The sequence below is a fragment of the Martinezella sp. CNPSo 3964 genome, from assembly GCF_057784375.1.
Genome location: NZ_JBXSOW010000010.1, coordinates 111,348 through 223,069, shown reverse-complemented (window position 1 = coordinate 223,069; position 111,722 = coordinate 111,348). Strand labels below are relative to the sequence as shown.

108 protein-coding genes and 2 riboswitches (2 of these 110 cut by a window edge) are annotated in these 111,722 nt (G+C 59.6%); of the genes, 55 read left to right on the top strand and 53 right to left on the bottom strand.

All coding sequences use genetic code 11. The features are described 5' to 3' along the window. The 7 genes in view from AC13Q5_RS27245 to AC13Q5_RS27215 are tightly spaced (at most 21 nt apart) and all read right to left on the bottom strand, a layout consistent with a single transcriptional unit that may run on beyond the window. Positions 1–587: the 5' portion of a cysteine hydrolase family protein gene (locus AC13Q5_RS27245; protein ID WP_488503816.1), read on the bottom strand. It extends 79 nt beyond the left edge of the window; 587 of the gene's 666 nt are visible here — the first part of the coding sequence; it begins with the start codon at positions 585–587; its stop codon lies beyond the left edge, outside the window. Continuing rightward, positions 587–2,137, bottom strand: coding sequence for an ABC transporter ATP-binding protein (locus AC13Q5_RS27240; protein ID WP_488503815.1), 1,551 nt, complete (start codon positions 2,135–2,137; stop codon positions 587–589). Before AC13Q5_RS27240 ends, AC13Q5_RS27245 begins: the two co-directional genes overlap by 1 nt. Position 2,138: 1 nt before the next feature. Then, on the bottom strand, positions 2,139–3,194 hold the full coding sequence (gene atzD / locus AC13Q5_RS27235) for a cyanuric acid amidohydrolase (RefSeq protein ID WP_488503814.1): 1,056 nt from the start codon (positions 3,192–3,194) through the stop codon (positions 2,139–2,141). Further along, entirely contained in the window at positions 3,194–3,910 is a 717-nt protein-coding gene (gene biuH / locus AC13Q5_RS27230) for a biuret amidohydrolase (protein ID WP_075854492.1), read from the bottom strand. The genes atzD and biuH overlap by 1 nt, the downstream gene beginning before the upstream one ends. A 10-nt stretch (positions 3,911–3,920) precedes the next feature. After that, on the bottom strand, positions 3,921–4,847 hold the full coding sequence (locus AC13Q5_RS27225) for an ABC transporter permease (protein WP_488503813.1): 927 nt from the start codon (positions 4,845–4,847) through the stop codon (positions 3,921–3,923). After that, on the bottom strand, positions 4,847–5,995 hold the full coding sequence (locus tag AC13Q5_RS27220) for an ABC transporter permease (RefSeq protein WP_075854490.1): 1,149 nt from the start codon (positions 5,993–5,995) through the stop codon (positions 4,847–4,849). The genes AC13Q5_RS27225 and AC13Q5_RS27220 overlap by 1 nt, the downstream gene beginning before the upstream one ends. Before the next feature lie 21 nt (positions 5,996–6,016). Further along, positions 6,017–7,144 (bottom strand): BMP family ABC transporter substrate-binding protein, encoded by a 1,128-nt coding sequence (locus AC13Q5_RS27215; protein WP_457879211.1) that lies wholly within the window; start codon positions 7,142–7,144, stop codon positions 6,017–6,019. Positions 7,145–7,533: 389 nt separating this feature from the next. On the opposite strand from AC13Q5_RS27215, the gene AC13Q5_RS27210 reads away from it, so the two are divergent. Next, positions 7,534–8,163: a GntR family transcriptional regulator gene (locus tag AC13Q5_RS27210; RefSeq protein ID WP_488503834.1), complete on the top strand. Its 630-nt coding sequence runs from the start codon at positions 7,534–7,536 to the stop codon at positions 8,161–8,163. Here the strand turns inward: AC13Q5_RS27210 and AC13Q5_RS27205 are convergent. Beyond that, entirely contained in the window at positions 8,147–8,599 is a 453-nt protein-coding gene (locus tag AC13Q5_RS27205) for a GNAT family N-acetyltransferase (protein WP_488503812.1), read from the bottom strand. The two genes, AC13Q5_RS27210 and AC13Q5_RS27205, sit on opposite strands and share 17 nt — an antisense overlap. A gap of 504 nt (positions 8,600–9,103) precedes the next feature. Here AC13Q5_RS27205 and AC13Q5_RS27200 point away from each other — a divergent pair. The 3 genes from AC13Q5_RS27200 (at position 9,104) to AC13Q5_RS27190 (ending at position 12,160) form a co-directional block, all read left to right on the top strand. After that, positions 9,104–9,730: a GNAT family N-acetyltransferase gene (locus tag AC13Q5_RS27200; protein ID WP_075853048.1), complete on the top strand. Its 627-nt coding sequence runs from the start codon at positions 9,104–9,106 to the stop codon at positions 9,728–9,730. 90 nt (positions 9,731–9,820) lie between these two features. Then, positions 9,821–10,825, top strand: coding sequence for an LLM class flavin-dependent oxidoreductase (locus AC13Q5_RS27195; RefSeq protein WP_488503811.1), 1,005 nt, complete (start codon positions 9,821–9,823; stop codon positions 10,823–10,825). A gap of 18 nt (positions 10,826–10,843) precedes the next feature. Continuing rightward, entirely contained in the window at positions 10,844–12,160 is a 1,317-nt protein-coding gene (locus AC13Q5_RS27190) for an LLM class flavin-dependent oxidoreductase (protein WP_488503810.1), read from the top strand. A 127-nt stretch (positions 12,161–12,287) separates the two neighbouring features. Here the strand turns inward: AC13Q5_RS27190 and AC13Q5_RS27185 are convergent, their stop codons facing one another. Then, entirely contained in the window at positions 12,288–12,836 is a 549-nt protein-coding gene (locus AC13Q5_RS27185) for a cupin domain-containing protein (RefSeq protein WP_075853051.1), read from the bottom strand. A 143-nt stretch (positions 12,837–12,979) separates the two neighbouring features. Between AC13Q5_RS27185 and aptA the strand changes: the two genes are divergently transcribed. The 4 genes from aptA (at position 12,980) to AC13Q5_RS27165 (ending at position 17,179) form a co-directional block, all read left to right on the top strand. Next, positions 12,980–14,314 (top strand): omega-aminotransferase AptA, encoded by a 1,335-nt coding sequence (gene aptA, locus AC13Q5_RS27180; protein WP_488503809.1) that lies wholly within the window; start codon positions 12,980–12,982, stop codon positions 14,312–14,314. A gap of 187 nt (positions 14,315–14,501) precedes the next feature. Continuing rightward, positions 14,502–14,701: riboswitch (cobalamin riboswitch) on the top strand. A gap of 224 nt (positions 14,702–14,925) precedes the next feature. Further along, a complete protein-coding gene (gene fdhA, locus AC13Q5_RS27175; protein WP_488503808.1) occupies positions 14,926–16,116 on the top strand; it encodes a formaldehyde dehydrogenase, glutathione-independent in 1,191 nt (396 codons plus the stop codon). A gap of 100 nt (positions 16,117–16,216) precedes the next feature. Beyond that, positions 16,217–16,432: a hypothetical protein gene (locus AC13Q5_RS27170; RefSeq protein WP_488503807.1), complete on the top strand. Its 216-nt coding sequence runs from the start codon at positions 16,217–16,219 to the stop codon at positions 16,430–16,432. A 150-nt stretch (positions 16,433–16,582) separates the two neighbouring features. Then, the gene (locus tag AC13Q5_RS27165) at positions 16,583–17,179 is read left to right on the top strand and encodes a hypothetical protein (RefSeq protein WP_075853053.1); all 597 of its coding nucleotides are present in this window, start codon (positions 16,583–16,585) and stop codon (positions 17,177–17,179) included. A 452-nt stretch (positions 17,180–17,631) separates the two neighbouring features. On the opposite strand, the gene AC13Q5_RS27160 is transcribed toward AC13Q5_RS27165, so the two are convergent. Continuing rightward, complete coding sequence (locus AC13Q5_RS27160; RefSeq protein ID WP_488503806.1) at positions 17,632–18,234, bottom strand: inorganic diphosphatase; 603 nt, start codon at positions 18,232–18,234, stop codon at positions 17,632–17,634. Between the two features lie 104 nt (positions 18,235–18,338). After that, positions 18,339–19,277: a GlxA family transcriptional regulator gene (locus tag AC13Q5_RS27155; protein WP_075853055.1), complete on the bottom strand. Its 939-nt coding sequence runs from the start codon at positions 19,275–19,277 to the stop codon at positions 18,339–18,341. On the opposite strand from AC13Q5_RS27155, the gene AC13Q5_RS27150 reads away from it, so the two are divergent. The 3 genes from AC13Q5_RS27150 (at position 19,276) to AC13Q5_RS27140 (ending at position 21,575) form a co-directional block, all read left to right on the top strand. Continuing rightward, on the top strand, positions 19,276–19,476 hold the full coding sequence (locus AC13Q5_RS27150) for a hypothetical protein (protein ID WP_488503805.1): 201 nt from the start codon (positions 19,276–19,278) through the stop codon (positions 19,474–19,476). The genes AC13Q5_RS27155 and AC13Q5_RS27150 overlap by 2 nt on opposite strands. Continuing rightward, positions 19,473–20,267: an SDR family NAD(P)-dependent oxidoreductase gene (locus AC13Q5_RS27145; protein WP_488503804.1), complete on the top strand. Its 795-nt coding sequence runs from the start codon at positions 19,473–19,475 to the stop codon at positions 20,265–20,267. The genes AC13Q5_RS27150 and AC13Q5_RS27145 overlap by 4 nt, the downstream gene beginning before the upstream one ends. A 243-nt stretch (positions 20,268–20,510) precedes the next feature. After that, the gene (locus AC13Q5_RS27140; RefSeq protein WP_488503803.1) at positions 20,511–21,575 is read left to right on the top strand and encodes a glycosyltransferase family 2 protein; all 1,065 of its coding nucleotides are present in this window, start codon (positions 20,511–20,513) and stop codon (positions 21,573–21,575) included. A gap of 51 nt (positions 21,576–21,626) precedes the next feature. Here AC13Q5_RS27140 and AC13Q5_RS27135 read toward each other — a convergent pair whose 3' ends face one another. From AC13Q5_RS27135 to AC13Q5_RS27125, 3 genes are all read right to left on the bottom strand, one after another. Next, positions 21,627–22,892, bottom strand: coding sequence for a glycoside hydrolase family 5 protein (locus AC13Q5_RS27135; protein WP_488503802.1), 1,266 nt, complete (start codon positions 22,890–22,892; stop codon positions 21,627–21,629). Between the two features lie 76 nt (positions 22,893–22,968). After that, positions 22,969–23,451: a YybH family protein gene (locus AC13Q5_RS27130; RefSeq protein WP_075853059.1), complete on the bottom strand. Its 483-nt coding sequence runs from the start codon at positions 23,449–23,451 to the stop codon at positions 22,969–22,971. A 17-nt stretch (positions 23,452–23,468) separates the two neighbouring features. Beyond that, positions 23,469–24,707, bottom strand: coding sequence for a YbfB/YjiJ family MFS transporter (locus AC13Q5_RS27125; protein ID WP_488503801.1), 1,239 nt, complete (start codon positions 24,705–24,707; stop codon positions 23,469–23,471). A 104-nt stretch (positions 24,708–24,811) separates the two neighbouring features. Between AC13Q5_RS27125 and AC13Q5_RS27120 the strand changes: the two genes are divergently transcribed. Continuing rightward, on the top strand, positions 24,812–25,690 hold the full coding sequence (locus AC13Q5_RS27120; RefSeq protein WP_488503800.1) for a LysR substrate-binding domain-containing protein: 879 nt from the start codon (positions 24,812–24,814) through the stop codon (positions 25,688–25,690). A 35-nt stretch (positions 25,691–25,725) separates the two neighbouring features. On the opposite strand, the gene AC13Q5_RS27115 is transcribed toward AC13Q5_RS27120, so the two are convergent. From AC13Q5_RS27115 to AC13Q5_RS27090, 6 genes are all read right to left on the bottom strand, one after another. Beyond that, on the bottom strand, positions 25,726–27,456 hold the full coding sequence (locus AC13Q5_RS27115; protein ID WP_488503799.1) for a M14 family metallopeptidase: 1,731 nt from the start codon (positions 27,454–27,456) through the stop codon (positions 25,726–25,728). Between the two features lie 6 nt (positions 27,457–27,462). Continuing rightward, a complete protein-coding gene (locus AC13Q5_RS27110; RefSeq protein WP_075853062.1) occupies positions 27,463–28,311 on the bottom strand; it encodes an ABC transporter permease in 849 nt (282 codons plus the stop codon). Positions 28,312–28,315: 4 nt separating this feature from the next. After that, positions 28,316–29,239, bottom strand: a complete 924-nt coding sequence (locus AC13Q5_RS27105) for an ABC transporter permease (protein ID WP_075853063.1) — start codon at positions 29,237–29,239, stop codon at positions 28,316–28,318. Between the two features lie 63 nt (positions 29,240–29,302). Then, positions 29,303–30,838: an ABC transporter substrate-binding protein gene (locus AC13Q5_RS27100; RefSeq protein WP_488503798.1), complete on the bottom strand. Its 1,536-nt coding sequence runs from the start codon at positions 30,836–30,838 to the stop codon at positions 29,303–29,305. Positions 30,839–30,882: 44 nt separating this feature from the next. After that, positions 30,883–32,709 (bottom strand): ABC transporter ATP-binding protein, encoded by a 1,827-nt coding sequence (locus tag AC13Q5_RS27095; protein ID WP_457881201.1) that lies wholly within the window; start codon positions 32,707–32,709, stop codon positions 30,883–30,885. Continuing rightward, positions 32,706–32,834, bottom strand: coding sequence for a hypothetical protein (locus AC13Q5_RS27090; protein WP_280173822.1), 129 nt, complete (start codon positions 32,832–32,834; stop codon positions 32,706–32,708). Before AC13Q5_RS27090 ends, AC13Q5_RS27095 begins: the two co-directional genes overlap by 4 nt. Positions 32,835–33,152: 318 nt before the next feature. On the opposite strand from AC13Q5_RS27090, the gene AC13Q5_RS27085 reads away from it, so the two are divergent. The 4 genes from AC13Q5_RS27085 to AC13Q5_RS27070 all read left to right on the top strand — a co-directional run bounded on the left by AC13Q5_RS27085 (position 33,153) and on the right by AC13Q5_RS27070 (position 37,494). Continuing rightward, positions 33,153–33,845: a GntR family transcriptional regulator gene (locus tag AC13Q5_RS27085; RefSeq protein WP_075853066.1), complete on the top strand. Its 693-nt coding sequence runs from the start codon at positions 33,153–33,155 to the stop codon at positions 33,843–33,845. Between the two features lie 254 nt (positions 33,846–34,099). Further along, the gene (locus AC13Q5_RS27080; protein ID WP_488503797.1) at positions 34,100–35,308 is read left to right on the top strand and encodes an MFS transporter; all 1,209 of its coding nucleotides are present in this window, start codon (positions 34,100–34,102) and stop codon (positions 35,306–35,308) included. A gap of 240 nt (positions 35,309–35,548) precedes the next feature. Next, entirely contained in the window at positions 35,549–36,226 is a 678-nt protein-coding gene (locus AC13Q5_RS27075; protein ID WP_488503796.1) for a FadR/GntR family transcriptional regulator, read from the top strand. Then, positions 36,223–37,494 (top strand): CynX/NimT family MFS transporter, encoded by a 1,272-nt coding sequence (locus AC13Q5_RS27070; RefSeq protein ID WP_488503795.1) that lies wholly within the window; start codon positions 36,223–36,225, stop codon positions 37,492–37,494. The genes AC13Q5_RS27075 and AC13Q5_RS27070 overlap by 4 nt, the downstream gene beginning before the upstream one ends. Positions 37,495–37,632: 138 nt before the next feature. Here the strand turns inward: AC13Q5_RS27070 and AC13Q5_RS27065 are convergent, their stop codons facing one another. From AC13Q5_RS27065 to AC13Q5_RS27055, 3 genes are all read right to left on the bottom strand, one after another. Continuing rightward, entirely contained in the window at positions 37,633–38,106 is a 474-nt protein-coding gene (locus tag AC13Q5_RS27065) for a Ros/MucR family transcriptional regulator (protein WP_457881197.1), read from the bottom strand. Between the two features lie 268 nt (positions 38,107–38,374). Beyond that, the gene (locus AC13Q5_RS27060) at positions 38,375–38,791 is read right to left on the bottom strand and encodes an NUDIX hydrolase (RefSeq protein WP_488503794.1); all 417 of its coding nucleotides are present in this window, start codon (positions 38,789–38,791) and stop codon (positions 38,375–38,377) included. A 78-nt stretch (positions 38,792–38,869) separates the two neighbouring features. Further along, entirely contained in the window at positions 38,870–39,835 is a 966-nt protein-coding gene (locus AC13Q5_RS27055; protein WP_075853071.1) for an alpha/beta hydrolase family protein, read from the bottom strand. 176 nt (positions 39,836–40,011) lie between these two features. On the opposite strand from AC13Q5_RS27055, the gene AC13Q5_RS27050 reads away from it, so the two are divergent. The 14 genes from AC13Q5_RS27050 (at position 40,012) to AC13Q5_RS26985 (ending at position 53,630) form a co-directional block, all read left to right on the top strand. Next, a complete protein-coding gene (locus AC13Q5_RS27050) occupies positions 40,012–40,338 on the top strand; it encodes a PadR family transcriptional regulator (protein WP_075853072.1) in 327 nt (108 codons plus the stop codon). Continuing rightward, on the top strand, positions 40,335–40,907 hold the full coding sequence (locus AC13Q5_RS27045; RefSeq protein ID WP_075853073.1) for a DUF1700 domain-containing protein: 573 nt from the start codon (positions 40,335–40,337) through the stop codon (positions 40,905–40,907). The genes AC13Q5_RS27050 and AC13Q5_RS27045 overlap by 4 nt, the downstream gene beginning before the upstream one ends. Before the next feature lie 34 nt (positions 40,908–40,941). After that, on the top strand, positions 40,942–41,649 hold the full coding sequence (locus tag AC13Q5_RS27040; RefSeq protein WP_075853074.1) for a GIN domain-containing protein: 708 nt from the start codon (positions 40,942–40,944) through the stop codon (positions 41,647–41,649). 155 nt (positions 41,650–41,804) lie between these two features. After that, positions 41,805–42,959: a serine hydrolase domain-containing protein gene (locus tag AC13Q5_RS27035; protein WP_488503793.1), complete on the top strand. Its 1,155-nt coding sequence runs from the start codon at positions 41,805–41,807 to the stop codon at positions 42,957–42,959. A 174-nt stretch (positions 42,960–43,133) separates the two neighbouring features. After that, positions 43,134–43,655 carry a homoprotocatechuate degradation operon regulator HpaR gene (gene hpaR / locus AC13Q5_RS27030; RefSeq protein WP_457891827.1) on the top strand — a complete coding sequence of 174 codons (522 nt, stop codon included), beginning with the start codon at positions 43,134–43,136 and terminating at the stop codon, positions 43,653–43,655. Positions 43,656–43,752: 97 nt separating this feature from the next. Continuing rightward, positions 43,753–44,739 carry a helix-turn-helix domain-containing protein gene (locus tag AC13Q5_RS27025; RefSeq protein WP_075853076.1) on the top strand — a complete coding sequence of 329 codons (987 nt, stop codon included), beginning with the start codon at positions 43,753–43,755 and terminating at the stop codon, positions 44,737–44,739. Between the two features lie 102 nt (positions 44,740–44,841). After that, positions 44,842–46,248, top strand: a complete 1,407-nt coding sequence (locus tag AC13Q5_RS27020; protein ID WP_075853077.1) for an aldehyde dehydrogenase family protein — start codon at positions 44,842–44,844, stop codon at positions 46,246–46,248. A gap of 3 nt (positions 46,249–46,251) precedes the next feature. Further along, positions 46,252–47,847, top strand: a complete 1,596-nt coding sequence (locus AC13Q5_RS27015) for a GMC family oxidoreductase (protein WP_488503792.1) — start codon at positions 46,252–46,254, stop codon at positions 47,845–47,847. Positions 47,848–47,906: 59 nt separating this feature from the next. Beyond that, positions 47,907–49,160: an ABC transporter substrate-binding protein gene (locus AC13Q5_RS27010; protein ID WP_075853079.1), complete on the top strand. Its 1,254-nt coding sequence runs from the start codon at positions 47,907–47,909 to the stop codon at positions 49,158–49,160. A 167-nt stretch (positions 49,161–49,327) separates the two neighbouring features. Next, entirely contained in the window at positions 49,328–50,194 is an 867-nt protein-coding gene (locus tag AC13Q5_RS27005; RefSeq protein WP_488503791.1) for a branched-chain amino acid ABC transporter permease, read from the top strand. Beyond that, entirely contained in the window at positions 50,191–51,228 is a 1,038-nt protein-coding gene (locus tag AC13Q5_RS27000; protein ID WP_488503790.1) for a branched-chain amino acid ABC transporter permease, read from the top strand. The genes AC13Q5_RS27005 and AC13Q5_RS27000 overlap by 4 nt, the downstream gene beginning before the upstream one ends. Next, the gene (locus AC13Q5_RS26995) at positions 51,225–51,929 is read left to right on the top strand and encodes an ABC transporter ATP-binding protein (RefSeq protein ID WP_488503789.1); all 705 of its coding nucleotides are present in this window, start codon (positions 51,225–51,227) and stop codon (positions 51,927–51,929) included. The genes AC13Q5_RS27000 and AC13Q5_RS26995 overlap by 4 nt, the downstream gene beginning before the upstream one ends. Position 51,930: 1 nt before the next feature. After that, positions 51,931–52,647, top strand: a complete 717-nt coding sequence (locus tag AC13Q5_RS26990; protein WP_075853083.1) for an ABC transporter ATP-binding protein — start codon at positions 51,931–51,933, stop codon at positions 52,645–52,647. A 38-nt stretch (positions 52,648–52,685) separates the two neighbouring features. Next, positions 52,686–53,630: an AraC-like ligand-binding domain-containing protein gene (locus AC13Q5_RS26985; protein WP_488503788.1), complete on the top strand. Its 945-nt coding sequence runs from the start codon at positions 52,686–52,688 to the stop codon at positions 53,628–53,630. Positions 53,631–53,671: 41 nt separating this feature from the next. Here the strand turns inward: AC13Q5_RS26985 and AC13Q5_RS26980 are convergent, their stop codons facing one another. From AC13Q5_RS26980 to AC13Q5_RS26905, 16 genes are all read right to left on the bottom strand, one after another. Continuing rightward, positions 53,672–54,061: a nuclear transport factor 2 family protein gene (locus AC13Q5_RS26980; RefSeq protein ID WP_488503787.1), complete on the bottom strand. Its 390-nt coding sequence runs from the start codon at positions 54,059–54,061 to the stop codon at positions 53,672–53,674. Between the two features lie 7 nt (positions 54,062–54,068). After that, entirely contained in the window at positions 54,069–54,848 is a 780-nt protein-coding gene (locus tag AC13Q5_RS26975) for a MoaF C-terminal domain-containing protein (RefSeq protein WP_488503786.1), read from the bottom strand. A 16-nt stretch (positions 54,849–54,864) separates the two neighbouring features. Continuing rightward, positions 54,865–55,653, bottom strand: a complete 789-nt coding sequence (locus AC13Q5_RS26970; RefSeq protein ID WP_488503785.1) for an SDR family NAD(P)-dependent oxidoreductase — start codon at positions 55,651–55,653, stop codon at positions 54,865–54,867. A 164-nt stretch (positions 55,654–55,817) separates the two neighbouring features. Further along, complete coding sequence (gene hpaI, locus AC13Q5_RS26965; protein ID WP_488503784.1) at positions 55,818–56,624, bottom strand: 4-hydroxy-2-oxoheptanedioate aldolase; 807 nt, start codon at positions 56,622–56,624, stop codon at positions 55,818–55,820. A gap of 11 nt (positions 56,625–56,635) precedes the next feature. Next, the gene (hpaH, locus tag AC13Q5_RS26960) at positions 56,636–57,439 is read right to left on the bottom strand and encodes a 2-oxo-hept-4-ene-1,7-dioate hydratase (protein ID WP_488503783.1); all 804 of its coding nucleotides are present in this window, start codon (positions 57,437–57,439) and stop codon (positions 56,636–56,638) included. Further along, positions 57,439–58,311 (bottom strand): fumarylacetoacetate hydrolase family protein, encoded by an 873-nt coding sequence (locus AC13Q5_RS26955; protein ID WP_488503782.1) that lies wholly within the window; start codon positions 58,309–58,311, stop codon positions 57,439–57,441. The genes hpaH and AC13Q5_RS26955 overlap by 1 nt, the downstream gene beginning before the upstream one ends. A gap of 23 nt (positions 58,312–58,334) precedes the next feature. Further along, entirely contained in the window at positions 58,335–59,789 is a 1,455-nt protein-coding gene (gene gabD / locus AC13Q5_RS26950) for an NADP-dependent succinate-semialdehyde dehydrogenase (protein WP_488503781.1), read from the bottom strand. A 69-nt stretch (positions 59,790–59,858) separates the two neighbouring features. Then, entirely contained in the window at positions 59,859–60,839 is a 981-nt protein-coding gene (gene hpaD / locus AC13Q5_RS26945) for a 3,4-dihydroxyphenylacetate 2,3-dioxygenase (RefSeq protein ID WP_092707806.1), read from the bottom strand. Between the two features lie 41 nt (positions 60,840–60,880). After that, a complete protein-coding gene (gene hpaE / locus AC13Q5_RS26940; protein WP_488503780.1) occupies positions 60,881–62,398 on the bottom strand; it encodes a 5-carboxymethyl-2-hydroxymuconate semialdehyde dehydrogenase in 1,518 nt (505 codons plus the stop codon). A gap of 43 nt (positions 62,399–62,441) precedes the next feature. Beyond that, positions 62,442–62,828, bottom strand: coding sequence for a 5-carboxymethyl-2-hydroxymuconate isomerase (locus AC13Q5_RS26935; protein WP_488503779.1), 387 nt, complete (start codon positions 62,826–62,828; stop codon positions 62,442–62,444). 54 nt (positions 62,829–62,882) lie between these two features. Next, a complete protein-coding gene (locus AC13Q5_RS26930) occupies positions 62,883–63,902 on the bottom strand; it encodes a homoserine kinase (protein ID WP_488503778.1) in 1,020 nt (339 codons plus the stop codon). 6 nt (positions 63,903–63,908) lie between these two features. Then, positions 63,909–65,192: an aspartate aminotransferase family protein gene (locus AC13Q5_RS26925; RefSeq protein ID WP_488503777.1), complete on the bottom strand. Its 1,284-nt coding sequence runs from the start codon at positions 65,190–65,192 to the stop codon at positions 63,909–63,911. 2 nt (positions 65,193–65,194) lie between these two features. Beyond that, entirely contained in the window at positions 65,195–66,550 is a 1,356-nt protein-coding gene (locus AC13Q5_RS26920; protein WP_488503776.1) for an aminotransferase class III-fold pyridoxal phosphate-dependent enzyme, read from the bottom strand. Positions 66,551–66,567: 17 nt separating this feature from the next. Next, positions 66,568–67,218 carry an HAD-IA family hydrolase gene (locus tag AC13Q5_RS26915; protein WP_488503775.1) on the bottom strand — a complete coding sequence of 217 codons (651 nt, stop codon included), beginning with the start codon at positions 67,216–67,218 and terminating at the stop codon, positions 66,568–66,570. Beyond that, positions 67,215–68,468 carry a Tm-1-like ATP-binding domain-containing protein gene (locus AC13Q5_RS26910; RefSeq protein WP_488503774.1) on the bottom strand — a complete coding sequence of 418 codons (1,254 nt, stop codon included), beginning with the start codon at positions 68,466–68,468 and terminating at the stop codon, positions 67,215–67,217. Before AC13Q5_RS26910 ends, AC13Q5_RS26915 begins: the two co-directional genes overlap by 4 nt. Next, a complete protein-coding gene (locus AC13Q5_RS26905; RefSeq protein WP_488503773.1) occupies positions 68,468–69,253 on the bottom strand; it encodes an IclR family transcriptional regulator in 786 nt (261 codons plus the stop codon). The genes AC13Q5_RS26910 and AC13Q5_RS26905 overlap by 1 nt, the downstream gene beginning before the upstream one ends. A gap of 318 nt (positions 69,254–69,571) precedes the next feature. Here AC13Q5_RS26905 and AC13Q5_RS26900 point away from each other — a divergent pair, with 318 nt between their 5' ends. Together AC13Q5_RS26900 and AC13Q5_RS26895 are read left to right on the top strand one after the other, a co-directional pair. Then, entirely contained in the window at positions 69,572–71,026 is a 1,455-nt protein-coding gene (locus AC13Q5_RS26900; protein ID WP_457880207.1) for an APC family permease, read from the top strand. A 56-nt stretch (positions 71,027–71,082) separates the two neighbouring features. Beyond that, complete coding sequence (locus AC13Q5_RS26895) at positions 71,083–72,561, top strand: aldehyde dehydrogenase (protein WP_488503772.1); 1,479 nt, start codon at positions 71,083–71,085, stop codon at positions 72,559–72,561. Between the two features lie 86 nt (positions 72,562–72,647). On the opposite strand, the gene AC13Q5_RS26890 is transcribed toward AC13Q5_RS26895, so the two are convergent. Further along, complete coding sequence (locus AC13Q5_RS26890) at positions 72,648–73,160, bottom strand: flavin reductase (protein ID WP_488503771.1); 513 nt, start codon at positions 73,158–73,160, stop codon at positions 72,648–72,650. Positions 73,161–73,170: 10 nt separating this feature from the next. Beyond that, on the bottom strand, positions 73,171–74,733 hold the full coding sequence (locus AC13Q5_RS26885) for a 4-hydroxyphenylacetate 3-hydroxylase N-terminal domain-containing protein (protein WP_488503770.1): 1,563 nt from the start codon (positions 74,731–74,733) through the stop codon (positions 73,171–73,173). A 95-nt stretch (positions 74,734–74,828) separates the two neighbouring features. On the opposite strand from AC13Q5_RS26885, the gene AC13Q5_RS26880 reads away from it, so the two are divergent. Continuing rightward, positions 74,829–75,722: a helix-turn-helix domain-containing protein gene (locus AC13Q5_RS26880; RefSeq protein WP_075853104.1), complete on the top strand. Its 894-nt coding sequence runs from the start codon at positions 74,829–74,831 to the stop codon at positions 75,720–75,722. A 40-nt stretch (positions 75,723–75,762) separates the two neighbouring features. Here the strand turns inward: AC13Q5_RS26880 and AC13Q5_RS26875 are convergent, their stop codons facing one another. Then, entirely contained in the window at positions 75,763–76,587 is an 825-nt protein-coding gene (locus tag AC13Q5_RS26875) for a helix-turn-helix domain-containing protein (RefSeq protein ID WP_488503769.1), read from the bottom strand. A gap of 97 nt (positions 76,588–76,684) precedes the next feature. On the opposite strand from AC13Q5_RS26875, the gene AC13Q5_RS26870 reads away from it, so the two are divergent. After that, positions 76,685–77,614 carry a phytanoyl-CoA dioxygenase family protein gene (locus tag AC13Q5_RS26870; RefSeq protein WP_488503768.1) on the top strand — a complete coding sequence of 310 codons (930 nt, stop codon included), beginning with the start codon at positions 76,685–76,687 and terminating at the stop codon, positions 77,612–77,614. A 1-nt stretch (position 77,615) separates the two neighbouring features. On the opposite strand, the gene AC13Q5_RS26865 is transcribed toward AC13Q5_RS26870, so the two are convergent. Next, complete coding sequence (locus AC13Q5_RS26865; protein ID WP_075853107.1) at positions 77,616–78,449, bottom strand: putative nucleotide-diphospho-sugar transferase; 834 nt, start codon at positions 78,447–78,449, stop codon at positions 77,616–77,618. A gap of 621 nt (positions 78,450–79,070) precedes the next feature. Here AC13Q5_RS26865 and sfnG point away from each other — a divergent pair. The 6 genes from sfnG to AC13Q5_RS26835 all read left to right on the top strand — a co-directional run bounded on the left by sfnG (position 79,071) and on the right by AC13Q5_RS26835 (position 84,802). Further along, positions 79,071–80,174, top strand: coding sequence for a dimethylsulfone monooxygenase SfnG (gene sfnG / locus AC13Q5_RS26860; RefSeq protein ID WP_488503767.1), 1,104 nt, complete (start codon positions 79,071–79,073; stop codon positions 80,172–80,174). A gap of 269 nt (positions 80,175–80,443) precedes the next feature. Then, a complete protein-coding gene (locus AC13Q5_RS26855) occupies positions 80,444–80,668 on the top strand; it encodes a hypothetical protein (RefSeq protein ID WP_092708705.1) in 225 nt (74 codons plus the stop codon). A 177-nt stretch (positions 80,669–80,845) separates the two neighbouring features. Further along, positions 80,846–82,477 (top strand): Na+/H+ antiporter, encoded by a 1,632-nt coding sequence (locus tag AC13Q5_RS26850; protein WP_488503766.1) that lies wholly within the window; start codon positions 80,846–80,848, stop codon positions 82,475–82,477. Positions 82,478–82,605: 128 nt separating this feature from the next. Further along, positions 82,606–82,896 (top strand): hypothetical protein, encoded by a 291-nt coding sequence (locus AC13Q5_RS26845; protein WP_075853112.1) that lies wholly within the window; start codon positions 82,606–82,608, stop codon positions 82,894–82,896. A 51-nt stretch (positions 82,897–82,947) separates the two neighbouring features. Further along, on the top strand, positions 82,948–83,481 hold the full coding sequence (locus tag AC13Q5_RS26840; RefSeq protein ID WP_488503765.1) for a DUF1269 domain-containing protein: 534 nt from the start codon (positions 82,948–82,950) through the stop codon (positions 83,479–83,481). A 223-nt stretch (positions 83,482–83,704) separates the two neighbouring features. Beyond that, positions 83,705–84,802: an FUSC family protein gene (locus AC13Q5_RS26835; protein ID WP_083961329.1), complete on the top strand. Its 1,098-nt coding sequence runs from the start codon at positions 83,705–83,707 to the stop codon at positions 84,800–84,802. Positions 84,803–84,844: 42 nt separating this feature from the next. On the opposite strand, the gene manD is transcribed toward AC13Q5_RS26835, so the two are convergent. Next, on the bottom strand, positions 84,845–86,047 hold the full coding sequence (gene manD, locus AC13Q5_RS26830; protein ID WP_488503764.1) for a D-mannonate dehydratase ManD: 1,203 nt from the start codon (positions 86,045–86,047) through the stop codon (positions 84,845–84,847). 30 nt (positions 86,048–86,077) lie between these two features. Further along, positions 86,078–87,391, bottom strand: a complete 1,314-nt coding sequence (locus AC13Q5_RS26825) for an MFS transporter (protein ID WP_488503763.1) — start codon at positions 87,389–87,391, stop codon at positions 86,078–86,080. A gap of 152 nt (positions 87,392–87,543) precedes the next feature. On the opposite strand from AC13Q5_RS26825, the gene AC13Q5_RS26820 reads away from it, so the two are divergent. Beyond that, positions 87,544–88,281, top strand: coding sequence for a GntR family transcriptional regulator (locus AC13Q5_RS26820; protein WP_488503762.1), 738 nt, complete (start codon positions 87,544–87,546; stop codon positions 88,279–88,281). Positions 88,282–88,352: 71 nt separating this feature from the next. Here AC13Q5_RS26820 and AC13Q5_RS26815 read toward each other — a convergent pair whose 3' ends face one another. Genes AC13Q5_RS26815 through AC13Q5_RS26790 form a run of 6 tightly spaced genes read right to left on the bottom strand, consistent with a single transcriptional unit; the run spans position 88,353 to position 95,678 of the window. Continuing rightward, positions 88,353–89,456: an ABC transporter ATP-binding protein gene (locus AC13Q5_RS26815; protein WP_488503761.1), complete on the bottom strand. Its 1,104-nt coding sequence runs from the start codon at positions 89,454–89,456 to the stop codon at positions 88,353–88,355. Then, positions 89,456–91,564, bottom strand: coding sequence for an ADP-ribosylglycohydrolase family protein (locus AC13Q5_RS26810; protein WP_488503760.1), 2,109 nt, complete (start codon positions 91,562–91,564; stop codon positions 89,456–89,458). Before AC13Q5_RS26810 ends, AC13Q5_RS26815 begins: the two co-directional genes overlap by 1 nt. Positions 91,565–91,593: 29 nt before the next feature. Then, positions 91,594–92,427, bottom strand: coding sequence for a carbohydrate ABC transporter permease (locus AC13Q5_RS26805; protein WP_488503759.1), 834 nt, complete (start codon positions 92,425–92,427; stop codon positions 91,594–91,596). After that, the gene (locus AC13Q5_RS26800; RefSeq protein WP_083961331.1) at positions 92,424–93,269 is read right to left on the bottom strand and encodes a carbohydrate ABC transporter permease; all 846 of its coding nucleotides are present in this window, start codon (positions 93,267–93,269) and stop codon (positions 92,424–92,426) included. The genes AC13Q5_RS26805 and AC13Q5_RS26800 overlap by 4 nt, the downstream gene beginning before the upstream one ends. Before the next feature lie 51 nt (positions 93,270–93,320). Further along, positions 93,321–94,640 carry an ABC transporter substrate-binding protein gene (locus tag AC13Q5_RS26795; RefSeq protein ID WP_488503758.1) on the bottom strand — a complete coding sequence of 440 codons (1,320 nt, stop codon included), beginning with the start codon at positions 94,638–94,640 and terminating at the stop codon, positions 93,321–93,323. 24 nt (positions 94,641–94,664) lie between these two features. Next, positions 94,665–95,678, bottom strand: a complete 1,014-nt coding sequence (locus AC13Q5_RS26790; RefSeq protein WP_488503757.1) for a LacI family DNA-binding transcriptional regulator — start codon at positions 95,676–95,678, stop codon at positions 94,665–94,667. Between the two features lie 245 nt (positions 95,679–95,923). Here AC13Q5_RS26790 and AC13Q5_RS26785 point away from each other — a divergent pair, with 245 nt between their 5' ends. Continuing rightward, positions 95,924–97,069 carry an acyltransferase family protein gene (locus AC13Q5_RS26785; protein ID WP_457880222.1) on the top strand — a complete coding sequence of 382 codons (1,146 nt, stop codon included), beginning with the start codon at positions 95,924–95,926 and terminating at the stop codon, positions 97,067–97,069. Between the two features lie 210 nt (positions 97,070–97,279). On the opposite strand, the gene AC13Q5_RS26780 is transcribed toward AC13Q5_RS26785, so the two are convergent. After that, on the bottom strand, positions 97,280–98,518 hold the full coding sequence (locus tag AC13Q5_RS26780) for a hypothetical protein (protein WP_488503756.1): 1,239 nt from the start codon (positions 98,516–98,518) through the stop codon (positions 97,280–97,282). A 161-nt stretch (positions 98,519–98,679) separates the two neighbouring features. Next, positions 98,680–98,897: riboswitch (cobalamin riboswitch) on the top strand. Between the two features lie 247 nt (positions 98,898–99,144). Here AC13Q5_RS26780 and nrdH point away from each other — a divergent pair. The 5 genes from nrdH (at position 99,145) to AC13Q5_RS26755 (ending at position 103,985) form a co-directional block, all read left to right on the top strand. Continuing rightward, positions 99,145–99,366, top strand: coding sequence for a glutaredoxin-like protein NrdH (gene nrdH / locus AC13Q5_RS26775; protein WP_488503755.1), 222 nt, complete (start codon positions 99,145–99,147; stop codon positions 99,364–99,366). A gap of 10 nt (positions 99,367–99,376) precedes the next feature. Next, entirely contained in the window at positions 99,377–99,772 is a 396-nt protein-coding gene (gene nrdI / locus AC13Q5_RS26770) for a class Ib ribonucleoside-diphosphate reductase assembly flavoprotein NrdI (RefSeq protein ID WP_488503754.1), read from the top strand. Further along, on the top strand, positions 99,760–101,970 hold the full coding sequence (gene nrdE, locus AC13Q5_RS26765) for a class 1b ribonucleoside-diphosphate reductase subunit alpha (protein WP_488503753.1): 2,211 nt from the start codon (positions 99,760–99,762) through the stop codon (positions 101,968–101,970). Before nrdI ends, nrdE begins: the two co-directional genes overlap by 13 nt. A 19-nt stretch (positions 101,971–101,989) precedes the next feature. Beyond that, complete coding sequence (gene nrdF / locus AC13Q5_RS26760; protein WP_488503752.1) at positions 101,990–102,964, top strand: class 1b ribonucleoside-diphosphate reductase subunit beta; 975 nt, start codon at positions 101,990–101,992, stop codon at positions 102,962–102,964. Between the two features lie 196 nt (positions 102,965–103,160). After that, positions 103,161–103,985 (top strand): glycerophosphodiester phosphodiesterase family protein, encoded by an 825-nt coding sequence (locus AC13Q5_RS26755; protein WP_488503751.1) that lies wholly within the window; start codon positions 103,161–103,163, stop codon positions 103,983–103,985. A 124-nt stretch (positions 103,986–104,109) separates the two neighbouring features. Here the strand turns inward: AC13Q5_RS26755 and AC13Q5_RS26750 are convergent, their stop codons facing one another. Further along, positions 104,110–104,388 (bottom strand): HU family DNA-binding protein, encoded by a 279-nt coding sequence (locus AC13Q5_RS26750; protein ID WP_075853128.1) that lies wholly within the window; start codon positions 104,386–104,388, stop codon positions 104,110–104,112. Positions 104,389–104,743: 355 nt separating this feature from the next. Here AC13Q5_RS26750 and AC13Q5_RS26745 point away from each other — a divergent pair, with 355 nt between their 5' ends. The 8 genes from AC13Q5_RS26745 to AC13Q5_RS26710 form a co-directional block, all read left to right on the top strand. Then, entirely contained in the window at positions 104,744–104,965 is a 222-nt protein-coding gene (locus AC13Q5_RS26745; RefSeq protein WP_075853129.1) for a hypothetical protein, read from the top strand. Between the two features lie 166 nt (positions 104,966–105,131). Continuing rightward, positions 105,132–106,130, top strand: a complete 999-nt coding sequence (locus AC13Q5_RS26740; protein WP_457880228.1) for a Tim44 domain-containing protein — start codon at positions 105,132–105,134, stop codon at positions 106,128–106,130. Positions 106,131–106,343: 213 nt separating this feature from the next. Continuing rightward, on the top strand, positions 106,344–107,219 hold the full coding sequence (locus AC13Q5_RS26735) for an arginase family protein (protein WP_075853131.1): 876 nt from the start codon (positions 106,344–106,346) through the stop codon (positions 107,217–107,219). A gap of 200 nt (positions 107,220–107,419) precedes the next feature. After that, positions 107,420–108,244: a class I fructose-bisphosphate aldolase gene (locus tag AC13Q5_RS26730; RefSeq protein WP_488503750.1), complete on the top strand. Its 825-nt coding sequence runs from the start codon at positions 107,420–107,422 to the stop codon at positions 108,242–108,244. 21 nt (positions 108,245–108,265) lie between these two features. Continuing rightward, entirely contained in the window at positions 108,266–109,423 is a 1,158-nt protein-coding gene (locus AC13Q5_RS26725) for a Gfo/Idh/MocA family protein (protein ID WP_488503749.1), read from the top strand. Then, complete coding sequence (locus tag AC13Q5_RS26720) at positions 109,420–110,091, top strand: D-lyxose/D-mannose family sugar isomerase (RefSeq protein ID WP_457880232.1); 672 nt, start codon at positions 109,420–109,422, stop codon at positions 110,089–110,091. The genes AC13Q5_RS26725 and AC13Q5_RS26720 overlap by 4 nt, the downstream gene beginning before the upstream one ends. Beyond that, entirely contained in the window at positions 110,091–111,146 is a 1,056-nt protein-coding gene (locus AC13Q5_RS26715; protein WP_488503748.1) for a carbohydrate kinase family protein, read from the top strand. Before AC13Q5_RS26720 ends, AC13Q5_RS26715 begins: the two co-directional genes overlap by 1 nt. A gap of 101 nt (positions 111,147–111,247) precedes the next feature. Next, positions 111,248–111,722: the start of a zinc-dependent alcohol dehydrogenase family protein gene (locus AC13Q5_RS26710; RefSeq protein WP_488503747.1), read on the top strand. 536 nt of this gene lie beyond the right edge of the window; 475 of the gene's 1,011 nt are visible here — the first part of the coding sequence; the start codon lies at positions 111,248–111,250; its stop codon lies beyond the right edge, outside the window.

Sequence of the window (111,722 nt, the reverse complement as noted above, 5' to 3'; positions counted from 1 at the left end):
ATGGCAGCCGTCTTGAATTCGGGGAAGTAGCTCTCGGTCGCCTCCTCGGCGAGCAGGCATTCGTAGCCGCGATCATTGGCCTCGCGCATGGTCGTCTGGACGCAGACTTCGGTCGTAACGCCTGCAAAGACAAGCTGCGTAATGCAGCGCTGCTTGAGAATGTCGCCGAGGTCGGTGGCGTAGAAGGCTCCTTTGCCCGGCTTCTCGATGACGATCTCGCCATTGATGGGTGCCAGGTCCGGCAGGATCGCCGTGCCAGGTTCGCCAGCAATCAGGATACGACCCATCGGGCCTTCATCGCCGATGCGGAGCGAGGGATTGCCGCGATCCCGCTTGGCGGGTGGCAGGTCGGAAAGGTCGGGCCGGTGGCATTCCATCGTGTGGATGACCGGCAGGCCCGCCTTGCGGAAGCCTTCGATCAGCCGCTTTACGTCGGGCACGATTTTCGTGATACGGCTGACATCGTTGCCGAGGCTTTCGCCGAAGCCGCCGGGTTCGGCGAAGTCGCGCTGCATGTCGATGACGATCAAGGCGATCTGATTTGGCTTCGCCGGAAAGGCAAAAGGCTGTGCCTTGATATCGACCATCAGTGATGCCCCGCCATGTGGGCGCCGATGACGCCGATATCGGCCGACAGTGCCGGCGTCTCGTAGACTAGCCTGCCCTCGGAAATGACCATGATACGGTCGGACATTTCCAGCAGCTCGTCCAGATCCTCCGAGAGCAGCAGTACGGCGGCCCCGGCATTGCGGGCGCGCATGATGCGGGCGCGGATCTCGGCGACGGCGGAAAAGTCGAGGCCGAAGCAGGGATTGGAAACGATCAGTAGATTGACGTCGCCCGTCAGCTCCCGGGCGAGCACGGCGCGCTGGACGTTGCCTCCCGAGAGCGCCGCTATGGGCGAGGAGGACGAGGCGGTCTTCACCTTGAAGTCGGCGATCAGTTCGGCGGCGCGCTTCTTCATCTTGGCCGAGTTCAGCCAGACTGCGTTCTTGCCATCAGGTTTGAGGTCAAAGGTACGGAAGGCGAGGTTTTCACTGACCGTCATCTTCGGCGCGCAGGCATTCAGCAGCGGCTCTTCCGGGATGAAGCGGACGTTGTTGCGGCGCGTCTCCGATCGCGTCGCGCCGTAGACCTGACCATTGACCACAACGTGTCCGGCCTGTGTCGCACGCTGGCCGGCGAGAATTTCCGTCAGTTCCTTCTGCCCGTTGCCCGATATGCCGGCGATGCCAACGATCTCGCCGGAGCGAACGATAAGATCGTCGATCTCGATCGTCTTGAGGCCTGAGCGATCGGGGGCCTTGACGTCTTTCACCGCCAAGACCGGCTTGGCGAGATCGGCGACGGGAACGCGCGTGTCGAGTTCGGCGAGCTTGACGTCGCCGATCATCATCGCGGCCATGTCTGAAGTTGAGAGTTCGGCCACTTTGCCCGTTCCGATCAGCTTGCCGCGCCGCAGGATCGAGACGGCGTCGGCGAATTTCGTCACCTCGTGGAACTTGTGGCTGATCATCAGCACCGTCAGTTCGCCTCGCTCGGTCATGCCGCGCACCAGGCCGAGCATCTCGTCGGCCTCGGCAGGCGTCAGCACGGAAGTCGGCTCGTCGAGCACGAGGAAGGAGCGGCCGAGATAGAGCTGCTTGACGATCTCGAGCTTCTGCTTTTCGCCGGCGGCAAGCTCGCTGACCGGCCGCTCAAGCGGGATCCTGAATGGCATGTGCTCCATGAACGCGGCGAGGTCCCGGCGCTCTTTGGCCCAGTTGATCACAGCGGGCACTTGCGTGCGGCTGATGACGAGATTTTCGGCGCCCGTCAGCGAAGGCACCAGCGTGAAATGCTGGTAGACCATCCCGAGGCCGTAGGTCGCAGCATCTCTCGGCGAGGCGATCGTCACCTCTCGGCCATCGACCGAGAGCGAACCGGAGGTCGCGTGGTAGAAGCCCATGATGCATTTGACAAGCGTCGATTTGCCGGCGCCATTCTCGCCAAGTAGGGCGTGGAAGCTGCCGGCCGGAATGCTGATCGAGACATTGTCGAGCGCGGTGAAGCTGCCGAAGCGCATCGTCATGTCGAGCGTGTCGATGCCGACGGCCTTGCCAGTTTGCGGAAGGGGCGTGTCGCGGATTATGCTCACTTCAATGCTCCTTTTCGACAATAATGGCGACGGGGCCGCCGCCAGGCGGTCCCTGATGTTCGGCGCCGCCGGAGACGAAGAGATCAGTGACGCCGAAGATGCCGGCAAGCACTCCGCCGACGAAGGCGCGGGCATGGCGCGTGCCAGAAATATCGGAATCGTCCAGCATGGTGTGGCGTTTGCCACGCACCTTGCCGGAGGGGTCAGGTTCGGCTTTGGCGAGGACCGCGGCGAGGTGTCCGTTTGCCGGCAGACGCCCGCGCGCCTCGCGGATTGCGGTCGTATCAATAGCGTCACGCATCACCGCGTGGTCGATCGCCAGCGGTCCGGACCATTTGTCGCTCATGCCGAGTACGATGATTTCATGGTCGGTCAGTTCGACGCCGGCAGAAGTGGAAGCGCAGCGCGAGAAAAGTTCATAACGGCTGCATATATCGGTGTCATTGATCGTTTCTGCGCTGATCTCGCCAAGCGCGACGGCTGCACCGAGTGCCGAAGCGCCGCGTGACAGGCCCATCGATCTTAGCGTGTCGCGGGTAGCAAGGATCTTGCCTTCCGCTTCCAATCCGGCAATGCGATTGAGCGTTAGAAGCGGGCATTTGATCTGGACGAAATGCACGTCACCGGGGTCGTCAATACCTGCGTCGCGCATTGCCTCGCGGACGCTTTCAGCGACGAGTAGCACCTGTTCGCGTCGCCCAAGATGTTCTGCCGGCAGCGAAGGCGTACGTGCAACGCCGATCGCCAGCGCACGCTCGGCAGGCGCTTGCACTACCGCTCGTGCGAACACCGTCCAGTGCGGCGACAGCGCGCCCTCCGTCCCGCCCGACATAACAAGCGAGACGCCCTCGACGCCGTGCTTTTGAAAGAGTGTCTCGAAGCTGCGGGTTGCATAGCCGCGAGAGAAATCGTTGACGCAGCCGTTGCCCTCCGTCTTACCAAGCACGGCCACCACATCTTTTGGCGATAGGCCGCTGGCAAAAAGCGCCTCAACGCCGGAGATGTCATCCGGTCCGTTGGCGGCTACGCGAAAGATTTGCGCGCGCAGCGAGGGCATCAGGGTAGGGCCTCGATCAGCGCCTTGGAATTGGAGACGGAGCCGAAAACACCGCCCTGCATTTTCACCATCTTGATGGCGGCGAGGTGGTTGCCGTAATCGGTCGCGCCGCAGCAGTCTTCGAGCAACAGGCATTCGAAGCCGCGGTCGTTCGCCTCGCGCATGGTGGTGGAGACGCAGACGTCGGTCGTAATCCCGGTCAGGATGATGTTTTCGATGCGTTTCTGGTTGAGGATCAGCTCAAGGTCGGTCGCGCAGAAGGAGCCTTTGCCCGGCTTGTCGATGATTGCTTCGCCTTTGATCGGATAGAGTTCGGGAATGATGTCCCACCCGGGTTCTCCACGCACGAGAATACGGCCGCAGGGACCGCTGTCGCCGATGCCAGCGCCGATACGCTGCGAGCGCCATCGCTTGTTGGCTGGCAGGTCGGCGAGATCCGGCCGATGGCCCTCTCGCGTGTGGATGATGTGATAGCCCTTTGCGCGCATGGCAGACAGGACGGACTTGATCGGCTCGATCGGCGCCTGGACCAGCGACAGGTCGTAGCCCATGTGGTCCACGTAGCCGCCTTTGCCGCAGAAATCCGTCTGCATGTCGATGATGATGAGCGCGGTGTTGTCCGGCCGAAGATCGCCGTTATAGGGCCAGGGATAGGGATCGGCATCGATGTGGCTCAGCGTCTGGCCGGCCAGTTCCGCTTTGGGAAGGCTGTTCATGGCGGATCTCCTATTTGGTCAACGAAAGCGCGCCGGGAGCGCCCACAAGCGAGCGGGTCGGTGATGAGGTGGCGATAAGGATGACGAGCGTCAGCACGTAGGGCGCGGCATAAAAGAGGTAGTAACCTTCGGTGACGCCGACCGATTGCAGAGCGGGACCAAGGGCGCCCGCGCCGCCGAAGAGCAGGGCTGCCAGGAAGCAGCCGATCGGGTTCCAGCGCGCGAAGATAACGAGAGCAACCGCCATCAGGCCCTGACCGGATGAGATGCGCTCGTTCCAGGAGCCGGGATAGTAGAGCGACAGATAGGCGCCGCCGACAGCCGCGAGCGAGCCACCGGCGGCGGTTGCGATCAGGCGGACGCGATCGGGGTGAATGCCCATGGCGCGGGCCGCGTCGGTGCTGTCGCCGACGACGCGGAGGATGAGGCCGATCCTAGTGTTCCGGAAGGCCCACCAGAGCAGGATCGCGAGCACGATGCCAATCAGAAAAAGAGCATTGACATCGAGCGCCGCCCGGATCGGTGCAAGCCTCGACCAGAAGCCGAAGGGGATGGAGGGGAGGTGCGGTGCAGCCGGCTGGATGAAGGGCTTGCCGAGGAAGAAGGCAAGGCCGAGCCCGAATTGCATCATGGCGATGCCGATCGCGATATCATTCACCTTCGGCCATTTACAGATCCAGCCGTGCACGGCGCCGAAGATGGCACCCGTTGCCATGGCCGCGAGAACACCGAGCCAGGGCGAACTGGTCATGACATCGATGGCGTAAGCGGTCATGGCGCCGAACACCAGCGTGCCTTCGAGGCCGAGGTTGATGCGGCCGGAGCGCTCGGTGATGGTCTCGCCGAGGCTGACGAAAATGAAAGGCGTCGAAACCCGTATGGCGCCGGCCAGGATCGCAAGCGGGACACCCCAGATGCCGATGGTTGCGTCTTCCATCACGCTCCTCCCATTTTGAAGCCCCTGGTGTTCCAGAGATCGGGATTGAAAATCCTGAACCGGCCGTAGAAGGTCTCGCAAAACAGGATGACGATGAAGAGGGTGCCCTGCAGAACGAGGACCGTTGCATCGGGCAGGCCCATGCGCCGCTGGATCAGCCCGCCGGCGGCATCGACGCCGCCTAGAAAGAAGGCGACGGGAATGATCGCGAGCGGATTGTGGCGCGCCAGGAATGCGACGAGGATGCCGGTATAGCCGTAGCCGGCGGCAAGCGAGGCATTGGCACTACCCTGGACGGCGGCGACCTCGACCATGCCGGCGAGGCCCGCGAACCCGCCGGCGATCGCCGTCAGTCCGCCGATCAGCTTGCCGACGGGCAGGCCCTGGATCTGGGCGGCGCGTACATTGCCGCCGGCGATGCGGGCCGCAAAGCCGAAGCTCGTCATCTCGATCAACATCCATGAGAGGATGCAGGCGACAATTCCGATCACCAATCCCCAATGTACGTCCATGCCGGGAATGTTGCCGAGCATATAGTCTGCGGGAAGCGGCTTGGTCGAAGGCTTGTTCAGGCTGGCGGGATCGCGCAGCGGTCCTTCGACGAACTGGTTCATCAGGGCGATGGCGATATAGGCGAGCAAAAGCGAGGAAATGGTCTCGTTGACGCCGCGATAGTGACGCAGCAGACCCGCGAGACTGATCCAGAGACCGCCGACGACAAAGCCGGCAACGGCCATCAGGATCAAAACGACGAGAACCGGTGCCGTGCCGACGATCGGCAGGGCGATCGCCGCCGCCGCGACGCCGCCGAGAACGACGGCGCCTTCGCCGCCGATGATGACCAGACCGAGCCGGGCCGGCAACGCGACGCAGAGTGCGGTCAGAAGCAGCGGCGAGGCTCGGCTCAGGCTGTTCTGGATGGAAAACCAGCTGCCGAAGCCACCAGTGTACATCAGCTGGTAGAGTATCGCCGGCGACTTGCCGAGCGCGAGAAGGAAGAGGGAGAAAAGCGCCAGGCCAGCGAGAATGCCGCCAAGGGTAATGGCGACAGGTTCGGCCCGCCGCGCCAGCCATTCAAGGATAGGGCGCAACGATGTCCGCCTCGCGGTGGAAAGAGAGATTGCCGGATCATCGGCCTTGACCGTCATGATGCTTGCCTCCCTTTGGGATCAGGCCGTGGACCCGACCACGCCTTCGACCAGGTAATCCATGCTTTCCAGTTCGATCGCGTCTTCGGCATAGGTCTTGCCGCCATCGATGACCTGCTTGCCCTTGTTGTCCTTCAGCGGACCCTTGAAGACGGAGAAGCCGCCGGCCATCATTTCGGCCTTGGTCGCCTCGAATTTCTTGCGAGCCTCGTCGGAAACGCCGGAACCAAGTGCGCTCATCTTGACGAAGCCGTCCTTCAGGCCGCCGCGAACGAAGTTCGGCAAGGCTTGGCTGGCCTGTGCCTGTTTGACGAAATTGCTGTAGACGTTGCCCCAGGCCCATTCGGCACCGGTGAGGTATTTTTCCGGGGCAAGTGGGCTCTGGTTGGCATGGTAGCCGCAGACGAAAGCGCCGCGGCCGGCCGCCGTTTGCACGACGACTTTGGGGCTGTCGACGTGGCAGGTGATGACGTCTGCGCCCTGATCGACGAGCGCGTTGGTTGCCTCCGCCTCCTTGACGGCAAGCGACCACTCGCCGGTGAAGATCACTTGGCAGGTGATGGCCGGATCCACCGAGCGGGCGCCGAGCAGGAAGGCATTGATGTTCTGAAGAACTTGCGGGATCGGCTTTGCCGCGACGAAACCTATCTTCTTGCTTTTCGTCGCGTAGCCCGCCGCAATGCCATTTAGATACTGGCCCTGGAAGATGTAGCCGAAGTAGGAACCCGTATTCATCGGGTGCTTGTCTTTCTGCCAGAGCCCGCCACAGTGGCGAAACTGGATGTCGGGATATTTTGCAGCCATGGCCAGCATGTGCGGATCGAAATAGCCGAAGGACGTCGGGAAAATGAGCTTGGCGCCATCGAGATTGATCATCGATTCCATGGTCTTTTGTACGTCGACCGTCTCTGGAACGTTTTCTTCCTCGACAACGGTGACGCCGGGCATCGCCTTGATGGCGGCGGCGCCTTCCGCATGCGCCTGGTTATAGCCGTAATCATCCTTGGGGCCGACATAGATGAAGCCGACGGTCAATGCCGCTTGTGCGGAGGCACGAGTTGCCAAAAGCCCGGGCGCAAGGCCGGCAAACATGCCGGCGGCGGATGTCTGAAGGAAATTGCGACGGTTCATGGAAAGGAGTTTGGTCATCACGATGCTCCTTGCGGCGAGGGGGCCGATTAATGTGGGTGCATCAAAGTGTATGCAATAGCTATGCCAGATAATAATATATTGATTTTATTATATTAAATAAATTTAAACAGAGAATATTCTGGAAAGTGCATGCAATTTAAATTCCAGTGTGATTAAAATATAATCTGAACCTATAAATGGAGCATAATACGCAACAGAACATACGACCTTCTAGAAAATTCCTGAGGTGGGAAGAATTTTATTGGCGTAAAATCAATTGTTTAACTCGAAGTTTGACTTTAATTCCTGGGAAAGGCATCTGTATACAGAAGGCGGAAAAGGCAGAATCAGTGGTGGGACAAGTCAGGCGCAAACAGGTCGTCCGGGCAGGAAAGACGGTCGAACAGATGGTTCGGGCGATTGCCGATATGATAGTGACCGGGCAAATGCTGCCAGGCGAAAAGCTTGACGAAATCTCGCTTGCGACACGGTTCGACGTATCACGCACACCCGTGCGCGAGGCGCTACGCGAGCTCGGAGCGATGGGTCTTGTCGATCGAGAACCGAACCGTAGCGCGGTCGTTACCAACGTCACCGAAAGCTATCTGCACTCGATGTTTGAGGCGATGGCGGAGCTCGAGGGGATATGCGCGCGGCTTTCGGCGGAGCGCATGACGGTGGATGAGCGGCGTCTACTGGAAGTCGAGCATCGGGCCTCAGCCCGGCTCGTTCACAAAGGAGCGGACGAGGATTATGCCGCCTACAACGTCGAATTCCACACTCGGCTTTATCGAGGTGCGCACAATGAGCATATTTGTGAACTCGTGACGCAGAGCCGCGCGCGGCTTGCGCCTTTTCGTCGAGCGCAGTTCCGGCTGCCGGGCCGGTTGACGAAATCTTATGCCGAACATGAAGAGATCGTGACGGCCATCATGCGGGCCGACGGAGTTGCCGCTGCCCAGGCGGCCTATTCGCATGTCGAAATTGTGAGCGGCGTCAGCGTCGTCTTTGCGGTGCGCCTCAGAGAACTTTCTTGAAACTGATGTGGCTGGCGACAAATCCCAGCGCTTCATAGAAGCGGAGTGCTGCCGGGCGTGACTTGTCACTCGTCAATTGCACCCGAATGCAGCCCCTCGAACGGCAATAATCAAACGCCCATTCGAATGCCTGCTTGCCAATCCCCTTTCCCTGATGGGATTTGTCGATCCTGACGCCCTCGATCAGCCCCCGCAGCGCGCCCAATCTCGATATGTTGGGAATGATCGTGATCTGAAAGGTGCCAATGACACTGCCATTGTCCGTTACGACGGCCAGAAATTGATTGGCATCGGCATCGATCGCTGCGAAGGCCGTTCGATAGGCATCTGGGATAGGAAGGCTCGTATCTTCTCTGCCTGCGCCAAGATCATCTTCTGCCAGCAGCGCGACGACCGCTTGAAGGTCGGCATCGTTCGCTCTTCTAAATTCGACCATTTGGCTTTGAGCTCCTTCTATATCGATCTCATGGAAATCCGTATTGCCATGCTGCTCGGCTGGCCTATGGATGCTGAAAGATTTAAGGGAGAACAACAGGAATGCCGATTTCGATTTCCTGGCATCGTCTGTCAGCCCATCCATCGAACAGCAACATAGTCGACCTGAAGGCCGCGAGAGACGCGGCGGACGTCTCCAAGCCGTATGCAGATTCGAGCTTGCGATTTGGCTTTGCTGCGGGAGCCATCAAACAGATGGGCTTGAGCCCCTCAGACGACGCAAATTTGACGATATAATCTATAATTTTAATAGGCAAATGAATCAGGCAACGATGTTTCAATCATCGACCGCACTATGAAAGATCGTGCCGTGCGAAGCGCACTATCGATCATGCATGCTCTGCGTGCGAAGCGCTGAGCGGAGTTTACAGAATGGTCGGCAAGATCGGCGATCCTGACGACCGTCCACCGGGCAGCCTTCAGAACATTGTTTGGAGGCATATGCATGAACGATATCATTGTCCGGTCGTCATTGCTGGATCCAGCGGCGGAACCGCTGATCGATGGTCTTGCCAGCGAGTATGATGGCAGATATGGCGCCGCCAGCCGCCCAGGCGGCGCGCGAGCGGAAATCGTGCGCTATCCGAGTGCCCTGTTTGCTCCGCCGCTTGGCGATTTTCTCCTGCTGCAGCGCGACGGTCAAACCATCGCCGGTGGCGCCTTCATGAGTCATGACGACGAAACTGCCGAGTTCAAACGGATATGGGCGCATCCGGATCTCCGGCGTCAGGGGCTGGCGCGCCGCATCATGGTCGCGCTCGAGGAGAGTGCCGGGCAACTCGGCTATAACAGGGCCTATCTTAGTACCGGCTTTCGCCAGCCGGAGGCAGTAGCCTTCTACCTATCGCTTGGCTATCGCCCTCTTTTCGACCCGACCGTCGATCCGAGCTTCTATCGCTCTCTGCCTTTCGAAAAGCACATCGGCAAAAGGACGGGCGAACCCGGCCTGACTCCAATCTACCCGCCCGCCGCCTCCTTTGAGGAGGCCACGGCGCGCGTGACTGCGTTGAAGGCTGCGCAAGAGCAACTGATCATTGCCCGCCTTGCAGCTCACGAAACCTCCGCTGCCTGACGGATATGGCGTCTCCGATTGTTATCAGCAAATCCGGCAGGCGGCGCAGTCTGCGCTTGGATTCATAATCATCATGAAACAGGACTTCACATGACGCATCGAAATGGTCTCAGGCTCGGCATCGGCTTAGATGTCGCCGCGCAATCCCGTAATCCGCGCGATGCGCAGAAAAATGTCTGGCGGGCGCTTATAGCGCGTTTCGACACAGTGGTCGATTTCGTGACGCTGGAAGATGGCTTTGCCCGTCCCGACGGAGATGGGCTGGATGCCGTGCTGCTCGCAAACTGGCTTGCAGCACGCAGCAGCAATATCGGAATTATCCCCGGCGCTGCGGTTAATTTCCTGGAGCCGTTTCATATCTCGACCGCCATTGCGACGCTGGATTTCGTAAGCGAGGGCAGGGCGGGTTTCCTGGTTCAGCAACATGATGAGTTGAGTGCCGTGCATGCCCGCCAAGCGATCGGCGCCCTCAATGGCTTTCCTGCAACGGAAAGCTCCGCCTTGCGTCAGGATGCGCTTGATGTCGTCGACGTCATTCGCGGATTATGGGACAGTTGGGAAGATGGGGCAATCATCCGAGACAGGGAAAGCCAGCGATTTCTGGATGGCTCGAAGCTGCATTACATCAATTTCAAGGGCAGCAGCTTTCAAGTTCTCGGCCCCTCGATCACGCCGCGCCCGCCTCAGGGGCAGCCGGTGGTCGCCGCAGCCTATCGTCATGGGAAGGACCTATCCCTCGCCTCGGCGGCCGATATCGTCTTCGTCCATCCGGATAGCCCGGACATTGCCACTGTCGTCGAAACTATCCGCTCTGCGGACGAGAATAGGGTGCGAGCATTCATCGTCGACGTCGTCATCGACGCCGCGTCGAAATCGGTTGACGACTATGTGGTGCAACTTGGTGAGTTCGCCAGGTCGGGTATCACCGGTATTCGCCTCGCCCTCAGCGATCCCGCGGCGCAGGCGGCATATGTGCTCGACGAGCTTATTCCGGCGCTGAGGACCCGATCACTTCTTGGCCCGGTCGCCACGGGACCGCTGAGAAGCCGATTTGGCCTGCCGGCAGTCGGCAATCGCTATACCAACGCAGCCTGAATTTCCAAGGAGAGCCCCATGACGAAGAAGCAGGTAATTCTTGGAGCCCAATTTCCGGGCGTCAATAATTTCACGGTCTGGAGCGATCCGGCCGCGGGAAGCCAGATCGAGTTTGCGTCCTTCCGCCATTTTGCCGAAACGGTCGAGCGAGGAAAGTTCGACTTCATATTCCTGGCGGAAGGCTTGCGCATCCGTGAGCAGAAGGGTCGTTTTCACGAGCTGGATGTTGCAGGCCGGCCGAATACGCTTGCCATTCTGACGGCACTTGCCTCGATTACCGAACATGTCGGCCTGATCGGTACGCTGACGACCACCTTCAATGAGCCGTATGTGTTGGCCCGGCAATTGGCGACACTGGATATCCTGTCCGGCGGACGTGCCGGCTGGAATGTCGTCACTTCGCCCGACGCCTTTACCGGCGCGAATTTCCGTCGCGCGGATCACCTTCCCCATGAGCAGCGCTACGAACGTGCGCGTGGGTTTATCGAAGCTGCACAGAGCATCTGGGGCGGCGGCGATTTTTCGATCCGGTCGAGATATTTCGATATTGCTGGACGGTCGGGGCTTGAGCGCTCGCTGCAGGGCGCTCCCGTCATCGCTCAGGCAGGAGATTCCGATGAGGGAAGAGAATTTGCGGCTCGCCATGCAGACCTGATCTACTCCCGCCATGGCTCGCTTGAGGCGGGACAAGCCTTCTATGCGGATGTAAAGAAGCGTTTGGCGAAATATGATCGCAGCCCCGACGCTTTGAAAATCCTGCCTGGAGCCAATTTCGTCATAGGCGATACGCAGGAGGATGCTGACAAGAAGCAGAAAGCGATACGCCTGCAACAGGTCAGTCCAAAGAGCGCGATCGTGTTTCTCGAACAGGTCTGGAACCGGGATCTTTCAAGCTATGATCCGGATGGACCGCTGCCGGATGTCGATCCGGATGTTTCCGGAGAGAACCTGGTTCAGGGCCGCGCCAGCAATCAGGATATCAAACGGCGGCTGGAAACGGCGCAGTCGTGGCGCGAGATTGCCGAGCGGGATCGCCTTAGCATCCGCGAACTTGCCATCCGCGTCACCGCTCGAAAGCAGTTCGTCGGAACGCCGGAAAGTATCGCCGACGAGATCAATCGCTATGTGCAGGCCGACGCGGCGGACGGCTTCGTCTTCGCACCGCATCTGACGCCCGGCGGCTTCGACGAATTCGTCGAGAAGGTCGTGCCGATTTTGCAGGAGCGCGGTGTCTATCGCAGGGAATATGCCGATGCGACCCTGCGCTCCAATCTTGGCCTGCCGGATAAGATAGAAGAAAGCCGGCCGCTGCGGCATTTTTCCCAGACGGCGTGACGGTAGTTACACGGGCAAGCCATACGGTAGTGGATGACCCCGAGATCAAATACCTCGATCTCAGGGTCATCTGCGTCTCTTCCTACGGTCTATGGCGAATGATCGACGGGCCAAGCTCTTTTGTTCGTTAAAAGCTCGGCGGCGTGCATGCACTGATGACCTCGCAGGGATACGGCCCGACGCAGCGGAAGCGATGCGGACGGCGGCTTTCGAAATAGTAAGCATCGCCCGGGCCGAGAATGCGACGTTCGTCATCCACTGTCACCTCCAGGCGGCCGGTGAGCACGATACCGCCTTCCTCTCCTTCATGCACCAGAGGTACCTTGCCGGTATCGGCTCCTGGCTGATAGCACTCCTTCAGGATTTGCAGGCTGCGGCCGAAGAGGTTTTCGCCGATCTGGCGATAGGAAATCGGGCCTTTGCCGATCTCGACCAATTCTTCGGCCGCATAGAAGGCCTTTTTCGGCGCTTCCGGTTCAAAGGCAAAGAATTCGGCAAGTCCGATCGGGATGCCGTCGAGAATGCGCTTCAGCGCGCCCACGGACGGATTGGCCGAATTGGATTCGATCAGCGAGATTGTCGAATTGGTAACGCCCGCCCGCTTGGCAAGCTCGCGTTGGGAGAGATTGTGCGCCAGACGCAGATGGCGCAGGCGATTGCCGATATCGACGGACATCATGGCTCCAGGTTTCAGATGTTCGAAATATCGAAAACATCTCATGTGATATAAGTAAAATCAATGGCTTAAATGTAGTGAGAAAAGGACTTGTTCGGAACAGGAAAATCGCTGATGTCAGAGATAGCGCAATGGAGGCGACCATGGACAAGATCACCCATCCGAACACCCCTGTTCTCGACAATTTCTGGATGCCGTTCACGGCGAACCGGCAGTTCAAGGCGGCTCCCCGCCTGCTCGCCGCGGCCGACGGCATGTATTACACCGATGTCGACGGCAAGAAGGTGCTGGACGGAACGGCGGGGCTCTGGTGCGTCAATGCCGGCCATGGCCGCAAGAAGATCGCACAGGCGGTCGAACACCAGCTCTCCACCATGGACTTTGCGCCAACCTTCCAGATGGGGCATCCGATCGCCTTCGATTTCGCGGCAAAGCTTGCCGCACATGCGCCGGGCGGTGCGGAGGCGGGACTTGATCGCGTGTTCTTCACGGGCTCTGGTTCTGAATCCGTCGACACCGCGCTCAAGATCGCCATCGCCTATCAGCGCGCGATCGGGCAGGGCACGCGCACTCGGATCATCGGCCGTGAAAAGGGCTATCACGGTGTCGGCTTCGGCGGCATTTCCGTCGGCGGTCTCGTCAACAATCGTCGTGTCTTCCCGCAGATCCCCGCCGACCACATGCGCCACACGCTCGACGTCGAGCGCAACGCCTTCAGCAAGGGCCTTCCGGCTCATGGCATCGAGCTTGCCGAGGATCTGGAGCGGCTGGTCGCCCTGCACGGTGCTGAAACGATCGCCGCAGTCATTGTCGAGCCGATGTCCGGTTCAGCCGGCGTCGTCCTGCCGCCGAAGGGCTACCTGGAGCGGTTGCGCGCCATCGCCGACAAATACGGCATCCTTTTGATCTTCGATGAAGTCATCACCGGCTTCGGCCGTCTGGGCACGCCGTTCGCGACGGAATATTTCGGTGTCGTTCCCGATCTCGTTACGGCGGCAAAAGGCATCACCAACGGCACGATACCGATGGGCGCCGTCTTTGCCAGCCGCAAGGTCTATGACGGCCTGATGACCGGCCCAGAAAACCAGATCGAGCTCTTCCACGGCTATACCTATTCCGGCCATCCTGTCGCCTGCGCCGCCGGCCTGGCGACCATGGAAATCTACGAGGAAGAAGGTCTGTTGACGCGTGCAGCCGAGCTGGCCGAGGACTGGCAGAATGCGCTGCATTCGCTGAAGGGCCTGCCGCATGTGGTCGACATCCGCAATCTCGGCCTCGTCGGCGCTGTCGAACTCGCGCCGCGCGATGGCGCTCCCGGCACGCGCGCCTATGACGTCTTCGTCGATTGCTTCCAGAAGGGCCTGCTGATCCGCGTAACCGGCGATATCATCGCGCTTTCTCCGCCGCTCATCATCGAGCGCGCTGAGATCGAAACGATCGTCTCCATGCTTGGCGATGCCTTGAAGCGGGTAGCCTAATCATCTCTGAGCCTGGCCGGTGTAGATAGCGTCGGTCAGGCTCGATTCGAGAAGCTGTACGGTCGCTTCCATCCTTTGCCACGACATGATTGCCGGCAGCGGCTCGTCATCTGGAATGAAAGCATCTCATGTCGCCCAGCTGGGTGACGATGTCGTTTTTTCATGCGCAACACGGCTCCTCCCGTGATCTTCTGGACATGTTCAAGGTGCCATCGGAAAGCGTCCCGATGGATAATTGGGAAACCGGTCACAGGCCGGTGCTGCCCCCGCAACGGTAGCGGATCGAATGTCCTGATCGATGCCACTGGCAGAAGTGCCGGGAAGGTGTCGGGAAATCCGAATGGACAGGTCCGAAGCCCGGAAACCAGCCTTGACGGCATGCTTGACTGATCGCGGTGGGCGATCGAGAGGTGAATGGGGGTTTCCTGAGATCAGCCCCGTTTCAATCTCGCACAGCTTCCCATCAGTCACGCATGCGCCGGCTTGGATGGCACGAAAGTTGCCGCTCCCGAGACCGATTTTGCCGCCGTTCAGCCCGTTGAGGAGCGGGCCGATCCGAAGAGGTCCGACATTCGGGCAATCATCAAGCGTTCAATCAAGGAGGAGATGGCATGACTGGGAACAGAGGCGTGGTCTACATGCGGCCCGGCAGGGTCGAAGTGCGCGATATCGACGATCCGAAGCTGGAGGCGCCGGACGGCCGACGCATCGAACATGGTGTGATCCTAAAGGTGATCTCCACGAATATCTGCGGTTCCGATCAGCACATGGTTCGTGGCCGCACGACTGCGATGCCCGGCCTCGTGCTCGGGCATGAGATCACCGGGCAGATCATCGAAAAGGGTATCGATGTCGAGATGCTCGATGTCGGTGATATCGTCTCCGTCCCGTTCAATGTTGCCTGCGGCCGCTGCCGTTGCTGCAAGTCGCAGGACACCGGCGTCTGCCTGACGGTCAATCCGTCGCGCGCCGGCGGTGCCTACGGTTATGTCGACATGGGCGGCTGGATCGGCGGCCAGGCGCGGTATGTCATGGTGCCCTATGCGGATTTCAACCTGCTGAAGTTCCCCGATCGCGACAAGGCCATGGCAAAGATCCGCGATCTGACCATGCTTTCCGATATCCTGCCGACAGGCTTTCACGGTGCTGTTCGGGCAGGCGTCGGTGTGGGTTCCACGGTCTATGTTGCAGGTGCAGGACCGGTCGGTCTGGCTGCTGCTGCTTCCGCTCGTATCCTGGGTGCCGCCGTCGTCATGATCGGTGACTTCAACAAGGATCGGCTTGCACATGCAGCCAAGGTTGGTTTCGAGCCCATCGATCTTTCCAAGAGCGATCGTCTGGGCGATATGATCGCGGAGATCGTCGGCACCAATGAAGTGGATAGTGCGATCGATGCAGTCGGTTTCGAGGCGCGTGGTCATTCTGGCGGGGAACAGCCGGCAATCGTGCTCAATCAAATGATGGAGATTACACGAGCGGCTGGTTCGATCGGCATACCCGGACTGTATGTGACGGAGGATCCTGGTGCCGCAGACAATGCTGCAAAGCAAGGCAGCCTGTCCCTGCGCTTTGGTCTCGGCTGGGCGAAGGCGCAATCCTTCCATACGGGGCAGACGCCGGTGCTGAAGTACAATCGCCAGCTCATGCAGGCAATCCTGCACGACAGGTTGCCGATTGCCGATATTGTCAACGCCAAGATCATCTCTCTTGAAGATGCAGCACAAGGATATGAGAGCTTCGATCAAGGTGCTGCAACGAAGTTCGTGCTCGATCCGCACGGCGAGCTGACGAAGGCGGCGTAGTAAAGAAGAACTTACAGGATCACGGAGTGATCCTGAGGTGAATACAGGCAGAGGGCGGAGGTTGGTATCTCTGCCCTCGGTGTTGTAGCGGTGAACGCATATGAGTTTGCCGGACAACAAAATGGCGGCAAAAGCCAGAGACGGCATCAATTGCTTCGTCGATACACCTGCAGGTTTGTGCGCCGCCATAGAACATTTCGAGCAAGTATGCGCCGCAGCACGCCTTGCCGAAGTTCCGGATCATGTCTGGAAATGGCTAATCGGGTCGGAAAACTCGCAAAATTTGAGCGCGCCTGGTCTCCAAAGGCGGTTGTAGAGGCCGATTTATCGATAATAATGACGTATTATGTTGCCATTATACATCTATCCTTTACATATATGCGGGCATCCATGCGGAGGAGCTTCGTCATCGCTTCCTAAGCAACGGCGGCTTGACAAAGAACGCTAACCTGAAGAGATCGGATCAATGGCAAACTTTCTTGAGAAATGGACTTCGAAAAAGGCTGATAAGCCGAAGGCTGGCGCACGCAATGTTGTTGATACATTTCGTGCTCGAGTAGCGGAACAGAAGGCATATCTGGAGGAGTACGAGCGAGACACGGCAGGTTTCAAGAAGTGGCGCTCCACTTGGTTTCAGCGTGTTCCCGGTGGCTTTGGCGTGACGGTCGGTCGTGACTCGGTCAACGCCGGTCGTGGATTGAGCTATGTTGTCGTCGACGCGATCAAGGACGTGGCTGAGTTTCTCGATGATCTCGCCTATCACGCAGAGCATGATGCCGGCTTCCGGCAGGCTCTCGAGCAGAACCGCCAGCGTCGCGTCGCACTTCTGAATGCGGCAAAGACCGGAGGCAAGGCAGCGGCCTCGAAGACGAAGCCGAAGGCGAAAGCTATCAAGCCCGCAGCGGTGGCAAAGTCGGCCGCTGTCAAGCCTGCTGCTACCAAGGCAGCACCCAAGGCTACTCGGACAAAGGCTGCTTCCGTAGCCGCTCCCGCACCGGCTGCTGCAGAAGCAGCCAAGCCGAAGCGCACGCGCAAGACGAAGGCTGCTGGCGCAGCAGAATAAGATTAGGAAGCCCGCTTCACGCGGGCTTTTTCTTTGCTTGAAACATGCTCATGTCATCGAAGGTGTATGGCTGCGCCTTCAAACAAGCATCAAGGCGGATCTGTCCTCGACACTGTCGATCACAAGAGTTGAACCGAACAGGAAGAGAGATCCGAGGCCGTTACAGAGACTATGCGGCTATTGAAGTTGGGGAATGGGCCGGTACTCTGTGCTACATCACACCGAACCCACTGATGTTGATTGACGCGGCCGACAGAGCGCACAGCAGATATCGTTGTATTGAGTTGCTTCGAGGCAACGGAATGAGGCCGCGATACGCAAACGCGCTGGGCGTGACTTCTCTTTGAGCTGACCGATTGAGGGGGCGCAATGACGCTCGGCTCCGAGAAGGTTTATTCCGTACCAGGCAGCAACCTGAAAGGAGCGGCATCTGCCGCCCCTTTCGGTCAATTTCACTTCTTCTCGCTATAGGCCTTGATCGCGGCGGCAACTTCGGTCTTGGCCGCTTCCGCATTTTCGAAGCCACCGACTTCGACGACCTTGCGGGCGTCAGGCAGTTGCTTGTAAACGCGGAAGAATGCCTGCAGCCGGTCCTGCTCCAGCTTGGGAAGATCGGAGATTTCCTTGATGCCATCGTAGGTCGGATCGATCTTGGTGGTGGGTACGGCAACGATCTTGTTGTCGACCTCGCCGCCGTCGATCATCTTCAGCACGCCGATTGCACGCACGCGGACGATGGCGCCGGGAACGATCGGTTCGCGCGTATAGACGAGGGCGTCAAGCGGATCGCCGTCACCACCGAGCGAGCTAGTAATGGAGCCATAGTTGGCCGGATAAGCGACCGGCATGGATTGGAAGCGATCGACGACGATGTGGCCGGTCTTGGCATCGATTTCATATTTGGTGAAGCTGCCGGCAGGAATTTCGATGGCGGTGTAGAATTCCTGGCTTTCGTCTTTCGGCTGAGGATAGTCGATATAGGACACATAGTCGGCAGCCGAAACAACACCCGTGGAAAGGATCGTCATTGCAATGACGGAGATAAGCTTTTTCATATACGCCCCCGCGTTAAGGTTGAACGCTATCGCCCTAATCAGGGGTTGTTACGGGCTTGTGACATAGATCGGTGAATGCACAGCTAACTGTCCAGGCTCACCATCTACCCGAATGCGCGAACATTGCGGCGGATCGTCTGCGGCGGTTGGCCGAGCACGCGCAGGAAGGCGCGGCGCATGCGCTCGCGATCGGCAAAGCCGACTTCGATGGCGATTTCATCCATCGAATGGCGACCGTCTTCGATCATCAGGCGCGCAGCCTCCACCCGCATGTTCTCGACCGCCTTGGCGGGGGACTGGCCGGTTTCGCTGCGAAAGACGCGGTTGAACTGGCGTGGGCTGAGGCTTGCCGCCTCCGCCAGCTCCTCTACCGATACGATCTTGCGCAGGTTTCGTCCGGCAAAGTCGAGCGCGCGTTGAACGCGGTCGGATTTCGGCTCCAGCTCGAGAAGCGTCGAAAATTGCGATTGCCCGCCGGCACGACGATGATAGACGACGAGCTTTCGGGCTACGGTTCGCGCCAGCTCCTCGCCGTGATCCTTCTCGATCATTGCAAGGGCGAGATCGATGGTGGCGGTCATGCCTGCCGATGTCCAGATGGACCCGTCGATGATGAAGATCTTGTCCTCATCGACCTTGAGGGCGGGGAAACGATCCCGCAGCTCTCGCGCAAAGACCCAATGTGTCGTTGCGCGGCGGCCATCCAGTAATCCGGCTTCAGCCAAAGCGAAGGCACCGGTACACGGAGCCGCGACACGCCGGGCGGATTTTGCAGCCCGACGGATATAATCGAGGATCGCGGGAGATGTGGCCGAAACTTCTGTCGCCGCGCCGATGAAAAGAGAATCGAAAGCAGCATCGCCAAATGCCTCCGTTTCGACACTGAACCCTGCCGACGAGCGGACATGCCCTCCTGTCTCCGATAGCAGCGTGACACGGTAGAGCTCCCTCTCGCTCGCCAGATTTGCAACCTCGAAGGCGGTCACTGCGGTGAATCCCATGACCTGAAAGCCGGGAAAGACGAGAAATCCGATGGAATGCATGGCAAAACTCACGGCTGGAAAAGGTGTTTATAGCATTTATCGGTCGAAAACGGCATCAACTTTCTATGGTTCCGGCCATTATGCGTCGTTCTGGATGTCTGAAAACGTGGTGAATATGACATTTCGGTCATCGGCATTTGCGCCTATTATCATTGTAAGCGGGACAATGACGCCGCAGGACAAGGAATGGAAACAATGACAAATTCATCGGGCAAGGCATTGGTAACGGGCGCCTCTTCCGGCATTGGCGCCGTCTACGCGCATCGGCTCGCCCATCGGGGCTTCGACCTCATTCTGGTGGCGCGCAATGAAGAGCGACTTTCGGCGATTGCGGAGCGGCTGCGCACGGAGACGGGACGTAAGGTTGAAGTGATTGCCGCGGACCTCGGCTCCCAGAGTGATCTGCGTCGTGTGGAGCATGTGCTGAGGACGGATGAGGCGATCACGCTTCTCGTCAACAATGCCGGCTTCGGCGGAGCGGCACCCTTGCTGGAGGCCGATGTCGACAAGATGCAGCAGATGATCGACCTGAATGTCACCGCGCTCATGCGGCTCACCTATGCCGCCGTGCCAGGCTTTGTTCGGCGTGGCGGCGGTTCCATCATCAATATCGCCTCGATCGTCGCAATCGCGCCGGAGCTGTTGAACGGCGTCTACGGTGGCACGAAAGCCTTCGTGCTCGCCTTCAGCCAGTCCCTGAAACATGAGCTGGCGGACAAGAATATTCGCATACAGGCGGTTCTGCCCGGGGCGACTGCAACGGAATTCTGGGCAGTCGCTGGCGTCCCCGTGGAGCATCTGCCGTCGGAGATCGTCATGTCGACCGAGGACATGGTTGATGCTGCGCTGGTTGGCTTTGATCAGGGAGAGTTGGCGACGATCCCCGCTCTCGAAGATGTCGATCTGCAGAAGGCTTATGAAGATGCGCAGCAGGCCCTGAAGCCCAATCTCTCGCGCTCTGCCGCGGCTCGACGTTATCAAGTGAGGTAAGAATCGATCGAATGAATAGGGTGGCCGGCATTCACATCATATGTGCCGGTCATTCAAAAGCCATAAAACTGGCGAGGTTTGAAAAGGCAAAACGGATCGACATGATCCGAGCATCGGCTGCATGACATATCACGCAATACCACTTATGCGTCATGGCATATCCCAGCCAGTATCGACACCATCCATCAGGACCTGAATGAGAAGGTTCGCCGCGACCAAAGCAGATATGCGAGGTTCAATGCGATGTACTCCATCCAAGACCACACTCCTGTTTCCATCGTCATTGCGAACTACAACTACGCACATTTTCTGAGGCGCAGTATCGATAGCGCATTGGAACAGAATTACGACGATGCCGAGGTCATCGTCGTCGATGACGCATCGACCGATGCGACAGCTGATGTCATCGCCTCCTATGGCTCGCGAATAAAGACATGTCTGCGCGAGGTGAACGGCGGACATGCTGCTGCATTCAACACAGGCTTCGCATCCAGCCACGGCGAGATCGTGCTGTTTCTCGATGCGGATGATTATCTCTATCCGGATGCGGTATCGGAGGTTGTCGAAGCTTGGGAAGAGAAGACAGCTCAGGTGCAGTTCAGGCTGCATATCGTCGACGAACAGATGCATGTAAAGGATATATTTCCACCCGTGGAACTACCTTTCGATTCCGGTGACGTCACTCCGGAATTGTTGCGGAAAGGCCGTTATCAGACGACGGTCACCAGCGGTCTGGCATTCAGGCGTTCGGTGCTGGAGAAGGTCATGCCGGTGCCGGAGCCGGAGTTTCGCCAGGGAGCAGATGGATATCTTGCCACGGTTGCACCGCTCCATGGCGAGGTAACCTCCATCGAAGATTGCCTTGGCGCCTATCGCATACATGGCGCCAATCATTCCGTCTTTGCCGAAAGGCTCGGCCAGCGCGCGCGTTGGCGCATAGCGCATGATTTCCGCCGATTGGAGGCCCTATCTGATCAGGCGACGGAGATTGGATTGGATGTGCCTGATGATGCCGGCCTGCGCGATCCCGTCCACATCGAGGAGCGTCTGGCATCGCTTTGCATCGACAGGGACCAACATCCTGTTGCGAATGATTCCAGGCTCTCCCTTGCCACGGCCGGCGCGGTTGCCAGTCTCAGGATGAATGCATCGCGCAAGCGTCGCCTGATGCTGGCCGGATGGTTTCTCTCGATCGGTGTCCTGCCTCGGGATATGGCAAAGACCATCCTTTCGTGGAAGCTTGTGGCCTCGTCCCGGCCTCCGTTTCTCCTGCGTCTCTCGAAGACCATCAGGCATGCGATGGGATAGCTGGACTCCGGAAGACATGGAGATGCCTCGCGCCAATGGACGACACTGATCCTATTCGGTCATGCCCGATTTGCGCGAAGGTCCCATCAAAGCGTCGACCACGGCTTGATGATGGATATTCCTGTCATAACGGCTGTCGGTTGCGAGCTGCATCAACCCGGCAAAGGCGCTCCTGGCGGAAGGTTTCTTGCCCTCGCCGCGGAGATAGGCGGTCAGGCGGCGATAATTGGCATTGGTCTTGATCTCCAGCGGATTGCCAGCGCCCATTTTCTTCAACGGCCACCACGACCAGCCGATGCCGTTCTTTTCCTGCAATTCTACAGCACGCGCATACCAGTCATTGTTGTTCTCGCCGGATTCGCCGTTCCAGAGCGGCATGTCATATTGTTCGCGGAGCTTCAAAAAGGGTTCGATCGATTCCTGCGTCGTCGGTGTCCAGTATTTGTGGAAGCTGAGCGCCGTATTGCGGTCGTCGATCGGCAGCACGCCGGCATAGTTGTTGCCCCAGCAATTGCCCTCGATGAGAAGCATATGGTTGGTATCGATCGCGCGGATGGCGCGGATGGTGCGCTGATAGATATCGCGCAGCGGCCGGTTTTCGGTTTCGCGGCAGCCACCTTTGTCTTTTCTGTCCTGAAAACCCCAATTCGGTTCGTTGAGCAGATCGTAACCGGCGATCGTCGGCTCGTCGCTGTAGCGACGGGCGATCTCGCTCCACAGCGCGATCATCATTGCCTGGTTTTCATCGCTGTGCCAGAGCGACGGCTTGTTCGGATTGCGGTCGGAAATGGCGATGTCGTGACCCTGGCCGCCAGGTGCCGCATGCAGGTCGAGGATCAAGTACATGTCGTTGGCTTTCAGCCAGCGGATCAAAACGTCAATCCGCCGAAAGCCCTCTTCGTTCCAGACAATGTTTCTGGACGTGTTCCTGCCGTGCTTGTCCTCGATGAACAGGTTCCAGTGCATCGGCAGGCGCACGCTGTTGAAACCCCATTTGGCCATCGCGTCGATATCAGCTTTCGTTACCGCATTCTCCCGCCAGGACCGATAGAATTGCTCTGTCTTTTTCTCGCCGATGACTTCGGATATGCGGCGGCGAATGATGTGCTGCGCCTTGAGATTGGCAAGGCCCATCATGTAGCCCTCCTGCACCATCCAGCCGCCTAGGCCGAGACCGCGCAGGATGAGGGGATTGCCCTTGCCATCGACGATCCGCTGATGATCGGCACGAACGAATCCCTCGGCATATGCCGATGGGGCAAATGACCCCAGGCAGATAATGGACAGGCTGGCGAGCAACAGCAGAAAATGTCTCATGAATCCCAACTCGCGTGAAACTTTGGCGCCATGTGGGCAAGGCACCGCGTGGAAGGCCAAAATCACGTGACAACATCTACGCCAGTCGATCCAACGGTGCGCCGAAGATGATCTCCTGATAGGCAGCAAGCAGGGCGGGCTCCTCGATGGAGCCGTGATGATGAAGTTGACGCCAGGCGCCGTCGATCCGGGTGAACCAGCGTGTCGTGCGAATGCGAAGCTCGACACTCCTATCGGCGGTGATGCAACTTCCCTTCTCTCGACCGACGAACAGATGCCAGTCATCGCCGCCCTGGCTGGTGAAATCGTGGAATGTGACCTGGACTTTCGCCTTCCCACCAAACAGCTTCCCATAGCCATCACGGATCGACGGCCATCCGCGCCGGATGCCCCCGATCGGATTGTCCATGCTTGGCTTGTCGCCATCGGCCCAATTGGCGGCGAGTGCGTCCAGGTCGCCGGCGTTGAAGGCGCGATAAAAGCCAATAAGTGCATCGAGGGCACCGCCGTCGCCCATCATGTTTTCGCTGCCGGTAATCTCAGTCAAAAGTTCTGTCATGTTCAATTCTCCTGTTGTCATGAGTCATGATCCGCGGCGTGCCCCTGTGGGGTGCGGATAAACATCGCGACGGAGAGATCGATCGCCAGGGCGAGAACCATGGCGCCGGCTCCGATGAAGAAGAGCAGGTAGTAGTTTCCGCCGGTTTGCGCGAAGATGAAGGAAAGTCCGTAAGCGGCTGCCGCCTGGAACAGCGCGAAGAACACGGTTGCCAGGCTCCAGGCGACTTTCTGTTGTGCCGGGTGGTGCGGAAGCAGCTCCGCGATCCTGCCGAGCATTAGGGGAACCGTGCCGGTTACGAATGCGCCGACGATCACGCTCGAAGCGATGAGCCAGGCCTGCCCGAGGCCAAAGGCGGGAATGGCGACTGCGACGGCCTCGAAAAGAAAGGCGAACCGCAGCGCCGCGGCAAAGCCCGTGCGATCGGCAAGATGCCCGGCGAGTATCGGGCCGATGGTCGCGCCGAGGCCGAACAGCACCCAGTATTCCGCGCCGACCTGCAGGCCCTGTCCCAATCCGCGGGCCACAAAATCCACGAGAAAGATCATATGCGGAACCCAGCCGGCGGCATTCAGTGCGTATTCGATATAGAGCGCATGCAGTGTCCAGCGTTTTGGTACATGCGTAGCGTGTTGCGTCGGTATGGAGTGGCCAGCGACATCATGCGGCCATCCGCCCCAGGCAATGAACGTCAGCAGCAGCGACAGGACGCCAAGGCCGAGCCAGGTTTCTCGCAAGCCCTGTTGGAGGAGCAGGGGAACCAGTGTGCCCGACAGTGCAACCCCGGAGCCGATGCCCATGAAGATCACGCCGCTGGCAAGCCCCCGGCGAGAGGGCGAGATCAGCGGCAGGACGGTCGGCGCTGCCAGAACCATCAGGACGCCACCGGCAAGGCCGGCCGCAAAGCGCCAGACGAAAAACCACGCAAAACTGACGGGAAAGGCGCACGCAAAGAAGGCGGCCGTTGCGGCAAGCATCATGACCTTGAGCGTCAGGACGGTCGAAAAACGCGCGGCGAGCGTCCGCCCGAGCAATGCGCCGATCAGATAACCCGACAGATTAGCGGCACCGAGATAGGCGGCCGTAGAGGCTTCGAACCAGTGCGCGTCGACGATGGCGGGAAGGAGCGGAGTATAGGCGAAACGCGCGAGGCCGATGCCGATAAGGCAGGCGCAGAATGCCGACAGGATGGCACGCCATGCCTTCCGGGTACCATGATGGTTTCTGTCGATTTCGTGCGTCGTCGCGTCAGTCATGGGAATTCTCTCAGCTATCAGTGCTTGAGAGAATACGCCGCAAGCTATATCATAAAAATTGATTTGTTATGAGAACAGCTATCTCTATTGGAGATATGTAAGCCATGGACGTATCCGATCTCAGGGTTTTCGAAGCGGTATCGCGGCACGGCAGCATGAACCGGGCGGCACAGGAGCTGCATACGGTACAGTCGAACGTAACGGCGCGTATTCGGGCGTTGGAAGAAGAGCTTGGCGTCAGCCTTTTTCAGCGGCACGCAAGGGGCGTATCGACCACGCCGGCGGGACAACGCATTCTGCCATTTGTCGGCCGCATCACCAAACTTCTTGCCGATGCACGCACCGCCGCACATGATGACGGCTCGCCGGGCGGGACGCTCTCCATCGGCAGTCTGGAAACGACCACGGCGTTGCGATTGTCGCCGCTCCTCGGCCAATTCGCCAAGACCTATCCTCAGGTGCGGCTCGTCGTTACCACCGGTACGACCCGCCGGTTGATCGACGATGTCGTTTCATGCCGGGTCGAGGCCGCCTTCGTGGCAGGCCCCGTCAGCCATCCCGATCTCGATCACGAGGTGATCTTTCGTGAAGAGCTTGTTCTCGTGACAACGCCTGCCATCCACACAATGGAGGATTTAATCGAGATTGCCGATCTGAAGACCATCGTCTTCCAGATCGGATGCTCCTATCGGCAGCGACTGGAATCGCTTCTTGCCGATATGGGCATCGTCACATCGAAACCGCTGGAATTCGGTTCTCTCGATACGATCATCAGCTGCGTGTCGGCAGGTGTCGGCGTCACTCTTCTGCCGAGGGGTGTCGTTGCCGCCGCCGCCGGTGAGGGCAGGGTTGCAATCCACGAACTCCCGCCGGAGCGGTCGCTGGTGGATACGCTCTTCGTGCGCAGGAAGGACGCTTATACCTCCAGCGCCATGACCGCGCTCCTCGATATGCTCCGATCGGCCCGGCCTAGAGCCGGATGATTTTAGGTCTGTTCGACCTAAAATCTGAATCCGCTCTAGCTGGAAGCCATGATCTCCTGCCAGGCACTATAGGCCGAAAGCACGGTTTCCATCTGGGCTGTGTGGCCGGCGATAAACGCTTCGCCATAGATGGTCTCGTCCGGATATTCGGTGATCAGGGTCATTGGCACTGTGTGGCGATTGTCGATATTGGCGAGGCAGGGAAAGCCGTTGATGATACGGAAGCCCGTTTCGCCGGCATGGGTTTCATACAGTGCGATCTGGCGGTCATTGTAGCCCAGCAGTCCCGGGATGGCGCCGAGGTGCTTCGTGACCTTATCCAGAAGCTGTTCTGCCTGGGTCGCCCAGCCGGAATGATAGCGGGCAATCAGGAAGAATCCTTTCGGCAGTGTCCACATGGCGAAATTGCGTGGGACGTAGCCGGAAAGCGGACGCGTCCATTCATGCGCCGGATAGCCGTGCAGATTGACATGCAGCTGCGCGCCGCTCAGCTTTTCCGCCTGGAAACGGATCTTCTTCTCGAAGAGATATGGGCCGGCGTTCTCTTCGGTACGGTATTCGAGGTCGTCGCCAAGCGCGGTGTAGCGGGCGGCATGATACATGTGGCGCGGGCTGTCCTGACGCAGGCGCTGATGCAGCGCGTAGCCATCGGGATTTTCCAGCGGCGAGATGGTGAAATGGGCGCCTTCGAATTTGGCTAGTCGCTTTGCCGCACGCAGGGCGCCCGCGCCGCCGGTCGTCTCATTGGCGTGCTGGCCGCCGCTGATCATCACGGCCGCGTCGCGGCCCTTGACATAGCGTGCTCGAACAGAGCGTCCGGAGCGAGTAGCGGCCTCAAACGCTTCGCCGCCGATCCTGTCAAGCTCGGCCTCGATCTGCAGCACGGCTAAAGGTTCCGTTGCCGTCTCGAGCTGCTGCTCAAGGCCATCCCAGTAGTGAGCGGATAGCGGCTGCGTCTCGACTTTGACAGAAATCTCGCCGGAGGAGAGTAAGACCTGCGGAACGATCTGCCCTGGCTTCAAGCCGCGGTCGCCCAGCGGCCGGCCGGATTTCTTCTGGAAGAATTCGAGCAGCGAAAAATAGAAATCTTCATGCAACGCCTCGCGCAGGCTCATCACTTCATCGCCAACAGGCAAGGCCTCATCCGTCGCCGGCAGGGCAACGCGGATATTCAGCTCTTCGAAATAGGGCTCGCTTGCACCCCAGTCGAAATGAGTAATCGCGGCGATGGTCTCCTCGAAGAGCTGTTCATAGTCCGTGGCGAGCCTTTCGCCCGTCGCATTGCCATCCCGTACGATCCAGCCGGTCGGAGAAACGCTCGTTTCGCCGGCTGCATCGATGTGGATACGATTTGGTACGAGCACCTTCAACCGGCGTTCACCAGCCGCATTGCTCTTCAAGAGCGCATCATAATGAAAGTCGCCATCTGCTCTCGCGATGAAGGTGATCTTCCGGTCTCCGACCATCGCCGCAAGCGGATAGGCTTCCAGCCGGAAGCGATTGTCCGGCGCATTCGGGTGAACCGGATAGTGGATCTCGATCGCGTCCACATCCCGTAGATCAATCTCCTCGATGAAGGCGGTCACCAGCGGCTTGTAGGCGCTGCGAATGCGCGCCTTTACGCCCTTTTCCTTGAGTTCGCGCTCTGCCTGCAGGCGGCTTTCTTTGTCATCGAAGGTCCATGCCTCGAAATTCTGATCGGGCTTGGCATCTGCGACGAGGCGCGAGAGGGTGCGCTCAAAACTTCTTTCGAAAATCAGAGTCATGATATCTTACCTTGTCGTTCTGCCAGTCGGGTCGAGGCTGTCGCGCAGCCAGTCACCGAGGAGATTGAGGCCGAGCACAGTCAAAAGGATTGCGAGGCCAGGAAAGAGGCTCACCCACCACGCGGTCTGCAGATAGGTTCGTCCGTCGGCCAGCATGCCGCCCCAGCTCGGGATAGTGGGATCTACGCCCAGCCCGAGAAAAGTGAGGCTGCTTTCAAGCAGGATGTTGTTGGCGATGTTCAGCGTCATCAGCACGATCACCGGCCCGACAAGGTTCGGCAGCAGATGCTGGAAGATGATGCGCCAGTCTTTGACGCCGATCGCACGTGCCGACAGAATAAACTCGCGCTCGCGCAGGCTGAGTACCGAGCCGCGTACGAGGCGCGCATATTGCACCCATTGCGACACGATCAGCAGGATGATCGTGTTGGTCAGGCTGCCGCCGACGATGGCGATGAAGGTGATAGCGAGGAGAATGAAGGGCATGGCGAGCTGGATGTCGGCAAAGCGCATCAGCAACATGTCCCAGATGCCGCGGTAGTAGCCCGCCGCAAGGCCGACCAGCACGCCAAGAACCACGCCGCCAATCACCGAAGTCAGGCCGACGGTCAGCGATATCTTGCCGCCTGCGACGACGCGGGCAAGTACATCGCGCCCGAGCGGGTCGGTGCCGAAGGGGTGAGCGAGGCTGGCAAAGGGTCTTGCGAGCCGTGCCATCAAGTCGATCTTTTCGGCGCCACCGGGAAAGAGCACGTCAGAGAGCAGCACGGCAAGGCAGATGACGACCGTGATCAATGCTCCCACGATGAATTCGAAACTGTAGAAACGCGAACGGCGTGAGATCGTGGCGGCCATCGGCTTACTCCGTGCGAATGCGGGGATCGACAAGGCCATAGGCGATGTCGACGAGGAGGTTGACGCCGACGATGAACAGCGCCAGCACGGTAATCACGCCCTGCAAGACCGGATAGTCGCGGGCGCCGACGGCATCGAATGCCAGCGTGCCGAGACCCGGCCAATTGAAGACGCGCTCGATGACGACGATGCCGCCCAGCAGGCCACCGAACTGGATGCCGAAATAGGTGATGAGCGGTATTGCGCAATTGCGCAGCGCGTGCTTGTAGAGCACCTTGCTTTCGCTGAGGCCCTTCGCACGCGCGACCATGATGTATTGCGATTGTAGCGTTTCCAGCATGGCGGTCCGCACCAGGCGCACATTCGTTGCCGTCAGGATCACGCCCATCGTCACCGCAGGCATCACGTAGCTCGAAATCCCGACCATCCCGCTTGGCGGCAGCCAGCCGAGCGTGATGGAGAACAAGAGCACCATCATCAGCGCCAGCCAGAAGTTCGGGAAGGAGAGGCCGAGCAGCGAGAGAACGCGGATGATCTGATCCGCCGTCTTGCCGCGTGCTGTCGCTGCCTTGATCCCGAGCGGAATGGAGAGCGCGATCGAGACGACCATGGAGATGAAGGCGAGCAGCAGCGTTGCCGGCAGGGCATTGGCAATCAGCTGGGAAACCGGCGTTCCGCCGGTGAAGCTCCGGCCGAAATCCAATGTCAGCAGCCCCTTCAGGAAGGTGAAATATTGCACGAGGAAGGGCTGATCCGTGCCAAGCGCTGCGCGAATGCGCGCGAGATCGTCTTCCGTCATGCTGCCGCCGCCTTGAAACATCATCAGGGCAGGGTCGCCCGTGAGGCGGATGGCGAATGAGACGAGAAGAGTGATGGCGATCACGACGAAAATCGCCTGCAGCAATCGCTTGATGAGAAAACCGGCCACGTTCTTACCCCGAGAGCTTTCGGACGACGCCGCCGACCGAGCCGGCGGCGTCCTGCTGGATGATTAGTCGACGGTGACTTCGTTCAGCTTGATGCGGGTATCGGGTGCGGGCACGAAGCCCTTGACCCGCTTGCTGACGCCGTAGATCGCGTTGCTGTTGTAGAGCGGCAGTTCCAGCGCCTTGTCGGCGACATACTTGCCGATGTCTTTCAGCACCTTCTCGCGCTCGGCGCGATCGGTGAGGGGACGCTGCGATTCCAAGAGCTTGTCGAGCGTGGCATCCTTTTCATACGGATTCCACTTTTCGCCGGAGTGGTACATCGAATAGGCGGTGTTGTCGTAGTCGAAGGTCCAGCCGCCCCATTTCTGCTGGAACATCGCGCCGGTCTTGCCCTGCGGGATGATGTCGTTCAGCAGAACGTTGGTTTCATAGGGCTTGATGGTGGCGGTGAGGCCGACCATCTGCAGATAGCTTGCCACGACCTGCGCCACTTCGTTCATCGTCGCGTCATTGCCGCGAATGTCGATCTGCAGTGCAGCGCCAGGCTTCACGCCAGCTTCGGCAAGCAGCTTCTTTGCGCCTGCAGGATCGTAGGGAAGCGGCTTCAGATCGGCATCGTAGCCGAAGGAAAGCGAGTTCTGGAAACTGACGATCTCGGTTCCCTGGCCCGCGAGGATCGACTTGACGATCGTGTCGCGGTCGACGGCCATGATGATCGCCTTGCGCACGCGCGGATCGGCGGTGATGCCATCGCGGGTGTTGAAGCGCAGCGCGTCGACTGTCGGGCCGGGAACGCTGGCGATTTCGAGCTTGGAGTCGCCCTGGATGACCGGGAGCATGCCGATCGGAATGGTCGGCGGGATGACGATATCGACGCGGCCGGCCTGAAGTTCGGCAACGGCGGTCGCCGGCTCGCTGATGAAGCGGTATTCGAGCTCGGAAATCTTCGGCGCGCCGCCCCAGTAGTCCGGATTGGCTTCGAGCTTGATGTTCACCTTCGGCGTATAGGAAACGAACTTGAATGCACCGGTGCCGACCGGGTTGAGATTGAAGTAATCCTCGCCCTTTTCCTTGATGTATTTCGGCGGAACGATCATCGCGCCATAGCCGGCGAGCTTCGTCAAAAGCACCGGATCGGGCGTTTTCAGCTTCATGTCGACGGTGTAGTCGTCGATGATGTCAACGCTTTCGATCGCGGTGTAGTTCGAGCGCTGCGGTCCCTTGGCGCCCTGCTCGCCGAGCAGGCGATCGAAGGTGAACTTCACCGCCTCGGCATTGAAGGGCTCGCCGTCATGGAATTTGACGTTGTGGCGCAGCTTGAAGCGGATGCGCTTGCCCTGATCCAGTTCTTCCCAGGATTCGGCAAGGCCCGGCACTAGTTTGAGATCGGGGCCGCGATAGGTGAGGCCATCGAAGATGTTGGTCGAGACGGCAGCCCATGCCACCAGGAACGTGTCGATCGGGTCCCAGCTGCCCGGGTCCTGCGACGACGACACGGTGAGCTTGCCCGCCGCGAAGGCCGGAGCGGCGCTGATGGTGACGCTCGACATGACGAGTGCGGTCAGAGCGGTTTTCAATCCCCATTTCATTGTTTTCATTGAACCTGTTTCCTCTTCAGATCGATGCTATGGTTGGCGGTCGTTCAGGCACTCTTGGCGATGAAGTGGCCTGAAGTGATTTCCTCGTGAGCCAGGATCGGCGGCTCGTCGCCGACGCGGCGGACGGGATTGGGGATCTCGCCCTCGATGAGAGCGGTTCTGCGCTCCTGTGTCGGATCGGCGATCGGCACGGCCGAGATCAGGCGCTGCGTATAGGCGTGCATCGGGGTTTCGAAGACCTGCCGCCGGCTGCCGATCTCCATGATCTGGCCGAGGTAGAGGACGGCGACGCGATGGCTGATCTTTTCGACCACCGCCATGTCATGGCTGATGAATAGATAGGCAAGTTCACGCTCGGCCTGCAGGTCCATCAATAGGTTGATGATCTGCGCCTGGATCGAGACGTCGAGGGCGGAAAGCGCCTCGTCGGCGATGATGAGCTTCGGATCGGAGGCAAGTGCGCGGGCGATGCAGACGCGCTGGCGCTGGCCGCCGGAAAACTCATGCGGGTAGCGATCGGCATGGGCGGATGTCAGGCCAACGCGCTCCAGAAGCTCATCGACCCTGCGACGCACCTCTTTCGATCCGGAAATGATGCTGTGGGTGTTGATCGGTTCCGCAATCGAGAATCCCACAGTCTTGCGCGGGTCGAGCGAAGCGAAGGGGTCCTGGAAGATATACTGCACGTCGCGCCGCAGGCGGAACCGTTCCAGTGCCGACATGGCGGCAAAGCTCTTGCCATTGAAGGTGATTTCGCCCGAACGTGCCTTCTGCAATTGCTGGATGGTGCGGCCGATGGTCGATTTTCCCGAGCCGGATTCGCCGACAAGCGCCAGCGTCTCACCGGGGTGAATGTTGAAAGCGACCTTCTGGACGGCACTGCAGCGATGCGTGACCTGGCCGAATATGTTCTTTTTGATATCGAAGCGCACAAAGAGATCGCGCACGGACAGCAGCGGCTGCTGGTCGTAGCGGGCGGTATTCTGCACCCGCTCCTCGCCGACGATTTTGGGCTCGCCGCCATCGAGAACTGTCAAGGGCATGCGCTTCGGAAAATCCTGGCCGGTCATGCTGCCAAGTCTCGGCACCGCGGCGAGAAGAGCCTTCGTATAGGGGTGCTGCGGATTGGCGAATATCTCGCGAACCGGGCCTTCCTCGACCTTCTTGCCTTTCCACATCACCACGACGTCGTCGGCCATTTCGGCGACAACACCCATGTCATGGGTGATGAAGATCATGCCCATGCCGAGATCCTTCTGCAAATCCCGCATGATGTTAAGGATCTGCGCCTGGATCGTCACGTCGAGCGCCGTCGTCGGTTCGTCGGCAATCAGTAGTTTCGGGCGGCAGGCGAGCGCCATGGCGATCATGACGCGTTGGCGCATGCCGCCGGACAGCTGATGCGGGTAGCGCGTCAACAGCGCCTCGGCATCGGGTAGACGCACCATTTCGAGCAGGCGTCGGGCTTCAGCCATCGCGGCGGACTTGCCGATCTTCTCGTGCAGCAGAAGGACTTCGCAGATCTGGTCACCGATGGTGAAGACGGGGTTGAGCGAGGTCATCGGCTCCTGGAAGATCATGGCGATCTCCTTACCGCGGACGGAGCGCATGTCCCTCTGCGAGAGTTTCAGCAGGTCTTTGCCATTGAAGAGGATGCTGCCGGTTTCGAAGCGCGCACCCATCATGTCTGCGAGGCGCATGACCGAGAGCGAGGTCACCGACTTGCCGGAGCCGGATTCGCCGACAACCGCAAGCGTTCTGCCCGGTTCGACCGAAAAGGAAAGCCCCTCGACCACGCGGTTTTCACCGAACCGCACGGTCAGATCCGCTACAGACAGAAGCGGTTTGTTGTCGCCTGTAGCATTCGTCATGCGCTTACCTCGATATTGGGCAGGTCGTTCATGGCGTCCGGGATGATGGCCGTGTCACACTTTGCATCGATCATGCAGATGCGCTCGCCGAGATCGCCGTCAGGGCCGGATCGTAGCACGCTCATGCGGACACCCATTGCGACCCGGCAAAAGCAGGCGATGTTTTTCTACAAAACAGGCGTCTCATGAACATCTGTATCCGCGTTCCCATTATATTTGTTAGGGCATGAGATAGCATCAAACAACAATCTGGTCTATATTGTTCAACAATTTTCGTATTGCCAATCAAAAATGGGGACAAACCTGCATAAAATCGTCCAACGGACTTTCCTGTTGGGGCAGTTCGACAGCGTAGACAAGCATGAGAGCTCCACTCGCTTTCCAGTAAATGCTTGATACAGGCAGGCATCGGAGACGATTGAGCGCAGGCGCCGGGAGAGCAAATGAAGCAGACAAATCTTGCGAGCATCGAGCCGACATCAGTCGCAGAGACAGGGCAGACGCTGGCGGAACTGACGGCTGCCCGCATCCGCGAGCGCGTGATCAGCGGTACGCTGTCGCCGGGCAGTCATCTGTCCGAGGCAGCTCTTTGCGAGGAGCTGCAGGTCTCGCGCAATACGCTACGCGAAGTCTTCCGGCTGCTGACGAAAGAGGGCGTGCTGCGTCACGAAGCCAATCGCGGCGTCTTCGTTTCCACGCCGAGCATCTCGACGATCATGGATATCTTCCATATTCGCCGCCTGATCGAGTGTTCGGCGCTTGCCAATGCACATCACCGCCATCCGAGCGTCGACAAGATGCGTGCCGCCATCGAGGCTGCCGTCCAGCATCGTGATCGCGGCGAATGGCTGGAGGTCGGCAGCGCCGATATTGCCTTTCATGCAGCGATCGTCGAGCTTGCGGACAGTCCCAGGCTTTCCGCCTTCTATGCGCAGATCTCGCTGGAGTTGCGTCTGGTGTTCGGCTTGATCCGCGATCCCGAATATCTGCATGCTCCCTATGTCGGCCAGAACGCGACTATTCTTGCGCATCTGGAGGAGGGGGCGCCGGCAAGTGCTGCCGAGGCGCTGGAGAAATATCTGTTTCAGGCGGAGCGCTTCATCCTGGCTGCCTATTCAAGGGCGATGCCCGGCTGAGATTTGATCTCGCTCATTGGTACTATGAATGATGTGGATAACTCCGGCGTGAGGGCGGAAGTCCGGATGCAACCATTTGCGTCTTTGCCAGCTTTGGCGGAAGGATAGACAGCACCCGGGATGAAGGCATGTTGTCCATCGGGCGGCCGAGATTGGTTTGGCTGCAATCGATCAGGATCATTGCGTGCCGATCAGCCGGAGAATTCGTTTCGGCAACCGATATGACGGATGATGAGGCTATGGACGCGCGATCCTTGACGACCCCCAGCAGGGCCACCGCGATCCAGCAGGTTTGGGCTTCGCCACTCTATCGCGGCGCGACGCTTGCGCTGTTTCTCTCCGGCCTTGCGACATCGGCTTCGTTGCCGCAAATCGTCCTCTTCCTGGTGAAGGAACTCGGGGCGTCCTTGCCGGTGGCGGGGCTCTATTATCTGACCGGCCTGACGGCACCGATCGCCGGCTACCTCGTCGGCAGCTATTCCGACAGAAGCGGCAGGCGTTTCGGCCTTTTCCGGCTTTGCGCCATTGCCGGCGCCCTCGGCTGGGCGGGGATTGCGCTTTCCACCAAGCCATGGATGCCGTTCGTGATCGGCACAGTCATTCTGGGTTTTTCAGGATCGGCCACATCGCAGCTGTTCACTGCCATTCATGACGATCTCAAAGCGAAAGGAACCGGTGCCAACGATAGCGTGGTCGCCATCATCCGAATGGCCTTGACGGCCGGTTGGGTCATCGGGCCGTTTTTGGGTGCCTGGTGCGCGGTCGAAATCGGCCTCCGCCCCATGCTGTGGGGAACGGCGATCTGCTTCTTCGCGCAGATCATTCCGCTCGGAACCCAGCATGCCTTGGCCACGCCCAGACAGCGAGCCGATAAAAAGACTGATGCCGTCGGTCATGTCAGCTGGTCCGAGATGCTGCCGCTTCTGGCCTTCACCGGCCTTTACGTGCTGGTCTATGCTGGCGAGCCGATCAAATACGGATTCTTACTGCTTTACATGCAAGACCAGCTCAAGCTTGATCCTTCCATTCAGGGATCGGTGATCGGAACGCAGCCATTCATCGAACTCATCCTGATGCCGTTCAGCGTTCTTTTGGCGCGACGGATCGGCATTCTATGGATGATGTGCGTCGCCGCGATCTGCGGCGTCATGGCCAACCTCTGTTTTGCGGCCTGGCCGACGGCTATGGGCATGTTTGCTGGCCAGATCCTGATGGGCGGTGTCTGGGGGCTCTATATGGTGCTCGGGCTGATCGTTGCCCAAAGGCTCCTTCCGAATGCGGTCGCGACGGCTTCGGCGATCTTCATGAGCTCGTCGGCGCTTGCCAGTGCGCTTGGCGGCGGCGTTGGAGGTGTCGGTGTTGCCTATCTCGGGCTTCCGAACGTTTTCTATCTTCCGGCGGCGTTCTCTCTGGCTGCAGCGCTCGGTCTCGCCATGATGGCCCGCTCGGGTGCCATCAAATAGGGGTTTCCCGCTACAAGATAGGCATTGTTCAACCTCGGAAGGTTCCGGCCAGCGCCAAACCTGCTCCAATCCTTCGCCCGGGTTTCTGGTAGGCATGCTTACCATCTTCGCCTTCGGTTTCGTCAGAGACGCCACATCGCCCTAGCCAGCCGAGCGTTCGTCTCGCTGAAAATAAGATTGACTGAGGACTGTCGATTGTCTAAGTGATAAAGTCATCTGATGACTTGATGAGATCCAATCATGCGTGCTCTGACCAAAACCACGCTTGCGGATACGGCCGTCGAGGCAATTCGCAGCGAGATTACCGGCCGACGCTGGCTCGTCGGCGAAAAGCTGCCGAACGAAGCATCCCTCTCGTCGATGCTCTCCGTCAGCCGTGGCACGATCCGCGAGGCGGTAAGAGTGCTGGTATCCCAGGGTTATCTCGAAACCCGGCAGGGGTCCGGCACCTATGTTCGTTCAAGTACGGATGTCAGCCGGCCACTGGATATGGCGCGCCGTGCCGGGTTGAGGGATCAGTTCGAGGCTCGGCTTGCGCTGGAGGTCGAGGCCGCCCGGCTTGCGGCGCTACGCCATTCTCCGGAGGTCGTTTCGCAATTGCGCGCCTTGCTGATTACCCGTGGCAACTATGCCGGTGGTAACAAGGCTACGTTCATCGAGCGTGACCTTGCCTTCCACAAAGCTGTCGTCGCGGCTTCGCAGAACAGGGCCATGATCGAGATCTACGAGTTCTTCTCTCTCTCGATTGCCGAGACCATCGAGGCGACGCTGGGCGAGGACATTCCCGAGCCGGATATGCTGGCGCATATCGCTATCGTCGATGCTATCGAAGCCGGCAATCCCGAAGCGGCCGATAGAGCTGTGCGCCGCTTCATGGCCCCCATCGTCGCTACTCTTGATCGGTTGCTTATGTCATGACCAAGCTCTCGCAAAATCTCGCCTCCGTCGAATTGATCGATGCCGAGGCCGATGAAATTCCGGCACCGTTGCCGCATGGAGGCAAGTCGCCGATCGGCAGGTTTCTGCTGGGTGCGAGCCTTGTGCTCATCGCCTTCAATCTGCGGCCAGTTTTTTCAAGCGCATCGACGCTCTTGCCGGAGATACGGACCGGACTTGGTCTCTCCGCCTTCGGAACCAGTATTCTTACGACTTTGCCTGTTATCTGCATGGGGCTGTTTTCACCGCTTGCGCCAAGGCTCGCGCAGCGCATCGGGACAGAGCGTGTCCTGCTGGGCGTCATTTTCATGCTCGCGGTGGGCACGGCGCTACGGGGTTTTTCCTCGATTTCGCTGCTATTCTTGGGCACCGCGTTGGCTGGCGCCTGCATCGCCATCGGTAATGTGCTGTTGCCCGGCGTAGTCAAGCGCGATTTTCCCGATAAGGCGGCGCTGATGACGGGTTGCTATACGATGGCGCTATGCGCAGGCGCTGCGAGTGCGGCCGGCTTTACGCTTCCTGTCGAGCATGCTCTTGGTGGATCGCTCGGCGGTGCGCTCGCCATTTGGGCGCTGCCGGCTTTCGCCGTCGGACTTCTCTGGTTGCCGCAGGTGATCGGAGCGCACAGCCAGGCGCGGCGTACCGGCTTTCGCGTTACCGGTTTGTGGAGTGATCGCATCGCCTGGCAGGTAACGCTTTTCATGGGGTTGCAATCGGCGCTTGCCTATTGCGTCTTCGGCTGGCTGGTACCCATCCTGCGTGAACGTGGTCTTGATGGTGTCACAGCTGGCGTCATCGTGTCTGCCTCGGTCATGGTGCAGGCGGCTGCTTGCCTGGTGGCGCCTCATATCGCCGTTAAGGGTAAGGATCAGCGGGCGATCAATGTCATCCTCTGCTTAATTGCCGTCGTTGCCTTGCTGGGGCTGCTCTTTGCTCCGCTCTGGACGGTCTGGTTCTGGGCGGTACTCCAGGGCGTCGGGCAGGGTGGATTGATCGCTGTAGCGCTGACTGTCATCGTATTGCGTTCGCCCGATGCACATGTCGCCGCGCATCTCTCTGGCATGGCGCAATTCGTAGGTTACCTGCTTGCTGCGATCGGTCCGCTCGTGGTCGGCATGATTCATGGTTGGACGGGAAGCTTTGCCTGGAGTTCCGTCCTGTTTCTGCTGCTCGGTCTCGGTGCTGCGATCAACGGTTGGTTTGCCGGTCGTGCGATCACCGTCAATGCGAGGACGATTGAAACACCCTGATGGATGCGACCCGGCTGCCGGAACGCAGCGTTGAATTGATGCGTCCCAACGCCTGCGATCAATTTTGTTCAGATAAAAGTCAATCGCCCGTTCAAAGAACGGATCGCTTGATTATGGCGCGTGACGAAAAGATCCGGATCAGCCGGCCTTGCGTTGGCGCCGTGGTGGTTCGACCGCCGGAGGAATGTCGGTTACGCTTTTCGCATGGCCCAGGAGAGCCTTCTTTGCCAACGTCGATCTTGTGGCTGCATAAGAGGCGGAAACCATCGGATAATCCGCGGGCAGGCCCCATTTCCTTCTATATTCTTCGGGCGTGAGGCCATATTTGCTGTTTAGATGCCGCTTTAACGACTTGTATTTTCCGCCGTCTTCGAGGCAGATCAGATAGTCATCGGTTATGGATTTCTTGATCGGTACAGCCGGCTTCAACAGTTTTTCCACTGCGGTTGCCGACGATACAGGCTGCTGAGAGCCTGTAAGTGCCAAATAAGTTTCCGTGATGAGCCTCGGCAAATCTTCCGGCGTGGTCGCATTGCGAAGTACGTAGGCAGAGACAATCTTGCTTGTGAGCTCAATAAACCTTTCGTGGCTGGCGGTATTTTCCTTTTTCATTTTCGGCCTCACGCAATGTTTTTTATTTATGTATCCAAAGTTGTTTTTGCTTTCAATAAAAATTGACAGAACTTTAGATATTCTTTGTCGTTGGTTTATTTTCATAGTAAATATCAGGAGATGTAAGTTTAAATATGTTATTTTCTTATTTTATCACAATATTCGAATCGCGCCAGTGGCGGATGCGCAGTATGGTAGCTCGAATATTCATTTGCCAAGGACAGTGTGAGGCTTTTTCGACTTGCGCTTTGCCTGGGTTGGATGTCAGTCACATCGTGGATATGTCCTGTTGCCGGTGGAATGGCAGGACATGATGCTCGGTAAGCGGCGCCATTGCGATATCTCCCGGATCTTGTGGTGATACCCAGCGGATTTCTTCGATCTCTGCCGCTGGCGTGATTTCGATATTGCCGACATGCAGGCGGAAGAGATCGGCAACGACGATATGCTCCGGCTCATTGGCTGCCGATGCCTGAAACTTGCCGAGGAACACCAGCTCTTCCGTTGTGACGACAAGTCTCAACTCTTCGAAAAGCTCCCTGATGAGGGTCTGCTCGGGTGCTTCCTCCGGTTCGATCTTGCCGCCCGGCTGCATGAAGGCCGCCGTGCCGCGCTTGCGCACGAGCAGCAAATCCCCATCGGGGCGCAGCAGCAAAGCCGCCGCTATCCGTATCGTTTTCATCATGCCTCGATCTGATCGGATTCGCGAGCTGGTTTCAACCATTGCGATGGTCGCCATATCGAATGCCGGGGCGTCAGCGGGCTATTGCGCACTCACCAGATGCTTGCGGAAGAATGCGAGTGTCGCGGCATTCAATTCCCGGTGAAATGCGGCCCGATCGAAAGCGGGTGGATCGGCACAGATTACCGGCATAGCTTTTGCCAGTTCGGGTGGGCAAGGAGGCAGGAAGTCGAAATGCTGTGAGTTGGGCACGGCGTGAAATTCCGGCTTTTCCGGCAGCTGGTTGGCTATCGCCACGACACTTTCCGGCGTTACACCGTCGCCGCCGCGCTCCGATCCCCAGAGCTGCACGGGGACCTTCACCGCCTTGAAGCTATCCGGCGTGAAGAAAACGCTGAGCGGGTCGGCGATCACCGCGGCCTTGATGCGTAGGTCATGGGTCAGTTCCGGAAGAGCGCCCTTGTGGACCTGATCGCAAAGTGCGCTGTTATTGCCCTCACACATTCTGAGGCGCTTGCCGAAATGCGGGTTGGCACCAATGGCGATGAGCCCGGTATATCCGCCGCGTGAGAAGCCGAACAGTCCGATATGCGCGGCATCGATCTTCCCGGCGTCCGGCCATGGGCCGAGCATGAAATCGATCGTCCGCTTGATATCGGCCGGCCGCTCGACGAAGATCGAGAAGTCGTTGATCCGGCTCTTGTCCAAGGCATTGTCGCCGGGATGACTGATGGCGACGACGACGAAGCCGGCATCCGCCAGTGTCTCAGCCGTGTCGTGGTGGCCGATGAACGTGCCGCCCTTGCCGTGTGAAATGACGACAAGCGGCAATTTTTCGCCAGCAACCGGACAATCCTTGGCGATAGTCACGGTGAGGGAGCCGCCCTTAATATCGCTTGGTTGTTGACCACATGGATACCAGACGCCTCCCTTGATCGCGGGAAGAGCACCATCGCCCGGAACTTCGATCTGCTGGAAGCCGGCGGCGTGGGCCAGCGGGGTCGCAAGACATAGGAAGACGACAAGGATGAAGTCGAGGCGGATCATTATAACAACTCCTTTGGCGAGAGACGGATACCGGGGATCGGGCGGTGAGCGTAGCGTCATGAACAAGCGCCGAGCCTTCATAGTTCTCGAAAAATGCTGCGGCTCAACCTTCTAGCGGCAGCTATCTTGCATAAACAGATAGCTTGTTATATTCATTCCGTAAAGCTGAGGCGTTCATGACTGACTCGATCCAAGTTCAATTGCGAAAGGGCGTACTCGATCTTTGCGTCCTTGCCGTGCTCTCGCGGGGCGAAAGCTACGGCTATGAAATTGCGAGTACGCTGGTTGCGGCGGTCGGCATGGGCGAAGGAACGATCTACCCGTTGATGCGCAGGATGCAGAACGACGGACTGGTTGCGACCCGCATCGTCGAATCGAACAATGGGCCGCCGCGTAAATATTATCGGCTCACACCGCTAGGGCGTTCGATTTTCGAAGCGCATCGCCGCGATTGGCGTTCGCTAGCAGGCGCCGTCGACAAGCTACTCGAGGATTTGCCATGACCAGGGAAGCCTTTTTGCGCACGCTGAGACTGGGACTTGCGGGCCTGCCTCCCCACGAGGTTGACGATATCGTGGCCGATTATGCTGCCCATTTTGCCGAATCCGAAGCCTCGGGCCGAAGCGAGGAGGAGGTTTCTGCTGCGCTGGGCGATCCCGCCAGGATCGCAAGGGAGCTGCGTGCGGATGTCGGGCTGCGCCGCTTCGAGGCACATTGGAGCGTGCCGAACCTGTTGGCTGCCATGATGGCGCTGGCCGGCCTTGCTATCGTCGATATCTTCTTCCTGCTGCCTCTGTTGTTTGCGGCGATGTTCGTCACGCTCGGCCTTGCGATCGCACTGGTGGCCGTTGGCGCCGTTGGTCTGAAGATCGTCGTTACGACCATACTGTTCCATATCGGCTTGCCTTCCGTCGGCATGCTGGCCCGCTTGCTTATCGGTGCCGGGCTGGTGAGTTGCTCCGTGGGCGGCGGTGCCTTGCTGCTGATGGGGCTGAGCTTGGGCATACGCATGCTTGGGCAATATGCGCGCCTGCATTTCCGCTTGGCGCAAGTGGACGAAGGCCGAGCTTGAGCGCCGGACTACACATCCTTGGAGGAAATGGACAATGAACGGGAAATTGGCGACTGTCGCGACGACCGGGTTGATTTGTGCATTCGTCTTTCTAGCGCTCGGTATCGGGCTTTCCGGGTCGGATTGGGCAAACGCAGGGCATTGGTGGGGTGGCATGCAGTCCAGTTGCGGATCTGCTGCCTCCGGCAGCCGGCAGGTTATCCTGCCTTTCAGCTCCAATGGCAGCCTGGCGATCGATATTCCTGCCTCCGTGCAGTATCAGCCGGGCGGAAAGGCGGAGGCCGTCATCAGCGGCGATCCAGCGCTTCTCGATCATGTCAGGCTGCAGGGCGGCAGGCTGAGCCTGGATTGCAATCCGGGTTGGTCCAGCTCCAAATTCGAGGTCAGCCTGTCGGGGCCGCTCGTCACCGATTGGAAGGTGCGCGGCAGCGGCGATCTCGCCTTGTCGCAGCTGGATCAAACCGACCTGCGCCTGAGTATATCCGGCAGTGGCAGCGTCACCGCCACAGGCAGCGCGCGTACGGTCGACTTGGAGGTTTCCGGTTCCGGTACCGCTCGTCTCAAGGAACTGGCCGCTCAATCCGTGAAGATCCGTATTCGCGGCAGCGGTGATGCTGAGGTCACTGCTGCTGCCGATGCAGACGTATCGATCAGCGGCAGCGGCAATATTGAATTGTATGGACACCCGGTGCTGCGGCGTTCCGAAGTCAGAGGCAGCGGCCGTCTCGTGCAGGTGCCTTAGGTCCGACGCGTTGAGCACACTTGCCCGTGCACGGCGGTTTTAGCGACGCGATTGAGAAAGATTTCGACCCCCTTGGCGAGTATTCTCGCGGAGCTTCTCATGGGCGGTGCCTCTTTTACCAAGAACGCATTGAGCCCAAAAAGGGAGCTGCAATTATGATGTATCGGATAGCTTCTATCATTCGAATTCTAACTCTCAGCTTCTGCTTCGGGCTTGCATTTTCTGCCTACGCCTACGCCGAGGCAAATTGCGGAGCCCCAAGTGGTAAGGCTGCCGGTTGGGAGATCGCGCGACCTGCGGATGTCGGGATCGATCCAAACTTGTTGTGCAACCTTGTCCAGCGCGGCGCAGACCTGAAAGAGACAAACGTGCATGCCATTCTTGTGGCGCGGCACGGCAAACTGATCTTCGAGCAATACTACTCCGGCTCCGACGAGAGGTGGGGGCAGCAGCTCGGTGATGTCACCTTCGGACCCTCGGTCCCCCACGATCTCCGCTCGATAAGCAAGAGCGTCGTTTCACTGGTTCTTGGCATAGGGATCGACAAGGGTTGGGTGCGCGACATCGATCAACCTGTTCTTGCACTTCTTCCGAACTATGCTGATCTTCACTCGCCCGAGAAAGATCGCATCACGTTGCGCGATCTGCTGACAATGTCGAGCGGGCTGACCTGGAACGAGCATCTGCTTTACGGCAGCCCGGAGAACAGCGAAACCCGCATGGATCGTGCCGACGACCCTTGTCGCTTCGCGCTCGAGCAGCCTGTCCAACATTCGCCGGGTTCGGTTTGGAACTATAGCGGTGGTTCGGCTGCCCTGATTGCTTGTGTGCTTCATCAAGCGACCGGGAAGACGATCGACCAATTGGCCGAGGAAAATCTGTTCAAACCGCTCGGCATTTCGCATGCCGATTGGCATCCCTATCCACAAATTGCAGAACCGGTAGCGGCATCCGGGCTTCGGTTGCTGCCTGGCGATACACTTAAAATCGGACAGCTCGTACTCGACAAAGGTATATGGCACGGCCAACAGATCGTACCGGCGGCGTGGATACAGCAGGCAACGACGCCTCAGATCAACGGTCCCGGCTCATATTTCTATGGTTTTCAGTTCTGGCTGGGGCGTTCGCTGGTGAACCAACGTCAAGTGGATTGGGCTGCGGGTTTCGGCTACGGCGGGCAACACCTGGTGATCATCCCCTCGCTTGACATGGTTGTACTCATTCATGCCGGGCTTTATGGAAACCCTGCGGCAGACGGGATCGGTGATGCGATACTCAACAAATTTATTCTGCCCGCGGCTACTCCCTAGAACGCCCTGAAGGTCCGAGGGAATGTTGAGACGCCCGTTCGCGGTCGGCAGGAGCGCGGCAATTGAACCGTCGAAATTGGGAACGTCGAGCTGTTAGAGTATCCCGCAATCGCCTTGCTTTGAATGATTCTCATGTTAATCAGTGAGAACCGTAATTCAGGCGAATATGCACACATGCAAAATAAGACAGATGGTGATGTCAAGCAGCGTCCGGAGCAGGGCGCTACGGCGACACAAACGAAGCGGCCGCTGCGCGATCGCCGCCGCTCGCTGGCGATCGGACTTCTGCGCGCGCGCGAAGCTGTCATGAGCCATTTCCGGCCGATCCTCGCGGCGCATGATGTGACCGAGCAGCAGTGGCGCGTCATTCGCGTTCTCTATGAAGGCGGCCAGCTTGATGCGACAGAATTGGCCGACAAGGCATCCATCCTGGCGCCGAGCCTGACGCGCATGATCCGCTCGCTTGAGGAGCGCGGCTTCATCACCAAGCACAAGGATGATGCCGATGGCCGCAGGGTGCTGCTGCAGATTACTGCGGCGGGTCAGGCGATCGTCGAGGATGTCATGCCCGAGAGCCAGAAGGTCTATGCCGATATCGACGCTCGCTTCGGCGTGGAACGCGTCGAAAAGCTTCTCGACATGCTGGAGGAGCTTGCTTCGCTGAAATTGGAGAACGGCTCGGTCGGCGAGGAATGAACGCCTCGTCGATTTCGTTAATGTGTTAAGTATTTGATTGACGGCTTGAGGGATCTGTAGCAGTCTTCCACAGTGCTGACACTGTTGGGAGGCGGAGTTGGACCTGTTGCAGAACCGCAGCCTGGTTGACCGGACATGGTCGCCGACGCCCTACGAGCAATGGGCGGACGATCTTCAAAGCATTTGCGGCAGCTTCAATCCGCATCTGATGCAGCGCGGCGATAGCGTTGTCGGCACGGCCAGCCGCATCGATGTCTGCGGCATGGAGTTTGCCCATGTCTCCAACGATCTCGATTATGTCCACCGCGATTGGGACGATATTCGCCGCGATGCCAATGAGCATCTTTTCCTGATCCTGCAGCTGGAGGGCGTCTGTGGCGTCGAGCATTCCGGTCAGCAGAATATCCTTGATGTCGGCGAATGTATTCTTGTCGATTCCACCCGGCCGACCACTTTCTATTTTCGCGGACACTTCTCCAATCATCTCTCGCTGCACCTGCCGCGCCAGCTGATGTATTCAGAGAGCAAGATCGATTTTGACGTCGCCCGAAAGCTGGAAGCCAGCGACCCGATGGCGGTGATGCTTCGGGCCTTGATCGCCAAGATGATGACGACGCCGGACAGCGAAGCCGCCTCGCCGTTTTTACGGCAGCTGATGTTCGATACGACGCGTCAGGCGTTCCTTTCGACCGGCCTTCAGACTGCCAGCCTGAATTCGCTGCATGAAAGTGCCAGCAAGCGCATGCAGATGGTCGATATTCTGATCGATCGGCACCTCACCGAGAGCGACCTCAATGCCAAGTGGCTGGCAACGCGCCTCGGCGTTTCGATCCGTACCCTGCAGCAGGATTTCCAGGGCATGGGCATGACCTGCACGACGGTCATTCGCGACAAGCGGCTGCGGTTTGCGCGCGAAAAGATCGAGCAGCTGAAAGAGCAGCGTAACCCGACGACGATAGCCGAAGTCGCCTATTCGGCAGGATTCAACGACATTTCCTATTTCAATCGCAGCTTCAAGGAACTGTTTGATTGCGCGCCGAGCGAGCTGCTTCGTGCTGCCGAGCCGGCGCATAGATTGGACTGAAGCGCCATCTGCGCTTCAGTCCAAGACGAGGCGCGTTTCTCCCCAAGACGGGTTTTGCGGTAGCAGCCATAGTCCTTCCGAAAGTCACGGGAGGAAAATGTCGTGAAGCAGTATACCCTGCTTATCGGTGGCGAGCCTGTTGCCACGTCCCATCATGCGCCGGTTGCCAATCCCTCGAATGGCGATGTGGTCGGCTTTATGCCGCTTGCGAGCGAAGCGGATCTCGATCGTGCCGTTACCGCCGCGACGGAAGCCTTCAAAGGCTGGTCGCAGGTATCGAACGAGGATCGAGCCAGCGCCTGCCGTGCCGTTGCGGAAAAAATCAGCGAGCATGGTGAAGAGCTTGCCCAACTCCTGACGCGTGAACAGGGCAAGCCGCTGAATGGTCTCGGCTCACGCTTCGAGATCGGCGGCGCGCTCGCCTGGACCCGCCACACCGCCGAACTCGATCTGCCGGTCGAGATCCTGCAGGATGACAATGAAGGTCGCGTCGAGTTGCATCGCAAGCCGATCGGAGTCGTCGGTTCGATCACGCCCTGGAACTGGCCTGTGATGATCGCCTGCTGGCATATCGTTCCGGCCGTGCGCGCTGGCAATACTGTTGTCATCAAGCCGTCGCCCTTGACGCCGCTGTCGACCATTCGTCTTGTCGAGATCATGAACGAGGTTCTGCCGCCGGGTGTCGTCAACGTCGTCACCGGCGAAAACAGCATCGGTGCCGCACTTTCGGCCCATCCCGGCATCGCCAAGATGACCTTCACCGGCTCGACGGAAACCGGCAAGAAGGTCATGGCCTCTGCCGTTGCCACCCTGAAGCGGCTGACGCTGGAGCTCGGCGGCAATGATGCCGGCATCGTTCTGCCCGATGCCGATCCGAAGGCTATCGTCGAGGGTCTCTTCTGGGGCGCCTTCATCAACAACGGCCAGACCTGCGCGGCGCTGAAGCGCCTCTATGTGCATGACAGCATCTACGAAGAGGTATGCCGTGGTCTTGCGGACTATGCCTCCAGGATCGTCGTCGGTGACGGTCTGGACGATGCGAGCATTCTCGGTCCGGTGCAGAATGAGATGCAGTTCAACAAGGTGCGCGAACTCGTCGACGATGCGCGCGCCAATGGCGGCCGTATCCTGACCGGTGGGGCGCCGATGGATCGCCCGGGCTATTTCTATCCGATCACGCTCGTTGCCGATGTCGATCACGGCGTGCGCCTGGTCGATGAGGAGCAATTCGGCCCGGCGCTGCCGATCATCCGCTACAGCGACATCGATGAGGTGGTCGCGCGCGCCAATCAAAATCCGGCTGGCCTTGGCGGCTCCGTCTGGTCCTCCGATGCGGAGAAGGCGAAGCGCTATGCGCTGCAGCTCGAATGCGGCTCGGTCTGGATCAACAAGCACGGTACGATCCAGCCGAATGCGCCTTTCGGCGGTGTGAAGCAGTCCGGTATCGGCGTCGAATTCGGCGCGGAAGGACTGAAGGAATTCACCACAATCCAGACTGTGTTGAGCTGAGCCATGACGACTTACGACTACATCATCGTCGGTGGTGGCTCCTCGGGCTGCGTGCTGGCAAACCGCTTGTCGGAAAATCCGGCGCATAAGGTGCTGCTGATCGAGTCGGGACGCCGGGACTCGGACCCATGGATCCATATCCCCGCTACCTTCTTCAAAGTGCTCGGCAAGGGCATCGACATTCACCCCTATGCCTCGAACCCTGATAAGGGCCTGAACGGGCGGCCGAGCATCGTGCCGCAGGGCAATGTACTGGGCGGCGGCAGCTCCGTGAACGCGATGATCTACATTCGCGGCCATCGCAACGACTATGACACCTGGTCACAGATGGGCTGCCAGGGCTGGTCCTACGAGGATGTGCTGCCGGCTTTCCGCTCGCTTGAGAACAATGAGCGGCTGAACGGCGAGTACCATGGCAGCAAGGGTGGCTTGCGCGTTTCCGATCCGCGTCATCGCCATCCCCTGAGCGAAGCCTTCATCAAGGCGGCGACCGAAATCGGCATTCCCCACAATGACGATTTCAACGGTGCGGATCAGGCCGGCGTAGGCTTCTATCAGAGCACCACTTATGGCGGTCGGCGCTGGAGTTCGGCGCAGGCCTTTTTGCGCGAGGCAGAGAAGCGGCCGAACCTGACCGTGCTGACGGAGCGCAAGGTTGCCCGCATCCTGTTCGAAGGGCAGAAGGCCGTCGGCGTCGAGCTGCTCGACGGCACGATCTTCAAGGCATCGCGCGAAATCGCGCTCACCGCCGGCGCCATTGCAACGCCGAAAATCCTTCAGCTGTCGGGTATCGGTGACGGCGAACATCTTTCCTCGCTCGGCATCAAGGTCGTAGCGGATTTGCCCGGCGTCGGTGCCAATTATCAGGATCATCTGGAAGTGCCGGTGCAGGGCGAAACGCGCGAGCCGATCTCGATCCTCGGCCATGACAAGGGGCTTCGGGCCACCGGTCATATGCTGCGTTATCTGACGTCGCATCGCGGGTTGTTGACGTCCAACGTTGTCGAATGCGGCGGCTTTATCGATACGGCTGGCACCGGGCAGCCGGATGTGCAGTTCCATGTTCTGCCTGTTCTGATCGGTTTCGTCGACCGTGACCCCGAGCCGGGTCACGGCCTGAGTATCGGTCCGTGCTATCTGCGGCCGCGCTCACGCGGCTGGATAAGGCTGAAGAGCAAAAATCCGACCGAGCAGACGGATTTTAATGCCAATCTGTTGTCCGACCCCGCTGATCTTGAAACTCTGGTGCGCGGTGTCGAAACGGCGATCCGCATCCTTGATGCGCCGGCGCTTGCCAAGCTGGTCAAGCGCCGCCTGCTGCCGAAGCCCGGTGTCGAGAAGGATCCCGAAGCCCTGCGCGATTACATCCGGCAATCCTGCAAGACGGTGTTCCACCCCGCGGGCACAGCCCGCATGGGCCGGACGGATGATCGCATGGCCGTTGTCGGGCCGGACCTGAAGGTGCGTGGGATCCAGGGGCTACGCATCTGCGACGCCTCTGTCATGCCGACCCTGGTATCCGGCAACACCAATGCCCCGACAATGATGATTGCGGCGAAGGCCGCTGCCTTCATGACTGGAAAGGCGATTTCCGGCTGAGCCGGAAATCGGGGAAGCAAAGAGCCCGTGGGGAACGGGACAACAACTGGGAGGAGACAATGCCTATCAATCTGAGAGGGCTGGCGATCAGCCTTTTTCTAATGCTCGTGTCTGCGTTCAGCGCGCATGCGGCCACATCCTGCGGCGACAATAGCGGCAAGCCGGCAACAGGTGAGCCGATCATCATCGGCGCCATCACCGGCAAGACCGGACCGGACGACTTCTCAAATTCCACCAAGGCAGCAAAGGCCTATTTCGATTGCCTGAACGCCAATGGCGGCATCAAGGGCCGGCCGGTCAAGTATCTGGTCGAGGATGACCAGTGGAATCCGGAAATCGCCGCGCAGCTCGCCGCAAAGCTCGTCAACGACGAGAAGGCCGTGCTGATGGTCGGCAATTCCAGCTATGTCGAATGCGGGGCGAATGCCGATTTCTACAAGAAGTCGGGCATTCTTGTCGTCGCCGGCGTCGGCGTGCCGCGTGAATGCTATTTCGCTGAGAATTATGCGCCGACCAATGCCGGCCCGCGTGTCTCCATGCTTGGTGCTATGGGTTATGCGCTCGACAAGCTGAATGCGAAGTCCGTCGTCTGCATCGGCCCGAACATCCCGAATGTCGGCACATGGTCCTGCGATGGCGTGATGCTGCTTGCGAAGGAAAAGGGCTTTGCCGCGCAGACGATCCTGATGGATCCGGGGTCGGCTGACGCCACGTCGATCATCCTGCAAGCAGCTTCCAGCAAGCCCGATGTCATCGTGCTCGGCCTGTCGAAGGGCGTGGCCGTGCCGCTGCTGACGGCGGCTGAAGAGCAGGGCCTGAACCAGACGATCACCTTCCTCAGCGCAGCCTCTGCCTATGATCTCTCTGTTCCCACCACCATCGGTTCGGGTTGGGACGGAAAATTCTATGTGAACATGGAATTCAACGATCTCAATGCGCAGACCCCGGACAATCAGAACTGGCTCGCCGTCATGGATCAGTACGGCCAGAAGTCCGACCCGCGCGATACCTTCGCCCAGGCGGGTTATCTTGCGGCACGTATTGCCGAAAAGGCGCTGATGACGCTCGATCCGGCCAATATCAACCGCGAGACCGCCTCTGCCGCCGTGCGAGGGATCAAGGATTTCAAGAGCGATATCTTCTGCGCCCCGTGGTACTTCGGCGATGGTCAGCCGCGCCACAATGCGAACTCGACGACGCGCATGGCTGTCAGCGAAGGCGGCAAGTGGAAAGTCGTTTCCGATTGCGCACCGTCGCCGGATCCGGAGCTGAAGGACGTCCGTGCCTTCGAAAAGTCTGCTGGCATCAACTGAGCCCTGACGCCTGCTATCGGCTTCGCGGCAAAAGTCGCGGAGCCGAACGACCTTACACATCGGCTCGAAAATCGGGATCGATTTTCGGAAAGCTCGATGCGTTGATCTAAAGCGTTACGGCGTCCTTCGCGTGTCTGAAAGCGCGCAGCGCCGTAGAGGATCGATCCATGAACCTTCTACCTTTCGTCATTTCCGGGCTGGGGATCGGTGCCGTCTATGCGCTGTCCGGCGTCGGTCTTGTCGTCCTGTTTCGGGCGACTGGCGTTCTCAATTTCGCATTCGGAGCCTTCGGTGCGATCGGAGCCCATTGCGCCTGGCAATTGCTGGAGTGGAAGATGCCGCTCGCCGTTGCCATCCTGGCCGCCGTTACCGTCTCGACGGCGATCAGCTTCCTCTATGGCCGGGTCTTCGCGCCCATGCTGTCGCATCGCGATATTGTCGTGCGCGCTGTCGGCACCCTCGCGCCGGCGCTGATCCTGATCGCCATCATGGGCGTCATCTGGGGCGAGCTGCCGCGTCGTCTTCAGTTCCCGACCGACCAGATGTTCGTTTCTCTCTTCGCCGTGCGCCTGACCTACACGCGCATCATCGCGATCATCCTCGCCATCGTCATGGTCGTGGCGATCACGCTGCTTTTGACCCGCACGCGCCTTGGTTTGGATATGCGCGCCCTTGCCAATGATCGTGATCTCAGCGCCATCCTCGGCGTCCGCATCCTTTATACCGAAACCGCTGCATGGATCATGACCGGCATTTTCTCCGGGTTTGCCGGCCTGTTGTTGGCCGATCTCGTCCGGTTGCAGGGCACCTTTCTCACCCTGCTGGTGATCCCGGCAATCGCCGCAGCGATCCTCGGCCAGCTGCAGTCGCTTTGGCAAACGGCCGTTGCCGGCATCTTGATCGGTATCGCCGAAGCCGTGCTGACGCCGATCGCCTGGATATCGCCCTATCGCGCAGCAGCGCCTTTCATCATCGCGCTCGTCGCGGTCACCATTCTTGGAGGCACGGCCAGGGCCGCGTTGAAGGACCGATGACCATTCAGGAGCAAACAATCGCCCCAACAGCTGAAAGCCTATCGATGGTGCGTCTGCCCAAGCAGCTTCTTCATGTGCCCGTGACGATGGTGATCTTCTCGCTCGTCGTTGCCTTGCTTGCCAATTCCTTCTGGCTGTCCGCGGCAACCTCGGCTGTCGCTCTGTCGCTGTCTGTTGCCGGGCTTGCCATTCTCTACGGTCAGCTCGGTCTTGTCTCCCTTTGCCAGTTCGCCCTCGTCGGCGTCGGCGGCTGGGTGACGCTTCGCGTCGGCCACGCCTTTCATCCGCCGTTCGAATTGAGCCTGCTTGCCGGCGGTGTCGTTGCTTCGATGGTGGGATTGGCATTCGGCGTGCCGGCCTTGCGCCTGCGCGGTCTTTATCTCGCGCTCGTGACGCTGATGCTCGCCGGCGCCTTCCAGATCGTCATCAGCGCTTGGGGTTTTCCGGATGGCGGTCCCGGCTTCCTCGGTCGGGCCGATGGTTCCGGCCGCGCGATGCTGGCAAGGCCTGTTATCGCCGATGGGGAAGTCTCCTATTTCCTCTATGTCTGTGCAGTGGCGGCGATCGGTCTGCTGATCGCGCAATGGCATAAGCTTGCCCGTCCCGGCCGGGCATGGGCGCTGATCCGCAAGGGCGAGACGGTTGCCGTTGCAAGCGGTGTCAACGTGCTGATCTACAAGGCCTGGGCGTTTGCATTGAGCGGCTTTCTCGCCGGTCTTGCCGGCGGACTGCTGGCGGGCAATGTCGGCCAGCTCGATGGGCGCGCCTTTGGCGCCTTCGAAAGCCTCAACCTCTTCGCGCTTGCGATCGTCGGCGGTGTCTTCAACTGGTACGGTGCCATCATCGCTGGCCTGCTGCTGCGTGCCGTGCCGGCGCTGCTCACCGATCTCGGCATAGACGGCTATGTCACGATCGGGATTTTCGGCGTCGCCCTTTTTCATGCGCTGGCGACCGCACCAACCGGCATTGCCGGGCAGATATCGGGTCTCATCGCCTGGCTGAATGCCGCTCTTTCCCGGGGGAGGGCGCGATGATCAAGATCGACAATCTCATCGTGCAGTTCGGTGGCGTGCGGCCGATCAATGAATTGAGCGCGGTCCTGACAGCACCCGTCGCCGGTCTTATCGGTCCGAACGGTGCGGGCAAGACCACATTGCTCAATGTGCTCTCCGGTTTTGTGAAGCCCATCCAGGGCTCGATCTCGCTCGGCGAGCGGGCGTTATTACCTATGACGCCACTACAGCGGGTGCGCGCAGGCCTGCGCCGTTCGTTCCAGACGGAGCAGGTGGTGGAAGACTTGACGGTTGCAGGCAACATCGCCGCAATCGCCGATCACGTCGTTGGCGCTGGACATCATGCCCGTGCGGTCGATCAGGCCCTTGCCTTCGTCGGCCTGACGGATGTTGCTGATCGGCTTGGGCAAACCCTCAATCTCTTCCAGCGCCGCCTTGTCGAACTGGCGAAATGCGTCGTCGGCGAGCCGAAGCTCATTCTGCTCGATGAACCGGCCGCGGGGTTGACTGAAGAAGAGGGCAAGGCCTTTCGCGAGCTGGTGTTGCGCATCCCGGCGGAGTTCCGCGCGCAGGTTCTCATCATCGACCATGACGTCGATCTCATCCGCTCCATGTGCAGCGAAACTATGGTGCTCGACTACGGCAAGCTACTGGCGCTCGGTCCGACACAGGCCGTGCTGGCTGATCCCAATGTGCGACGTGCCTATCTGGGGGAGTTCTGACATGGACACCACATCCGAAATCTGTGTCGAAAATCTCGTCGTCGAGCGCGGCGGCAAGCGTGTTATTCATGACGTTTCCTTCTCCGTCGCGGTCGGGAAGATTACGACGCTTCTCGGCGCCAACGGGGCGGGCAAGTCGAGCACGGTCATGGCGATGGCCGGCGTCTTGCCGCGCGGCGGCTCGGTACGTCTCGGTGGTGCGGCGCTCGAAGGTTTTTCACCGGATCGCATTCGCCGTGCCGGTCTTGCACTTGTCCCCGAGGGGCATCGCGTGCTCGGGCAGCTTTCCGTCGAGGACAATATCCTCGTGGCGGCCCTTGAAGGATCGGCGGCCGCGCGCCGAGAGGGTCTCGCCCATGCCTATGAGATCTTTCCCGAGCTTTCGGAGCGTCGGCGTCAATCGGCATCGGATCTCTCCGGCGGCCAGAAGCAGATGGTGGCGATGGCGCAGGCCTTCATCGCCAAGCCACGATTCATGATCGTCGATGAGCTGTCACTCGGCCTGGCGCCGGCCGTTGTCAAGCGACTGGCCGAGGCGCTGAAAATTGCCGCCGTGCGCGGCATCGGCGTCCTATTGATCGAGCAGTTCGCCAATCTTGCGCTTGATCTTGCCGACCAGGCACTCGTGCTGGAGCGCGGGCGCCTCGTCTTTTCGGGTGCTGCCGTGACGTTGAAGGCGCAGCCGGACATTCTGCATGGCGCCTATCTGGCGAGCTGAGGCGATGAAGATATCTCGCTTTTTTGAGGACCACAATCATGGCCGCAGCACTTCACCGGCATGTCGACAGCGCCAGCGGCAGAGCGTTCGCGGGGCTGGCGCGCAATCTCTTCGGCAATGTCCGGCTCGATTTCGGCGCCGCCGACGAGGAAAAGAGCCGGATGACGTCTGCCATGCTGGGAGCTTGCCGGCTGACACGGCTGGAGGCGGATCGGCATGTCGTCTTCGGCGATCACGTGACAGCGGCACCGGGTGATCCGGACGCGATCAAGCTGATCGTGCAGACGGAGGGCAGCGCCTCGCTGACGCAAGGTGGATTGCACGCGCCCGTCTCGCGGAATGCAGTCGTCATCTACGATCCAAGCCGCCCCTATATGCTGACGAACAGCACGCCGGTCCGCCAGCTGCTGCTGCAATTGCCGCGTCACGCACTGCCCACGATGGCGGTCGAACGACTGGCACGGCCCTTTACCGCGCATGCCGAGCAAGACGGAATGTGCCGGATACTTCTGTCGCTCATGGACTCGACCATCCACGAGGTCGATCATCTCGACGAGGCCAGGCGCGCGAGCGTCGGCCAGACCATGATCGAGCTTGTGCGCACCATGATCGGCGCCGATCCGCCGCAGGCAAGATCCATCGCCAATCCGCTTGGCGTACTGTTGCAGCGGATCAAGGACTTCATCGATATCAACCTCGAACGACCGGACCTGACGGTGGCGATGATCGCGCGCCGCATGGGCTGCTCGGTGCGCTACGTCTACCGTGCCTTTGAGGCCGAACGCCTGACGCCCTCGGATTACATCTGGGATCTGCGCGTGCAAAAAGCCGCGGAACAGCTGCGGGAAGCCGGCGGCTATGCCGGAGAAATATCCGGGATCGCTTTCGCGCTCGGCTTTTCCTCCAGCGCGCATTTTTCACGCGCGTTCCGCCATCGCTATGGTGTTTCGCCGTCGCAATGGCGCAAGGTCGGTATGTCCTAGGCAGATAAGGCGGCTTGGTCGGAGCCAAGCCGCCTCGTTACTCATCGCATGGATTCGGCCACTCTCAGCGTATCCGTGAACTGCTCGAAACGTCGGATCTTATCTCCTGCCACGGCCCACACATGCACGACGCGGGCCTTGAAGGCCTTTCCGGTTTGCTTGTTCGTACCGCTGTAATCCCCAACGGCAACCACTTCATCGCCGGCGTCGAGGAGACGTTCGAGCTTGAAGGTGTATCCGTCAAAAGCCTGTCCGAGCGCCTGGAAGACGTTCTTGAAGATCTCCTGCGGTCCGACATAGGTGCCGGCGCAGGGAAAGCCGTCCATTTCCGTCCAGCGGCAATCGGCTGCGATGTCGGCGAGCATGCCATCCATGTCGCGGCGGGCGTTGGCGTCGTAATGCGCCTTTACGATATCGAATGCTTTGCGCATGGCGTCCTCACACAGGTTCCTGGCCGGGCAGGTAATAGGTCATCGAAGCCTTGCGGATGAAGGCACCGGCGGGGCTGTTCTGGATACGGCCGTCGCCCGTGATGCCGAGGAACTTGCCTGTCGAACGCATATCATTGAAATTGTAGAAGAAAGTGGATGCGACCGCGATCTTGAATTCGCGGAAAGTGAAGATGTAGAGACTGTCGTCGAACTTGTAGGTCGTGGTGAGGTCGACATCGCCATGGCCGCGCTGCACGCCGACGAGGCACTGCCAGGCGTAGCGCTGCGACGAGAGATAGGTGTGCTCGTAGACGTGGTTGGGGCTGTAGGTGAAGTGCGCTCTGAGCCCGATCAGATCACGGCTTTCATGCGGCACCGGCCCGCTTGCTGTACCACCCTCGATGACGCCTGGGCGGAAGATCTGCGCGACCTGCGGCTCGCCGACAGAATCCTTGAGTTCACGAACGATGGAATAGATGGAAAGCGCCCGGCGCGTTTCGGTGTTGAGGATCAGCGTTTCGGCTTCCTTGGGACGGCCGGCAAAGATGATCTCGATGAAATAGGTCTTCGGCGCGACTTCGATCACCTCGGACATGTCGGTGCCGCTATCCTTGCCATCAGACCATTTGACCTCACCCTTGGCGAAGGCAAGTTCCAGCGTGCGGCCGTCATCGAACGAGATCTTGTGAGACGCGCCGGTCAGGGCCTCCGTTGCCGGCAGCCGGTTCGTATCGATGCCATAGGCAAATTCGTCGTAGGTTTTCCAGTCCTTCGGATTCTGGTTCATCGGTATTTCCTCCCCCTTATTCTACAAAAGCCAGTGTCGGCAAATCGACTGTGCCGGCGCCGCCATCGACCGTCAGGACAGCGCCGTTGATCATCGAAGCTTCGCCCGAAGCCAGAAAACAGACGGCATTGGCGACGTCGTCGGCGCTTGCAGGGCGGCCAAGCGGCACGTCCTTGGTCACGAGCGCGTAGGCTTCCTCGATGCTGTTCAGCTTGTATTTCTCGACGATGAATTCCATCTGCTCGTCGGCCATGGCAGTCGTGACCCAACCCGGGCAGACGGTGTTGGTGCGGACACCCTTGCGGCCGTAGTCGCGCGCCAGCGATTTCGCGAGCCCGATGCAGCCATGCTTCATGGTGACGTAGCCGGCCGCATCCGGACCGGCAAACAGCCCGGCGATCGAGGCGAGAACGACGATATTTCCCTGGTTCTTGATGAGATGCGGCAGGGATTCGCGGGCGCTGACAAAGGCGGTGTTGAGGTTGAGGCGCACCGCGAGATCCCAGGTCTCGTCGGACATGCTGACCGTCGGCCCGACGCCATGGCCGCCGGCATTGGCAATCAGAATATCGAGGCCGCCATGGGTCTCGACCACTTTCTCCACGGCTGCCTTCATCGCGGCGCCATCGGCAGCATCGGCGGCAACGATGGTGGCGCCGATTTCATCTGCAACGGCGCGAAGCGGCTCGGGACGACGCCCGACCAGCGCGACATTGCCGCCTTCCTGCCTAATGCGGCGGGCAACTGCAGCGCCGATGCCCGTGCCGCCGCCGGTGACCAGGGCGGTCTTGTTCCTGAAACGCATGTTTCCTCCTCTTAGCTTTCCGGTTCATGATGACCGATGCGTGCGGAGGCGTCGCGTCCAGCTGTGCAGTCCGTTTTGACTGAGCGTGCACAACGCTTTCTCTGTACCGAAATTTGCGTGATGAGGCGCAAGGTCACGCGATGCCGGGGAGGTAGTGTTTGCGATCAATAGACCTTTATGTCTTGAGCTGGCTTGGCGGCATCCGCCTTCTTGAAATCGTCGAGGAGCTTGATCGTGGCATTGGCAAGCAGGGTTACATCGTTGCCGATTGCGACGAACATGGCGCCAAGCTCGAGATAGCGTTTGGCCAGAGAGAGGTCGCCGATCAGGATGCCGGCGGCCTTGCCGTGCGACTGGATTTTTGCCAGTGCCCTTTCGACTTCCGCCTGCACTTCCGGCGCGCCCGGCTTGCCGAGATAGCCCATGTCGGCGGCGAGATCGGATGGTCCAATGAAGACCCCATCGACGCCTTCGGTCGAGGCGATGTCGTCGAGTGCTGCAAGTCCCGCGCGGCTTTCCACCTGCAGGAGCAGGCAGATCTCTTCATTGGCTGTCGACAGATAGTCCGGAATGCGGTTGAAGGCCGACGCGCGGGCAAGCGCTGCCCCGACGCCGCGCACGCCATGCGGCGGGTATCGCACAGCCTTGACCATGGTTTCGGCCATTTCCTTGCTGTCGACCATCGGGATCAGCAAGGTCTGGGCGCCGATATCGAGCATCTGCTTGATGATCCAGGTCTCGCCGATCGGCGGACGGATGATTGCGTGGCTTGCAGTGCCCTTCAAGGCCTGCAGCTGCGAGACGAGAAGCGGCACGTCGTTCGGCGCATGCTCGGCATCGAGCAGCAGCCAGTCGTAGCCGGCGCCGGCCGAGATTTCGACGGTGTAGGCATTGGCGAGCGCCTGCCATAGGCCGATCTGCGCCCGCCCTTCCTTGAGGGCTTGCTTGAAGAGGTTCTTGGGCGCCGGCATATCTTACTCCTTCATGCAAAGAACAGGCTGACCGATCCGTAGGGACCGAAATCGGCATTGATCGTATCGCCGTGCCGCGCCTCGATCGGGCGGATGAACGAGCCAGCAAGCACGATCTGGCCGGCTTCGATGCCGTCGCCATATTGCGACAGTCGGTTGGCAAGCCAGGCGACGCCGCGTGCGGGCTGGTTGAGCACGCCCGCGCCAAGGCCCGTCTCCTCGACTTCCGCATTGCGGCTGACGATCGCGCCCATCCAGCGCATATCGATCTGGTCGGGCTTCACGGCGCGACCGCCGATGACGATACCGGCATTGGCGGCATTGTCGGCGATCGTGTCGACGATGGTACGTGCCTTCTTCGTCTCGGGATCGACGCGAAGGATGCGGGTATCGAGGATCTCGAGGGCTGGCGTGACGTAGTCGGTGGCATTCAGCACATCGAAGATCGAAACGTTCGGCCCCTTGAGCGGCGCCTTCATGACGAAGGCGATCTCGGCCTCGATACGCGGCTGAATAAAGCGATCGGCTGGCACCGTCGCGCCGTCTTCGAAAACCATGTCGTCGAAGAGCACGCCGGAATCGGGAATGTTGATATTGAGGGCATATTGCATCGCCTTCGACGTCAGCCCGATCTTCCAGCCGATCGGCTTGCGTCCCTGAGCGATCTTCTTCTGCACCCATGCGCTCTGGACGGCATAGGAATCGTCCATGGTCATCTGCGGGTGCTTCAGCGAGAGGAGACCTGTTTGAACGCGCGTCCGCTCCGCCTGATCGAGGCTTTCGGCCGCAGCCTGGATTTCGTCATGCGACAGCATCAACGCACCTCATCGGCGATGGTGTTTTTCAGGATGCCGAGGCCATCGGCTTCAATTTCCACGACATCGCCCGGCTTCAGCCAGATCGGAGGATCGAAGCGAGCGCCGGCACCGGTCGGTGTGCCCGTGACGATGACGTCACCGGGTACGAGCGTGGTGAAGGTAGAGATGTAGTTGATGATCTTGCGGAAGGAGAAGATCATCCGGCTGGTGCGGTCGCTCTGGCGCACTTCGCCGTTGACGCGGGTTTTAAGCTCGATGTCGTCGAGCTGGGCGGCATCGGTGAAGGGGATCAGCCAGGGGCCGATCGAGCCGGTATTATCGAAGTTCTTGCCCTGGGTGACGTTGAATTTTGCGTGCCGAACCCAGTCGCGGATCGTGCCTTCGTTGCAGAGCGACAGGGCTGCGATATGCGAGAAGGCATCGGCTTCGGCAATCCGGCGGCCGCCCTTGCCGATGACGATGACGATCTCGCCTTCGTAGTCGAGCTGCGGGCTTTCCGGCGGCCGGATCAGCGGCTGGTCGTGGCCGGTGAACGAGCGCGGAAAACGAATGAAGAGCGAGGGATTGGAGGGGGCAGCCTGTCCATCCTTGTATTCCTCGTTGCGGTCGGGGAAATTGACCCCGACGCAAATGATCTTTTCCGGCGACGGAATGGGAATTTCGAAGCGGATGTCGTCCAACGCGAAATCCGGCTTCAGCGCTTTACCTTCTTCGGCGAGTTGAGCGAGGCCACCGGCCTCGATCACTTCGCGCAGCGTCGGCCATGTCGCGCCATGGCGGGCCGACAGATCGACGACACCGCCATCGACCGCAAGCCCGTAGCCATAATGGCCGTTTCTCGAAAAAGACAGGAATCTTGGATGGGTCATGCTTTCATGGCCTTCTCTTGACCTCAGACGACGCCGCCGAGGCAGACATATTTGATTTCGGTGAATTCCTCGATGCCGTAGCGCGATCCCTCGCGGCCGAGGCCGGAGAGCTTGACGCCGCCGAAAGGCGCTTCGGCTGTCGAGATCAGGCCGGTATTGACGCCGACCATGCCATATTCCAGGGCTTCGGCGACGCGGAAGACGCGGGCGAGGTCCTTGGCATAGAAGTAGGAGGCAAGGCCGAACTCGGTGTCATTGGCCTGGGCGATGACATCGGCCTCGTCCCTGAAGCGAAAGAGGGGAGCCACGGGACCGAAGGTCTCTTCCTTCGCTACGGCCATTGATGGCGTGACGTCGGCAAGCACGGTCGCCTCATAGAAGCGTCCGCCGAGCTGATGGCGATGACCGCCGGCAACGACGCGGCCGCCCTTGGAAAGGGCATCGGCGACGTGCTCTTCGACCTTGGCAAGAGCCGCCTCATCGATCAGTGGGCCGAGATTGATGCCTTCGTCAAAGCCGTTGCCGGTCTTGAGCGCACCGACAGCCTCGGAGAGCTTCTCGGCAAAGGCATCGTAGACGTCGTCCTGCACGTAAAGCCTGTTAGCGCAGACGCAGGTCTGGCCGTTGTTGCGGAACTTGGCGATTAGCGCGCCTTCGACAGCGGCATCGAGATCGGCGTCGTCAAACACGATAAAGGGTGCGTTGCCTCCAAGTTCGAGGCCGAGCTTCTTGATGGTCGGCGCGCTCTGCTTGTAGAGTTCGGCGCCGACTTCGGTCGAGCCGGTGAAGGTGAGCTTGCGGACGATCGGGCTTGCGGTCATCTCCGCGCCGATCGCGCGTGCCGAGCCCGTGATCACGCTGAACAGTCCCTGGGGCAGGCCGGCGCGTTCTGCCAGTACCGCGATCGCAATTGCCGAGAACGGCGTCTGCGAGGCGGGCTTCAGCACCATGGCGCAGCCGGCAGCAAAAGCCGGGCCGGCCTTGCGGGTGATCATCGCATTCGGGAAGTTCCAGGGCGTAATCGCCGCAACCACGCCGATCGGCTGCTTCATGACCAGAATGCGCTTGTCCTTCTGATGGCCGGGGATGATGTCGCCATAGACGCGGCGGGCCTCTTCGGCAAACCATTCGACGAAGCTGGCGCCATAGGCGATCTCGCCCTTGGCTTCCGGCAGTGGCTTGCCCTGTTCGGCCGTCAGGATGCGTCCAAGATCGTCCTGATTTTCCATCATCAGCTCGAACCAGCGACGCAGGATACCGGAGCGCTCCTTGGCGGTGCGACCGGCCCATTCCTTCTGGGCGATTTCGGCTGCAGCAATTGCCTTCTTGGTCTCGGCAGCACCCAGATTGGGAACCAGACCGATGATCTCGCCATTGGCAGGATTGTCGACCTTGATCGCATTGGAGGGATCGGCTTCGATCCAATCGCCTCCGACCAATGCCGCCTGCCGGAACAATGTTGCGTCTTTCAAATTCATGACTGCCTCCTCGCGCTTGCGAACGTTGATGAGGAGCGGGCGTTTATCACCCGCTCTCAAGGGTAACGCTTAAGGAGCGATAATCGGCTGAGCCTTCAGGTCAGGCTCGGCCACTTCCGCACCGGCAAACAGGCTACCATGTTCGAACCAGGATTTGGGAGCCGGCGCGCCCCAAAGCGTCTGACGCTGCGGATCCTTGAGGTCCCACTTGATCGGCTCAAGATCGGGATCGACGGTCTGGTAGTCCGAGCAATAGATCTCGATGCGATGGCCATCGGGATCGAGGATATAGAGGAAAAAGGCGTTGGAAATGCCGTGGCGTCCCGGACCGCGCTCGATATTGGCGACCCAGCCGGTCGTCGCCATCAGATCGAGCAGGTCGATGATGTTGAGCGGCGTCGGCACCCAGAAGGCGGTGTGATGCAGGCGCGGGCCGCGGCCATTGGTGAAGGCGATATCGTGGACGCCGCCCTTGCGGTGCGTCCACGCGGCCCAGAGGCGGCCGGTCTCTTCGTCCGCCGTATACTCGGTTACGCGGAAGCCGAGCTCGTTATAGAAGGCGACGCTCTCGTCGACATTGGTCGAGAAGCAGTTGAAGTGGTCGATGCGCAGCGGCTTCACGCCCTTGTAGAGCGCGTATTTCTGGTGGATCGGCGGCAGACGGTCCATCTTCGAATAGAATTCAAGGGGTATGCCGTGCGGGTCGCGGGTGCGGAAGGTCCGCGCCTGGTAGGGGCGCTCGACCCATTCGACCGGCAGGTCCTTACCCTTGAAAAAATGCGCCGCCTTGTCGAGATCTTCGTCGCTGAACACCTTGAAGCCGAGATCACGGGCTTCGGCCTTGTCGGACTTTTTCAGCACGATGCAGTGATGGCCGCGCTCTTCCATCGCACGCAGGTAGATCGTATCGGCCGTTTCGTCTGTCACCTGCAGGCCGAGCGTGTCGACATAGAAGGCGCGGGACTTGGCAAGATCGGTGACGCCGAATTCGATGTGGCTGAGGCGCACGATGTTGAAGGGCGGATAGAGATTGGGTTTCGGCAGGGGCATTTGTTCCTCCTCTTTATGCGTACTTATGGGATATTGGCGGCTCAGCCGCCGAGTTTCTGGATCGCGTGCGGCTTGGTGGCGAAGGCGATGTTCTTGGTTTCCATGTAGAAATCAAAAGACCAGTCGCCGCCGTCGCGGCCGATGCCGGAGCTCTTGACCCCGCCGAAGGGGGTCGGCAGATGGCGGACGTTTTCCGAATTCACCCAGATCATGCCGGCTTCGAGATGATCGGTGAAACGGAAGGAGCGCGTGACGTCAGAGGTCCAGAGGTAGCCGGTCAGGCCGTACTGGACGTCATTGGCAAGCGCCAATGCATCCGCTTCGTCCTTGAAGGGGATCGCAGTCAGCACCGGCCCGAAGATTTCTTCCTGGGCGATACGCATCCGGTTGTTGGCACCGGTAAACAGGGTTGGCGAGACATAGCAGCCGCCGCCGGGGCCGTTGACCTTCTCGCCGCCGGCAGCAAGCGTCGCGCCTTCCGATCGGCCGATCTGGATGTATTCCAGCACCTTTTTCTCATGCACCGGATGAACGAGCGGGCCGACGACGGTTTCGGGGTCCAGCGGGTGACCGACCTTGATGCGCTTCGCCTTCTCGGCGATGATCGCGGTGAACTTGTCGTAGACGCTTTCCTCGACCAGCAGGCGCGAGGACGAGGTGCAGCGCTCGCCGTTCAAAGAGTAGATCATGAAGACGGCCGCATCGGCTGCGCGCTCAAGATCGGCATCGGCAAAGACGATGACCGGGTTCTTGCCGCCGAGCTCGAAATGCACCCGCTTCAGCGTGTCGGCGCCCTGCTTCATGATCATCGAGCCGGTGCGGCTTTCGCCGACGAAACCGATCGCCTTGATCAACGGGTGTTCCGTGAGAGCCTTGCCGGCGTCCTCGCCGAAGCCGTTGACGAGGTTCCAGACACCCTTCGGCAGGCCGGCTTCCTCGGCGATCTCGACCAGAAGGCGGGCGGTCAGCGGCGAGAATTCGGCGGGCTTGTGGACGATGGTGCAGCCTGCGGCAAGCGCCGGTGCTATCTTCCAGGTCGACAGCATGAAGGGCGTGTTCCAGGGCGTGATGATGCCGACTGGGCCAATCGGCACGCGTGTCGTCAGGTTCACCTGGCCTTCGGCGCGGATCGCCTTGCCGTCACGCGCTTCCGGCGCACGGTCGGCGAAGAAGCGGAAGTTCTCCGCGCCGCGCAGGGCGGCCTTGGCCATGAACTTCAGCGATTGTCCGGTGTCCATGCATTCGACGAAGGCAATCTCTTCGGCGCGGGCCACGATCGCATCGGCAATCTTGTGCAGCAGCTTCTTGCGCGCGTCGCCCGGCATGGCGGCCCAATCTGCGAAAGCGACTTTTGCGGCCTTTGCAGCGCGATCGATGTCGGCAGCCTTGCCGCGAGCAACGGTAGCAAGCGGCTTCAGGTCGACGGGGGAGATGGTTTCGAACGTGGAACCATCATCGGCCCGCACATCCTCGCCATTGATGCGGTTCAGTACGCCGCTATCCTTGAACCGGGCCAGAAAGTCTTCGGCCTTTGCGATGTTTTCCTGCAGTTTGGACATCGTCTATTCCTTTGGTGTTACGTCGTCCCGCGAAGGGAAAGTGTCACTTGCCGCGCAGCCGCGGATGAATGGCGTTTTTCTTCCAGCTGAGCTCCGCATCGATCTCGCGGATCTCCAGCGAGAGGGCGAAATGCGGCGTCTCGAAGAGCGGAGCGAGTATGTCGATGGCCGCGGCGAAGATCGCCTCGCCGGTGCGCTTCTTTTCCTCATCCGTGCGGCCCTTGCCGATGCGGAAGTTAAGATCCACGAAGGCGTTTTCGGGCAGCCTGTCGGCGATTGCGTAGTGCTCGGCGCGAAAGGCGCGCACCCGCACGGCGCCGACCTCGAAAAGCCCGGTATCCAGAACCGTCTTCAGCAGCCGCTCGCAGAGCGCACCGATATCGGAGCGGCCCTCCAGATTGGCCGAATACTCGATGGCGAGATGTGGCATTGAGTCCTCCCGATCTCTTATTTACTTAACACGTTAACAATTGTGTCGAAGATGTCAAGCGGCTGCCTTGAGCTTTCTTGCCATATCGAGGCTTTCATCGACGTAACGCGACAGACGCTCGGCGCTGTCCGGAATTTCCGGGCGTTCGGCGAGCCATCCGATATATGTAAGGCTCCGCAGCAGCATGAATAGAGGCAGGCTCGCCAGCGTTGCGTCGGAGAGCGCTCGCTGGCTGCGGTAGCCTGATATCAGTGCGGTCTCGATTGCCGGATAGGCGGGTTCGTTGCGATTCTTGAGCAGGGTCGTTGCGAGATCGAACAGGCGAAAACCGTGCCCCGCATCATCGAAATCGATGAAGGCGACATTGCTGTCGCTCCCCGTCAGAAAGATGTTTTCCCGTACGAGATCGGCATGGATCAGCCCGTAGTCGAGGCTCTGACTGTCCGCATTCGCGAGGGCACGGCGCAGCTCGTGGCGCAATGCTGAGAGGGCGATAGTGCTCTCGGGCGAAAGGCCGCGACAATCCCAGAAGCGACCCCAGAGCGGCTTTTCGCCGACCAGGCCATCGGCATCCCAAGCCGGACGACGAAAGCGCTCCGGCGGTTGCCAGGCGTCGGCAAGTTCGTGCATGGTGGCCATGTTTTGACCGATGCGGAAGAAGATCGCCTCCTGCGTTTCAGCCGATTGGGAAAGGGGCGTACCGCTCTGGCCAAGCGGAACCCCGTCGATCCAGCTCACCACATCGGCATGCTGCTCGGGAAAATACCTGTTGGCCTGCAAGCGGACGAGGCTTTGCCTGTTCGTTGTCGGCACAGGGCTCGGCACGTCGAGCCCGCCGAGCTTGAGCGCCGCCATGAAGTGCAGTTCCGAGCGCAGGCTCGTCTCGTCGTGATAGCCCGGGCGATGCAGCCGGAGTGCGGCTAATTGCCCGTCTTCCAGCGTAATCCGGAAGACGGCATTCTCCCGATATTTCATCAGCATGGGCTCGTGCGCCCTCACGGACCAATTGTCGAGCGCCTCAAGCGCCCGCTTCTGCAAGGCGTCGTGGATGTTTTGCGGCAATTGATCAGCCATATCGCCTCACAGGCCGGACAGGACGTCGTCGAAGATCGACAACATGAACTCGGCATTTTCCCGGGTGAACGGCATGGGCGGGCGGATCTTCGTGGCGCATTGGTGAATGCCGATCTTGCCCATCAGCACGCCGCGTTCGCGCATGGCGTTGACGATGCGGGTCGCCTCGGCAGTGGCCGGCTCCTTCGTCTGCCTGTCCAGCACGAATTCCGTGCCCATGAACAGGCCGCTGCCGCGCACGTCGCCGATGATCGAGTGCTTCCCGGCCAGCCGCTTGAAGGCATCGCGGGTATATTCGCCGACATTGCGGGCATTCTCGATGAGATTTTCGTCCTCAATGACATCGAGCACCGCCATGGCAGCCGCGCAGGAGACCGGATTGCCGCCGAAGGTATTAAAATAGCGGAATGCCTTTCGGAAGGCATTGATCGTATCGACATTGGCGATGACGCCGCCGACGGGATGCCCGTTCGCCATCGGCTTGCCGAGTGTCACGATATCGGGAACGATGCCCGCGTGTTGGTGGCCCCACATGTGCGAGCCTGTGCGGCCGAAACCGGGCTGCACCTCGTCGGTGATCACGAGGCCGCCGGCCTTGCGCACGGCTGCGACCGTCTTGTCGAGAAAGCCCGGCGGCAGGTCCGGAAAGCCTTCGTTGGCAAAGAACGGATCGATGATGATGGCCGAGAAACCGTGTGGTGTCTCCTGAAGAGAGGCGATCGCCTTCTCGACTTCGGCTGCGAAGGCTGTGGCAAAGGCGTCTCCGCCTTCACCGCCGAGTGGACGATAGCTGTCCGGCGCAGGCACATGGCGGACATGGCCGCCGAAGCCGCCAACCGGCGGCATGCGGGTCGATAGCTGCGATACGGCGGTCGTATTGCCATGATAGGTGTGGTTCGTGGCGATGACGCCGGTCTTGCCGGTCACAGCCTGCGCCATGCGCAGGGCCACGTCGTTCGCCTCGCTGCCGGTGCAGGTCAGGATTGCGGCATTGAGGCTCTCGTCGAAAGTCGCGGTCAGCCGCTCGACATAGTCGAGAATACCTTCGTGCAGATAGCGGGTATGCGTATTCAGTGTCGACGCCTGCCGGGTGATCGCCTCGACTACGTGCGGATGGCAATGGCCGACATGCGGCACATTGTTGTAGCAGTCGAGATATTTGCGGCCGTCGGCGTCCCAGAGCCAGACGCCTTCCCCGCGCACGAGATGCACGGGGTCGTCGTAGAATAGCGACATGTTTCGGCCGAGAAGCCGGTCGCGACGCGCGATAAGGGCTGCATTGTCGGACATGATCAGGCTCCCGCTGCCGCAAGGCCGGCATCGAGCGCGGTCAGGATTTTCTGGACATCCCCGGCCGTCACGATCAGCGGCGGCGACAGGATGACATTGGCGCCGGAGGTGCGGACCATGACGCCGGCATCATAGGTCGCATCATGGACTTTCTGGACGATGTCCTTGGCAGCGCCGCTCTTCTTCTGGCGGTCGCTGACGAGTTCGAGGGCGCACATCAGCCCCTTGCCACGCACATCGCCCACCAGCTCGTGCTTGTTCTGCAATGCCGTCAGACCCGCCAGGAGTTCTTCGCCACGGGCAGCGGCATTGGCGGCGACGTCGAGCCGTTTGGTTTCCTTAAGTGTCGCGAGTGCTGCGGCCGCGCCAACCGGGTGGCCGGAATAGGTGTAGCCGTGACCGATGCTTCCGACCGCGCTCTTGTTGCTTTCGAAGACCTGAGCAACCTTGTCGGAGATCATCACGGCGCCGAAGGGGAAATAGCCGTTGGTGATCGCCTTGGCAGTCGACATCATGTCCGGCTGTACGCCCCAGAGGCGCGATCCGGTCCAGGCGCCGGTGCGGCCGAACGCCGTGATGACCTCGTCGGCGATCAGCAGGATGCCGTGGCGGTCGCAGATCTCGCGCATCAGCGGCAGGAAGGTTTCGTGCGGGACGATGACGCCGCCGGCGCCGAGCACCGGCTCGACGATCAGAGCTGCGATGGTATCGGCGCCCTGGAAGGCAATCTCATCCTCGAAGAGCCTGCCGATCGCCGCCGCAATTTCGGCGCCATCGGTGGTGTTGAAAGGGTTGCGATAGGGGAAGGGGGCGGGCAGGTGGATGACGCCCGGCAGCAGCGGCTCGTAATTGCGACGGAAATTCTGGTTGCCGTTGACCGAGGCACCGCCGAAATGCGTGCCGTGATAACCCTTCTTCAGTGCGACAAACTTGGTGCGCTCCGGCTGGCCATTGACCTTGTGGAACTGGCGCGCCAGCCGCAGGCAGGTCTCGACCGAATCCGAGCCGCCCGAGGTGAAGAAGGAACGGCTGAGGCCATCCGGCTTGAACCATTCGGCAAGTTCGTAGGAAAGTTCGATCAGTGGCGAGTTGGTCGTGCCGCGGAAGGTCGAGTAGTAGGGCAGCTCGTCGAGCTGGTCGCGGATCGCTTTCTTCACCGGCTCGCAGGAATAGCCGAGATTGACGTTCCAGAGGCCACCGACCGCGTCCAGTACCTTCTTGCCCTGAATGTCAACGATTTCAACACCTTCGCCTGAGTTGATGATGCGCGGCGGATTGGCCTGCATCTCAGCCGGATGGGCCATCGGATGCCACAGGTGGCGGGCGTTGTTTTCGATGATGAAATTGGTCTCACGCATGTCAAATTCCTCTTGGTTCAGAGCCCCAGCATGGCAAGTGCGCGGGCATAGCTTTCGGCAGGGCGGGTCACGTCGAAATGCACATGAGGCAGGCTCACGGCTTCGGCGCCCTCGATGTTCTTCTTCTGGTCGTCGACGAAGACGCAGGCCTCGCGCGGCAAGTTGAGCTCGGCAAGAACGAGCTCGTAGGCACGCGGATCGGGTTTCAGGATCTTCGTGTAGGTGGCATCGACAATGACGTCGAAAAGCTCGATCAGCGGAAAACGCTGACGGAACTCGACTCCGTAGAAAAGGTCGAGCTCGTTCGAGAGGATCGCCAGCTTCAGGCCGGCTTCTCTCGCACGCAGGATGGCGTCGCGGGCTTCCGGACGCAGAACCAGCTCCGGCTCGGCGCCACGCGCCCGGCGTACGAAGGTCTGCATGTCGGTCCAGTTTTCACCGACTAGCGTGCCGACTTCGTTCGTGCGCTTGAGCCAATAATCCCGCTCGGTGATCTCGCGGTTCTGCATCGCAACCCAGAGCGGGTCCGTCGTCGTATCGAACGGTCCAAGCCAGGTCAGCGATCCCTTGGCAAGGCCGAGCGTACGTTCGGTGATGTCATGCGTCTCGAAGAGAGTGCGGGTGACGACGCCGCCGAAATCGAGGATAAGCGCGCGGTCTTGTGTCATGGCCGGCCCTCCGGAATGACGCCTTCGGCCACCCATTGATCGAAGATGGCGAGTGCGGCGGCCGAAAAGGCCGGCGCGTTGATGTGGGCATCGATCTCCCGCAGGGTCACGGAAGGCGGAACGGCGCGGCGCATCTCGTCGACGAAGGCGTTGAGGCCTTCCGGATCATGCAGCGGCTCGTCCGGCTTGTCCCATTCCTGCAAGCCCTCGATTGGCAGGAGGAAGGCGACCTTCGCATCGGCGCGTTTCAGTTTTTCCCCGATCAGCCGCGCGACTTCGCGCCGGCCCTCCGGCGATGTCGTCACCGATCCGATCAGCCGGTTATGGGCGTGATAGGGGCGATCGGCAAAAATCCCGGGGAGCTCCTGCCACGCCTGCAGATCGACCATGTCGACGGCGCCGGGGGCGACGAGCTGTGGAATGCCGGCGCGTCCAGCATTCTCGAGCCGGTCCGGTCCGGAGGTGACGACGCTGCTATAATGATGATTGCTGACTTCCTGGATGCAGAAGTCGAAGACGGCAGCAAAGTCGCCCTTCGCGGCGATCGCCTCATAGGCGCGGCCGCCCATGCCGGTAGAATGGAAGACGGCGACGTCATAGCCGCGCTTTTCCAGCTCGGGCCGCAGATACTTCATATATTTCAGGCAGGATGAGCCGAGCGAGGTCATGCCGACGAGCGGCCGCTCGCGATCGGGTTTGGTGCCGTGCTTTGCGGCTCCGACGACCGCGCCGCAGGCCTGCGAGAGCACGGAGCGGCAGATGCTGTTAAGGCCATAGAGTCCACCGGCCCACAAAATCATCATCAGGTCCGGTGCGATGCGCTCCGGCGGAATGAGATGAGAATAGGCAATCGTCGAAACCACGAACTTCGGGACGCCGAGCGGCAGGACGGCGGCGACATCGAGCGCCAGATCCGTGCCCATGGAGCCGCCGAGCACGATGACGCCATCGACAAGTCCATCGTCGTAGAGACGTCGCGTCAGCGCTGATGCGCCCTTTGCCATGGCTGCCATGGCGCTGTTTTCATCGCCGCTTTCGGCGATCGCCTCGATCGTGGTGGCGGCGGCCTTCGCAATGTCATGCTTGGAGTAGTCGGGACTGTAAGGCGGATCGCCGAGAATGCTGACATCCATCATGACCGGCTTGCCGCCGGCTTCATTGATAACGGACGCCATGAATTGCAGTTCGTCGCATTTGGTGTCACCGGTTCCGATGACGAGTATCCTTGGCAGGGGAGCCGCAGGGCTCATCAATCTGTCCTCCTGATTTTTGCAATGGTTCCCATCGGTCTTTCCGACCCGTAATATTTTTCTGCGATCGCATTGGCCGTAGCGACGGCCTGTGCGCCAAAGTCTTGAATGGCAGCCTTGGTCGTGCGCGAGAGCGGGGCGGCAATCGCCACGCAGCCGATCGGATGGCCGTTCGGCATCCGCACCGGAGCGGCCGTGCTGATGACGCCGGCCTCAAGACCCTGATGGCTGATGGAAAAACCGCGCGCCGCAGTCTCCTCGAGCATGGCACGCACCAGCTGCGGATCGGTGACGGTGTGGTCGGTAAATTTCTCCAGCGGCTTCTTGAGCGCCGCGTCGATTTCCGCCCGAGGGCAGAAGGCAAGGTATGCGCCGCCGGACGCCGTGGCATGGAAGGGCAAGAGACTGCCGACATCGACGATGATGCGATGCGCGCGCGGCGAATCCTCGACGTGAATGGTCGAGAGCTGTCCGCCTGAAAACTCCGAGAGATGCACCGTTTCGGTCGATGATTCGGCGAGCGTCCTGATGAAGGGGATGGCAACCCGTAGGAAGGGAAAGCGCGCTTCCCGGATACGGGCGAGGCGAACGGGCGCCGAACCGATGCGGTAACGGCGCGTATCCTGATCCTGCTCTACGAAGCCGTGTTTTTCCAGCTCCACCAGAAAGCGTCGCGCCGTCGCCTTATCCAGTGCGCAAAGGCGGGCGATGTCGGTCAGACCCGCCTCCTTGTCCAGCCGTGACAGGGTGTCCAGCAATGCCAGCGCCTTTCCGATCGTGCTCATCATTCCTCCTCTTGGGTTGGTCAGTTTTTGATTTTGTGCGTCTAGCCGTGGCTTTCCGTCAAATCAGCTTGCTGACCCTGCGCCGCAGCACGATAGCAGCGACCCAAGATACTTAACATGCGAAATAACTTGACAGAGGCCGGCAATGTTTGCAAGTCTATATTTGAAGCTGTGGTTCAAATAATGAACCATAAGCGCTGACGGCGGCAAAATCAACAAAAGCATAAGCCCCGCTCGTCAGTCCGGTTTTTGGTGGAGGTCGTACGCGTGCAATCGCGGCGATGATCGGATGTTCTTAAACAAGGGGAACGAACGCAGATGAACACGCAAAATTCGCAAGGCGCGGCTGAAAACCAGCTGCGCAAAAACAGTCTCGGCGTCGGTGCCGTGACCTTCCTCGTGGTTTCGGCCGCGGCGCCGCTGACGGCGGTTGCCGGCGGCGTGCCGCTGTCCATGATGCTCGGCAACGGGCCGGGTATTCCGCTCACCTTCCTGCTGGTGACGGGCATTCTGCTGCTGTTTGCAGTCGGTTACGTCGCCATGGCGCGCCATATAAGAAATGCCGGCGCCTTCTATGCCTACACGGCTCAGGGCCTTGGCGGCCTCATGGGCGGTGCTGCCGCGCTCATTGCCATTCTCGCCTACAATGCCATGCAGGTCGGCGTTCTCGGGCTTTTCGGGGCGGCGACCAAGGGCTTCTTTGCCGAACAGCTCGGCCTCGATCTTCCCTGGTGGGTCTGGAGCTTTGTCGGCATCGCCTTCGTTGCCGTATTCGGCTATCGCCGCGTTGATCTATCGGCGAAGGTGCTGACGGTACTGGTCATTCTCGAATATCTCGTCGTGCTCGTCATCGACGCCGCGATCTTCGTAAAGGGCGGCGATGCCGGTCTTTCCGCAGCACCTTTCACGCCAACCGCCTTCTGGAGCGGAACGCCGGCCATCGGCCTCCTTTTCTGCTTCGCCGCCTTCATCGGCTTCGAAGCGACGACCATTTACAGTGAAGAGGCTCGCGAACCGGAAAAGACCGTGCCGCGTGCGACCTATATCTCCGTTCTCATCATCGGCATCTTCTATATGCTGACGTCCTGGCTGATGGTAACCGGCGCCGGCGTCGACAAGCTTGTGCCGACTCTGCAGGGCCTAGCCGATCCCACAACCTTTCTCTTCGGCCTTGCCGAGCGCTATGTCGGCCACTGGATCACCGTCGTGATGAGCCTTCTTTTCATCACCAGCCTGTTTGCCGGCATCCTCGCCTTCCACAATGGCGTAGCGCGCTACATGTATGTCGCCGGGCGCGAGGGTCTGCTACCGAAGTCGGTCGGTGTGACGCATCCGGTCTTCCAGAGCCCGCATGTCGGCTCGATCATCCAGACCGTCATTGCCGTGCTCGTCGTCGCGCTCTTTGCGATTACGGGTCAGGACCCGGTGCTGGCGCTTTTCTCGTGGCTTACCAATGTCGCGACGCTCGCAATCATCCTGCTGATGGCTTTCACGGCCTTCTCGATCGTGGTGTTCTTCAGCCGCAATCCGGGGCTCGAGCGCAATGTCCTGGCGATCAAGGTGCTGCCGATCGTGACAGGCCTTATCCTTCTGGCGCTCGTTTATTATATCTCGGCGAATTTCGGCGCGATCGCCGGTGCCAATGGCGTGCTGGCCATCTTGTTGCCGGGGCTCGTGTTGATCGCAGGCATCATCGGCTTCATCGCTGCGGCTCGTCTGAAGTCGTCGGATGCGGCAAGCTATGCCCGCCTCGGTGCTGGCCAGGAAGCTTGAACCAGTTCCAATCGCGGTGGCGGGGAAACCCGCCACCCTCTTTGCGAGAGAATGAGATGCAGGACAAGATCGACCAGCTCCGAACATTATCCGTTTCCCCGCAGGCATTGTTCATCGGCGGCGCGTGGCGCCAGCCGGCCAGCAGTGCTGTGATGGACGTCATTTCGCCAATCGACGGTACGCGGCTGACCACGATTGCCGATGCCGGCACTGAAGATGTCGATCTCGCCGTCAAGGCCGCGCGTCAGGCCTTCGAAAAGGGCAGCTGGTCGAAGGCGGCACCGGCCGAACGCAAGAAGGTGCTACTGAAAATTGCCGAACTGATCGAGAAGAACGCGCTTGAACTCGCCGTGCTCGGCGTGCGCGACAACGGCACGGAAATCTCGATGGCGCTGAAGGCCGAGCCCGGCAGTGCCGCCGGCACCTTCCGCTACTATGCCGAGGCGATCGACAAGGTTTATGGCGAGATCGCGCCGACGGCCGACAATATTCTCGGCCTCGTGCATCGTGAGGCTATCGGCGTCGTGGCCGCCATCGTGCCATGGAATTTCCCGATGATGATCGGCGCCTGGAAGATTGCGCCGGCGCTTGCCGCCGGCAATTCCGTCGTGCTGAAGCCCGCAGAGGGCGCATCGTTGACGCTTCTGAGGCTTGCGGAAATTTGTGCTGAAGCCGGATTGCCCGAAGGCGTGTTCAATGTCGTCACCGGCCGCGGGGCAATCTGCGGTGAGGCGCTGGGGCTACACATGGATATCGATGTGCTCGCCTTCACCGGCTCCGGCCCGATCGGGCGGCGGCTCTTGGAATATTCGGCGCGTTCCAACCTGAAGCGCGTCTATCTGGAGCTTGGTGGCAAGTCACCGAATATCGTCTTTGCTGATGCGCCCGATCTCGATCAGGCAGCCAAGGTCTCGGCCTATGGCATCTTCCGCAATTCTGGCCAGGTCTGTGTCGCCGGCTCGCGGCTACTGGTCGAGAAGTCGATCTATGCGGCCTTCTCCGAGAAGGTCGCCCGCATCGCCGAGGCCATAAAAGTCGGCGATCCCCTGCATCTGACGACGGAAGCGGGGGCCATCTCCAGCGAGATCCAGCTGAAGAAAGACCTTGGTTATGTCTCTCAGGCGCTGTCGGAAGGCGCATCGCTGCGCACCGGCGGTTCACGCATTCTCGAGGAGACGGGCGGATACTATATGCGGCCCGCTGTCTTCGACGTAACACCATCGATGACCTTGGCGCGAGAAGAGGTGTTCGGGCCAATCCTCTCAATCATTCCTTTCGAGACGGAAGCGGAAGCGCTTGAGATCGCCAATGCCACGGAATATGGCCTTGCCTCGGCCGTCTGGACATCGAACCTGTCGCGAGCCCACCGGATGGTGCGGGGTATTCGCGCCGGCGTGGTGCATGTCAACACCTATGGCGGCGCCGATAACAGCGTCCCTCTCGGCGGTGTCAGGCAATCCGGCAATGGCCATGACAAGTCGCTGCATGCGCTCGACAAATATATCGACCTGAAGACGGCTTGGATTCAGCTCTAAAGGCATTCTCGCATGCAAACAGGGTGCCGCGTGATCGTCGGCACTCTGTTTCTATTTCTCGCGGTTACTCGTCAAACCTTCGACGGCTAGCCGCCGAAGCTGCCCGTCTGGGTCGGCACATGCACATAGTTGCGGTCGAAATAGAGCAGTGCATGTCCGTCCTTGCGGCTGCGAATATCCATCACCTCGCCGATGAAGATATGGTGCGTGCCGACAAGGCGCGCTTCGGTCAGCCGGCAATCGAAGGAGACAATGGCATCGGAGAGCGCCTGGCTGCCGGAGCGGAAATTGATCCATTCCGCTGCAGCGTAGCGCTCCTCCATGTCGGCACGCTGGCCGGCGAAATAGCCGGCCAATTCCTTGTGCTCCTGCGTCAGGACATTGACGCAGAAGCGACGGTTATCGAAGAAGAGGCTTGTTTGCGCCGAGCGGCTGTTCATGCAGACCAGCAGCGTCGGCGGTTCGTCGGTGACGCTGCACATGGCGGTTGCCGTGAAGCCGCCGCGGCCGGCAGGGCCATTTGTCGTGATCACGTTGACCGGCGCGCAAACCCTTGCCATGGCGTTGCGGAATTCGGTTTTCGAGAGTTGCTCCTCCATGACAACGGCCTCACTCTGCGGCATTGCGGACGGGGGAGGTCTCGCCGAGCGGTGGGAGCCAGGTGTCTCCGGTCCAGCCGTTTTCATCGTAGTCGCTCATGCACTGATCGACCAACGCTTCCATCTCTTTCAACCGGCCGCCGCGCTCGGCGCCTTTCAGCACCTGCAGGCGGACTTCCTCCGGCGCGCCGGCATAGTTAAGCTCGTAAAGGGCATGACGCCCGCCGAATTCGGTGCCTGTGGCATCCCAGAGCAGTTTCATGATCTTGATGCGTTCGATATGGCCCATGTCGTTGGACCCGCGCACATATTGGGCGAGATAGCGGTCGATCTCCGGATTGCCGAAGTCCTTGGCGGAGGAGGGCAGGTAGATCAGGCCAGAGGCGACGACCCTGCGCACGGTTTCGATGACGCGCGGATAGGCCTCCGACATGAAGGTGCGGTAGGAGAGCGCAGCCTCCATGTTCGGCAATACAGCGCCATTTGCCCAGGGCTGCGGATTGTAGGCCATCGCATTGGAGAAGGACCAGAACATGTGGCGAAGCGCGATGATTTCCCCGAGTGCCGCCTGATTGCCGCGGAAGGCATCGCCGCCCGTCGCGCGCAATGCCTTGGCGAGCAGCCCGGCGATGAAGTCGAGCTTGACGGCAAAACGCGTGCAGCCCTGGAAGCAATAGCCGTGCATGAAGCCGGAGGCCGGATGGAAGGAGAGGATCTTGGCCGCATCGCGCAACACCAGCACGTCCTCCCAGGGCACGAAGACATTATCGAGCACCAGGATCGCATCGTTCTCGTCGAAGCGCGACGATAGCGGATAGTCGAAGGGATGGCCTACGGTATTCGCCGTCTGCTCATAGGAAACGCGGCAGAACATCTTGATCCCGGGTGCATTCATCGGAACGATGAACATGACCGAGAGCGACGGGTCTTCCGTGACTGTCGCCGAGCTTTGGGCGAGGAAATTATAGTGGGTGAGGGCCGAAGACGTTGCCACCACCTTGGCGCCGGAGACATAGATGCCGGCATCGGTTTCCTTGGTGATGTGGACGAAGACGTCCTTGACGGCATCGGCCGGCTTGTGGCGGTCGATCGGCGGATTGACGATCGCGTGGTTCATGAAGAGTACGGATTCCTGGGCACGCTTGTGCCAGGAGAGCGCGTTATCCTTGAACGGCCCGTACCAGTCGGCATTCGCGCCGAGCGTGTTCATGAGGGCCGCCTTGTAATCGGCAGTGCGGCCCATCCAGCCATAGGACATGCGTGCCCAATCGGCGATGGCGCCCTGCTGTGCCACAAGCTCGGCGGAGGATTTCGCAACCCGGAAGTATTTGTGGGTATAGCCGCCCGATCCGGTATCCGTCGGCGAGGTCAGGCGCTCCTTGGTCTTCTCGTCATGCAATGCATCATACATGCGCGCCAGCGAACGGACGGAATTGCGCATCGAGGGATGCGCCGTCACGTCGGCGATGCGCTCGCCGTTGATATAGACTTCGCGGCCGTCACGCAGGCTTTCCAGATATTCGGCGCCGGTAAACGGACGGGTCTTGTCGCTGCGGTGATCTTCAGCTCGCATCTCGTATTCCTCCCTTGAGATCATGATTGATGCTACGTCTGACGCGTTGGCGCGGCCATGGACAAAGGGGGCAATTCGCTGGTACTTTTTCCGGCATGTCGCAGAAGAACGAAATTCCGAATTTCTTTGTCTATGGCGTGCCGAGCCGGGCGCTTGATGTCGGATTCCTGCATGTAGAGACGGTCATGGACCGAAAAACACTGCATTTCGGACATGTTGCGTCTCACAAGCATCCGCTGATGGGGCAGATCACCTATTGGTACAAGGGTGGCGGTCGTTACCGCATCGAGGACAGGACTTGGAATTTTTCCGCTCCAACGATCAGTTTCGTGCCGAGCAATATCATCCACGGGTTCGAGGTCGACGATCAGTCCGATGCCATCGTGGTGTCAGTGTCGGATGACACGCTGAAGGCGCTGGCATCCCAGGTGGATCTGAGCCTCGACATGCCGACCTTTCTGACGGCGCGACCGGATGATCCTTCCTGGCAAAAGGTCGACACGCTGCTGCAAATGGTGAGCGCCGAATACCGTGAACGCGGCGGCCAGAGCGAAAAGGTCATGCTGGGGTTGATCGGCGTCGTGCTGTCGCTGATGAACCGGCTCGGTGGCAGCGCGGCGCTGCCATCGGCCTCGCCCATGGTCACGCTTGCCCTGGCGCTGCGCAGCGCCGTCGACCGGCATTACAAGAGCGATTGGCCGGTGGGCAACTATGTCGATCTGCTGGCCACGACACCGCACCTGCTCGACAAGGCGTCGCGCGAGGTGTTCGGCCATACTGTCAAGGAGATGCTTTTGGACCGGCGGCTGCTGGAGGCCAAGCGCCTGCTGATGTTTACCATTCGCTCCGTCGAGGACATTGGCCGCGAGGTCGGCTTTGAAGATCCCGCCTATTTCTCGCGCTTTTTTCGCAAGCGGGTTGGGGAGGCGCCGGCGGCCTGGCGGCGCCGGAATTTGGAGCGGCAACCATCGGGTAACGACGCGGCGTAACACAGGGCGACCGTTAAACCTGCTCGACATATCCAATCGGTCAGCGTCTTCGGTAACGCATGCGGAATTCGCGTGGTGTACAGTTTTCGCGTTCGTGGAACAGACGGGAGAAGTAGAATGGATCATCGAAACCGACCCGCGATGCGATGATCTCGATCTTGTCATCGGTCGTCGTCAGTAGCTCCTTGGCATGGTCCATGCGGACGCGAAGCTGAAAAGCTTTCGGCGGCAACCCAACTTCCGCGGTGATTTTTCGGCGCAGCGTTGCGGGTGACATCCCGTGTTCGGCGGCAAAGGCAGCAATGTCGAGGGATTGCAGCGCCCGTTTGCGAAGCGCCTCGATAATTTCGCCCGTATCGGATCCTTCTTGCAGAGAGGATGTGGCCTGGCTTGCCTGCCGCGCCACCAGAATGACGATCTGATGTAGAGCGGATGCGGCAGATGCTCTCGAGAGGTTGGTATCCTCAATAAGGTCGGCATGAATATTGCCGAAGAGACGTTGTAGGCCGTCATTATTGCGAAGAACTGTGAGCGGGTTCTGTTCGCTGATGAGACGCAAGCGGATGAAATCGCGCACGAAAGACCCTTCGAACAGTGCCCATCGCTCATTCCAGCCTTCGGCATCGGGGCCGTAAGAATGCTGACGATTGGGAAACAGCCAGAAGAGCGCGGGGCCTTTCACGCTTTGTCGGCCGCCAGCATCCGTCTCCAGAAACCCCCGGCCGTTTTCCACGAGAACCACCGCATAGTTCGGCAGCTTCCGTGCTTTCACGGCATGCATGGCATGCTGCCTTCCGCTGCCAGTGACGGTTAATCCTCCGGCTGCTGCGAGAGGGGATCGATAGATAGCTTCTGCTGTTCTCATTGTGAGCGAAAAGTCCAGTATGATTTTCGTCCATGTAGTAAAAAGTCAATGTGCGCTAGATTCAATGGCAATTCAACGCAAGTCATAGGCGAGTGAAATGTCAATCCCCATGCAGATTATGCCTGTCCGCCAGCGCGAGCTCAGCCTTGTCGCCAACGGCAAGGTCTTGTCCGCCGCATCCGATCGGCTTGGCTACCTGACACCAACTGATCCGGGCATCGGTGTTGATGCAATCCGCCGGCTTTACGAGGAAAATGGCTATGTGTGGCTCAAAGGTTTCCTGCCGCGCCAGGATGTGATCGACTTTCGTGGCTGGGTCTTTGGTCACATGGCGAAGACGGGCCTGATCGAAGACGGAACCGATCCGCGGGATGGTATCTCGTCCGCCATGGCGCCCGAAGGTCGTGATGTCGATCGCTGCCTGATGTCGCTCGTCCGCTCTGTCGCCTATGAGGGCTTTTGCGCGCAGCCACGTCTGTCCCGCTTCATGGACGAATTCCTGTCGGGCATCTCCTATTTGCACAAGCGCAAGATCATGCGCCATGTCCGGCCGGGAACGACGACGGCGACGCCTGCTCACTATGATCTGGTCTATCTTCGCGGCGGCACCAGCCGGATCGTCACCGCATGGATACCGATCGGCGACATCTCCGTAGAAATGGGCGGGCTGACCTATCTGGAGGGATCGCACACAATCGGCGCCGAGATGGAACGCGAATTCAGCGAGCAGAATAAGGATCTGAGCCCCGAAGAACGTATCAGCGCCTTCAACCGCAATATGACGGAGGGTGGCTGGGTCTCGAAGGATCTACCCGACATGGCGGAGCGCTTCGATACGCGCTGGCTGGTCGCCGATTATGAGGCCGGCGACGTTATGCTCCATTCACCATTCATGATCCACGCCTCCACCACCAACCAGGACAGCCAGCACAGGCTGCGTCTTTCTACCGACATTCGCTATCAAAACGTCGAGGACGAGATCGATGCGCGATGGAACAACCATTGGGCGCTCAGCGACATGCTGTGATTCAGGTTTGGTCCTGTTGCAGGCTCGTTCGAAGCGTGCCCCAATTGTCACCGTTTAGGACGCGCTCGATTTCCTCGACACGATCGCGACGGCGCTTCAGGCGCTTGCCGATGCGGCCAAACCAGCGCTTGCGCTTGGTCGCCTCGCGGCTTGCCTGTAGCTGCTCGATGAAGACTTCGCCGACAGGCCCATTTTCGAGCCGATCGAATATCCAGCAGAAGGACGCAGGCAATTTAACCACCTGGAACTGCGGTTTCGCACTTGCGGCATCTTCGGCGATGATCTCCTCCAGAACGACCTGGTCCCACACATCAGGCTTGGCAAGGCACCCTTCACGCCACCGTTCGATCAGCTGTGCCGCTCCGGGTGTATCGTTGATGAGAATGGTCGCGCTGATGAGACGTTCATCGCCTTCATAGTAGACCGCAAAGTCGCACTCGAGCTTGCGAAGTTCCGGCCAGGGATTGCGGTGGAAGACAGCATCGACGTCGACATAAAGCATCGGTCCACGCAGCCTCGCCCTTTCCTGCAGCAGGAAGCCGGGTTTCAGTCCGGCATTCAGTACCCAGCTGCCGGCGCTAGGCACTGCCGTTGCATATACCTTCAGGCCGATCCGCTCTGCTGAGTGGGCCATACGCTCCTTTTCCTGCTCGTAAAAACTGCCCTCCGTAAAAAATGCCACGACCGGGCCATCGGCGGTCGTTGCCTTGGACTTGCGTTCGGCCAGATCCTTTTCCGCGGGGAAGGGGACAATCAATTCACGCTGCTGCGGGCTCCAGGGGCGAATTTTATTGAGGATATTCAAGAAGGCACCTTCGGGGTTTGTGAGTTTCAATCCAATATCCGCCACCCCGAAGCGTTGCGGACAAGATTGAGAGTTCGGATGAATTGGGTACTCTGTCTGGCCGATTGCCGAAACGTCGCATCCCTGGCGCTCGCACCGGATTGGCAAACCGTTTGTTCTTCGCTAATCGATTGTCATGTCTGATAATGTCATCAAGTTTGAACGTCGTCCCACACCCAAGCCACCGAGGCAAACGCCTCCCTGGCTCAAGCGTCTTCTTGCGATCCTGGCCGTGATCGCATTTTTCCTAGCAGCCTTTGCTTACTTCACGCTGAAGGGCGGCGCAGCCGGCCCGACATTCTAATCGGCTCGCGATCTATGCGATCTTGAGCCGACCTCCCCATCAAGAGGTCGGAACGGCGAGTTTTTGATTTGCCCGTTTTGCGGCCGCATTATGGCTTTCTATCTCCGATACCCAACTTTAGGGTCCAACCGTCCTTTTCACCTCACCATTCCCGTAAAGCGAGGTTCGCAACGTAGCTTTTTCGCAAAACAGCCGAAACTTGGGATGGGTTTGTTCGATAAGCTATAAAATCTATAGAGTATAATCGCGATGGGTTGGGATCTTCATCCTTGTGCTCGGCAGAGGACAATTCAAACCGGGAGATATCAATGAGCGATGCGAACAGAGAAGCTTTGAAATTCGCCTATTGGGTGCCGAACGTGTCAGGCGGATTGGTCATCTCGAACATCGAGCAGCGCACCAGCTGGACGATCGACTACAACAGAAAGCTGGCGCAGATCGCCGAGGCGAGTGGTTTCGACTATGCACTCAGCCAGATCCGTTTCACCGCAGGCTACGGCGCGGAGTTTCAGCATGAATCCGTTTCCTTTAGCCATGCTCTGCTGGAATCGACGACCAAGCTGAAAGTGATTGCGGCAATCCTGCCTGGGCCTTGGAACCCGGCGCTTGCCGCCAAGCAGATTGCCACGATCAACCATCTCACCAACGGCCGCGTCGCGGTCAATGTCGTCAGCGGCTGGTTCCGTGGCGAGTTCGCTGCCATCGGTGAGCACTGGCTCGATCATGACGAGCGCTATCGCCGATCGGAGGAATTCATCCGTGCGCTGCGCGGCATCTGGACCGAGGACAGCTTCACCTTCCGCGGCGATTTCTATCGTTTCACCGACTATTCGCTGAAGCCGAAGCCGATTGATCCGCAGCCGGAAATTTTCCAGGGCGGTTCGTCGCGCGCCGCGCGCGACATGGCTTCGCGTGTTTCCGACTGGTACTTCACCAACGGCAATACGCCCGAGGAGATCGCCAAGCAGGTGGACGATATCCAGTCCAAAGCGAAGACCAATGGCCATTACGTCCGCATCGGCGTCAATGCCTTCGCGATCGTGCGCGAGACGGAGGAGGAAGCCAAGGCAGTTCTTGCCGAGATCATCGAGAAAGCCAATCCCGATGCCGTCAAGGCCTTCGGCCATGAGGTGAAGAACGCCGGCAAGGCCTCTCCGGAAGGCGAAGGCAATTGGGCGAAATCCTCCTTCGACGACCTGGTGCAATATAATGACGGTTTCCGCTCCAATCTGATCGGAACACCGCAACAAGTTGCCGAGCGCATTATCGCTCTGAAGCAGGCCGGTGCCGATCTGATCCTGCTCGGCTTCCTGCATTTCCAGGAGGAAGTGGAGTATTTCGGAAAGCATGTCATTCCGCTGGTGCGTGCGCTCGAGGAAACTCGGGGTGCCGTTGCCGTGGCGGCGGAGTAGTTCTCCATAGACATTTCGAGCACTGCTCGATCGATATTTTCCGCAACCGGGTACCATTTGCGATGGTGCCCGGCTTTGGATGTTTGCGAGCGCCTGACATGAAATCTTGAAAGGCCTTCCCCCATCATGTCGTGCTGGTGCCCAAATATATCAATCACTTATGCAGGCAGATGTTCTCGCCCATTCCGACGATGCCGGTGGAAGTCCGTGGGGCGCTTTCTATATGCTGAAGGTGTTCATGGTCTGACGAACAGGAAGAGGAGCAGGATATGACATTGACCTCGCAAGACGTCACCTCCGTACTCGGCCCTGTGGACGAGACGCTGATCGCAGAGATTGTTGCCACGGGTGCCACGCCGACGGAGCTCTCGGAAGCCTGGGCCTGGGTCAACAGCGATGAGGCATTGATCGGCGAAGGGCGCCACCTGCCTGCAGGAACCGTCGCAACCCTGGTGGATCTGCTTTCGGCTGATGACGAGGAATGGGAAGAATAGGGATTGGTCCGGCATGGTGCGGATTGCGCCATGGGGTGGTATCGGCCCAGCCGGAGGCACCGCCGCACTTCTCATTTCCGGTTGAGTTTGTTTTAAGGAATGAGAAGACTGAGACTTCCGATAGCGACTATCGGAAGTCTTGAGGTCGTATGAGCATGCCAGGCGAAGGGCGGGGCAATGGAAATTATCACCACGACACTCGTCCTTTTGCTGGCGATTGTCGTCAGTGGCGCTATTTCGCGTGCCATTCCGGTCATTCTACCGCTGCCGTTGATCCAGATCGCGCTGGGCGCGGTCATTGGCTTGTCGGCCGATCTCAGCGTCAGGCTTGATCCCGAGATTTTCTTCCTGCTGTTCCTGCCGCCGCTGCTCTTCCTCGACGGATGGCGCATTGCCGCCGACGAGGTGAAGCAGGACATGAATGTCGTGGTGGAATTGGCCTTGGGGCTTGTCGTCTTCACCGTTCTTGGCGCCGGTCTGCTCATTCACTGGATGATCCCGGCAATGCCGTTGCCCGTCGCCTTCGCGCTCGCGGCCGTCATTTCGCCGACCGATCCGATCGCCGTATCCGCGATCGCGCAGCGGGTGCCGATACCGCCGCGCATGATGCACATACTCGAAGGCGAAGCCCTGCTGAACGATGCATCCGGTCTCGTCTGCCTGAGGTTTGCAATCGCGGCGGCCCTGACGGGTGGCTTTTCGCTGTATGATGCAACACTCAGCTTTTTGTGGACGGCATTCGGCGGCCTTGCGATCGGTGTCGGCGTGACCTGGACTATTACATGGCTCAGCTCGCGTGTATCGCTTCGCTATGGCGAGGAGAGCGGCTCGGAAATCCTGGTCAGCATCCTGATCCCCTTCGCGGCCTATCTCGTCGCCGAGCAACTCCATTGTTCCGGCATTCTGGCTGCGGTTTCGGCTGGAACGACGATGAGCGTGGCGGAGAGTTCGGGGCGCGCCATGGCGGCTACTCGCGTGCGCCGCAGTGCCGTATGGGACATGATCCAGTTTGCTGCCAATGGCACGATCTTTGTCTTGCTCGGCGAACAGCTGCCTTCGATCGCGGAAAAAGCCTCCGCCACAGTCCAAATGACGGGCCACCACGAATTCTGGTGGCTTGCTGCCTATGTTGTCGGCCTCACTTTCGGCCTTGCCGCACTGCGGTTCACCTGGGCCTGGGTGTCGCTGCATCTGACGCTGTTCCGACAGAGACGGCAGCGCGAGACTTCGCCGAACTGGCGCATTCTTGCGGCATTTTCCTTTGCCGGGGTTCGCGGTGCGATCACGCTCGCCGGTGTGCTCACCCTGCCTTTCACCTTGAATGACGGTTCGCCCTTTCCCGCCCGCGATCTTGCGATTTGCCTGGCGATGGGCGTCATCATCATGTCGTTGATCCTGGCGACGCTTTTCCTGCCACCGCTTCTGAAGAATCTCGAACTCCCGAAAGACACCAAGCATGAGGAGGATGAGGCGGCCGCGCGGGTCGACGCGGCAAGAGCCGCGATCACCGAAATCGCGCGCCTGCAACATTCGCTCTCCAAGGGACAGGAGGATGCGGATCTTTATGTGGAAGCCGCTTCACGTGTGATGGAGCTTTATCGCGAACGCATCCGCAACCAGAGCGGTGGAGACGAGGAGATGGCACTCTCCAAGCGCACCATGCGTATCGAATTGGAGCTGCGGCTGGCCGCCGTTCGCGCTGAGCGAACGGAAATCTTCCGCAAGCTGCGGGCCAGGCAGCTTGGTAATGAGGTTGCGGCAAAGCTCGTGCGAGAGCTGGACCTGCTGGAAGCGCGATATGCGAACTGATTTTACGTTTTCGGGGTCGGCGGGTTGGGCAAAAGGGAACCTTGAACCCGAATTTGCGTCTTCCTAAGTGAGTAATAGCCGAGGCTTCATGAGCTCGGCTGCAATCACGTCTGTTAGGAGTGACCAAAATGGAAGACAGAACAAAGACCATCGAAGATCTCAGCGTCGAAGAGCGTGAGGAAATCCTCATCGATGTCGCCAGGACACTGGAAGGCAACGCGCGCGAAGCTCTTGTCGAGGGCAATCAGCAATTTGCGGCGCTTTCCACCAATATGGCGGAAGCAATCCGTATCAACGCCGACGAACTCGCACGTGATGATCTGGAGCAAGCTGAAGAGCTGCTGCAACAGGCTGTCGCAATGATCTCGCAGTTCAATGCTACTCATCCCTACCGGTTGATCAGCACGGCTGTTCACTAATCGGCCCGAGGCCCTACTTCTTGCCTCGACAACACGACCCGGAGGATTTCGATGTCAGAACTCATAGTGCTTGGTTTCGACGATGCCGATAAGGCGGATGCTATTCTCAATCGTCTTGTTCAGCTCGAAAAGGAATATCTGATCGATCTGGAAGATGCCGTCATCGCCGTTCGCGACGAGTCCGGCAAGGTCCGTCTCAAGCAGAGTGTCAATCTGACTGCGGCCGGCGCCGCAAGCGGTGGCCTTTCGGGCGCGCTTTGGGGCTCGCTCGTTGGCTTGATCTTCCTCAATCCTCTTGCCGGCCTGGTCGTCGGCGGCGCGATCGGTGCGGGTTCGGGCGCTCTTGCCGGATCGATGGCTGATTACGGCATCGATGACGGCCTCATCGAGAAGCTCGCCGAAACTATTCCGGCGCATAGTTCCGCGCTCTTCCTGCTGATCCGCAAGGTTCAACCCGAGAAGGTGCTTGCGGAATTCAAGGGCGAGCATGCGCGTTTGCTGCGCACCTCGCTTTCGCCCGATCAGGAGGCACGGTTGCGCCAGGTTCTCGTTGATGAGACCTCGCCGACGTCTGCTACGGTCTGAGCGTAAAGTCCGATCCGTAACTATGGTTAAGCCGTGCTCCCCAAGGTGGCACGGCTTAACAGTGGATGACGGGGCGCTCGCCGTTCTTCGCTCTCCTTCCATATCAAGACGAATGCTGCCATTGTAAGTCGCGGATTCATGCCGCGATCGGCATTGCAGCAGGGGGAGGGGCAAGACCCTAACGGCCATTGTCAGCATACGTTTTCAGACCAAAAGTTGCGCGATGACCGAGCCCGTATCGCCTCAAAGCCAACCCCCGTCCAAGCCCAAGACATCGCTGATCCAGACCAAGCGCGCCGCCGTGCAGGCGCTGCGGGTGATGATCGCCTGCACGATTACCTATGCCGTCTCCCAGCTTCTGCATCTCCAGCAGGGCTATTGGGCGGTCTTCACTGTGCTGATCGTCATGCAGGCCTCTGTCGGCGCCACGGCGGGCATGGCTGTCGATCGACTGGTAGCAACTGTTGCGGGGGCGGTGCTTGGCGGGGCGGCGGTGTTCGTCACACCGCACGAGCCGCTCGCCATCGGGATCGCGCTCATCTGCGTCGTCGGCTTTTCAAGCTTTGTGGCGGCACGCGTGCCTCGCTTGCGCAATGCCGGGCTGACGGCGGCGATCGTCATGCTGACGCATTCCGCCGCGGTTCCGGTCGAGATCTTCGTGATCGATCGCATCGCCGAGATCACGCTGGGCGGTGTCGTCGGCGTGCTCGCCAGCCTGTTCATCCTCCCAACGCGCTCGCGGACCGTGGTGCTCGACCGTTTCGGATCGGCCCTCGACGTCATGGCGCAGATATTGCGCACCCTTGCATCGGCGGTCGAGAAGGGCGAGCCGGTCTCCGCCTCGGAGGCCAATATAGCGCTGCGCCAGTCACTGATGGCAACGGAGACCTTATTGACCGATGCCCAGCGCGAGCGCGCCTTCTGGTTGACGAAGCATGGGATTTCGGAAGCCATCCCTCGTTCGCTCTGGCGAATTCGCAATGACATGACCTATGTCAGCCACATCGTGGAAACACCCTTCCCGCCGGCGATTGTCGAGGCGATCGGGCCGCAGGCAGGACAGATGCTCGAGGCGCAGGCTCGCTTTGCGGAAGCCTGCGGAAGGGCGCTGCGTGCCGGCGGTGAGATTGATCCCCAGGTGCTTTCGACCGGCGACGAGGCCTTCGAGAGCGCATTCGGCGCCCTGCAGAATTCTGCAGAGGCGCAATTGATGGGCTTCAACGAAACCGGTCGTCTGTTCGGCCTCGACTTCACATTGCGTCGGATGCGGCAGAATTTTCTCGATCTTGCCGACCGCATCCGTGAAAGCGATGTCAATTGAAAGAACCGGCCGGCTTGGGTGAGCCGGCCCGCCCCAGGGCAATCACCAGCTCCACATGGTCCCGTCTGAAAGCCTCGCGACATCCAGATAGGCCCGCCGATATGGGTACTTTTCGGCTGCCTTCTCGTCGATATCGACGCCATGGCCGGGTTTCTCGCCGCTGTAGAGATAGCCGTCCTTCAGATGCCATTCGTGCGGGAAGACGTTTTTCGCCTCGTCCGGGTGGAAGGCATATTCCTGAATGCCGAAGTTCGGCACCCAGCGATCGAAATGCAGCGCCGCGCCCATGGTGATGGGCGACATGTCGGCGGCACCGTGGCAGGCGGTGCGGATATGATAGAGCCCGGCGAGATCGGCGATGCGCCGCACATGCGTGATGCCGCCGGCATGCAGCGGCGTCGTGCGGATATAGTCGATCAGCTGCTCCTGGATGAGCTGGCGGCAATCATGGATCGAGTTGAAGACCTCGCCGAGCGCGAGTGGTGTTGTCGAATGCTGGCGGATGAGGCGGAAGGATTCCTGATTTTCGGCCGGAACGGCGTCTTCCAACCAGAAGAGCTTGTGGCGCTCCACCTCCTTCGCAAGGCCTGCTGCTTCCTGCGGCGTCAGACGATGGTGAACGTCGTGCAGAAGATGGAGTTCATAACCGAAGCGATCGCGCAGATGATCGAGGAGCTTCGGCAGGAAACGCAGATAGCTCGGCGTATCCCATAGCGTTTCCCGCGGCTTGTCTTCCGCCTGCGCCAGCGAGCCGACCTTTTCGACGCCGTAGGTTACCGGCAAGCCGGGAACGGCACTCTGGACGCGGATCGCCTTCCAGCCCTGCTCCTTGAAGGCGGCAACCTTGTCGCCGGTTTCCTCAATGGTCTCGCCGTTCGCGTGAGTATAGGTCAGCATATGCGTGCGGCTGGCGCCGCCGAGCAGCTGGTAAAGTGGCATGTTGGCCGCCTTGGCCTTGATATCCCAGAGCGCCACGTCGACGGCGGCGATTGCTGCCATGGTGATCGGGCCGCGGCGCCAATAGGCGCCCTTGTAGAAATATTGCCAGATGTCCTCGATCTGCGATGCGTCGCGACCGATGAGGCAGGGAACGAGATGATCCTGCAGATAGGAGGCAACGGCCAGTTCGCGGCCGTTTACCGTGGCGTCGCCGATGCCGTAAATCCCTTCGTCCGTCTCGATCTTGAGCGTGACGAAGTTACGGCCGGGCGAGCAGACGATGACCCTCGCATTGGTGATTTTCATGGGAAACCCTTTCGTGGTCTTTGATCGAAATCAGGCTTTCGGATCGGCGATCGGCTCGATGCGACCGAGGACGAAGACATAGGAAACGATGCCGATTGCCAGCATCGCGCCGGCCAGAAGAAAGGCGCGGCTGAAGGACTGTGTGGCGCCGACGATGAAGCCGGTGATGATCGGCGCTGCGATGCCGGTCATGCTGTTGAGAAAGTTCATGATGCCGCCGATCGTGGCGGCACCGCCCTTCGGCGCGATGAGAGCGGGGATCGACCATCCGGCCGGTGCCGCGGCAGCAAGGCCGCTCAGCGAAATGGTGATCCAGAGGATCGCCCAATAGGGATCGGCGGTGAGCCCTGCGCCGACGACGGCAAGACCCATCAGCATGCCGAAGACGATGATCGTCTTGCGGACGCGGGATTCATCGTGGCCCTTGCGGATGAGATGGTCGATCAGCCAGCCGCCGATCAAAAGGTCCGAGATCGTCGCGAAGATCCAGGGGATCGTCGTGAAACTTGCCGATTTCAGTATGTCCATGTGCATCTCCTTGACCAGATAATCCGGGAGCCAGAAGATGAAGAGGGCGAAGGCATAGCCATAGGCGGCAAAGCCGATCGAAAGGCCCCAGACCTTGCGATTGCGCAGGAGATAGCCGAGCATGCCAACGGCATTGGCGGAGGCTTCGCCCTCCTGTGCCGCGCCGCCGGCCTTTATGTAAGCCCGTTCCTCGTTGGAGAGGTTCCTGTCGGCGCTGGGGTCACGATAAAACAGCCAGAACATCCCGAAGAAGATGAAACTGATGATAGCGGTCGCCAGAAAACCGCCGCGCCAGCCGAAATGCAGCATGAGGTATGCGACCAGCGGAATGGCGATGACGTTGGAGAATTTTGCCGCCGCATCGAAGAGCGCCGTTGCCAGGCCCCGTTCATGGCGCGGAAACCAATAGCCGGTCGCCTTCGAATTGGCCGGAAAGCCCGGTGTTTCCGCCACGCCGAGAAGCATGCGGGAGAGAAATAGTGACTGCATACCGGTCGAGAAGGCGGTGATGACCGAAGCGATCCCCCAGGAAAACGTGCTCCATCGCATGACGCGTTGGACACCGAACCGATCCAGCAGCATGCCGACGGGGATTTGCAGGAAGCCGTAGGTCCAGCCGAAGGCGCTGAACAGGATGCCCATCTCGGCGGGTCCGATTTTGAAATCGTCCTGAATGAGGGGCGAAGCCACCGTCAGGTTCACCCGGTCGAAATAATTGACGAGGACGCCGAGCGCGAGAAGAGCGCCGATCCACCAGCGACGATTGGTGGATGGCCGTCGCATGGCTTCGGCTGATGAAGCGTGTTCGATTGTCATGAAATCCTCCCTATATGAAATATCACGCTACTAATCTGAAATTTCACATGAGGCAATGATTTTGATATAAGCAGCCAAAAGTCAATACTGGCGCCTGTGAATCGGCTGGCGGAGACAGTGATGAATTCGAGCGGGAAAAGATCGACAGAGCGATGATGAAGAAGGAAGAGCAGCCTCGAAGCCTGTCGGAGGAAGCCTACGATCGCCTGGAAAGCATGATCGTTTCGACCGAGCTTTTGCCGGGCGCGCGCTACACGATCCAGCAGCTGCAGCAGCAATCCGGCCTCGGCCGCACGCCCGTTCATGACGCGGTCAAGCGTCTCTCGGCCAACCAACTCATCCATGTCAGCCCGCGCTCGGGCCTGCGGATCGCGCCAGTCAACCTCGCGCAGGAGCGGACGTTGCTTCCCTTGCGAACGGAAATGGAAGCGATCGCCTGCGGGCTGGCGAGCGAGCGAGCGACCCCCCAGGATCACAAGGTTCTCAGAACCTTCATCACCGATCTCGAAGCCTCCAAGGCGGATCTCAGCCTTGAGCGGTTCAACGTCACCGACCGGCTGTTGAACAGGGCGATCCTCACAGCCTCTGGAGAGCCGCTTCTCGCGAACACGCTTATTCCGCTCCAGACGCTCTATCGTCGCACCGGCTGGATATACCATACCTATCTCGGCCCCGGCGCTCCGCTGGAGATAACGATAGAAAGCCATATAGCGCTGCTGCGCTTCATCGTTTCCGGAGACCGTACCCTCACGGAGAAATTCATCCGAGAGATGATGGGGGATCTGGGCAACATGCTGTTGAAGGTGCGCCAGTCGATCGATCCGGCAACACTCGATGTCAGCCTTGCCGATATGACCGTGAGAACTGGAGTGGCCGGCCCGATCAACTGATCAAGCAGGCATCCCGGCCGAATTCGACATGGGCATGGGCAAAAGCGCCGCCGCGCGGCAGCGCTTTGTCGTCACGAATGTTCCAGGTTTCGCTCTGCGGCTTTGCCGGTCAGCCGGCGGCCGCCCGCATCGAACAGGCAGATGCGCTCCGTCCGTGGCTGCAACCAGATGGTTTCCTCCGGCTCGATATCGAGCCGGTCGTGGAAGACGGTGACGATCGTCTGATCACCCACGGTTGCCGTTACATGGGTCTCGGAACCGAGTGGCTCGACCACAACCACGCGCGCGGGAATGCCGACATTTGCCGGTGACAAGGTGAAGTATTCCGGTCGGATGCCGTAGACCCCTTCAACGCCGACGAGCTTTGGGGCATTGCCGGGCAAGGGCAACACGATGCCGTCGTTCGTCTTGAAAACCGGCTGGCCGCCAGCAGTGTCAAAGCACCCGTTCAGCAGGTTCATCGCAGGTGAGCCGATGAAGGCGGCCACGAATGTGCTGTGCGGATTGTCATAGAGTTCGAGCGGCCGGCCGATCTGCTCGATATGACCACCGTTCATGACGACGATGCGATCCGCCATCGTCATCGCCTCGACCTGATCGTGGGTAACGTAGATGGTCGTCGTCGCCAGACGCCGATGCAGGCCTTTGATCTCGGCGCGCATGGCGACGCGAAGCTTGGCGTCTAGATTGGACAGAGGTTCGTCGAAGAGGAAGACCTGTGGATTGCGAACGATCGAACGGCCCATGGCGACGCGCTGGCGCTGGCCGCCGGAGAGCTGGCGGGGGTATCGTGCAAGGAGATCGGTAAGCCCCAGAATTTGCGCGGCATGCGCCACGCGCTTCTGCTTCTCTTCCTTCGATGCGCCGGCAAGCGTCAGCGAGAAAGCCATGTTCTCGGCAACCGTCATATGCGGGTAGAGCGCATAATTCTGGAAGACCATGGATATGTCGCGTTCCTTGGGTGGCAGGTTGTTGACGACGCGGCCGCCGATGCTGACCGTCCCGCCGGTAATGTCTTCAAGCCCGGCAATCATTCTGAGCAGCGTGGATTTTCCGCAGCCTGATGGTCCGACAAGGACGACGAACTCACCGTCGGCGATGTCGGCCGAGACGCCGTGGAGCACTTCCACGGCGCCGTAGGCCTTGCGTGCCTGGTCAATGGTGACTGTTGCCATCATACGCCTCCGATCCGGATCTCATTCGATGACAAGGCACCCTCATGGACGAGAAGGCCGACGCCACCGTCGCGGAACGCGTCTGCGGACATATCCTCCGCCGTAATTGATACGCCATCGGCCTCGAAGGTGATGCGCGCGCCTTCAGCCTTGACCTTCATTGAAATGTGCTTGTCGAATTCGATCCTGAAGGCCGTTTCGGCAAGCACCTTGGTGTCCTCGTCGCGCACCCGGACGATCTGCATCTTGCCGTCGCGGGTCACGCGGGCTCCGTAATACCGGCGCAGGCCCTGTGCACGGATGGCAAGGCCGCCATAATTGCCGAGATGGATCATCACCTGGCCCGACGCCTGATAATCCGTCCATTGCCGCGTGCCGTGAATGATGATGCCTTCGCCGCTATTTTGCGCAATGCGGAAGGCGGCCGGGAAGCGCTTGGAGAAGAAGCTGGCGCCATTCACCCAGGCCATGCGCCAGAAATCGCCATCGCCGGCCGGCCGCTTCAGCGTCAGCTTCGGCGCTCCGTCCCAGCGGAGATAATCGACGAGCAGCCGCCCATCGGCGCGCCGCCCGGTGCCGTTTACGGCGATGCCGATTTCGGCGATCGGCTGGCCATCGGTCTCGGGCAGCGTCCACTTGAGGGTGGCGTCCGAGCCTGGCTCAATGACGACCGGATCGGAGTCGATGTCGCTCAACTGGTCGCGTTCATTGTAGACGCGGATACGCAGACGCGCTTCGATCACGCCGCGGTTCTGCTGATCGGCTTTGACACGGGCCTTCACCGTTTGGCCGGGGTAGACGAGCGGCGTCGCCATCAGATCGTAGGTGCGCATGTCGAGCATTTCGCGCGGCGAGAAGGTGGGCGTCGTCACGACGGCACTCTGTGCCGGCCCCAAAGCTTCGTAATCGATCGTCAGTGCGCGGCTGCTCTCGAATTCCGTATTGCCGACGCGGACGCCGCTTGCCGCGTCGAGGCCCGTCTGCGGGCGGAAACCCTGCTGGCTGTCCGGGAGCGAGAAGTGAAATTGCGCGCCGTTCTTCGGCGCGTCAAGTGACTGGTGGCCGGCTAGCTGAAGGCCAAGATTGGTCAGGAAATAGGCCTGCCGCACGGCGTCGTTGATGGAGTTGCCGCCATCGGCCGAGGAGATCAGCATGCGATCGGCGATGGGGCCGCGGAAGTCTGGCCCTTCGGCAAGGCCGTCGAGGCCGTTCATGATACCGAGCAGGCAGCCGACATTGCCGGCGTTGCAGTCGGTGTCCCAGCCGGACGTATTGACGATCATCTGCGCCTTCTGGAAATCGTGCGGCGCATAGAGCACCGTCATGATCATCAGGGCATGGTTCGGTATGACATGGCAATTGCCCGGATACTTGTCGTAGCCGTAATTGTCCTGGATCTTCTGGCGGGTATCGCGCCAATCGGGATGAGCCTTGTGCCAGCCTCTTATGTCAGCAATCAGCCGGGCGATCTGGCTGTCGCTCGGGATCTGCTTCAACCCGGTGTCGATCAGATGATCAATATCGGAGACGACGAAAGCCTCGGCCTCCATCGCCGCCCAGAGCATGGCGGCGTGGACGGATTCGCCGTCATGGCTGACCTTGCCGGCCTGTTCGGCGAGTTTGGCTGCGAGTTCCGGCTGGCCGGGAGCGACCATTGCCCATCCGTCGATGAAAATCTGTGCGCCGATCTGCTCGGCAACCCCTTGACCGTTGGTGGCGATTGAACCGGACCGCGGTGCCGGCACGCCCTTCTTGAGATTGAGCCAGGCAGTGTGTTCGGTCGAGTTGCCGTTGCCGCCCCACCACAGGATCGACCGTTCCTCGACGATGTAGTTGAGCCAGGCCTTGCCGATTTCCTCGGACGAAAGGTTCGGCTTGATGCCATAGTCTTCGAGCGCGCGGATGAAGGTGAAGGTGCCGGCGACATCGTCATCGGTAACGACGAGTGGTTGGTTCAGACGCTCATGCACGTAATATTCGATCGGGCCTAGCTCTTCCATGATCTTCTGGTAGGTCCACCCTTCAAAAGGGCGGCCGAGATAGACGCCGATGAGCTTGCCCAGGACGCCGGCATAGACGCGTTCGAGATAATCGTTCGGAAGCTGCATTGCTCACTCCATTTAATCGATAAATTCTTTCAGCCTTTGACGGAGCCGCCGGCCATGCCCTCGATGAAGCGCTTCTGCATGAAGACGAAAAGCACAACGACGGGCACGACGATGATGAGGGCCGCGGCCATGATCTCACCCCAGTCGGAGCTGTATTGGCCGGACAACAGAAAGAAGGCGATGACGGCGGTCATGTTCTCCTGCTTCTGCAGGAAGGTCGTGGCAATCAGGAATTCGTTCCAAGAATTCAGCCCGATGATCAGCGCCACGGTCAGGATGCCCGGCGAGACGATCGGCAGCATCACCCGCCAGAAGACCTGCCAATGCGTGGCGCCGTCGACGATCGCCGCCTCTTCGAGCTCCTTCGGAACTGCGAGGAAATAAGTTCTGAGCAGCATCACGGCGAAGGGGCTGTAAAGCGCGGTATAGATCAGCGCCACACCGAAGATGTTGTTGATCAACCCGAGCTTCGCGAAGCCGAAATAGAGCGGAAAGATGTAAAGCTGAATCGGTGCGGTCGTCGTTGCCAGCAGATAGAAGGTGAAGATCTTCCAGCTCTTGATCTTGCGGCGGGCGATCACATAGGCCGTCAGCGACGATGTCGTGCAGACGAGCGCAATCGTCGCGCCGGACACGATCAGCGAATTGATGAAGGTCTTCGAGAATTTCGCGTGGTTCCAGGCGTTGGCGAAATTCTGCCAGCGAATCGGCTGCGGCAATCCCAGCGGATTCTGCACGATCTGAGCGGCAGGCTTCAGCGAGTTCAGCACCAGCAGCGCGATCGGAAAGAGCGCGATGAAGGCGAAGATGCCAAGAAGGATATAGCAGATCCACAGGGTCAGGCGGCTTTCCACGAGTCTCATTGCTCGCCCTCCCTAGTCTGGATGCGAACATAGAAGAAGGTGCCGACCAGCCCGAAGAGGCTGATGACGAGCGCTGCGGCCGCGGCCTGTCCGACGTTCAGGTCGTAGAACGCCTTGCGATAGGCGAGCGTCGATAGCAGCTCGCTCGAGAAGGCGGGGCCGCCCTGGGTGAGGATATAGACGAAATCGAAGGCGAGGAACGACCAGATGACGGTCATGATCATCATCAGTGTAATGGTCGGTCGAATGCCGGGAAGCAGCACATAGCGCATCATCTGGAAATAGGTCGCACCTTCGATGCGGGCCGCCTCGATCTGCTCCTGCGGCACCTGCCGGAGTGCGGCAAAGAAGATGACGCAAAGAAAGCCCCACCAGTGCCAGAGGTCGACGGTTGCAACGCCGAAAAGCGCTATAGGCGGCTGCGTCAGCGGATTTGGGATCGGCAGCCCGTATTTCTTGAGGAGGCCGAAGACGCCGGTGACGGGGCTATAGATCATCCCCTGCCAGATGCGGGCGGTGATCGCGGTCGCGATGACGACGGGCAGGAAGTAGACGACCTGAAAGAAATTGCTGCCGCGGCGCACGATGAGCAACATCGAGGCTGCCAGCAGGCCCATGAGAATCGGCACCGTCAGGAAGACGATGGTCCAGATAATGTTGTTGCCGAGCGCCAGCCAGAAGACGCGGTCGTCGGCCAGCGCGCGGAAATTGTCGAGGCCCGCGAAGGTGGGCGAGGAGATGCCGTCCCAGTTGCAGAAGGCGAGTGCCACCGTCAGCAAAGCAGGGACGAGGACGATGATGATATTAATGATCATCGTCGGAACGAGATAGAGTCGGTGCATATTGTCCTCCAGGCGAGGACGGCGCTTTTAACGCCGCCCTGCGGCGGCTAGTCAGACGCGGGGCGGGACCGCGGGCGCCTTGCCGGCGTCGCGTTCCTGCTTGAAGGTCTCGTCGAGTTTCTTCAGGAAGTCAGCCGACTTCGTTTTCTTGAGCCAGACCTCTTCCATGCCGCTGACCAGATAGGTGTCCGTGGCCGGGGGCAGGAAGGTCCAGGTCGTGTAGCCGTATTTGCCGGCGGCGACTGCGCCCGCGAGCTGCTTCATGGCATCCTCGTAAAGAGGCAGTACCTTGTCGGAGAGCTTGACCTTGGAGAGATCGGCGAGCGGCAGATTCCATTCTCCCTGCCAGACCGAGTTCATCTTGCTGTAGTAGTCATCCGTGAACATGTAATCGAGAACCGCGGCAGCGCCATCCGCATTGCCCGATTTGGCGTTGATCGACAGCGTCGAGCCGATGCCGAGCGCGAAGATCGGATCGCCTTTCTCGCTCGGGAAGCCAACGAACCCCGGCTCTGCATTGTTTTGTGGGAAATAGGTCTGGACGTTGGTGAAGTTCCAGGTGCCGGTCGGTGCCATGCCGGCCTGGCCGCTGGCGATCTGCGCAAAGGCCTGCTCGAGCGTCAGCGAGAAATAATTATCGCCGAAATAGCCCTTGTCCCACCATTCCGCGAGCTTGTCGATCGAGTGAACGAAGGCGGGGTCGGTCCATGAGATGGCGCCCGTCAGCGCCTTGTAGACATTCTCAGGTCCGGCGATCGAGTTGAAGGCGATCGAAACGTAATGCTCGTTGGCCGGGCGCCAATCGGCATTGCCGGCGCCAAACGGCGTGAGGCCCTTGGCCTTCATTTCGTCCGCAAGCGCCTCGAAATCTGATATCGTCGTCGGGACTTTCCATTTGTTCTGGTCGAACAGGGTCTTGTTATAGAAGAGGCCGAGCGTCTCGTAGGTTTTCGCCAGGGCGTAGAGCTTGCCATTGTAGCGGCCGAGGTCGAGAAAGAGCGGCAACAGGCGCTCGTTCCAGCCATATTTCTTGGCGTAGTCGTCGAGCGGCATCAGCTGACCGGCCTGTGCCATAGCCGCGACGTAGCTCGGGCCGGCCGTAAAGACGACATCGGGGCCTGTGCCGGCCAGCATTGCGACGCGCAATTGTTTGTCGAGATCGGAGCCGCGGAAGTCGATGCTCAAGAGGTCTTCGGGATGTGCCGCATTGAACGGGTCGATCAGAATGTTCTTGAGGTTGTCCTGGTTCTCCGGTGAAGCGGATTCGTACCAGAAGGATATGGGCTTCTGATCCGCCGCGAATGCGAAGCGGGATATAAGCGGCAGGGTGGCCAGGCCGAGGCCCGCCTTCAAAACTGTACGTCTGTGCATCGGTTTTCTCCTCCCGATTTGATCTTATTCGTTGCTCGTCGAGCCTCTGACGATGAGGTCAAAAGGCATCTCGACGGCTGTGCCTGCACCAGTCTTCTCTCCGCGCAGACGCTCCATCAGTGTCTGTGCGGCACGTTCTCCCATTTGCCATTGGAACTGTGCGACCGTTGTCAGGGTCGGGGTTACGAGCTTGGCGGCGGAAATGTCATCGAAGCCGACAACGGCAATATCCTCCGGAATGCGGATGCGGCGCTCGCGGAGCGACTGCATGACCCCGATCGCCATCAAGTCGTTGGCAGCAAAAATGGCCGTTGGCCGGAAATCGCCACCGAGAATGCTTTCCGCAGCGCGGATGCCGCCCATCTCGGAAAATTCGTCATCGATGACGACGTGGTCGGGGTGGCTGAACTTTGCGAGCGCTGTGCGATAACCCTCGATGCGATGCGCCTGTGGACCGCCGCGGCCCGCGACAAGCGCGATGCGCGTATGGCCGAGACCCAGCAAGTATTCCGTTACCGCCTGCGCGGCGGCGCGGCTGTCGACATAAATATCGTCGACGGGAATGTCGCCGCCGCGTTTCTTGGACGATTCAATTCTCACAATAGGAACGCCAGCCTCGACCAAGGGATTGAAGTCCTTGGCCTTCAGCGTGAAGAAGACGCCGATTACGCCGTCGACGCGGCCTTGTCTGGCCCAATCGAGAAAATGGCGTTCGCGTTCGGGGGTGCCGTCGGTGTTGACGGTGATTACATCGTAGTTCTGACCATCAGCGATGGATTGAATGCCGCGGATCAACGATGGATAGAACGGATTGGTGATGTCGGGCACGATGCAGGCGATGGTCATCGAGCGGCTCGTTTTCAGCGCCTGCGCAAACCGGTTCGGCACATATCCGAGGTCCTTTGCCGCCTTCGTGATGCGCGCCCACGTCTCCGCCGGAATGGACGCCCCGCCACCGCTCAGCACCATGGAAACGGTCGCCTGGGAGACGCCAGCCGCCTTTGCGACATCCTTTTGTGTTGCTCGTCCGTTTGTCATTGTCCACTTGCTTATACGTATTAGTTATACGTATCAATAAAATGCATGTTGCCTGCTGTCAAGCTGGGTCTCGGTGCGCGCAGTTGGTTCGCTTGCTGGTGGAAATGATGTTTTGGGGAGAACCTCTTGGCATGAAGCTGGCAGCTCGCAGCGGAGCGAACGGCTCATTTTCACCGTCTGTTGAAGAGGGGACAGTGACGCCTATGAGCAATCTATTAACGGTTGCAATCTAAGCTCACTAAATCATGGAAAAGATGTCTCGACGACACGATCTGGATTTTGTCAGGGTGGCAGCATTTATGCTGCTGATCATCTACCATGTCAGTCTAATATACAATTCAAGGACCTTTGTCCTGAAGGCACGGGATAGCTCTTCCGCCTTCGATGTGATCCATCTACTGACGCATCCCTGGCGAATGACGCTGCTGTTTTTTATCTCCGGCGCCGTGACGGGTATGTTGCTCGTGAAGCATCCTCCCGGCGCATTGAGGAGTGCGCGGACAAAACAATTACTAGTGCCTTTTCTGGCGGGTATGCTCTTTCTGATCCCACCGCAGATATATGTATTTTTGAATGCCAAGATGGGAGTGCATATCAGCCTCTTGGAGGTCTTTTGGGACTATGTAACCTTGACTCCGGTTTCCTTGCCGGGCGGTGAACAGACCCTGCTCGCCGGCATGCAACATCTTTGGTATCTCGCATATCTGTGGAGTTATACCGTGGTCGTCACGCTCGCCATCGCGGTGTGGCCATCGCTGTTGACCTCTATGGGAGATCGGCTGGCCCCCTGGCTTACCGGCAAATGGGTACTGATAATGCCCGTCTTGCTGTTCATTTTGCTGCGACTCGTCTTGAGACCGATTTTCCCTCCATCACTGGAGTTTTTGGCAGATTGGTACAATCACGCCGTTTATATGGCTGCGTTCCTGATGGGAGCCGTGATGGCAACGCGTGACGATTGTTGGGATGCCATAGTCAGCATGCGGAGGCCGGCATTGATTCTGACGATTGCTTGTGCGCTCGCCTTGGTGTTCCTGTTTCCCACGCTGCCGTCCAGCACTCCGGAGATGTGGCGACTGTGCGCAGGTAGAGTGCTTGGCGGTGCGTTCCAATGGTCGGCAATCGTCGCCGTTCTTGGTTATGCGAGGACTTGGTGCAGATCGGAAAATGTCGTGATCCGTTATCTCAACAGGGCAGTTCTCACCTACTACGTTCTCCACCAGACCGTCATGCTTCTGATCGCCTATGAATTGGACCGCATGGGGCTTTTGTCCGCTGCATCGTTTATTCCGATTGCCGCCGCCACTTTGGCGATCTGCGCTGTGGCTTACGAACTGAAGCTTCGTCTGGAGAGTGCCACGAACGCGATGTTCCGTCCGCACGCTACCTGATATTATGGGCGGGCTTGGCAAGCTGAGTTCTCATCAATCGTCGTCTACTGTTGGGAGCCGGCCGTGCAACCGGCTCCTGTTGCGATGATCTACAGTTAGCGATCGATGGCGTTGCCCTTGAAACATAACGCTCCAAGCAGGCGGCGGTAGTCAGATACTGGCTACCAACCGACGATCTGAAGCGGATCGCAATCTCGGCACCCCAGGCTCTCAGTGCATGGCCCCCGATCCACCTGCCGATATGATCGCAAAAGGCTGCCCCTCGACAGCGATGCTGCGGATTTCCTTTAGAGACCGGCTGTCGACCATACGCACGAGGCCGTGGCGCGGGTCGGTGATGGCAATGAGATCACCGGCAATAGCGAGCCGTGGCCGCGGATCGCGCCAGTGGCCATCCTTGCTGTAGGGCTCGGTAACGGTCTCGGATTTCACGATCGCGCCCTTCACGACGTCGAGAAGATGCAGATTGCCGTCCTCGGTGAGAATATAGGCCTGCTGCGGCTTTGCCGGATCAAGAGCGAAGTCGACGCGACGCGTCGGCAATTCGATCAGCTTGAAGGGCTCGGCTGTGTTGTCGGGATCGATGAGCACGATGTTCTGCTCACCATAATTGCCGAGGAAGAATTGCATGGATGTGCCGCCGAGCAATGTCGAAACCTTGCCTTTCGGCAGGGAGGAGCCATAGGCGAGCATCTCGACCTTCGGACCGCCGATGCCGCCGGGGTGGGCGATGAGAACTCCTTCCTCGCAGCCGAAGGCAACCAAGCGCGCCGACGTCGCCTCGCCGTGCAGGCCCGTGCAACGCTTGACCTCGCCGACCTGTTCCCCTTTGCGATCCAGCACGCGCAAACCGAGTCGCGGCGGCAACTCGCCTTCCTTGACGGGAGCCTCCATGTTCGGCACCGATACGAGGAGGTGGTTGCCCATCGGAACGGCGACGCCGTGATGGGCGGCGATGGTCTGGAATGAGCGAATATCGGGCTTACCTTCGGCAAGGCCGCTCTCCGACAGCAGATCGAATTTGTTGTCGCGATCGTAGAAGATCGCCACATCATTGCCGTGCGTCACCACATGCCCTGGCTTATCGCCCGTAATCGATGTCTGAAGCAGTTTCGGATCGGAAAGTTCGATATCGCGATGCTCGCCGTGGTCGGAGAGGGTGATACCTGTCGCAATAGCGTGGACCACATTCTTTTCACCTTGCACGGCAAAGATGGTGCGACCGGACTGGCTGAGTGACAGGGCGGCATAGCCGTCAACGTCGAACCGACCGATTTCCTTGCCGCTCGTGGCGTCGATTGCGCGGATGATCGGCCGGCTGTGATCGGCGACAAATAACCGCCAGCTTTCCGTCTTGTTTTCGTCGTCTGCAAAGGATGGAAAGGGAAACAGCAAGGCGCAAGCCAGCGATGAGGCCGCAAGGAGGATACCAGATCTCGTGTTCGGCATGAAAAATCCTTTATGTAATAACATTACATAGACAACGTAATAAAGTAACCCTGCGTTTGTCCAGCCCCTCCATGCTCGCCTGAGGCGAGATTGTTGGAGCTTATCAACATCGAAAATGGCTTGAGGCTATCGAAGCAATTGACGTAATTTTAACTGAAGATACTATATATAGTGTTCGAGGTTCTTCTGATTCGCAAGGATTGGAGGCTAAGATGGGAATCCGGTCGGCAAGCATGATGCTTGTCAAGCCGGAGCTGCCCCCGCAACTGTGAGCGGTGAGCATTCGTTTGATGACGTCACTGAGGCGATGAGCCTTGGGAAGGCAGGACGAATGTTGTGACCCGCGAGCCAGGAGACCTGCCTTGAGCATTGACGTCCACGGGCGGGGTGTCCGGCTGGCGAGCGATAGTTCTGCGGCATGATCGCCGCCGTCACTTCCTCGAAGCCCCCGCATCAATAACTTCGGGGTGAAGTGCATGTTCCTGAGTATCCATAGTCGCCCGCGCGAATGACGGCCGCTTAATGCGCCCGGCAGCCGCCTAGGTTTGCCCCATTTTTCACTCCGCCGAGCGGGCACCATCCGATGCCCGAGCGATTTTCTATGCCCATCCATACGAGGATATCTCATGAGCATCACCGTTTATAGCAAGCCCGCCTGTGTGCAATGCACAGCTACGACCCGCGCCCTCGATCGCCAGGGGATCGATTACACCATCATCGACGTATCGGCCGATGCGGCGGCATATGAGCTGGTGCAGGGTCTCGGCTATCGCCAGGTTCCGGTCGTTGTTGCCGGCGAATTGCATTGGGCCGGCTTCCGTCCCGACATGATCAGCGCTCTTGCCTGAGGAGCCGGCGGTGGGGGAGATCGTCTATTTCTCCAGTCGATCGGAGAATACCCATCGCTTCGTTGCCAAGCTTGCTTTGCCGGCCGCTCGTATTCCGCTTGCCGCGGGAGACGAACTTCGCGCGACATCGCCTTACGTCCTCATCGTCCCGACCTATAGCGGTGAAGGCGGCAAGGGGGCCGTACCCAAACAGGTAATCCGCTTCCTCAATGATGCGGGCAACCGTTCGAATATCCGCGGGGTCATCGCCGCGGGCAACAGCAACTTCGGCGCGACCTACGGGATCGCCGGCGACATCATCTCTGCCAAATGCCAGGTGCCGTATCTCTATCGGTTCGAGCTTTTGGGCACTGACGAGGATGTAGCCAATGTCAGACACGGATTGGAACGATTTTGGACACGCTAAGCTCTTCTTTGTCGCCGGATGCGGGCGAAAAACCGCAGGGCACTTTTTCTCATTCCGCGAATGACCGGCCAGCGAAGGCCACGGAAACGGCATCGGATTATCATGCCCTCAACGCGATGCTGAACCTCTATGACGAGCAGGGAAGGATCCAGCTCGACAAGGACCGCATGGCGGCCAAGCAATACTTCCTCCAACACGTCAACCAGAACACGGTCTTTTTCCATAACCTTAGGGAAAAGCTCGATTATCTGGTAACGGAAGGCTATTACGAGCAGGAGGTGCTCGACCAATATTCCTTCAATTTCGTGCGCGATCTCTTCGATCACGCCTATGCGAAGAAGTTCCGCTTCCCGACCTTCCTCGGCGCCTTCAAATATTACACCAGCTATACGCTGAAGACCTTCGACGGAAAGCGTTATCTTGAGCGCTACGAAGACCGTATCTGCATGGTGGCGATGACGCTGGCGGGCGGAAACGAGCAGCTCGCCCGCGATCTGGTCGACGAGATCATCTCCGGCCGTTTCCAGCCGGCAACGCCGACCTTCCTTAATGCCGGCAAGAAGCAGCGCGGCGAGCTGGTCTCCTGCTTCCTGCTGCGCGTCGAAGACAATATGGAATCGATCGGCCGGGCCATCAATTCTGCTCTGCAGCTGTCGAAGCGCGGTGGCGGCGTGGCCCTGTCACTCACGAACATTCGCGAGGCCGGCGCGCCGATCAAGCATATCGAGAACCAGTCGTCGGGCATCATTCCTGTCATGAAGCTGCTGGAAGACTCCTTCTCCTATGCCAACCAGCTTGGCGCGCGGCAAGGGGCGGGCGCCGTCTATCTGAATGCCCACCACCCGGACATCATGCGCTTCCTCGATACCAAGCGCGAAAATGCCGACGAGAAGATCCGTATTAAGACGCTGTCGCTCGGCGTCGTCATTCCGGACATCACCTTCGAGCTGGCGAAGAACAATGAGGATATGTACCTCTTCTCGCCCTACGACGTGGAGCGCGTCTACGGCGTGCCGTTTACAGAGATTTCGGTGACGGAGAAGTATCGCGAGATGGTGGCTGACAGCCGCATCCGCAAGAAGAAGATCAAGGCGCGCGAATTCTTCCAGATCATTGCCGAAATCCAGTTCGAGAGCGGCTACCCCTACATCATGTTCGAAGACACGGTGAACCGCGCCAATCCGGTTGCCGGCCGGATCACCATGAGCAATCTTTGCTCTGAAATCCTGCAGGTCAGCGAAGCCAGCGAATATAGCGACGACCTCTCCTACAAGCATATGGGCAAGGACATCTCCTGCAATCTCGGCTCGCTCAACATCGCGGCCGCCATGGACAGCCCCGATTTCGGCAAGACGATCGAAATGTCGATCCGCGCGCTGACGGCTGTCTCCGATATGAGCCACATTTCTTCCGTGCCCTCGATCGAGAAGGGCAACGACGAAAGCCATGCGATCGGCCTCGGCCAGATGAACCTGCACGGCTATCTCGCCCGCGAGCACATCTTCTACGGCTCCGAAGAAGGCGTCGATTTCACCAACATCTATTTCTACACCGTCACCTACCACGCCATTCGCGCCTCGAACCGGCTTGCGGTCGAACGCGGCCAGAGCTTCAAGGGCTTCGAGAATTCGAAATACGCTTCGGGCGAGTATTTCGACAAATACACGGAGCAGGAATGGAAGCCGGCAACCGAGCACGTTGCGGGAATCTTTGAAGAGGCAGGGATCGCTATCCCGACCCAGGAAGACTGGCTGGAATTGAAGAAGGCCGTCATGGAAGGCGGGCTCTATAACCAGAACCTGCAGGCCGTGCCTCCCACAGGATCGATTTCCTACATCAACCACTCGACCTCTTCGATCCATCCGATTGTCTCGAAGATCGAGATCCGCAAGGAAGGCAAGATCGGCCGCGTCTACTATCCGGCCGCCTTCATGACCAACGACAATCTCGACTACTACCAGGATGCCTATGAGATCGGGCCGGAAAAGATCATCGATACCTATGCTGCGGCGACGCAGCACGTCGACCAGGGCCTGTCGCTGACGCTGTTCTTCCGCGATACCGCAACCACCCGCGATATCAACAAGGCGCAGATCTACGCCTGGAAGAAGGGCATCAAGACCATCTACTACATCCGGCTTCGCCAGATGGCGCTCGAAGGCACGCAGGTTCAGGGCTGCGTTTCCTGCACGCTCTGAACTTTGAGGGACCATGAAAATGAATATGCAATTCAAGCCGGCAAGCCGCGTTCGCGCCATCAACTGGAACCGCATCGAGGACGACAAGGATCTTGAGGTCTGGAACCGCCTGACCGGCAATTTCTGGCTGCCGGAAAAGGTGCCGCTGTCGAACGACATTCAATCCTGGGCGACGTTGAAGCCGGAGGAGCAGCAGCTCACCATCCGCGTCTTCACAGGCCTGACCCTGCTCGACACGATCCAGAACGGCGTTGGTTCGGTCAAGCTGATGGCCGACGCCGCAACGCCGCATGAAGAGGCCGTTCTGTCGAACATCTCCTTCATGGAAGCGGTCCACGCGCGCTCCTATTCGTCGATCTTCTCGACGCTGTGCCTGACCCCTGATGTCGATGATGCCTATCGCTGGTCCGAGGAAAACGAGTTCCTGCAGCGCAAGTCGACCCTGATCATGGAGCAATATTCCTCAGACGACCCTTTGAGGAAGAAGGTCGCCAGTGTGTTCCTCGAGAGCTTCCTGTTCTATTCGGGCTTCTATCTGCCGATGTTCTGGTCGAGCCGCGCCAAGCTCACCAACACGGCCGACATGATCCGTCTCATCATCCGTGACGAAGCCGTGCATGGCTACTATATCGGCTACAAGTTCCAGCGCGGGCTGGAGCGGCTTTCGGAAGAGCGCAAGCAGGAGATCAAGGATTTCGCCTTCGATCTGCTGCTGGAGCTCTATGACAACGAAGCCAAGTACACCGAGGCGCTCTATGACGGCGTCGGGCTGACCGAGGACGTCAAGAAATTCCTGCATTACAACGCCAACAAGGCGCTGATGAACCTTGGCTACGAGGCGCTCTTCCCCGCCGAGGCCTGCAAGGTCAACCCGGCGATCCTGTCCGCACTTTCGCCGAATGCGGATGAGAACCATGATTTCTTTTCCGGCTCGGGCTCGTCTTATGTCATCGGCAAGGCCGTTACGACCGAAGACGAGGACTGGAATTTCTGAGATTGCGTGTGCGACGGCCTGGATATGCCGCCTGTCATTTCCGATCGCGGCCATTCGGCTGCGATCGCTGTCCTCAAGTGCCGCTCGCAGTAACCGCCTTGTGCTTTGCAGATCTGTCAAAATCCCATGATACGCCCCGCCAAAGACGTCCGGTTCCGGACGATTCGCGCGTATTCCCGCGAGGTGAGGACCTATCATGGACTATGCCGACTATATCGCCGACCCCTCGCGAGATTGCGCGATCGTCGTCCATCGCGGCATCTGGCGCGCTGCGCCGGAAAATAGCCTGCTGGCGATCGATCGAGCGATTTCTGCCGGTTACGATGCGGTTGAGATCGACGTGCGATGCAGCAGCGACGGCGAGTTCTTTCTCCTGCATGACGATACGCTTGAGCGAACCGCCGGCCTAGCCCAGGAGGCGGAGGGGTTGACGCTCCACCAGCTGTCGAGCCTGCCTCTGCGTGATCGTGACGGCGGAGAAGCGAACCGGATGACCGGGGAAAAGCTGCCGAGCCTGAAGGATGTCTTCGACCTCACCCGCGGCAGCATTTTCCTGCACCTCGACGTCAAGCGCAGAGACATGATCCCCGGTGTGATCGCCTGCGCTCGGGCGATGGGCGTCGATCGGCAGGTCGATTTCTGGGGCGATTTGAAAACCCAGGACGATCTCGCCTGGATCCGGAGTAACGTGTCGCCGGAGATGGTTCTCTTCATGGCGAAGACGCGCCTCGGTGCCGCGGACGCCGAAAACCAGCTCGATCTTCTGTTTCAGCTCAACCCACTGCTTTGCGAAATCTACTTCGACAGTCTTGACCAGCTCTCGGCCCGCAAGGCGCTTTTTGTGGAGGCGGGTGTGCGCCTGTGGGTCAATACGCTCGATTCCGTTTCCTGCGCCGGCTTCACGGATACTGCCGCGCTAGAGGACCCTGCGGCGATTTGGGGCAGGCTTATCGATGCAGGCGTCTCCGCGATCCAGACGGACGAGGCTGAGGCGCTGAGGACCTATCTCAAGACCCGCTAGTCAGGCGTTCCATGTGATCATCCTGACTGGTCGCGAGGCGGTGTTCACCTTCGCTTGGAAATGCAAATGGCCGGCTCTAACAGATAGAGCCGGCCATTGAATCATCGGAACTTAACGATCCGGATTACTTGTTGAGTGCATCCTTCAGCGCCTTGGCCGGCGTGAAGGCGAGCTTCTTCGATGCGGCAACCTTGATGGTTGCGCCCGTTCCGGGATTGCGTGCTTCGCGCGCCGGCGTGTCCTTGACTTTGAACTTGCCAAAGCCCGGGATCGAGGTTTCGGCGCCGGATGTTGCGGCTCCGGCAATGGCTGCAAAGACGGCTTCGACAATCGCCTTGCTCTGGACTTTGGTAAGCTTGTGGTCTGCAGCAATCTTGTCTGCGATTTCATTGGTAGTGGTCATGAGGCTTCCCCCGCATTGATGACACCGGAATCATTTCCATTGCCGATGTCCATTGTCACCTGGAGTCCGGGCGGGAAAGGCCTAGAATGCCTGTGTTTCCACAGGTTCCAACGCTTTGAAGCCATTTGATGCGCCTTTTGCAGGTGATTTTCCGGTTGAGCGCTCAGCCCAACAGCCGATTGGAGGGCGGCAAGTCATCTCCGCGGATGCCTGCGAATCTGCTGAAAAGGCCAGAATCGGGGGCTTTGCCGCTCCTCTTTGTTATTCGGATGCGAGTTTTGGAGAAGCAATCGAGGCTGGCCTTTCGCGTGGCAGGTCTATAGAGGCTTGCTCAAGACGAATGGATGGACAGGTAATGGAACACGAGATCAAGATAGACAATCGCGGCGATTTCGGGCTTTGGGCCATCGAGGTCGCAAAGCAGATCATCAGTGAAGAGGGTTTTGAGCTGGCAAGGGCGGCTCGGGACGGCACGGACGATGATGTCCGCGCGGCCGGTAATGCGCTCGGGCAGGTAATCACCAATGCGCTGATGGAGGTCTATGACGGTCTGACCGAAAATGCGGATGAAGACTAGGATCATCTCCGAGAATTGCGGCCAATGATCGGCACACTTGCAGGATTAGTATGTCCTGGATTGAATTTTAAAAGTTGCACCAACTTAAAATCGCAGCCTTACAATCGCGAACTGGCATTCCCATATAGGGGCGGAAATGATTTTCTGCCCAATGACAGGAGAGCCAATGTTCCGCGCAGTACCGCGTTTTGCCAAGATCGCAGCTATCGTCGTCCTTGCCGCCGCTTCGTCTTTAGCGACCTTTGACGCTGCCGATGCGCGGCGGGCTGGATCCAGCGGGTTCGGAAGCCGTGGGACGCGCACCTTCGATGCTCCGGCTGTAACGAGGACGGCTCCCACGCAGGCAGCGCCCATCGATCGTACGATGACGCAGCGGCCTCAGCAGCAGACAACGACCCAGCCGCCGCTCGGCGCGCCGCAGCGCCCGGGCCTCTTCGGAGGCTTCGGCGGGTCGATGATCGGCGGTTTGATCGCCGGCGGTCTGCTCGGCATGATGCTCGGTCACGGTTTCGGCGGCGGCGTCGGCTTCCTCGGCATGCTTCTGCAGATCGGCCTGATCGTGCTTTTGATCAGCTTTGCCATGCGCTTCTTTGCAAACCGCCAGCGCACGCAATATGCGGCGCCCGGATCTGGGCCGTCCTACAACGCGAACGCCATGAATAACGCGGGCGCTTCGCCGCGTCCTTCCTTCTCCATCCCCTCCATCGGTGGTGGAGCGGCGGCGACGTCGAAGGCGCGCCAGGCCAATGACGAGATCGGGCTGCAACAGGCCGATCTCGATCGCTTCGAGCACCTTCTTACCGAAATCCAAACGGCTTACGGTGCCGAGGACTATGCGACGATCCGCAGGCTGACCACGCCCGAAGCGATGTCCTATCTGGCAGAAGAGCTCGGCGAGAACGCCACCCATGGCGTGCGCAACAGCGTTTCCGACGTTCGCCTGCTGCAGGGCGATATTGCAGAAGCCTGGCGCGAAGGCGACAGCGAATACGCAACGCTTGCCATGCGCTATTCCAGTATCGATGCGATGGTCGATCGTGCGACCGGGAAACTCGTCGACGGCGATGACCGCAATCCTTCGGAAACGACCGAGCTTTGGACTTTCGTTCGCAAGCCGGGCGCCGATTGGACGCTTTCCGCGATCCAGGGAACTGGCCAGCATTGATCCGAAATTGAAGTTTGCTGGAGATTGCCCCGCGTCGAAGGCGGGGCAGTCGGCCGATCCAGAACTGGGATGGTTCCTCGCCAGATTGGGATCGGCTTAATTTCGGTGGCGGTACTGCCTGCTTGCATTGGCTGAAGAGCCGCCAGCTAAGTCATGTTTTCATCGAGAATGGACGATCCGAATTGAGGGATCGTGACTATGAAGAGGTAGACCATGACGATCGATCCGACGAAAATTCTGCGTCTGAACCTGCCTCAGTGGCAAGGTGGCGACCATCCCGACTACAGGATCGGCGCGCGCGTCCTTGCCGCTATCGCTCCTGAGCCGCTCGGGCCAGAGGAGACCGTTGCCGTACCGGAAGCAGATGGTGGTCCGCGTCCGACCGAACAGGGGATCGTCTCAAAGCAGGCACTTTTGAGTAATCTCGCAGCGGCAAAGAGTGCCATTGCTCGTCACAGTCCGGAAGCAATCGTTACCCTTGGCGGTGATTGTCTTATCAATCTCGCGCCAACAGCCTATCTCAGCGAACGATATGGCGAAGACCTTGCCGTGCTTTGGGTCGATGCTCACCCCGATATTATGACGGCCAGCGAATTCGCGCACGCCCATGCACATGTGCTCGGCATGTTGATGGGGATCGGCGATGCGGATTTTGTCGACGCGGTTCCACGGCCGGTAAAGGGAAGCAAAGTCTTGTATGTCGGGCTGACCGAGACCACACCCTATGAGACGGATTTCATTGCGAAACATGGAATGACGCGTCTCAGTCCGGAAGAGCTGGCCGGCTCGGCGGAGCCGGTATTGAAATGGCTGAGGGCTTCTGGTGCGAAGAAAGTCGCGGTGCATTTCGATCTCGATGTGCTTGACCCTTCCCTTTACGATTTCCTGCTGTTTCATGACCCCAATGCGAAGCCGAATGCTTTCGAGGGTGTAGCAAGGGGCAGGCTGCGTTTCGAGGACGTCGTCAGCATCCTGCGCGCTGTGGATGCGGAAGCCGATATCGTCGGGCTGGCGATCGCCGAATATATGCCGTGGAGCGCAATTCAACTGTCGAAATCGCTGCGGACAATTCCACTGCTGGGTGGATGATAGAGAGATGACGGAGGTAGGTTCGGGAAGCCCGCCTTTTTCTCGGAGCGGTATGTGTCTCCTGATGGCCAAACTGGCCGCGTAATCTGTTTCATCGAAAGAGAGGCGTATTGTGGAAACGATACCGCATTCACCTTGACTCGCCAGTCCGCTCCATTAATGTACCCGTGTGGAAACGTTACCACATTGGGAGGAAATGGATGAAATCCGCGCGGCTCAACCGCCTGTTTGGCGTGTCCGGAAATTGTTTCGACGTCGCCATAGATCACGGCATGTTCAATGAACGCACCTTTCTTGCCGGAATCGAGGACATGCGGACGGCTATCAGGGTGATTGCGGATGCCGCACCGGATGCGATCCAGCTTCCGCCAGGCACCGCACCCATTCTGCAGGCGATCCCTGGCAAGCATCGCCCTGCGCTGGTGCTGCGCACGGATATTGCCAATATTTATGGCAATCCGCTGCCTTCGACGCTGTTTTCCGAAATGATCGACCGGGGCGTGGAACAGGCCGTGGCGCTTGATGCCGCCTGTGTCGTCGTCAATCTTCTGATGCTGCCGGACCAGCCCGAAGTCTACCGCGCCTGCGTGCGCAACGTGAACAGCCTGAAGCGCGAATGCGAGATCTATGGCATGCCGCTGATGGTCGAGCCACTGGTCATGCAGGATAATTCCAAGGGCGCCTATATGGTCGATGGTGCGATCGACAAGATCCTGCCGCTGGTGCGCCAGGCCGCAGAACTCGGCGCCGACATCATCAAGGCCGACCCTTGCGATAATGTCCAGGAGTATCATCGTGTCATCGAGATCGCCCAGGGCCTGCCGGTGCTCGTGCGTGGCGGCGGCCGCGTCTCGGATCAGGAAATACTCTCGCGCACGAAGCAGTTGATGGAGCAGGGCGCCCGCGGCATTGTTTACGGCCGCAATGTCATCCAGCACAACAATCCTGCGGGCATGACGCGCGCTCTGATGGCGATCGTCCATGAGGAGGCTTCAGTCGAAGACGCCTCGCGGCATCTCGCCTGACGCATCCTGGGAGGAGGAGACATGACGAAAAAATTCCGTTTCGGCGTCATCGGCTGCGGCTTGATGGGGCGCGAATTCGCAAGCGCCGCGGCGCGCTGGCTGCATCTCGCCGATACCAGGGCACGGCCGGAAATCGTTGCCGTCTGCGACACGAATGCGGCGCTGCTGGACTGGTTCAAGGAAAATGTGCCGTCGGTCCGGCAGTTCACCAGCGATTACAAGGAGCTGCTGGCGAACCCGGATGTCGATGCGGTCTATTGCGCCGTGCCGCATGTGCTGCATCAGCAATTCTATATCGACATTCTGAAAGCCGGAAAGCATCTGCTTGGCGAAAAGCCGTTTGGCATGGATGCGGCACAGAACCGCGAGATCATGGCGGTGCTGTCGGAAAACCCGAAGCTTTTGGTTCGCTGCTCGTCGGAAATGCCGTTCTTCCCCGGTGCGCAGAAGGTCATCGCGCTCGCCGAAAGTGGCGAGATGGGCGATATTCTGGAAGTCGAGGCCGGCTTCCTGCATTCGTCAGATATAGACAGGCAAAAGCCGATCAACTGGAAGCGCATGGCCGAGATCAACGGCGACTATGGCTGCATGGGCGATCTCGGCATGCATGTTTTGCACGTGCCCTTGCGGCTTGGCTGGCGTCCGCAGACCCTGCACGCGCAGTTGGTCAAGAAGATCACAGAGCGTCCGGACGGCAAGGGCGGCATGGTGCCATGCACGACCTGGGACAATGCGACGATCAGCACTCGCGTCAGCGTGGGCGGCCAGGATTTTCCGATGGTGCTGAAGACCTGGCGTATCGCGCCGGGCGAAGCCAATACTTGGTATATTCGCATCCTCGGCATGAAGAAGAGCGCCTTCTTCACCACCAAGTCGCCGCGGCAATGGCAGTGGATGGATTACACCGGCGGAGCGCAGGCCTGGAGCACCGAGGATCTCGGCTATGGCTCGCTCTTCCCAGCGATCACCGGCAAGATCTTCGAATTTGGCTTCGCCGATGCCATCCAGCAGATGTGGGCCGCTTTTGTCGACGAACTGGCAGGCGGAAACGCCAATGGTTTTGCCTGCGCTACGCCGGAAGAGGCTCATGCCCATCACGCGGTGCTGACCGCCGCGCTGAAATCCGGCCGTGAGAATATCGTGGTGCCGGTCGACTACGAAGGAGCGGTGGCCCGATGAAGCGCTCCGAGATCAATGAAGCGCTGCGGCGCGCAAACAAAACCCTCGAACATTGGCACTGGTCTCTACCGGAATGGGGCTACTGGACCGCGGTGGATTTCTCCGCCAATCCTGAAGCGGCGCGCTATCTGCGCAGCCATCAGCTGGGATGGGATGTGACGGATTTCGGCTCCGGTCGGTTCGCCGAATGCGGCCTCGTGCTGTTTTGCCTGCGCAACGGCATCGTCGGTGTCGAAGGCGAGCGCACCTATGCCGAAAAGCTGCTCTTCGTCGAGGAAGGGCAGGTGACGCCGACCCATCGCCATCAGGCCAAGATGGAAGACATCATCAACAGGGCCGGCGGCGATCTCGTGATCGAATTCGCCGCGGCCGACGCCGAAGGCAATGTGCTGCGGGATGATGTGACTGTTCCGGTCGACGGCTTGCCAAAAAAACTTGCCGCATGGGAACCGCTGGTTCTCTCGCCGGGCCAAAGCGTGACGATCCAGACCGGGCTCTATCATCGTTTCTATGGCCGCAAGGGCGGCGGACCTGTGTTCGTCGGCGAAGTCAGCCAGGTCAACGACGACAATAGCGATAATTACTTTCTGGAGCCGATCGGGCGCTTCGCCGCGGTCGAGGAGGACGAACCACCGCTGAGGCCGCTCTGGAATGAGGCAGGTGGCTAATGCGAACCGGGGAGGAGGTTCGCGGCAGCGAAAGGAAAGACAAGGGAGGCATCGTCTGCGCGGGAAACTTCATCGTCGATCGCGTACACACACTGTCTTACTGGCCGGAGCAGGGTAATCTCGCCTATATCCAGCATCAGGACGTTGGCGTTGGCGGTGGGGCTGCCAATGTCGTCACCGATCTCGCCTCGCTCGGCTTTTCAGGAAAGCTTGCGGCGGCTGGCTGCATCGGCATGGACATCGATGGCGAGATCGTCAAGACGCGTCTGCGAGGCGCCGGCATCGATGTCAGCGGGTTGCGTGAGCTTCCCGACCATGCGACGGCGCATACCCATGTCATGAATGTGCCGGGGCAGAACCGCACGTTCTTCTATCATGGCGGTGCCAATGATGCAGCGACGGATGCGCTCATCTCACCTGCCGTCTTTGCGGCCGCCGGCTACCGGCTGTTCTATCTCGGCTATCTGATGCTGCTGCCCGGTCTTGACAGGATCGATGCGGAGGGGCGGTCGGGGGCATCCCGACTGCTGAAAGCCGCACGCGACGCCGGCCTGACCACCTGCGTGGATTTCGTCTCCAGCGAGGATCCGGAGTTTGCGGCGAAGGTGGGTTCAGCTTTGCCCTATTGCGATTTCCTTATCATCAACGAACTTGAGGCAGGGCGCGCAACCGGCATCACCGTGCGTGACGCCATGGGCGAATTGGATGAGACGGCGCTTTTGCTGGCGGGCGAACGATTGCTCACGGCAGGTGTTGCCAGGGGTGCAATCATTCACGCCCCGGAAGTCTCCTTCTGGCTTGCGCCGGGCGCAAAGCCAATTGTTTCACATTCCCGACCGGTCGATGCCGCCGACATTGTCAGTACTGTCGGCGCCGGCGATGCCTTCTGTGCTGCTGTGCTCTATGGCCTGCATGAGGATTGGCCCGTCGAGCGCATCTGTGCGGTTGCGCATGCCGCGGCTGCCCGTTGCCTTGGAGGTGCCACAGCGACCGATGGTATCCCTGACATGGTGGCACTTCTGGAGGATGTGAAGGGGAAGCATGCCTGTGCCTAGCGCGGGCTGCAGGGCGGCAGTGTCCACCATTGGGTGCTATAGTGCAGATGGGAGCGGCGGAGTAGCATCAAAGAATCGAACCTTATGCTCGGAGGAGGCAAATGAGGGCAATCCGTTTGGAAGCAATCGGCGATATGGCCATGCGCATGGTCGAGAAGCCGAATGCCGGGCCGGGAGAAGTGGTCGTCAGAGTTCTGGCCGCAGGCATCTGCGGCTCCGACCGGCACATGTACAAGGGGGAATACCCGACGGCTATCCCGGTCACCCTGGGTCATGAATTCTGCGGTCTTGTCGAAGAAGTGGGTGAGAGCGTCTCGTCGTTTGTCGGCGGAGAACTCGTTACGGTAGACCCGAATATCGCTTGCGGCACATGCTCTGCCTGCCGGCGTGGGCGGCCCAACCTATGCGCCAACCTGAAGGCTATCGGCGTGACGCGGGATGGCGGCTTTGCTGAGTATGTCGCGGTTCCCTGCGGCCAGGCGTTTACGCTGCCTCCCGATCTCGATCCCGTTCATGGTGCATTTTGCGAGCCGCTGGCCTGCTGCATCCATGCCATCGACAAGGCGAAGATCCGCC

Excerpts from the sequence above, each read along its gene's own strand:
- AC13Q5_RS26920 (WP_488503776.1), bottom strand. The coding sequence starts at position 66,550 with ATGCGTGAGACCAATTTCATCATCGAAAACAACGCCCGCCACCTGTGG.
- AC13Q5_RS27065 (WP_457881197.1), bottom strand. The coding sequence starts at position 38,106 with ATGAAAAAGGAAAATACCGCCAGCCACGAAAGGTTTATTGAGCTCACA.
- AC13Q5_RS27185 (WP_075853051.1), bottom strand. The coding sequence starts at position 12,836 with ATGTCCGTCGATATCGGCAATCGCCTGCGCCATCTGCGTCTGGCGCAC.
- AC13Q5_RS27005 (WP_488503791.1), top strand. The coding sequence starts at position 49,328 with ATGAACCTTCTACCTTTCGTCATTTCCGGGCTGGGGATCGGTGCCGTC.
- hpaR (WP_457891827.1), top strand. The coding sequence starts at position 43,134 with ATGCAAAATAAGACAGATGGTGATGTCAAGCAGCGTCCGGAGCAGGGC.
- AC13Q5_RS26930 (WP_488503778.1), bottom strand. The coding sequence starts at position 63,902 with ATGGCTGATCAATTGCCGCAAAACATCCACGACGCCTTGCAGAAGCGG.
- hpaH (WP_488503783.1), bottom strand. The coding sequence starts at position 57,439 with ATGCTGTCGCATGACGAAATCCAGGCTGCGGCCGAAAGCCTCGATCAG.
- AC13Q5_RS27205 (WP_488503812.1), bottom strand. The coding sequence starts at position 8,599 with ATGGTCGAATTTAGAAGAGCGAACGATGCCGACCTTCAAGCGGTCGTC.
- hpaI (WP_488503784.1), bottom strand. The coding sequence starts at position 56,624 with ATGCCGGCGCCCAAGAACCTCTTCAAGCAAGCCCTCAAGGAAGGGCGG.
- AC13Q5_RS27140 (WP_488503803.1), top strand. The coding sequence starts at position 20,511 with ATGTACTCCATCCAAGACCACACTCCTGTTTCCATCGTCATTGCGAAC.
- AC13Q5_RS26985 (WP_488503788.1), top strand. The coding sequence starts at position 52,686 with ATGGCCGCAGCACTTCACCGGCATGTCGACAGCGCCAGCGGCAGAGCG.
- aptA (WP_488503809.1), top strand. The coding sequence starts at position 12,980 with ATGGACAAGATCACCCATCCGAACACCCCTGTTCTCGACAATTTCTGG.
- AC13Q5_RS26780 (WP_488503756.1), bottom strand. The coding sequence starts at position 98,518 with ATGCCGAACACGAGATCTGGTATCCTCCTTGCGGCCTCATCGCTGGCT.
- AC13Q5_RS26730 (WP_488503750.1), top strand. The coding sequence starts at position 107,420 with ATGAAATCCGCGCGGCTCAACCGCCTGTTTGGCGTGTCCGGAAATTGT.
- AC13Q5_RS26955 (WP_488503782.1), bottom strand. The coding sequence starts at position 58,311 with ATGACCCATCCAAGATTCCTGTCTTTTTCGAGAAACGGCCATTATGGC.
- AC13Q5_RS27100 (WP_488503798.1), bottom strand. The coding sequence starts at position 30,838 with ATGAAAACAATGAAATGGGGATTGAAAACCGCTCTGACCGCACTCGTC.
- AC13Q5_RS27125 (WP_488503801.1), bottom strand. The coding sequence starts at position 24,707 with ATGACTGACGCGACGACGCACGAAATCGACAGAAACCATCATGGTACC.
- AC13Q5_RS27060 (WP_488503794.1), bottom strand. The coding sequence starts at position 38,791 with ATGATGAAAACGATACGGATAGCGGCGGCTTTGCTGCTGCGCCCCGAT.
- AC13Q5_RS26795 (WP_488503758.1), bottom strand. The coding sequence starts at position 94,640 with ATGCACAGACGTACAGTTTTGAAGGCGGGCCTCGGCCTGGCCACCCTG.
- AC13Q5_RS26890 (WP_488503771.1), bottom strand. The coding sequence starts at position 73,160 with ATGGAGGAGCAACTCTCGAAAACCGAATTCCGCAACGCCATGGCAAGG.
- AC13Q5_RS26715 (WP_488503748.1), top strand. The coding sequence starts at position 110,091 with ATGCGAACCGGGGAGGAGGTTCGCGGCAGCGAAAGGAAAGACAAGGGA.
- AC13Q5_RS27115 (WP_488503799.1), bottom strand. The coding sequence starts at position 27,456 with ATGACTCTGATTTTCGAAAGAAGTTTTGAGCGCACCCTCTCGCGCCTC.
- fdhA (WP_488503808.1), top strand. The coding sequence starts at position 14,926 with ATGACTGGGAACAGAGGCGTGGTCTACATGCGGCCCGGCAGGGTCGAA.
- AC13Q5_RS27155 (WP_075853055.1), bottom strand. The coding sequence starts at position 19,277 with ATGCATTCCATCGGATTTCTCGTCTTTCCCGGCTTTCAGGTCATGGGA.
- AC13Q5_RS26995 (WP_488503789.1), top strand. The coding sequence starts at position 51,225 with ATGATCAAGATCGACAATCTCATCGTGCAGTTCGGTGGCGTGCGGCCG.
- gabD (WP_488503781.1), bottom strand. The coding sequence starts at position 59,789 with ATGAATTTGAAAGACGCAACATTGTTCCGGCAGGCGGCATTGGTCGGA.
- AC13Q5_RS26840 (WP_488503765.1), top strand. The coding sequence starts at position 82,948 with ATGTCAGAACTCATAGTGCTTGGTTTCGACGATGCCGATAAGGCGGAT.
- AC13Q5_RS27050 (WP_075853072.1), top strand. The coding sequence starts at position 40,012 with ATGACTGACTCGATCCAAGTTCAATTGCGAAAGGGCGTACTCGATCTT.
- AC13Q5_RS26740 (WP_457880228.1), top strand. The coding sequence starts at position 105,132 with ATGTTCCGCGCAGTACCGCGTTTTGCCAAGATCGCAGCTATCGTCGTC.
- sfnG (WP_488503767.1), top strand. The coding sequence starts at position 79,071 with ATGAGCGATGCGAACAGAGAAGCTTTGAAATTCGCCTATTGGGTGCCG.
- hpaD (WP_092707806.1), bottom strand. The coding sequence starts at position 60,839 with ATGCCCCTGCCGAAACCCAATCTCTATCCGCCCTTCAACATCGTGCGC.
- AC13Q5_RS26750 (WP_075853128.1), bottom strand. The coding sequence starts at position 104,388 with ATGACCACTACCAATGAAATCGCAGACAAGATTGCTGCAGACCACAAG.
- AC13Q5_RS27150 (WP_488503805.1), top strand. The coding sequence starts at position 19,276 with ATGGCAAAACTCACGGCTGGAAAAGGTGTTTATAGCATTTATCGGTCG.
- AC13Q5_RS26970 (WP_488503785.1), bottom strand. The coding sequence starts at position 55,653 with ATGCGTTTCAGGAACAAGACCGCCCTGGTCACCGGCGGCGGCACGGGC.
- AC13Q5_RS27195 (WP_488503811.1), top strand. The coding sequence starts at position 9,821 with ATGACGCATCGAAATGGTCTCAGGCTCGGCATCGGCTTAGATGTCGCC.
- AC13Q5_RS26785 (WP_457880222.1), top strand. The coding sequence starts at position 95,924 with ATGGAAAAGATGTCTCGACGACACGATCTGGATTTTGTCAGGGTGGCA.
- AC13Q5_RS27040 (WP_075853074.1), top strand. The coding sequence starts at position 40,942 with ATGAACGGGAAATTGGCGACTGTCGCGACGACCGGGTTGATTTGTGCA.
- AC13Q5_RS26820 (WP_488503762.1), top strand. The coding sequence starts at position 87,544 with ATGATGAAGAAGGAAGAGCAGCCTCGAAGCCTGTCGGAGGAAGCCTAC.
- AC13Q5_RS27220 (WP_075854490.1), bottom strand. The coding sequence starts at position 5,995 with ATGACGGTCAAGGCCGATGATCCGGCAATCTCTCTTTCCACCGCGAGG.
- AC13Q5_RS26845 (WP_075853112.1), top strand. The coding sequence starts at position 82,606 with ATGGAAGACAGAACAAAGACCATCGAAGATCTCAGCGTCGAAGAGCGT.
- AC13Q5_RS26875 (WP_488503769.1), bottom strand. The coding sequence starts at position 76,587 with ATGAGAACAGCAGAAGCTATCTATCGATCCCCTCTCGCAGCAGCCGGA.
- AC13Q5_RS26990 (WP_075853083.1), top strand. The coding sequence starts at position 51,931 with ATGGACACCACATCCGAAATCTGTGTCGAAAATCTCGTCGTCGAGCGC.
- AC13Q5_RS27075 (WP_488503796.1), top strand. The coding sequence starts at position 35,549 with ATGCGTGCTCTGACCAAAACCACGCTTGCGGATACGGCCGTCGAGGCA.
- AC13Q5_RS26855 (WP_092708705.1), top strand. The coding sequence starts at position 80,444 with ATGACATTGACCTCGCAAGACGTCACCTCCGTACTCGGCCCTGTGGAC.
- AC13Q5_RS26900 (WP_457880207.1), top strand. The coding sequence starts at position 69,572 with ATGAACACGCAAAATTCGCAAGGCGCGGCTGAAAACCAGCTGCGCAAA.
- AC13Q5_RS27200 (WP_075853048.1), top strand. The coding sequence starts at position 9,104 with ATGAACGATATCATTGTCCGGTCGTCATTGCTGGATCCAGCGGCGGAA.
- AC13Q5_RS26815 (WP_488503761.1), bottom strand. The coding sequence starts at position 89,456 with ATGGCAACAGTCACCATTGACCAGGCACGCAAGGCCTACGGCGCCGTG.
- AC13Q5_RS26850 (WP_488503766.1), top strand. The coding sequence starts at position 80,846 with ATGGAAATTATCACCACGACACTCGTCCTTTTGCTGGCGATTGTCGTC.
- AC13Q5_RS26895 (WP_488503772.1), top strand. The coding sequence starts at position 71,083 with ATGCAGGACAAGATCGACCAGCTCCGAACATTATCCGTTTCCCCGCAG.
- AC13Q5_RS27085 (WP_075853066.1), top strand. The coding sequence starts at position 33,153 with ATGAAGCAGACAAATCTTGCGAGCATCGAGCCGACATCAGTCGCAGAG.
- AC13Q5_RS26790 (WP_488503757.1), bottom strand. The coding sequence starts at position 95,678 with ATGACAAACGGACGAGCAACACAAAAGGATGTCGCAAAGGCGGCTGGC.
- biuH (WP_075854492.1), bottom strand. The coding sequence starts at position 3,910 with ATGAACAGCCTTCCCAAAGCGGAACTGGCCGGCCAGACGCTGAGCCAC.
- nrdH (WP_488503755.1), top strand. The coding sequence starts at position 99,145 with ATGAGCATCACCGTTTATAGCAAGCCCGCCTGTGTGCAATGCACAGCT.
- AC13Q5_RS26720 (WP_457880232.1), top strand. The coding sequence starts at position 109,420 with ATGAAGCGCTCCGAGATCAATGAAGCGCTGCGGCGCGCAAACAAAACC.
- AC13Q5_RS26885 (WP_488503770.1), bottom strand. The coding sequence starts at position 74,733 with ATGCGAGCTGAAGATCACCGCAGCGACAAGACCCGTCCGTTTACCGGC.
- AC13Q5_RS27015 (WP_488503792.1), top strand. The coding sequence starts at position 46,252 with ATGACGACTTACGACTACATCATCGTCGGTGGTGGCTCCTCGGGCTGC.
- AC13Q5_RS26905 (WP_488503773.1), bottom strand. The coding sequence starts at position 69,253 with ATGAGCACGATCGGAAAGGCGCTGGCATTGCTGGACACCCTGTCACGG.
- AC13Q5_RS26835 (WP_083961329.1), top strand. The coding sequence starts at position 83,705 with ATGACCGAGCCCGTATCGCCTCAAAGCCAACCCCCGTCCAAGCCCAAG.
- AC13Q5_RS27165 (WP_075853053.1), top strand. The coding sequence starts at position 16,583 with ATGGCAAACTTTCTTGAGAAATGGACTTCGAAAAAGGCTGATAAGCCG.
- AC13Q5_RS27145 (WP_488503804.1), top strand. The coding sequence starts at position 19,473 with ATGACAAATTCATCGGGCAAGGCATTGGTAACGGGCGCCTCTTCCGGC.
- AC13Q5_RS27160 (WP_488503806.1), bottom strand. The coding sequence starts at position 18,234 with ATGAAAAAGCTTATCTCCGTCATTGCAATGACGATCCTTTCCACGGGT.
- AC13Q5_RS27010 (WP_075853079.1), top strand. The coding sequence starts at position 47,907 with ATGCCTATCAATCTGAGAGGGCTGGCGATCAGCCTTTTTCTAATGCTC.
- AC13Q5_RS27225 (WP_488503813.1), bottom strand. The coding sequence starts at position 4,847 with ATGGAAGACGCAACCATCGGCATCTGGGGTGTCCCGCTTGCGATCCTG.
- AC13Q5_RS26925 (WP_488503777.1), bottom strand. The coding sequence starts at position 65,192 with ATGTCCGACAATGCAGCCCTTATCGCGCGTCGCGACCGGCTTCTCGGC.
- AC13Q5_RS26915 (WP_488503775.1), bottom strand. The coding sequence starts at position 67,218 with ATGACACAAGACCGCGCGCTTATCCTCGATTTCGGCGGCGTCGTCACC.
- nrdF (WP_488503752.1), top strand. The coding sequence starts at position 101,990 with ATGAATATGCAATTCAAGCCGGCAAGCCGCGTTCGCGCCATCAACTGG.
- AC13Q5_RS27170 (WP_488503807.1), top strand. The coding sequence starts at position 16,217 with ATGAGTTTGCCGGACAACAAAATGGCGGCAAAAGCCAGAGACGGCATC.
- AC13Q5_RS26725 (WP_488503749.1), top strand. The coding sequence starts at position 108,266 with ATGACGAAAAAATTCCGTTTCGGCGTCATCGGCTGCGGCTTGATGGGG.
- AC13Q5_RS27095 (WP_457881201.1), bottom strand. The coding sequence starts at position 32,709 with ATGACGAATGCTACAGGCGACAACAAACCGCTTCTGTCTGTAGCGGAT.
- AC13Q5_RS27210 (WP_488503834.1), top strand. The coding sequence starts at position 7,534 with ATGGTTCGGGCGATTGCCGATATGATAGTGACCGGGCAAATGCTGCCA.
- AC13Q5_RS26800 (WP_083961331.1), bottom strand. The coding sequence starts at position 93,269 with ATGCACCGACTCTATCTCGTTCCGACGATGATCATTAATATCATCATC.
- AC13Q5_RS27035 (WP_488503793.1), top strand. The coding sequence starts at position 41,805 with ATGATGTATCGGATAGCTTCTATCATTCGAATTCTAACTCTCAGCTTC.
- AC13Q5_RS26935 (WP_488503779.1), bottom strand. The coding sequence starts at position 62,828 with ATGCCACATCTCGCCATCGAGTATTCGGCCAATCTGGAGGGCCGCTCC.
- atzD (WP_488503814.1), bottom strand. The coding sequence starts at position 3,194 with ATGCCCTCGCTGCGCGCGCAAATCTTTCGCGTAGCCGCCAACGGACCG.
- AC13Q5_RS26805 (WP_488503759.1), bottom strand. The coding sequence starts at position 92,427 with ATGAGACTCGTGGAAAGCCGCCTGACCCTGTGGATCTGCTATATCCTT.
- AC13Q5_RS26910 (WP_488503774.1), bottom strand. The coding sequence starts at position 68,468 with ATGAGCCCTGCGGCTCCCCTGCCAAGGATACTCGTCATCGGAACCGGT.
- manD (WP_488503764.1), bottom strand. The coding sequence starts at position 86,047 with ATGAAAATCACCAATGCGAGGGTCATCGTCTGCTCGCCCGGCCGTAAC.
- AC13Q5_RS26870 (WP_488503768.1), top strand. The coding sequence starts at position 76,685 with ATGTCAATCCCCATGCAGATTATGCCTGTCCGCCAGCGCGAGCTCAGC.
- AC13Q5_RS27120 (WP_488503800.1), top strand. The coding sequence starts at position 24,812 with ATGGACGTATCCGATCTCAGGGTTTTCGAAGCGGTATCGCGGCACGGC.
- AC13Q5_RS27055 (WP_075853071.1), bottom strand. The coding sequence starts at position 39,835 with ATGATCCGCCTCGACTTCATCCTTGTCGTCTTCCTATGTCTTGCGACC.
- AC13Q5_RS26755 (WP_488503751.1), top strand. The coding sequence starts at position 103,161 with ATGGACTATGCCGACTATATCGCCGACCCCTCGCGAGATTGCGCGATC.
- AC13Q5_RS26975 (WP_488503786.1), bottom strand. The coding sequence starts at position 54,848 with ATGAACCAGAATCCGAAGGACTGGAAAACCTACGACGAATTTGCCTAT.
- AC13Q5_RS26825 (WP_488503763.1), bottom strand. The coding sequence starts at position 87,391 with ATGACAATCGAACACGCTTCATCAGCCGAAGCCATGCGACGGCCATCC.
- AC13Q5_RS27045 (WP_075853073.1), top strand. The coding sequence starts at position 40,335 with ATGACCAGGGAAGCCTTTTTGCGCACGCTGAGACTGGGACTTGCGGGC.
- AC13Q5_RS27215 (WP_457879211.1), bottom strand. The coding sequence starts at position 7,144 with ATGACCAAACTCCTTTCCATGAACCGTCGCAATTTCCTTCAGACATCC.
- hpaE (WP_488503780.1), bottom strand. The coding sequence starts at position 62,398 with ATGTCCAAACTGCAGGAAAACATCGCAAAGGCCGAAGACTTTCTGGCC.
- AC13Q5_RS27000 (WP_488503790.1), top strand. The coding sequence starts at position 50,191 with ATGACCATTCAGGAGCAAACAATCGCCCCAACAGCTGAAAGCCTATCG.
- AC13Q5_RS26980 (WP_488503787.1), bottom strand. The coding sequence starts at position 54,061 with ATGCGCAAAGCATTCGATATCGTAAAGGCGCATTACGACGCCAACGCC.
- AC13Q5_RS26735 (WP_075853131.1), top strand. The coding sequence starts at position 106,344 with ATGACGATCGATCCGACGAAAATTCTGCGTCTGAACCTGCCTCAGTGG.
- AC13Q5_RS26880 (WP_075853104.1), top strand. The coding sequence starts at position 74,829 with ATGTCGCAGAAGAACGAAATTCCGAATTTCTTTGTCTATGGCGTGCCG.
- AC13Q5_RS27135 (WP_488503802.1), bottom strand. The coding sequence starts at position 22,892 with ATGAGACATTTTCTGCTGTTGCTCGCCAGCCTGTCCATTATCTGCCTG.
- AC13Q5_RS27190 (WP_488503810.1), top strand. The coding sequence starts at position 10,844 with ATGACGAAGAAGCAGGTAATTCTTGGAGCCCAATTTCCGGGCGTCAAT.
- AC13Q5_RS27110 (WP_075853062.1), bottom strand. The coding sequence starts at position 28,311 with ATGGCCGCCACGATCTCACGCCGTTCGCGTTTCTACAGTTTCGAATTC.
- AC13Q5_RS27090 (WP_280173822.1), bottom strand. The coding sequence starts at position 32,834 with ATGAGCGTGCTACGATCCGGCCCTGACGGCGATCTCGGCGAGCGCATC.
- AC13Q5_RS26745 (WP_075853129.1), top strand. The coding sequence starts at position 104,744 with ATGGAACACGAGATCAAGATAGACAATCGCGGCGATTTCGGGCTTTGG.
- AC13Q5_RS26810 (WP_488503760.1), bottom strand. The coding sequence starts at position 91,564 with ATGCAGCTTCCGAACGATTATCTCGAACGCGTCTATGCCGGCGTCCTG.
- AC13Q5_RS27130 (WP_075853059.1), bottom strand. The coding sequence starts at position 23,451 with ATGACAGAACTTTTGACTGAGATTACCGGCAGCGAAAACATGATGGGC.
- AC13Q5_RS27070 (WP_488503795.1), top strand. The coding sequence starts at position 36,223 with ATGACCAAGCTCTCGCAAAATCTCGCCTCCGTCGAATTGATCGATGCC.